Here is a 115,343-nt window from a genome sequence, read left to right as displayed (position 1 = left end):
CTGCGGCTCCGGTGGCGTAGGCCAACCAGATGGGAAAGTAAAGCGTTCCCCCCTTGGTGACGGCGGGGCTGCGGGACGCCCGGGAAAAACCCGGTAAAAATGGCGGATTCAAAAAAAGAATGTTCACCAATGAAACGGCTTTCCCGGGTCGCTCAAGGAGTGGGGAGGCTGGCGTGACGCTGAAACAGCAAAATGCGGAAAACATCACCAAAGACAGGTCTGTTTGCCACGACAGTAAAACCGTGGTGATGGAAAACATCGACAAAGTCGGCGATGCGATAGTTGTATTCCAGCATGTTCTCTTCCCCCTTGATGAGCTCCGCCAGACAGGGCAGAACCCTGCCCCAGAAGGAGCCATGGTTGGGCTGGATCAAAAGCACGAAACGACGGCTCAATGCCATCATTTGCGCGGCCATGGGTTCAAAGTGGAGAAAGTGTTCCAGCATGCCATCGCTCGTCACCAGGTCGTAGAGGTTGGACTCCTCCATGACGTTTTTTTCGATGGCGTTGAGTCCGCGTTCCTGGCAGATGGCCACTGCTGTAGGGGAGATGTCGATTCCCAGGCAGTTGAAGCCCATGCGTTGGTACATGGCCAGAATGTGTCCAGGCCCGCACCCGACTTCCAAAAGTTGCGTGGCTTTTGCGTCAAGATTTTTCAGGACATGACGCAACCCTGCCTCCTTGGCGCGAAACATGTGCTTGCCCAGACGGGAGATGCCGGGGTTGTGTCCTGTCGCCTGCCAGTGCTGCTCCCAGCGTTGGTCAAGTGCCTGTTGCCAAGATTTTGCCATTCCCGAAAGGCCTGTATCCCATTGCCATGACTCTTTATCCTGGGGCGACGGTAGCACAGGGGCATCGTCATTGTCACCCACGACGCAGCAAGCATCGCTATTCAGCACCCCTTCAAGAAGGGCTTTGACATGAAAAATTCTGTCAGGGCTTCGCCCCGAACCCCACCAGGAGGAAGGGCGCAGCCCTTCCTCCTGGACCTCCATCCCAGTTTTTCAATCGTTTTTCAGGAGCGTACCGGGCATGATCATTACCCGAACCCCGCTGCGGGTCAGCTTTGCCGGTGGCGGCAGCGACATGCGTGACTACTATGCCGCACGCCCTTACGGCGCCGTGGTCAGTGCCACCATCCAGAGTTACATGTATATCGTCGTTCACCCCTATTTTCATGACAAGATCCGCATCAAATATTCAAAGACCGAAGATGTCGATTGTATTGACGAAATTCGTCACCCTCTGGTGCGGGAGGCGCTGCGCAAGGTCAAGTTGGGAGCCGGTGTCGAAATTGCCTCGTTTTCGGATGTTCCGGCTGGCACCGGGCTTGGTTCTTCCAGCGCATTCACGGTGGGTTTGTTGCACGCACTCTACGCCTTTCAGGGAGAAGCGGTGACCCCTGACCGGTTGGCTGCGGAGGCCTGCCAGATTGAAATCGACAGACTCAAGGAACCCATCGGCAAACAGGACCAGTATGCATCCGCCTTTGGTGGGGTCAACTATATCCGTTTTGCCAGGGATGAGACCGTCCACGTGGCTCCGGTATCCCTTGATCAGGAGGGTCTGCGCAGCCTTGAAGAGAAACTGTGTCTCTACTACATCGGCAACGATCGTGCAGCCGGAACCATTCTGGCTGAGCAGCGCCAAAACTTGCACAAACCGGACAAGATGGCCTGCATGGACAAGATTACCGCCCTGGCTGACCAACTACGGGACCATTTTCATCTATGGCAAGTGGATCGATTGGGCCAAATATTGACTCAGGGTTGGCGATACAAGCAGGAGATGGCGGCTGGCATCAGCAATGCGCGGGTGGAGGCTTTCATGGCCGAGGCGCTACGGCTCGGTGCGACCGGCGGCAAGCTGTTGGGGGCAGGGGCTGGAGGGTTCGTGCTGCTCCAGGCGGACAACCACCCGGAGATTGCCGCACGTTTGTCCTGTCGCACCCTCCCTTTTCGCGTGGCGCAGGAGGGTTCCAGGGTGATTGCCCAAAATTTATGACCCCAGCTTCTCAACAGCCCCTCAACTCTTCGCTCCAAGAGTTTGTATCAACTCTGGTATGGCCTCATACAGATCGGCTGTCAATCCGTAGTCGGCGACGGAGAATATGGGGGCGTTGGGGTCGTTGTTGATGGCTACGATGGTTTTGGCGTCTTTGATGCCTGCCAAATGTTGGATGGCGCCGGAGATGCCCAAGGCGAGGTAGAGATCCGGGGCGATGATTTTGCCGGTCTGGCCCACCTGCCAGTCGTTGGGTGCCAATCCGGCGTCAACAGCGGCGCGGGTGGCGCCGATGGCAGCATCCAGATGGTGGGCCAACTCCTCAACGGGGGCAAAGCTGCCTCCGGCGGCCAGGCCATGCCCGCCAGCGACCACCACTCGGGCCGACAGCAGATCCCGCTGTGTGTGGGGTGAGGGTTCGAACGCCACATGGCGGGTGAGGCGGCGACCGGGAGAGACGGGAACGACTTGTTGCGGTGCTGACCCTTGTTGCATCGGGGCCGCCGGGAAGGCGCTTGTGCGGATGCTCAGGAGGATGGGTTGGCCATGCGGGCGCACGGTGGCGCGGATGTTTCCGGCATGGATGACATGTACGAAAACATCCTGGTCCAGAATTTCGACGACGTTGCTGACCATGGGAACCCCCAGCAGGGCAGCCACGCGGGGAAGCAAACTGTGCCCAAACGTGTTGGCGGCTATGAGCAGATGGGTATGATCCGCGACCAGGGCGAGGATCAGATCGGCAAGGTTTTCCGGCATCTGGAAGGCGAGTGTGGGGTGATCGGCGAGCAGGACTTTGTGGCTTCCTGCCAGGGAGGCTGCCTGCCGGGCGGCTGGGATACAATCCGCGCCAGCCACCAGGATGGTGGGTGTCCCCAGCGAAGTGGCTGCGGTGAGAACGTGGCGGGTTGCTCGGGTCAATGCCCCCTGCTGGTCGAGTTCTGCGATGACGAAAGGTTTTATCGCCACAATCCGGCCTCGCGCAAATGCTGGACCAACGCAACTGTGCTGGTGACGCGCCGACCCGGTGGACGTGGGGAGGGTTCGGCAAGCGCGAGCAACTCGATCCGCGGGGCCGGGACGATGCCCCATGCATCGATGGGCAGATGTAAAAGGGGCTTGTTGCGCGCCCGCATGATGGCGGGCAGGCTGGCGTAGCGGGGCTGGTTGAGGCGCAACTCGACGGTGATGACGGCAGGCAAGGGCAGGAGCAGCCGCTGCCGACCGCCATCCGCTTCTCGCACCACCTGAATCTCTTCGGTGGTCACCCGTTCCAGCGCGGCCACGCAGGTGGCCTGGTTCCATCCCAGCAGCCCAGCCAGCATGGGGCCAGTCTGGGCGTGGTCGCCATCCACGGATTGTTTGCCGGCCAGGACGATCCCGGGTTGTTCCTGTTCGACCACTTTTTGGAGGCAGCGGGCCACCTCCAGTGGTTGCAGGGTTTGTGGTGTTTCGACCAGAATGGCCCGATCTGCGCCCAGGGCCAGGGCTGTGCGCAGCCCCTCGCTCCAGGCGGCGGGACCGACGCTGACGGCCAGAACCTCACTGACCAGGTTGCGCTCCCGCCAACGAACGGACTCTTCCAGGGCTATCTCGTCAAACGGATTGAGACAGGTGCGAACGCCGACGAGATCCAGTGCGCCGGTTTCCGGATCCAGGCGAACCGGATGGACCGGGTCGGGAACGCTCCTGACCGGAACCAAAATTTTGCAACTATTCACTCAATGATCCAGTTTTTTGAGATTGACAGGGGAAGAATTTAGGGAAGAAGATGGAGAAGAAAATAAAAATCGTGGGTGATTTGCTGGTGGGCGGCAACGATCAAATCCCGGCTTGGTAAGGCGGCCAGGTAGCTGATGATGCTTGTCTCAAGGTGGATGCGCGGTCTCATGTCGTTGTTTGCAATCGAACCGGACACGAAAAGGAGCGGTTCCCGACGGACTTCGAATCCTCGCGGACCTGCCAGACGCCGGAAACCCCTTTTCCGAGAACTCAATGTTCAGACAATGTTTCCACGATGGCCAGCAGCCGGTTCCAGTCACCACCGGTGTGTGAGCCGTGGACCAGATAGCGTCCATTCACCACGACCGAGGGCGTTCCCGTGATGCCGAAAGCGTGGGCCTGGGCTTTGGCCTGGGACACTTTGGCCACGACGCCGAAACTGCTCATCTGCTCCTTGAAGGGGTCGACTTTCAAACCGATCTCTTCGGCCAGAAAGGCGATGACATCCTGGTTTTCAATGTCCAGGCTGTCAACGAAGTTGGCTTTGAACAGGAGATTTTTCATCTCTTTGCCCTTGCCCATGAAGAGGGCGGTAAAATAGGCTCGAACTGGCCGATCCGATTGAGGTTCGAAGGCCATGGGGAGGGAGTGGATGTCAAAACGCCCCCGATTTTTTTCCGCCCAAACCTCGAACACGGCATGCAGATGGAAACAATGCGGGCATTTAAAATTGAAGACCTCCGATATTTGGGGCTTGTTGCCCGGGATGGGGGAGGGATTCTGGATGCGGATATAGTGTTGCCCGGGCACCAGATCCGCAAAGCGTGGCAAGGATGAGGTGTTGGCTGCCGGGGGCGCGATCGGGACTGCCTTTTCGCCGGTCGCTCCCGTTTCAGCCTGCGCCGACGGGGGGATGGCCACGAGCCAGGCGATCAGAAGCGCCCAGAGGGACATGGAGCAAAATCGAAACATGGCTTGAACCTTGGAGCAAAAGGCCAGGAGGGGAAGGGGTGTCAGGATGTTGCCGCAGCGTGAGGGTCGATCACCTCGTAACTGGATTCGATGACGGCGGTTTTGCCGAGCATGATGGATGCCGAACAATATTTTTCTTCCGAGAGCCGAATAGCCCGTTCCAGGGCCTGGACAGGGATGTCGCGACCTGTGATCTTGTAGTGGACCTTGATTTTAAGGAAAACCTTGGGATCATCCTCGGCTCGTTCGCCTCGGATGGAGAGCTCCAGATCCTCGACCGTGTGGCGCCCCTTGCGCAAGATTTGCAGGACATCGATGGAGGTGCATCCGCCCATTCCGATCAGAAAGAGCTCCATGGGACGGACTCCCATATCGCGTCCACCGACGCTTTCGGCCCCATCCATGACCACCGTGTGGCCGGAACCGGACTCCCCCAACATTTGAATGCCTTCGATCAACTTGACGCGCGCAGTCAGTTCCGCCATGCCAGATCTCCCGATACATTGAACCTGCCGATTTTTCCACCGTTATGGGTCCGGCGGACCAGAAGATATTGTTGCCTGGTAACTATTCAGCACCCGACCACGAATCGGGGTCCAGGGGGCTGGCTCTCTGGCAGGTCCAGGACAGAGTCCTGGTGGGGTTCGGGGCGAAGCCCTGACAAAGGCTTTCATATCCAGGCTTTTTTTGAAAGGGTGCTGAATAGTTACGTTGCCTGATCCAAAACGACCCTGCCGCCTGCGCAGGATGCCGCAGATCCCGGGGCAATGGAAAGGGAAATCCGTGCGCATCCATTCACCACCCGGTCACGCACCGGGGTCCAGGGGGCTGGCACCCTGACAGGGCCTTGCACAGTGTCCAGGAGGGGGCCGGGGCAAAGCCCTGACAAAGGCTTTCATATCAAAAGTGGATCGTGGCCTTGGGTATGCCCATGTCAAATGCGATTGCCCTGCATGATCTCTGGACAAAGGTGGTGGTTTGCCGGGACAATCCACGGGCGTGTGCCCTCGGATACTGTGGGCCGTTTGTACCGGGTTCGTTGCATGGGATAAAACAAGCAGTCCAGGGTGCTGCACCCTGGCCAGGGGGTGGATATGACCCAGAAAAATGCCGGGGAGGAGTCTCCACCACCGTGTTCACCCGCCGGCGATGTCGGCGAGGAGAAAGCAGCCGAATTGCGGCGGTTGTTGCAGGGGCGCAATGGGGAGCGACATGCCGTGATATTGCAGGATTTTCCGGATCCTGATGCCATCTCCAGCGCTTTTGGGTACAAATTGTTGTCGGAAAATTTTGGCATCGAGGTGGAACTGCTTTATGCAGGCCGCATCAGTCATCAGGAAAATTTGGCTCTCATCAACTTGTTGGACATTTCCCTGACCCAGTGGAAGGAGGCGGAGATTCCTCGGGGCCGCTATCAAGGGGCCGTGTTTTTTGATAATCAGGGGACCACGTCCCACATGACGGAATTTTTGGAACGCGCCGGGGTGCCGGTGCTGATGGTGGTGGATCACCATGTGGATCAGGAGCGGTTGCACCCGCAATTTTTGGATCTGCGTATGGTGGGGGCAAGCGCGTCGATTTTCACCAGCTATCTTCAGTGTGGCCTGCTGGAGTTGAAAAACTCACGTTCGGATCATCGGCGTCTGGCTACGGCCTTGATGCATGGCATCATCTCCGACACGCATGCCCTGGTGTATGCCAAACCGTTGGATTTTCATGCGGCCATGTTTCTCCAACCCCTGGTGGACCAGTCTCTGTTGTTTGAAATCATGCACCAAAAGAGAAACCACAAGGTCATGGAGGTGATTCGCATCGCCTTGGCCCATCGCGTCATGCGGGAAAATTTTTGTATTTCCGGCATAGGTTACCTGCGTTCCGATGATCGGGATGCCATTCCCCAGGCCGCCGATTTTTTGATCACCGAAGAGACGGTCCATACGGCGATCGTCTACGGCGTCATCACCTACCCGGAGGGGCGGGAGGTGATCCAGGGTTCGTTGCGCACCAACAAGCAAACTCTTGCCCCGGATGCCTTTCTGAAAGAGGCTTTGGGACAGGACGAGGAAGGGCACTATTATGGTGGCGGCAAGAGCAATGCTGGAGGGTTTGAAATTCCCCTGGGGTTTCTTTCCGGTCATGATGACCCCGCCTTGGCCGATGTCAAATGGGAGGCTTTCAGCAACAAGATTCGCCACAAATTTTTTCAAAAAATGGGTGTGGAGTCCTGAGATATGGCTATCGGACAGCGCACCGGGCCTTCCCAGGGGGTTGGTTCTCTGGCCGGCAAACCCCACTGGCTCAAGGTTCGGGCGCCGACTTCGGAGGGATTTCGTTCGGTGCAGGAAGTGGTGCGCCGGCACCGGTTGCATACGGTCTGTGAATCGGCTTCCTGTCCGAACATGGGAGAGTGCTGGCATGCCGGAACGGCCACATTCATGATTTTGGGCAATCTCTGCACCCGTCGTTGCGCCTTTTGCGCCGTGACCACAGCCCGGCCTGGACCTCTGGATCCAGATGAGCCCGTGCGGCTGGCAACGGCTGTTCGGGAGATGCGGCTTGCCCATGTGGTGATCACATCGGTTGATCGGGATGATCTGCCGGATGGGGGAGCGGGCCAGTTTGCCGCCTGTATCGCGCAATTGCACACCCTGGATATCCAGCCGGTGGTGGAGGTGTTGACCCCGGATTTTCGTGACAAACCAGGCGCCCTGGAGCAGGTGGTGGCAGCCGGACCGACCATTTTCAACCACAATATCGAGACGGTGCCGAGGCTCTATGCCACGGTGCGGCCAGTCTCTGGCTACGACTATTCGCTGGGGGTTTTGCGGCGGGCGGGGGATCTCGCTCCCGGTTTGGCGATCAAATCCGGGTTCATGGTCGGGCTGGGTGAGCAGGATGACGAGGTGGAGGCGTTGCTGGTCGATTTACGTCAGGCCGGCGTGACCTTGTTGACCGTGGGTCAATACCTGCGCCCCTCCCTGGCGCACCATCCGGTGCTGTCCTACCGTCCCCCCGAGTGGTTCGCACAACTGCGGGAACGGGCCCTGGCTCTGGGTTTTACCGGGGTTGCGAGCCACCCTTTGGCGCGCTCGTCGCATCAGGCACGACAGCTTTATGGCGCCTCCTCCCAAGTGGCCGCAGCACAGCTTTATGGCGCCTCCTCCCAAGTGGCCGCAGCGCGGCAATCGGATCGATGAATGCGTTTCGCCTGATCCGGCATGAGCGGCAGGCCTATGCCGACTCCCTGGCCGAACAACGGCGGATTGTGGAGGCGATTCTTGCCGGACACTCCCCCCATGCGCTGATTTTGACCGAGCATATGCCAGTCTATACCATGGGACGTTCCGGTCGGCGGACGGAAGTGCTTGATGCATCGCCGGTGGGGGAGTCCATTCCGGTTGTGGAGACCGACCGGGGCGGTCGGGTCACCTATCATGGTCCGGGGCAGCTGGTGGCCTACGTATTGTTTGACCTTGGGGCGCAGGCCCGGGATGTGCGGCAACATGTGTGGCGTCTGGAGGAGTGTGTCATCCAGACCCTGGCCGTTTTGGGAGTGACGGCGGTCCGGGATTCGGCTGGCCCGGGGATCTGGGTGGGAACGGCCAAGATCGGCGCCCTTGGCGTGCGGATCCGGCGCCGGGTGACCTCGCATGGGCTCTCCCTCAATCGGGAACCGGATCTGCGCCACTTTGCCGGGATCATTCCTTGCGGGTTTACCGATCGACCGGTGACCTCTCTGGCGGCGTTGGGATACCGGGTGGATCGGGAAACGCTCGAAGAGATTTTCCTGCGGGTGTTTGCAGGGGTTTTTTCCGCATGCTGGGTGGAGTAGAGTTCTGTTCAGCACCCGGCCACGCATCGGGGTCCAGGGGGCTGGCTCCCTGGCAGGGCCTGAGACAGAGTCCTGGTGGGGTTCGGGGCGAAGCCCTGACAAAGGCTTTCATGTCCAGGCTTTTCTTGCAAGGGTGGCGAGGAGTCTCCATGTTCATGTGTCAACCGTCCATGCAGGAGAAAGATCGGTCCAGGCCGGCTCCGATCGGCCCGGATTGGCCGGCAAGTCGGTCGGCAAGCTTCCCGGCCTGGTGGAAGAGGTCGTGGAGATGGAGATAAGTGAAGGTGCCATTCCGGCCAAAGAGATGAAGGTTGGCAAAACCACCCAGATATTGCCGCAGGGTAGCCAGCGCCGGGATGCTTGCAAGGTCCAGGATCGGGTAGGCCTGGACCATACGGTGGCTGGCGGCGCCCATGATGGTGCTTGCCTTGATCAGCTGCAATTTTTCCAGATGAGTGGTCATCATTGCCGTCAACTCTTTGGTGGAGGTGGTCCACAAGGGATCACGTCGTTGGCAGGGGATCTCCAGGACCAGGGAACTCCTGCCGACCGGGGCCATGGCCACGGAGCGGTTTTTGGGTTCACAAGCGCGCGTAAAAGGGATCTGTTTATCGGGAAAATAAAGGGAGCCATGGTTCGAGACCTGGTCGACATCAAGAAATAGGGCCAGTAGCACCACATGGCGAAAACGCAGGGCGCCGGCAGCGGCGAGAGTGGCTGCTTCCGGTGCTGGATCAAGCATTTTGACCAAGTGGGTGATCGGAAGAGTCGAAATGACCTCTCGTACCGGCTGCCGCTGCCGGTTGCCGGCGATCTCAACTGCGGTGATCCGTCCTTCCCGATGGAACAGGCGGGTGATCGGTGCAGCTCGGCGCAGCCCCCAACCCGGCACGGGACCAGCGGCGGAAGCCTGTTCGACCTCCCGTACCAGGGCATGGACGAGATCACCGATGCCATCACGGGGATAGAGGAAAGCATCATCCAGGTGGGTCACATGGCGCCTTTTTCCCAGCAGGGCCTCCCTGACAAGGCCGCTGGCCGTCAAGCCCTTGATTCGAGAACCAGACACCGCCGACGACAAGAGATGGGCCGGGATCCCCCAAAGTTTTTCGGAATATCGACAAAGGAACCTCTCGGCGATGTAAGTGCCAAAAGCCGCCTCCGCCTCGCATCGGAAACTGGGGGTTGACCGGGAATCAGGCAGGGAAGGACGTTGCAGCCAGTCACGCAAGGCCCGCCACCCCTCCACTGCGCCGAGATTGCCAACAAGATTGAGGGAGGTCAGGGGAAAATCGAAACGTCGCCCCTGGTCGAGAATCTGGCTGGGCATATGAATCCGGCTCAGCTTTCCAGGCATCAGTGCCCGTAATGCTTTGGTCACCTCCGGGTTTTTGTCGTGGAAACGATGGGCGCCGGAATCATAGCGAAAGGGGCCGTGCTGAAAGGTCATGGCATTTCCGCCCAGGATGCGGTCTTTCTCCAGGAGCAGGTAATGCTCTCCCCGGCGAACAAGCGACCAGGCAATCATGAGACCGGCGGCGCCGCCACCCAGGATGGTAAAAGGGGGGGCAGATGATGCGGTCCATGGGGATATGGATCGAAAACTGTGATCAGCCATCATGGCCTCCTGCCATTGTCCATGGAGCTACAGCGTGAGAGATCATGGCAGATCTTTCCTGTTGCGCCGGAGGAGAACTCCGACCGTAACTGTTCAGTACCCCTTCAAGAAAAGCCAGGACAGGAAAGCCTTTGTCAGGGCTTCGCCCCGAACCCCACCAGGGCGCTGCCCTGGACTAAGCCAGGGAGCCAGTCCCCTGGATCCCGATTCGTTGCCGGGTGCTGAATGGTTACTGACATGGGGTGTCTGATCGATTACCTCCGCCCTTTCAGGGAACGGGCGGATCGGCGGAAAATCCTGCGCCGGAGGACCAGCGACCCAGTGTCAGATTGAGTTCCTGATGGGAGGGAACAAAGCAGGCTCGACAGGTGGTGGTCTGCCCGCGCAAAGCCGCATAAGCCGACGATTTCCAGATTTCGATCACGCCCTGGTCAAACACCGATCCGCTGGAGATGCCCTTCTCCATGAAAGGAAGGCAGGGATGAACCTGCCCCTCCGGTCCGATGACCAGGCTTGCATAGCCGGCAAAACAGGGACCGGGAAAGGGACGGTCAGCAAAAAAATCCGGCAAAGTGTCGATCAATCCGGCGGAAATGTCGGCCTGACCGGCTGCTTCCCGGGTTCGGAGTATTTTCATGGCAGTGCGTGCCTCTTCCTCCGTCCAACCCGTCCTCCCCTCCCTGGTGTCGTCCTTCTTCCCGGATGGGGTTGTGAAACCAAAGGTCGGGCGCACCGGCACCAGGGAAACGGTATCGGCGCCAAGTTTCCGTGCCAAGTCAAAAGTCTCCGAAAGTGTCGGCAGGGATGGGCGGCTGATGACAGAGGCCAGGGAGATACGACTTTCGGCACCGGTGCGGCGCCGGGCGGCCACCAGCCATTTCAGCGCCTGGCAAGCTCCTTGAAAAGCGCCTGGACCACGCAACCGGTCATTGATCTCCGGGTCGGAGCTGTCAAGGGATACGGCCACCGAGGTCGGACCGATGCGCAAAAGCGCATCCGCGATCTTTTCGGTCATCGGCAGACCATTGGTATTGAGGTGAAACGGCAACGACAAGTCGCGGGCCACGGAACAAAGATCAAGGATCCAGGGCAACAACAGAGGTTCACCACCGCTGAAGGCGATGCCGCTGACGCCAAGACGGTTGAGTTGGCGTAAAACATCGGTCCAGGCAGCCAGATCTCCGGTTCCCTTTTCCACCGCAGTTTCGGGGCGACGAATGCCACACATGAAGCAGCGCAGGTTGCAGCGAAAGGAAGGGGAAACAACAGCGACCACCGGTCCACACAGAGGTCGTCCAAGACGCCGCGACAGGGGGATCGCCAGCCCCTTCACGGCCTGACGAACCAACCAGCCGACATCGCCTCTCTTGAGATGGAGCCAGGCGGTATGACGGTAACGTTCGCGCATGTTCCTCGAAGCGAGGGCGATCCGAAACCAGCCACGTTGCCGGAGACGCCAAATCCCCCATCCAGACATGATGCGGGCGGACTCTCAGCAAGTCAAGTCTGTATAACTTCCGTTCAGGGCAGTCGCATTTGACATGGACACACCCGATGCCATGATCGCTTTCCAGAATGCGGACGCACTGCAGGTGTGAAAACAGGGATCGGCGGCACGTTCTTTACAATTGCGATTTCCCTGATAGTTTCTTTTTCCGGATGATCTTTGTGTTTTGTTTCTGATACTCTGCTCCTGAGGCAGGTGTGTCTCCATCGCCCGAATCCAATCGTCATTCACCGAAACATCCGTCCTTTTCGACATGGCGCGACCGGCGGGTTGCACAATGCGGGAGTGAGCCAGGCAGGGCTGACGATAAGACCCGGAAAAAATGTCCCCGAATGACGATCACATGACATGCGGTACACTGACGGGAATGTGTCCGCCGCATGTCGATGCAGGCGTGCCACGAAATGATGTCATCAAACTTTGAACCCCGATCAGGTTTTTTTCCGGGGAACCCGGCAGGGCATTTCGTGCATATCCTGGCTCCTGCCCTGATAGCCACGCTCTTTCTGGTCATGGCCTGGGACAGCTGGCTCATGTGGGTCAATCCCGTCATTGATTTCGGTCGCGAACTCTACCTTCCCTGGGCGGTATTGGACGGAAAGCGACCGCTGACGGATATCCATGTGGACCATGGTCCCTTCTCGACTTATTACAACGCCCTGATGTACCACCTGTTCGGCGCCTGTGTGCAGACCCTGCTGTGGTCCAACCTGGTCTGGGCGGCATGGGGCAGTATGGCCATCTACTGGTATTTCCTGCGCTGCCAGGGGGTATTGGCGGGATTGTTCGCCGCATTGTCGTTCATCCTGATTCCCGTGTTTTCCTTGTCGGACTCTTCCCTCTTCAATTTCGTGGCCCCCTATGCCAATGCGCTGACCCATGGATTCATCCTGGCCATCTCTTGTCTGTTGTCCCTCTCCCTCTTCACGACGACCCGAAAATCCCTTTTCTTTTATCTTGCGGCGCTGCTGGTCGGCATGGTTTTTCTCACCAAGCCAGAGCCTTTTCTTGCTGTGATGGTTGCTTTTTTGCTGGTGGTCACCCTTCTGATGGTCAGGCCGTCTCCGGGTTTTCCGCGCATCATTCCCCTTCTGCCCGGGGCGCTGGGGCTCGCCCTGGCGCCGGCGTTCTCGTTTTTGCTTCTGTTCAAGTTTCTCTACCCGGATCAATCCCTTGTCATCAACCTCAAGGTCATTTCGGGTTCCTGGAGCCATCTGTACGGCCACCACTACGTGGGCACCTACTTCCAGGAAAAATCGATGGGAACCGACGCCCCCTTGCGCCATATCGCTTTCATGGCGCTTTCGGCTGCGGTTCTTGGCCTGATCATGGCTGTGTCCCGGAAACTTCTCCACCCGCTCTACCCCCCAGGGAGCGGACTCAGCCGGACGCAACCCGTCATGGCGGTTTTTTTGGCCGTGCTGGCCGCGATCTGGACGGACCTGGATGCGTATCTCTTCGATGGGGGGTTCCGGGGGGGATCCTTGCTGGCGTTGGGGGTTCTCTTCTGGTACCTGGTCAGGGGGTTCCCGGTTTGCAAGGGGAGCCGGTTCGACATGCGGAGCCTGATGATGCTGGCATGGGGCGCCTTCGCCCTGACTTTGGAGGGGCGTGTCCTGCTCAATCCCGGGATCTACAGCTTTGGTATCATCCTGTCCACGCCCTGCGTTGTGTTCCTGGCCGCCTTCCTCGTTGGCGATTGGAGTCGCTTGAAACCAAAGTCAGGTCATGAACCGATTTGGCTCGGTCGTTTCGCCGTGATTTTTCTCTCCCTGGTCCTGTGCATGATGGCAGGGTTGAACCACCACAGAACCCGCGATATGACAAAAAGTATCGGTACGGGCTGCAATCAGTTTATGGCCCATGCAAAACAGCCCTACTGGTACCTTCACGGCGAGGTGGACAGGTGGGTCCGGGAGAGCTTGAAACCCTGGCAGACCTTCGTTGTCCTGCCCGAGGGCGTCATGTTCAATTTTCTTCACCAGGTAACGAATCCGTCCCGTTTGATCAAACTGCTGCCCCCGGATTTGACTGTGTATTCCCAGGATGAGGTTATTGGCATCCTGGAAAAGGCCCATCCCGACTTCATCCTCCTGCTTTTTCGGCCCATGCCGGAGTATGGATTTTCCTCTCTCCGCGACTATGCAGGCACGGTATGGACGTGGCTGTTTCGGCACTATCATCTCCAGGAGACGATCAAACTGCCGCTTTCGCGCCGTCCCGATATCCCTGGTCTGATGATCCTTGCTGCAAACCGCAGCCACTCCGTAGCCGTTTCCAACCCGGCTCCGGCAGGGGGCAATGGCGCCTTCAGCGAAACCAGGCCTTTGGGATCCGATTTCTCTTGGGCGTTGCCGTGATCGATGGGAGGCGCTATGTTGACAAGAGATGTCACTGCGCTTTTCTTGCAAGGGGGCTGAGTGGTCACATAAAATCTCTTCGCGCCGGAGCTTTTTTTGCGAGAGCGCCGATTTTTCTAACGATGCAAGGTGTTGGATCCAGGCTGTTTCATGCTGCGTTACGTGGGGCGGAAATTTTTTGCGGGTCTGGTCACTGTCTGGTTTATCGCGACAGCTACGTTTGTGGCCATGCATGCCGTGCCTGGGGATCCCCTGTTGCATGACAGGGCCATTTCCCCTGCCATACGTGCCAATCTGGAACGGCAGTATGGCCTCAATCAGCCGGTTTTTCGCCAATACCTCATCTATCTGGGCAACATGCTGCGTGGCGATTTTGGTATCTCCTACACCCAGAAGAATCGGCGTGTCAACGATATCATCCGGGAGCATTTTCCCATCTCCGCCACCCTGGGTGTGGTGGCCCTGTTGCTGGCTGTGGCTGGCGGTGTTCTTTGGGGGTCGCTGACGGCGCGTTTTCACAACCGACTGCCCGATTTGATCATCATGTTTTTGGTGATCCTGGGTATTTCGGTACCGAGCTTTGTCTTTGCGGCCCTGGGCCAGCTGGCGCTGATCCACATCAACCAGGCGTTCGGTGTGACCGTTTTTCCTGTGGCGGGTTGGGGAACGCCGCAACATGTCGTTGTTCCTGCCCTGGTCTTGGGGATGGGGACCATGGCCTATCTGACCCGTCTGTTGCGCGCTTCCATGCTGGAGATCCAGGGAGCCGATTATTTGCGCACGGCACGGGCCAAAGGTTTGAGCGAAAGACGGATTTTTGTGCGGCACCACCTGCGCAACGCCATCCTGCCTGTGATCACTGTTTTGGGGCCGGCTGTGGCGACCATCACCACGGGCGGTTTTGTTGTCGAACTGGTCTTTGCCATCCCTGGCCTGGGACGTTATTTTGTGCAGGCGGTGCAGCAGTTGGATTATACAGTCATCATGGGAACAACGGTTTTTTATGGGGCTTTTCTGGTGGCCATGGTCATGATGGTGGATGTTCTCTATGCCTGGGTCGATCCGCGCATGCGGTTGACGGGCTGACGCCATGCATCTCCGGCCATCGTTCATACCCCAGGCGGCTGATTTTCAACCGGAGCGTTTCCGGGGAGGGGTTGCCGGCCCGTTGCGTCCGTCCCGTTCTTTTTGGGAGGATGTCTGGTTCCATCTGCGGGGCAATCGTCAGGCGATCTTCTCCCTGTGGTTGATTCTTTTTCTTCTGCTGACAACCGTGGCGGGTCCATGGCTTTGGTCCATGGATGCGGACTTTCAGGATCTGGATCGTATCTCCCGTCCTCCGGGGTGGTCCGAACCGGCTCTGGTGGTGCCTCCTTTGCAACCTTGGTCCCCTCCGCTGTGGCCGGACCATCCGACCGGGTCAGCGAGTCGTGCCGAGGATCTGGCCGCAGCGCAACATTTTTCCCTGGCTGGCAAGGCCACCATTCAGGAGGTTCGCCTGACCTGGTTGCCTGTGCCGGGGAGTTCTGGCTATTTGATCTATCGCAATGACCATTTTCCCACCGGGAGTGCGGATCTTGGCATGCCGTTGGGGGAGATCCGTGCGGGCAACCGGACCGGCTTTGTGGACCGCCTGCGCCTGGAACCCACAACCTACTACTATTCGGTCGTGGCCACGGATGGGGTGGACGATGCGCCACGTTTTGCCACGTTGCTGGTGCAGCCGGTATCGGCCATCAGTCTGGCCGAGGCGCACCGCATCGATCCGGAGAGCCGGGTTGGTGAAACCATCATGCTTCCGTTTCACCCGCTGGGGACGGATTATCTGGGACGGGACATGTTGGCCCGGCTGCTGCGGGGCGCCCAGATTTCCCTGTTTATCGGTTTCGTGGCTCCCTTGTGCTCGATATTGTTGGGTACGTTCTATGGTGGCATGGCCGGTTATACCGGCGGGTGGCTCGATGAGTGGATGATGCGTTTTGCCGATTTTGTCGTGGCTTTGCCGTTTTTGCTTTTCATGATTTTGCTGCGCATTGCTTTTGGAGTCGAATCCGGGGAGAGCGGCCTGGCGCCTTTGCTGGTTGCCATGATTCTCCTGGGCTGGCCCGGACCGGCGCGTCTGGTGCGTGGCCAGGTCATGCAGATCCGCGAACAGGGTTACGTCCAGGCTGCCCGGTTGCTGGGGGGAGGGAGGGGATATATTCTCATGCATCACCTGCTTCCCAATGTGTTGGGGGTGATTCTGGTCTCCCTGACTTTTGCCGTGCCCTCGGCCATTTTCACCGAGGCCTTTCTCTCTTTCATCGGCATGGGAGTGGCGCCGCCCACACCCTCTTGGGGTTCGCTTTGTCAGCAGGGGGTGAAGAGCATGCTCAACCATCCCCACGAGCTGTTGTTTCCCGCCTTGTGCATCAGTGTGACGGTGTTGGCCTTCAACCTGTTGGGTGATGGCTTGCGGGATGCCTTGGACACGCGCAGTGACAGACGGTCATGATGCCCCTATTGTCGGTCGCCGGTCTGGAAGTGGGGTTTGACCTGCATGGCGGGGTGGTACAGGCGGTGCGCGGCGTTGATTTGCAGGTCGCAGCCGGGCAGACCCTGGCGATCGTCGGGGAGTCGGGTTGTGGCAAATCGGCCTCCATGCTGGCGGTGATGGGGTTGATCTCCTCGCCCCCGGGACGGGTCACGGCGCAGTCGCTGCACCTGGCGGGGCGCGACATTCTTCATCTTTCGCCTGCCATGGCCAGAGGTCTGCGGGGTGTCGAGATGGCTATGATTTTTCAGGATCCCATGAGCGCTTTGCACCCGACCATGCGGATTGGAGCGCAGATCGCCGAACCTTTACAGGTCCACCTGAAGATGGGTCGTGTGGCAGCCTGGCGGCGGGCGGAAGAGCTTCTCGACATGACCGGGATCACGGATGTTGCCCGGCGTTTGCGGCAATACCCGTTTGAATTTTCCGGTGGCATGTTGCAGCGGGTATTGATTGCCATGAGTTTGGCATGCCAGCCCCGGCTGTTGATCGCCGATGAACCGACCACGGCCCTGGATGTCACCATCCAGGCGCAGATTCTCGATCTGTTGGCCTCTTTGCAGCGCGACCGGGGCATGGCCCTGATTTTGATCACCCATGATCTGGGTGTGGTGGCGCGCATGGCCGATTTTGTGGCGGTCATGTATGCCGGTCAGGTGGTGGAGTCCGGCCCGGTGGCGGCCATTTTTGCCACGGCGGCGCACCCTTACACCCTGGGACTGCATCGGGCGATTCCCGATCTGGACCCGCTTCACAGGCATCCGCCACAACCCATCGACGGATCTCCACCGGATTTGTTCGCTCCCCCCGTGGGGTGTGGTTTTTACGCGCGTTGCCCCCAGGCGATGCGGGCGTGCCGGGAACATATGCCCGAACTGCTGCCTGTTGGCGACAATCATGTTGCCCGGTGCTGGCTGCACCACCCCTTGGCGCCACGGCTGGCGACATGCCAGCCGGCGGGTGTGGCTCCATGATTCTCACCGTCGACAAGGTGAGCAAACATTTCCGCCTGGGCCGGAAACGCATGTTGCATGCAGTTGACCGGGTCTCCCTGGAGGTCCAGGCGCACGAAGTGATGGGCCTTGTCGGCGAAAGTGGCTCGGGAAAGTCCACTCTGGCTCGTGTCATTGTCGGGCTCTTGCCGAAGACCTCCGGCGAGATCCATTTTGCGGGGGAAAAATGGCCCGATCGTCTGACCCCGAAGGATTTTCAACGCCTGGGTCGGCAGATGCAGATGATTTTTCAGGATCCTTTCTCCTCCCTGAATCCGCGCATGACTGTTGCGGAGTTGATCGGCGAGGGGTTGCGTTTGCAGGAGGTGGTGCGGGGGGATGCGGCGGTGCGGGAGCGCGTGGCCTACTGGCTGGAGCGGGTGGGGTTGCACCCGGATCACATCTCCCGCTATCCCCACGAATTTTCCGGCGGGCAACGGCAGCGCATCGGGATTGCCCGCGCTCTGGCCGTCGAACCCCGATTCTTGGTGTGTGATGAACCCGTTTCGGCCCTGGATGTCTCCGTGCAGGCGCAGATCATACGTCTATTGGATGAACTCAAAGCCACCCTGGGCTTGTCGATGTTGTTCATTGCCCATGATCTGGCCATGGTGCGTCACGTCTCCGACCGGATGACGGTGATGTATCTGGGGGGCATCGTCGAGAGCGGTCCTGCCGATTTGATCTATTTCCAGCCGTGTCACCCCTATACCCGCCTGCTTGTGGCGGCCAATCCGGTGCCGGATCCGGTGCGGGAGCGGCAGCGTCCACGTCCGCTGGCACGGGGAGAGATTCCCTCGCCGATCAACCTTGGATCTGGCTGCCGCTTCGCAACCCGTTGTCCCGAGGTGATGCCACATTGCCACCAGGTGCCTCCTCGACCGGTGACCTGGGCCGATGGCCGGATCGTGGTGTGTCACCTGGATCAGCAGACTCTTTTCCAACGGCCTTGGGGGGCAGCGGAATGATCGACTACTGGCTCAACCGTGTTGGTCTGATGTGCAGAAATGTACCAATGCTCCGGGAACAGCTCAACCATGAATCGGGGTCCAGGGGGCTGGCTCCCTGGCAGGTCCAGGACAGCGTCCTGGTGGGGTTCGGGGCGAAGCCCTGACAAAGGCTTTCATATCCAGGCTTTTCTTGAAAGAGTGCGGAATAGTCACGAAAAGTGAACACTTCAAATCATGTCGGTTGGTCCACTTCGACAAAGAGGGACAAAGCCCCATGATGAACCACGGTTCAAGGCAGAGGGGAGGAGGGGTCGCGCATCGCTTCATCCAATTGATGCGCCACCTGATCGATCACGGTATGCCAGTCGCCGGGTCGGGGTTGGCGAAACAGGTGCATGCCGGGGTACCAAGGTGAGCGGGTTGTCGTGCGCAACCAACGCCAATCGGCGGCAAAGGGGAGGAGCAACCAAACCGGTTTGCCCATGGCCCCGGCCAGATGAGCCATGGCCGTGTCCACGCTGATGATCAGATCCAGGTGGGTCACGAGGGCGGCTGTATCGGCGAAATCCTGGAGATCGGGACCGCAGTGGATGAAATTTTTCTTATGCAGGAGAGCATCCATTTCATTGGTGAGGGGCTCTTTGACCAACCCGTAGAAGGCCGCCTCCGCATGGCGCAAAAACCCGGAAAAAAGGTTGGCGGAGAGGGAACGGAACCGGTTGTGCCGATAGCTTTTCGAGCCGCGCCAGACCAGACCCACATGCAGACGTTTTTTGGGCTGTAAACGCTTTTTCCAGGTGGCGGCCAGCGCCGTCTCCGGGTGGATGTAGGGTATCTCCGCCGGAATGGTTGCCAGGGTGGTGCCGAACACACCAGGCAAAGAGAGCAGGGGAGTGTGCCAGGCAAAATCGGGCGGGGTGGATTCTGGAGGAAAGGTGGCGTCTATTCCGGCCATCGCACCCAGCAGCCGGGCCAAGGGAGGCTGGCAGGTGACGCTGACCCGACCACCTTGCTGACGAATCAGGCGGACATAGCGGATAAACTGAAGGGTGTCTCCCAAACCTTGTTCGGCTTGCAGCAGAATGTTTTGGTTGGCACAGGGCTCTCCCCGCCAGAGAGAGGAGGCTGGGGGGGGTGGGGGATGACGGGTGCCTTCCTGCCGCCAGCGCCACTCATATTCCTGCCATCCCTGGGCGAAATTTCCGCCGCCGAGCCAAATCATGGCCCGGTTGCAGTGGGCATCCGCATAGTCCGGCGCGAGGGCCAGGGCCTGTTGGAAACACGCCAGGGCGCCTTCTGCGTCACCCTTTTGGTGCAGCAGAATGCCCAGATTGTTGTGGGCCTCGGGGTGGTTCGGGGCGATGGCCAGGGCCCGGCGAAAACAGGCCATGGCGGCATCCGGTTCATCCAGATCTTGCAGTGCGCAGCCCAGGTTGTTGTGCGCCTTGAAATAATTTGAAGATTGGACGAGGGCCTGACGATAACAGTGGACCGCATCCTGTGGATTGCCCTGGTCACGCAGGACGTTGCCAAGATTGAACCAAGCCTCTGGATAATCCGAATTTTTGGCAAGAATGCGTTGATAACAGGCTGTTGCAGCAGCCCATTCCCCTTGTTGGCGCAGGGAAGATCCCAGGTTGAGCTGGGCCTCCGGCCACTCGGGACGCAGATGCAACGCCCGGCGGTAGGCAGAGATGGCGCCCGCAAGATCCCCCAACTGCTGAAGGACCAACCCCAAATGATTGTGCGCCTCCGGATAATCGGGTTGCAGCGTCACGGCCCGATGCAACAATACCCCGGCTTCGACCGGGTCTCCCTGTTCCAGAAGGGCCGTACCCAGATTGTTGCAGGCTTCGGCATAGTCCGGTTTGATGGACAATGCCTTGTGATAACACGCCACGGCCCCAGCCAGTTCTCCACTTTTCTGCAACACCAGCCCCAGGTTGGCGTAATAGACCGGGTGATCAGGCCAACCGGCAATCGCTTGGGAGATCAGTTGGATGGCCTGGGCCGGATCCCCTTGTTGATGGCAAACCAGGCCCAGCAGATGCAGCGCGTCGGGATGTCCGGGTTGTTGATCCAACACCCGGCGATAGAGACCTTTTGCCAAGTCCAAATGATCCGCCTGATGTAGCCGCACCCCTTCCTGTAGCATCAGTTCCGGGTCTGGCTGGGCGGGAGGCATATCACCTGCGAGGGGCGGAGGGGTGTGGGTCCATGGGGCAGAATGGAGTGCAGCTGTTGGCTATTTTCGTGAGGCGAAGGCCAGTTTGTCCACTTCCAGAATATGGTGCAACAGCCAATCCTTCAGGAAAAGCACGACCTCCTCACCATTCGTTGCCGTGCCCTGCCGGGCAATGTCCCCGAGTTGGCCAATAAAATAACGATGTTCGTGGATCTGTTTTTCAATATCCGGACAACCCAACTCCTGCAAAAGGGATTCCTCGCGGGAAAAATGGTATTGCGAATAATCGGTCAGGGCTTGCAGGGTTTCATGGACGACCTCGTTGCCGACACCGGCAAAACAGGCGGCGAACAGGTCATTGAGAAGGATAAACAACTTTTTGTGATCCGCATCGATGGTGGGAACGTTGACGCTCAACTCTTCCGACCATTTCGCATGTCCCATGAACACGGCTACGCTCCTTGTGACGACAGCTGGTGCGTTGTGCGTTCTCCCCGGAAGGGGATTTTCCGGAGAGAGGGGGAAACCCTATTCCGTGCCGACCGGCAGGAGAAACTCCTGGGGATCCACGGCATCCAACTGCTCCTGGTGGAGAAAGCGTTCGGCATAGGCACGGTAGATCCCGCTGGTCAGAAACAGATTGAACAGATCCGGGTCAACATGCCCCTCTTTGGCCATGGATGCCATGATGCGTAACGCCTCTCCCAGTTTCTTGGCCTTTTTATACGGTCGGTCCCAGGCAGTCAATGCCTCGAAGATGTCCGCGATGGCCAGGATGCGGGCAGGTATGGGCAGTTGTTCTTTGGTCAACTGGCGGGGATAACCAGTCCCGATCATGTTTTCGTGGTGGGATCCGGCATACTCCGGAACCCGGGAGAGTTCCTTGGGGAAGGGAAGGTGTTTCAGGATGATGTAGGTTTGGATGACATGCTCGTTGATTTTGAACCGTTCTTCCGTGTTCAAGGTGCCCCGGGTAATGGAGAGGTTGTACAATTCACCGAAGTTGGACACTGCGGGCGGCACGGGTGTCTTGAAGCCCCATGGATTCTTGCCATAGGGATGGGCGCCCTCGCGGAGAACGACGTGTTCAGGGCGGTCGACGAGCAGAGACTCTTCAACGGGTGGCGGGGTTCTGTCATGGGGGGGAGGGTGCAGGCGCAACTCTTCGTGGGAAAGTCCCAACGTATGATCGAAATGGCGTACCCAACGCCGGGAGGCAATCTCCCGCAGCCGTTTCTGGGCAGCGGAACCCATGAATTCACTGCCAACATTGCATTCGGCCACAAAGGCAAACTCTTCCTGCAAGGTTTGCCGGGTTGCCGCCAACTCCTGCTCCATGGTCACCAGTTGCTCTGGAGAGGGGGCTTCCAGGGCACGTCGACGCCAATAACTCACCTCGGCATCGCGCCACAACACTTCAAAGCGGGTACGAACTTCGTGTATGCGATTGTAGACGGCTTCCAGTTTGGTGGCTTTGTCCACGATAGTATCCGGGGTGATCACTTTGCCACAGTCATGCAGCAGCGAGGCGACCTTGAACTCGTGCCACTCTTCATCCGTGGTTAGGGCAAAATCGGCCAATGGTCCATCTTTCTGGGCACAGGTTGCCTCTGCGAGCATGCGCGCCAGTTCTGGTACCCGTGAACAATGCCCTCCGGTATAGGGGGATTTGGCGTCGATGGCTGCCACGAGCATCTCGATGAAGGCATCCATGAGCTGACCCTGAGAAACGACGAGGTTTTGCACCTCAATGGAAATGGCGGCCTGGGCTGCCACGGCTTCGATGAATTTCTGGATATCCATCGAAAAAGGGACGATCGCCCCGGATTGGGAATCGTGGGCGTTGAAGAGTTGCAGGATGCCCAAAATTTCGCCACGCCGTGATATCAGGGGTACGACCAACAGGGATCGGGTTTGATAACCAGTCAATTTGTCGAAACGGTGCATGGAGGAGTAGTCGAACTCCTGGGCCGCATACACATCCGCAACGTTGACGACCTGCCGCAAATGGGCCACATGCGTGGCGACATGGGCATGATTGGGCTGACCATGGGGCGTATCATACATGAGAAGACTGGGAAAAGGTGGCGGGTAGGTTCCCTTGCCACCCAGATGGATGCCCAGAGAGTTGGCGCGGACGATGCGGAACTCCAGTTTTTTTTCTTGTGTGCATACGTACAGGACGCCGCCGTCCGCTCCGGAGACCTCCATGGCGCCGTTCAGAAACAGTTCCAGCAGCGTTGCCTCGTCGCGCTCGCCGGAAAGGGAGATCCCCAGACGGACCATGTGTTCCAACTTGGCGTGCTCCCAGGCCAACTCCTGGGAACGTCTGATCAACCGGTTCTGACGTTCGAGCAGAAGATCGGAGCTTTCGCCCAGCCAGTCGGACAACATGCGTATGAGATTGAGGGCGACAAGAGGAAATCGTTCCAGCAGGGGCCAAAAAAGCGCCTCATCGATGACCAAAAGGCGGGAAGGCTCCACGGCCATGACATAGGCGCTGGGAGGCAGTCGGCGCATGAGCGACATCTCTCCCACGGAACCGCCCGTGGTGATGGTCTTGATTCGTTCCCCGATGGCCTCGTGGCCAAGATGGACGCCTAAAATACCGGATAAAACAACGTACATATTGCTGGATGGGTGGTTCGGATCCAGCAGCACATGCCCTGCCCCGGTATCGAGGAGCGGGCATTCGCCCAGGAATTGAGCCAGTTCCCGAGAGTCCACGCCACGGAAGACGAGAATTTGGCTCAACAGCTCGGGTTGGAGCGGCATGTTTTGCAATCTTTCTTGGCGGCTGAATACTCAATGTCCGGCGCAACAGTTTGACGCTGAACGATATCACTTCGGGAACGATCCGCGCAATGACAGACGATCCGGCGATTGTTGCAACGGGAGTGATCGACGACCGGACACCATGCGTGCGATACTGCCATGGTCCATATGCGCGGTTCGACGGGCCGTGATGTGTGCTGATGGATCCAGTTCCAGATGCTCCAGGCCACTTGATGCCAATACCGGAGATTTTCCATGAAAGCTGCTGAATTGTTTGTAAAGTGTCTTGAGAATGAGGGTGTTTCCACCATATTCGGCATACCGGGCGAGGAAAACCTGGATATCATGGATGCTCTTTTGGGGAGTCCGATCCAGTTCATCACGGTGCGTCATGAGCAGGGCGCCGCCTTCATGGCGGACGTATATGGTCGTCTGACCGGTCGGGCCGGTGTTTGCCTGGCAACCCTGGGGCCGGGAGCCACCAATCTGATCACCGGTGTTGCCGATGCCAACATGGATCGCGCCCCCGTGGTGGCCATCGCCGGACAGGCCGCCACCACCCGTCTGCACAAGGAGAGTCACCAGGTTTTGGATCTGGTCAATCTCTTTCGTCCCATTACCAAATACACCACGCAAATTTTGGACCCGGGTGTGATTCCCGAGGTGGTGCGCAAGGCCTTTAAGGTCTCCCAGACGGAAAAGCCCGGCTGCGCCTTCATCGATTTTCCGGAAAACATGGCTGAAATGGTCGTCGCCGACCAGTTTCCTCTCAAGGCTCAACAGGCCCGCCAACCCGTACCTCCCCAGGAAAAGATAAGCCAGGCTGCCCGGATCATTTCGGACGCACACTATCCCATCATCATGGCCGGCAATGGGGTCATTCGGGGCAAGGCCGGCGATCAACTGGTGGACTTTGCTGAAAAGTTGAACATTCCTGTCGCCACCACCTTCATGGCCAAGGGGGTGATTCCCTTCTCGCACGATTTGTGTCTCGGCGCCGTGGGCTTGCAGGCCCATGATTATGTCTCGTGCGGCTTCGACCGCGCCGATGTGATCATCTGTGTGGGCTACGATATCGTCGAATACCACCCCTATCTGTGGCACAGGGATCGGAATCGGAAAATCATCCACATCGACGCCAGTCCCGCTGAGGTGGACGCGCATTACGTTGTCGAGGTGGGGGTCGTGGGCGAGATTGCCGCCGCACTGAAAGGGATCGCTGCCGAGGCCAGAAGCCGTCGGCAGCGTCTGGCCGATACCCTGCGCCAATCCATCGTCGCAGAGATCGGACAGTATGCCGAGGATACCGGGTTTCCGATCAAACCCCAAAAAATCATCTGGGATTTGCGTCAGGCCCTGGATCCGGAAGATATCGTCGTTTCCGATGTGGGGGCGCATAAAATGTGGATGGCCCGCATGTTCAAGGCGGAGCGTCCCAATACCTGCATCATCTCCAATGGCTTTGCTGCCATGGGTATCGCCGTTCCAGGCGCCATGGCCGCAAAGCTCGTGCATCCCGAACGTGCAGCCGTGGCCGTCACCGGCGATGCGGGTTTCCTGATGAATTCGCAGGAGATCGAGACCGCCATGCGCATTGGCCTGCCCATTGTCATCCTGATCTGGAATGATGCCAAATATGGCTTGATCCAGTGGAAACAGATGAACCATTTCGGGCGCGAAAGCCACATAGGCTTCAACAATCCCGACTTCGTCAAGTATGCAGAAAGCTTCGGAGCCAAGGGTTGTCGAGTCGAGTCCGCACAGGATTTGCTGCCGATCCTGCGGCAGGCGCTTGCCGACAAAACGGTCACCATCATAGATTGCCCGGTGGATTATGCGGAAAATATCAAGCTGACAGAGAAGCTGGGCCATCTGGTGTGCCCGATCTGAGGGCAGAGCCACCTTGGAGCCATACCAACAATAACGAACCAATTGACAGATCGCGTGGCTTGTGATGTGCCTGGCCCGGGCAGGTTGAGGAGGTGCAAACATGATCCAGAAAAAACTCCTGGACAGGATTCCTTTTTTCAAGGACTTCCCGGAAGGGTACAAAGAGGAGATTGTCGAACACAGCAACGCGGAACTTTTGCGGGTTCCCCCCAATCAGCCCATCCTGAACGAGGGGGATTTGGGTGACACGTGTTATATTCTTTTGCGCGGGTCTGCCTGTGTCTTCAAAAAGCCCTTTATGAATCCTCTGGCGTTCCTCAAGCCTGGACAAGTCTTCGGTGAGGTTTCGTTCCTGACGCCCCGGGTCCGCGTCACCAGCGTGGTGGCCGAGGAGGAGTGCGTTCTTCTTCGTTTTACCAACAAGTTTCTCCTCGATCTCTCTCCGCACTGCCGTGATCGGTTCAAGGATCAGATGATCCTGGTTCTGGTGCAAAATCTGGAGTCTCTGCGTGAGACCATCGAAAAATACAAGGCCCCTGCTCTGACTCTGGATCATAAAAATCCGTTTGAAGAGGCGAAGAAGTTGGAGGAGAGTGATGTCAGAAGCGACGTGATCTTTGATGATGAGGAGGGTTATAAGATCACCTACCTGGGTCGCCGCATGGCGCGCATCGAAAAGGATGGCAGAACGACGGATGTGCCCCTGATCCCCCTGACGGACAATATTCCGGGAAAATATGTCAACATATTGAAAAAACAGGGGAAACTTCCGGAAGATTACCTGTTCGGCAAGGATTTTCTCATTCCCCGGGCGGCGTTGGGCGCATGGAAACGCACCCTGGTCGCCGAAGACAGCAAGGCTTTGCGCATGGAACGGGAGATTCAGGACTATCTGACCAAGGATGCTGTCTGAGCTGTCGTTAATCTTTTTTCCCGCGATCTGCATCCCAGGGATATTTTTTCAGCCAGTTGGCAAAGGTGGTTGCGTTGGGCAGGCCGACCAGACGGGTGGCCTGGGCCTTGTTGTTGTGACTCTCGGCCAGGGCGCGGTGCATGTAGTGGTCGGCCACCTCGGAAAGGAGGTCCGTCAGCCGGAATCCTGATCCCAGTGGGCGACTGAGGATCTGATCGTTGGCTCCTCCGCCGGAATATTCCGGCAGCAGGGCGTCGCGGATGTCCCGGCCCCGAATCATCTCCCCCGGCGTCCAGACGGCGGCCCGGTTGAGGGTGTTCTGCAATTCGCGGATATTGCCCGGCCAGCGGTGCTCCTGGAGAACCTTGCGGGCGTTCTCCGTCAGGGATTTGCGGCGAAATCCGGGTTGTTCCCGACACTCCTGGTTGATCTGCTCCAGGATGCGATCCGTCAAAAGTTCGATATCGCGGCCACGGGCCATCAGGGGTGGCAGCAGCAAAATCGCCACGGCGATACGGTGAAAAAGATCCTCGCGAAAACGACCCTCCACCATCTCTTCCAGGAGATTTTTGTTGGTGGCGGCGATCAGGCGAAAAGTGACGGGGTGCGCGTCGCACGAGCCGACAGGGGTGACCACCCGCTCCTGGAGCACCCGCAGCAGTTTGACCTGAATGGAGGGTGGCAGCTCGCCGATTTCGTCCAGAAAGACCGTCCCGCCGTCAGCCTGGGCAAAGTACCCCTTGCGGTTGGTCAAGGCTCCGGTAAAGGCGCCTTTTTCATGGCCAAACAATTCGGCTTCCACAAGATTGTCCGGAATGGCGCCACAATTGATGGCCACAAACGGGCCGCTTCGTTGCAGGCTGGTATTGTGAATCGCCCGTGCCAGCAACTCCTTGCCGGTTCCGGACTCACCCTGGATCAGGACAGGGATTTGCCGGCTGGCCACCAGGGTGGCCTTTTCCACCACCCGCCGCATGGCGTCGCACTGAAAGGCGATGGAGGCAAACTCAGGGTGTTCGACCCGGAAACCTTCGGAGGCCAGACGGACCAGTTGCTGATCCCGGGTGCGCAAAAGATCCGGCAGCATGTCGGTGTTGATGGAAAAGGGGATGGTGACATCCCGGACTTTCTGTTCCGGCGTGATCTCCAGCAAACGGGCGTTGGGAAACCCGGCCTTGGCCAGCAGAATCCAGATGGCTGCCATGCTCCCCGTGCCGGCTCCCAGGAAAAAACTGATCTGGTCCGAACTGCCCATGCGGGTGGCAACCGGTTCCACCACCCGCAGCGCAGCCCGGCAGATCTCTCCGTAATCGCTGGCGTCGGTCAGGGGCGCCATGTGCAGGGAGACCACGGTTGTCGTGCGGGCGCTCAGCCAGGAGGCAAAACCTTGCGCGGTCTTCTCGTCCTGGCTGGCCAGAAGATGGATCTCATGAAACTCCCGCATCCGTAAAACCTGGACCAGGTTGCCCTGATCCTTCTTCCTGTCGGCTCGGGCCGCCTCCAGATCCGCTTCGCTGATCCAGGCGAAGATGATGGATGTGGGGTTCATGTCCATGCGAGGATGATGGATGTAAGGTTCATGTTGCAGGCTCGCTGCACGAGGCGAGGATGATGGATGTGAGGTTCATGTTGCAGGCTCGCTGCACGAGGGCAAAGGTTCTTGGTCGGTCCAAAGAATCTTTGCGCATGATCGCAACGATTCTTGCAGAATGGCGTCGTGATGTGCGGGATGAACAGGCGTGCGACAAGGATGAAACATGGCTTGGAATGACCGGTCGTTTGTTGTGCAAACAGTTGTTATGTAAATGCATCATAAAAAAACGCACCGGTCGTGTCATCTCTCCTGGATTCGGGAAGAGATGGATTGATTTATTTTTGGCATTATAATTGCCTTTGTGACGACGTTGCACATTCAGAGCGCTCTGACATCTCGTGATTTGATTTCGCGCGGCCACGGCTGACCATCCCGGGTGAAGGAAGGGGGGGCAGGGGGCGGCGTTCGACAGAAACAGGCTATTGATTCTACTCAATTGCCGCAAAAGTTTCCAGGAGAACAACAGATGTTCGATGCGAAAAAATGGTTGACGGTATCGTTGGTTGCCGCTTCATCCGTGCTGATGGCGCAGAGTGCGGCGGCTGCGGAAGTGACCGGGGCCGGGGCCAGCTTTCCTGCCCCTCTCTATGCCAAGTGGGCGGATGCCTACCAGAAGGCGACAAGCCACAAGATCAACTATCAATCCATTGGTTCCGGTGGCGGCATCAAGCAGATCACGGCCAGGACCGTTGACTTTGGCGCTTCCGACATGCCGCTCAAATCCGAAGAGCTGGAGAAACAGGGGCTGGTGCAATTTCCGGCTGTTATCGGGGGTGAAGTATTGGTGGTCAACCTGCAAGGGATCAAACCCGGCGAGTTGCACCTGAGTCCCGAGGTGCTGGCCGACATTTACCTGGGCAAAATCACCCAGTGGGATGACAAGGCCATCGCCGCATTGAATCCGGGCCTCGAACTGCCGAAGCAGGTGATCGCGGTGGTGCGGCGTTCGGATGGTTCCGGTACCACCTTCATCTTCACCAATTACCTCTCCAAGGTCAGCTCCGAGTGGAAAACGAAGGTTGGTGAGGGTACTGCCGTGCAGTGGCCCGTGGGGTTGGGAGGCAAGGGCAACGAAGGGGTTTCCGCCTTCGTGCAACGTCTGCCGGGCGCCATCGGTTATGTGGAGTATGCCTATGCGCTGCAAAACAAGATGACCTATGCCCTGTTGAAAAATGCCGATGGGGTCTATCCCAAGCCGGATGAGGTGAGCTTCAAGGCTGCTGCCTCGCACGCCGATTGGACCAAGTCCGCTTTCCATGAAATCCTGACCAACAACCCCGGCAAGGAGTCCTGGCCGATCACCGGGGCCACCTTCATTCTGATGCAGAAGGAACAGGACAAGCCGGAACAAGGTGCTGCATCCCTGGCATTTTTTGACTGGTGCTTCAAGAACGGCGGCAAGATGGCGACTGAACTCAAATACGTTCCGCTGCCGGAAGACCTGATCGAGCTGGTGCGCACCTCCTGGGGACAGATCAAGGATGCGTCGGGGAAACCGGTTTATCCGGCTGGTCAATGAGCTTTGCCGGTCACCATTCATCGCCTGGTAACGCATCAAGGTCCAGGGTCCGGCCTTCCGGCAGGGCCTTGGACAGCGTCCTGGCGGGATCCGGAACGAAGCTCCGGTAAAGGCTTTCCTGTCCAGGCTTTTTTTGCAAGGTTGTTGAATGGTGAAGGGCGCCGAATCGTTGTGCCGCGTAAAGCCCGCGTCGTTTGGGTCGTTACGGCGCGGGCCGCTGCGGAACCCTCCGGGTTGTTGGTGTCGAGGCAAAGTCAACTTTGGAACATTCGCTTATTTATGAGCAAAAATCGTGTTGGTAACGAAGAGAGTCTGGGTGGGTCCGGTGCTTGGCACGCGACCGGGACACCAGCGGAGAGGGCACAGAAACTCTTGGACCATCCTTACCTTCTGAACGGTTCTGATGAAAGGTCGAGTGTGTTCGCAAAGGGGTCTGGCGGGGTGGATCCAGGCAGCTTTCGGTTGAAGGAAGCGGTGTTTTTCAACATGGCCCGTTTGGCTGCGTTGTTGACCCTTGTTTTGTTGTTGGCCATCATCATTTCGTTGATATACGGTAGCTGGCCATCCATTCAGCGCTTTGGCATCGCTTTTCTTTGGTCGGGTGAATGGAATCCGCCGGCGGATGATTTTGGCGCCCTGATTCCGATCTACGGCACTTTGGCGACTTCCATCGTCGCCCTGATCATAGCGGTCCCGGTCAGCTTTGGCATCGCCTTGTTTTTGACCGAACTCTCCCCCCCCTGGTTGCGCGTTCCGTTGGGCATGGCCATCGAGCTGCTGGCGGCCATTCCGTCCATTGTTTATGGCATGTGGGGCCTGCTTTACTATGCGCCCATCTTTGCCGAATATGTACAGCCGGTCTTGTCTGCGACGCTGGGCTCATTGCCCATCATCGGCGAACTGTTTACAGGCCCCATGATGGGTATCGGCATCCTGTCCGCCGGGGTCATCCTGGCAATCATGATCATTCCGTTCATCGCATCTGTCATGCGCGATGTCTTTGCCGTGACGCCGGCGATGCTCAAGGAATCGGCCTATGGCGTCGGCAGCACCACCTGGGAGGTGATGTGGCATGTGGTGTTGCCCTACACCAAAGTGGGTGTCATCGGTGGCATCATGCTGGGGTTGGGGCGGGCGCTCGGGGAGACGATGGCGGTGACCTTCCTGATCGGCAATACAAATTATTTCAACGGTTTTTCGCTTTTTCTGCCGGGCAACAGCATCGCCTCGGCGTTGGCCAACGAATTTGCGGAGGCCGAGTCCCCGCTCTATACCTCCTCTCTGTTGGAACTGGGTTTGATTCTGTTCGTGATAACCTTTATCGTGTTGAGTCTATCCAAACTGTTGCTCCTGCGCCTCTCAAGGCAGGAAGTTGCCAAGATTTGAAAGGTGCCTTGTGGATCTCAGAAAGAAACGCAAGCTGGTCAACAAAATAGCCCTGACCATGTCGCTGCTCGCCATGGCCTTTGGCCTGTTCTGGTTGACATGGGTGTTGTTCACCACCCTGAAGCTCGGCATGACGGGCCTCTCCTGGGAGTTGTTGACCCGGATGACCCCGCCTCCCGGGGCGAGTGAACCAGGCGGTCTGCTCAATGCCATCGTGGGCAGCCTGATCTTGATCACCATGGCGACGGCGTTGGGAACGCCCATCGGCATCCTGGCCGGCATCTATCTGGCCGAATATGGCAGACACTCCCTTCTCGGTCACGTCACCCATTTCATCAATGGCATTTTGCTGTCGGCTCCCTCCATCGTCATAGGTCTCTTCGTCTATGCCGTTTATGTTGCACCCATGGGAAATTTTTCCGCCATGGCAGGTGTTCTGGCCCTGGCCCTGATTGTCCTGCCGGTGGTGGTCTCGACCAGTGAGAACATGCTCGGGCTGGTTCCGGACAGTTTGCGCGAAGCGGCCTATGCCCTTGGTGCGCCCAAATATATCGCCATCACCAGGGTGACGTTGAGGGCCTCCATGGCTGGTGTGGTGACCGGCGTTCTCCTTGCGGTGGCGCGCATCGCCGGTGAGACGGCGCCTCTGCTTTTTACCGCCTTGTCAAACCAGTTTTGGAGCCTCGGTCTGGATAAACCGATGGCCAACCTGCCGGTGACCATCTTCAAATTCGCCATGAGCCCCTTCAAGGATTGGCAGGAGATTGCCTGGGCAGGCGTCCTCTTGATTACAATGGGAATTTTGGGGTTGAACATCCTGGCGCGGGTTCTCTTCCGCGCACAACACGAGCAGTAAGGGGTTGTCTGACCCAAACTTTGGATAGAACGAGTCGATCGATGCCAGCGAACGCAAAAAAACCTGCATTGGAAGCGCAGATGGTTTTCAAAAACCTCGACTTCTACTACGGCAAGCACCATGCCCTGAAAAATATCAATCTTGAAATATACAAGCGCCATGTCACCGCATTCATCGGGCCTTCCGGCTGCGGAAAATCGACGTTGCTGCGCACGATGAATCGCATGTACAATCTCTATCCAGAGCAACGGGCGACCGGAGAGCTGCTGCTCGATGGTAAAAATATTCTTGATCGGGGCGTGGACGTGAGCCTGTTGCGCGCCGAGGTCGGCATGGTGTTTCAAAAGCCGACCCCTTTTCCCATGTCGATCTATGAAAATATTGCCTTCGGTGTCCGTCTGCACGAAAGACTCTCCCGGGAGGCCATGAACGAACGTGTCGAGTGGGCCTTGAGGAAGGCTGCGTTGTGGGAAGAGACCAAGAATAATCTGAGCCAAAGCGGGATGAAGCTCTCGGGCGGGCAGCAGCAGCGCCTGTGCATCGCCCGCGGCATTGCCGTCAAGCCGAAGGTGTTGCTGCTGGATGAACCGACCTCGGCGCTGGATCCCATCTCGACCATGCACATCGAAGAGCTTATCGCCGAACTCAAGACCGAGTTTACCATCGCCATCGTCACCCATAACATGCAACAGGCGGCGCGCATCTCTGATTTTACTGCCTACATGTACCTGGGGGAGTTGGTTGAATTCAGTCCCACCGACCAGATTTTTGTTGAACCCAGGGAGAAGCAGACCAAGGACTACATTACGGGTCGATTCGGTTAAGGAAAGACATGAAAAATTTCACTGCGGAAAAACATATTCATCACGCCTTCGACCAGGATCTGGAGCAGTTGGATGCCATGGTGCTGGAGATGTGTGACCTGGTCGCATCTCTCCTCCAGGATGCCGTGACAGCCGTGACCACCATCGATCAAAGTCTGGCCCGGACCGTGGTCGAACGCGACCGCGCCATCGACGAGCTTGAGCTGAAGGTCGAAGAGCTGGCAGTGCGCATCCTGGCATTGCGTGAACCCAAAGGTGTTGACCTGCGCTGGGTTATCGCCGCGTTGGAGTCATCTTCCGATCTTGAACGCATGGGGGATATGGCCAAAAATATTGCCAAGCGCGTGGCCATCCTGACCCATTACACCCCGGTCGAGGGGATTGCCGACATCCTTCCCATGTCGCGGCTGATCCTTGATTTTCTGGCCAAGCTTCGTTTGGCCTGGGCTGAGAAAGACTCCGAACTTGCGTTGCAAACCTGGACTGGCGATGCCGAGATCGACTCCCTCTTCGACGGCATGTTCCATAACCTCATGATGGTGATGATTCAATCCCCCCAGCACATCACACCCGGAACCCATCTGCTGTTCGTGGCCAAAAATCTCGAACGGATCGGCGACCACATCACCAACGTCGCCGAAGCCATTCACTACGTGGAGACCGGGCACAAGCTGGATGGCGTCAGGCCCAGAACAGATGCCCATTATCGATATCACGTTCCCCCGGCAGCTCCATCCGACGCTGATGCCGAGGTCACAGAGGAGGATGTCGAAAAAACAGAGTCCTCTGGAGGTCGGTCCGGGAAAGAGGGGTGATCTCCGCCCCAGCTGGCGGGCCAGTTCCCTGGATCCCGTGCGTGGTTACGGAAAAAGTGTCTGAGTCGTTATGATCTTTTCGGGTAACTGTTCACCACCCGACCACGAGTTGAGGTCTCGGGGGGTGGCTCCCTGGCAGGGTCTTGGACAGAGTCCTGGTGGGGTTCGGGGCGAAGCCCCGACAAAGGTCTTCATGTCCACGCTTTTTTTGCAATGGTGGTGAAGAGTCACCTTTTTGGAATGGTGGCCTGATCCAGGGCGTTGATTTCTAGCCGGAGGGGCTTGGCGGGGGGCAGAGGGTCGCTGTTTCTGTAAATGATTATAATAATAATATAAAATCGGTTCTTTGCAAATTTATGTTGTCAAACAGGTCCGCAGGAGGAGAAGCATATGGAGACATATGTCACACCATCCGACAAACTGAAAAACATTTTCCAGAAGACCCTGGAAGAGGCCTTGCCCCATGACGTGGATCTGCCCATCGAGCAGAAAAAGGAGCTGCTCAATATTGTGCATCAACAGCATTTGACGCCCATCTATCAGCCGGTGGTGGATTTCTGTGATGGCCGCATATTCGGTTTTCAGGGCCGCATCCGGGGACCATCCCACAGCAGGCTGCACGCACCGGACAAACTGTTTCAGGTGGCGGAACGCTGTGGCATGGTGGAAATTTTGGATCACATCAGCCGGGTCATTCTGTTGCAGCGGTTTCATGCCATTCATCTGACAGGTTGGTTGTTTTTGAAACTGGCCCTCGGCAAGGCCGCCAGCGAATCACCTCGTGTCGACCTGAGTCCATTTTTGGATCATCTCCTGGATATTCCCGTGCCTTTGATCATGCAGGTTGCACAAGAAGCGGATCAGGAGGTGATTCAAAAGCGTTTTCCGGTGGCCGTGCATCATCTGGATGTGACGGGGATGGTCCCGGAGCAACTCTTGGAACAACAGATCCAGAATATCACTGTGGATCGTTATTTCATCCAGAACATTGATATCGACCTGGTCAAACAGCGGCATCTGGCAGCGTTGGGAACTCTGGCGCAACAAGCTGGTGCGCGGCTTATCGCCCAGGGTATCGAAACCCGTGAGGAGTTGCGTGTGGCGAAAAGTCTGGGTGTGACGCACGGCATGGGTTTTTTGCTTGGCCGGCCACGCCCCGATCCTCTGGCCCTGGTCCCTGTGGGGGTCAAAGACCTGCTCCTGGGGGAGTCAGGCTTCCAGGATCGTTCCGTGACGCAGCGCGACACCATCGGCAACAAGGATCTGGTCAGGTCGGCTCCGGTCGTTTCCCCGGAGACCCATAACATCGACGTGTTGGGTCTTTTCCAGGATTATCCCCATCTGGATCTGCTGCCGGTCATGCAAAATGGCGAGGTGGTGGGTTTGTTGAACCGGCATGCCTTCATGGAGCGCCTGGCCCGCCCCTTTCACCATGATTTATTCGGGCGCAAACCCTGTTCTCTCCTGATGGAAAAGGAGCCCCATGTGGTGGGGGTGGATATCTCCATCCAGGAGCTCAGCAAAAAAATGTTGAACGACACCCATCGCGCTTTGGCCAGTGGCTATATCGTCTACGACCAGGACAACTATGTGGGTGTTGGAACGGTCCATGAGTTGTTGCGGGTGTTGACCGAGATGCAGATCCAGGGGGCGCGGCATGCCAATCCGCTGACCCTGCTGCCGGGCAATGTTCCCATCAACGACACCGCCAACCTGTGGATCGAAGGTCAAATCCCATTCATCGCCTGTTATTGTGATCTGGATCATTTCAAACCCTACAACGATGTCTACGGGTTTAAAAAAGGAGACAGCATCATTCAGGCCACGGCATCGGTTCTTTCCGACTGCGTAGAGCATGATCTGGACTTTCTGGGGCATATCGGCGGCGATGATTTCATCATCCTCTTTCGCAGTACGGACTGGGAGGCGCGTTGCCAACGAATACTGGCGGAGTTTGCCAAGGTCGTGGTCGCCTTCTTCGACCTGGAACATGTAAAAAATTCTGGTTATGAATCGGAGGATCGCCAAGGCAAACGGGTGTTTCATCCCCTGACATCCCTCTCCCTGGGTGTGGTTGTCGTCGAACCGGGTCGCATCGCCAGCTTCATGGAAATTTCCCGTTTTGCGGCGGAGGCCAAAAAACAGGCCAAAAAAATTCCCGGCAACTCCTTGTTCGTCAATCGACGGCAGCCCGTTTCCCTGGTCAAACCCGTCACCAGTCAACCTGTGGAGGTGGCGCCAGAGGAGATGGAGACTGCGGGAGTGGAAGTGGAAAAAGATCAGCTGATGCAAAAACTCAGGGAGTGCCACTTCAAGGATCATTTAACCGGTCTGCCCAATCGGCGTCTTCTCAAGGATCGTCTGAAACAGGCCATGCGGCAGGTCCGTGGCACGCAGGAGATCATCGCCATGGTTCTGCTGGCTCCAGAAGATGGGGCCATGACCAGTTTTGACAACCTGGCAATGGACTCCGAAGAGCGGCTTCTGGGAAAGATGGCCCGGCGGTTGCGGCAGATCAAACGCAAGGTTGATACCCTGGCGCGCTGGAGCGATCGCGAATTTGCTTTTATATTCAATGGATTGACCAATAATGACCAGGTGGCCTTGATGGTGGAGCGCCTCCGGGAATCCCTGAATCAACCCTTTTTGATTTTCGGGAAGGAGTCGACGGTCCGGGTCAACATGGGCGTGGCCATCTTTCCGCAGGATGGCGAAAAACCCGACCTGCTGATCAAAAACGCCGTGACTGCTTTAAGAAAGGCCAGAGAGTTGGGATATGGCCATTGGGAGTTCTATGAGTCGGGGACGCGCCTGGAAATGGAGGCGCGCCTGCACAAAATCGAACAGTTGCGGCGAGCCATTCACAAAGGGGAGTTCACTCTTTGTTATCAGCCCAAATGGAATCCACAAGCGCACAGATTTACCGGATTCGAAGCCCTGGTGCGCATGCATCTGGATGGCAACGTGACCGTCTCTCCCATGGAGTTCATTCCTCTGGCCGAGGAGTCGGGCCTGATTCTGCCGCTGGGGGAGTGGATCATCCAGACGGCCTGCCATCAGGCTCGCGCCTGGCTGGATGCGGGCATGCAAGGGTTTACCATGGCCATCAACCTCTCGCCCCGCCAGTTGTTGGATCCGAATTTCCCCAAAATGATGCATGCCGCCTTGGATGCGTCGGGCATTCCTCCCCACATGTTGGAGTTTGAAATCACTGAAAGCGTGGTGATGCAGAGTTCCCACCAGGCCGTTGAACTGCTGGGAGCGTTTCAATCCCTGGGCATCACCGTGGCCCTGGATGATTTTGGCACCGGCTTCTCCTCCCTGAGTCGTCTGCACCGGTTGCCGATTCAGACATTGAAGATCGACCGCTCGTTCGTCCAGGATATCCATCTCAGCAGCAAGAGCGAGGGCATCGTTGCGGCCATCATCGCCCTGGGCCGCAACCATGGGCTCCAGATTGTCGCGGAAGGGGTTGAAAATCTGGAGCAGTTCAATATACTCTCACGCGCCGGTTGCGATGAGTTGCAGGGGTTTTATATCCACAGACCCCTGGATCCTGACCATGCGTGCCGGATTTTCAGGGATCCGGATCTCCACTTTTTGCTCCCGGATTCCAGGTGATTTCATCCTCGTTTTGTAACCGTTCAGCGCCCCTTCCAGAAAAGCCCTGACAAAGGCTTTCATGTCCAGATTTTTCTGGAAGGGGCGCTGAACGGTTACAGTCCGGGGGTCTCTGAACGATTACCTCCAGAGAGATTCGACAAGTATGGGTGCGGCACGGCAAATAACAATGACAGGTGTTTAATTGAAATGATTTGCATTGTGTCGATATGAATTATTTTGCAATAATAATATTCGTTATTCAAGATGACAGGTATGGGTAACATAGGACGTGCAAAAGGTGCGCGTGTTTGCACCTGAATAATGTGGAGAGAAAACCATTGCAGGAAAGAACCGACATTCTACATGCCCCCGACAACTCTTCTGTCTTGTGCCCTGGGCTGACTCTGGATCCGGCCTCCGGGTGTTATCACACCCCGGTCATGGCCGAGGAGGTGCTTGCCGCCCTGGCGCCGATGAGCGGGCAGATTTTGGTCGATGCCACCTTCGGCGGGGGGGGGCATAGTGCTCGTTTGCTGGAGGCCATGGCGCCGGACGGTCGCGTCATCGCCATGGACCGGGATCCCGAAGCGGTGGCCCATGGCGCCTTGGCCGTGCAAGCCTGGCAGGGACGCCTGACCTTGCTGCATGGCAGGTTTGGCCAATTGACGGAACATCTGCAACGTCTTGGCATGGGGTTGGTGGATGGAATCATTTTCGATCTGGGGGTCTCTTCGCACCAATTGGATGTTCCCAACCGGGGGTTTTCCTTCCAGGCGGATGGCCCTTTGGACATGCGCATGGATCCGGCAAGCGGTCCTTCCGCAGCCGATCTGGTCAACCGCCTGGGACAACAGGCGTTGGCCGACCTGATCTTTCATCACGGTGATGAGCGGTACGCCCGTCGGGTTGCCCGCGTCATTGTACAAGCGCGCCTTCAAGCGCCATTGACCACCACGCGCCAGTTAGCGAAACTCCTGGAACGGGCTCTCCCCTATAAACGCGGAGGGATTCATCCTGCAACACGGACCTTTCAAGCCTTGCGTATTGCGGTCAACGACGAATTGACGGAACTCCAGTCTGGTTTGGCTGCGGGCATATCCTGCCTCAAACCAGGCGGGCGCATCGTGGTCATCAGTTTTCACTCCCTGGAAGATCGTTTGGTCAAAGAGACTTTTCGTCAGGGCGCCCGACCGGATTTGGTCGGTCATCCCAGGTTGCCGCCCCCTCTCCTTTCAGCCGCCCCATCGCCGGTTTTGCGTCTGATCACCCGCAAACCCTGGACGCCCTCCCCCAGTGAGATACAAAAAAATCCTCGCGCCCGAAGCGCCCGGGTGCGTGTGGCGGAGCGTTTGCCGGAAAGGATGGACACTCCATGAGACCCTATTGGTTGCTATCCTTGGTTCTGATCGCTCTGCTCGTGGTCACTGCGGCGGCCACCGTCGCTTCGCGCAGCTGGATGTTGACGGCCCATCGCGCCCTGGAAGCCGCCCAAAAGGAGAGGCTGCAACTCCTGGATGAGGAACAGGCTCTGCAGGTAGAATGGGTGTATCGGACCGGCTTGAACACCATAGAGCGGCGGGCGCGCAAAGAGTTGGGCATGGAACCCCCACGCTCTGACCAATGGCGGGTCTGGCGCCAGGATGATCCATGAAATTCAGCAGACCCAAGGATAAATCGGCTGCACGACCTCCACCTGCGCCCGTGCGGCCCAAAAGGATCGTGCGTTCGCCATCGGTTGGCGGGCGGCAGGGTATCCTGGCGCGTCTTCCCAATCCCCTTGTGCCTCGTGACAGCGAAGCCCACTTTCAGAGCCGGCTCCGTTTTGTCGTGGGAATGTTTCTTCTGTGTTTTGCCCTGCTGGGCATCCGCGCCCTGGATCTCACCATCCTTCAGGGGGAGAGTCTACGCGAAAAGGCCGACAATCAGTACAAAAAGAAAGTGCCCATACCCGGCGTGCGTGGCCGTATCCTGGATCGCCATGGTCGAACCATGGCCACGAGCCTGCCGGTCAAAACCCTGTCGTTGGATCGTGACCGGATGGGTGATCCGGGTGAGATGGCCAGATGGCTCGCCCCTCTCCTGGATACGGATGTTGCCACTCTGGAAAAACGCCTGAGCAAGGCGCGTCCGGGGAGCTTTCCGGTTTTGAAACGTCGGCTTTCCCCAGACGTTGTCGACAAAATCCAGACCATGGAGGAGAAGCTGATCCGCGAAAAGGAGCAACGGACCGGGGAAGAAGCAGAAGGTCCGGCGCTGTTTTTTGCTCCGGAAGTGCAGCGCTTCTATCCCCTGGGGGAGTTGACCTCCCATATCATCGGTTTCGTCGATTTTGACGGGCGCGGTGTCGAGGGGCTGGAACGTTCCTTTGAAACAGTCCTGCGCGGCAAGGACGGAAGCCGTCTCGTCGTCCGGGATCGTCTGGGTCGCCCCATGCCGCAAGCCCAGGTTTTGCAACCCGCCCACCCGGGGACCGACCTGGTTTTGACCATCGACACAACAATCCAGTATGTAGCCTACCGCGCTTTGCTCAAGGCCATGACCCGCACCAAGGCGCAATCCGGCGTGGTTGTCGTCCTCGATCCTGACAATGGCGATATCCTGGCCATGGTGAACCAACCCAGTTTTAATCCCAACAACCTGGCCGAAAGCGAGCCCAAGGACCGGCGCAACCGGGTGGTCATGGATGCCTTTGAACCAGGGTCCACGTTCAAGATTTTTACCGTCTCCGCCGCCCTGGACCAGGGGGTGGTCAAGCCGGATACCCTTCTTGACATCGAGGGTGGCAGCATCGTCGTGGGTGGTCGCCGCATTCGGGACACCCACCGGAAACATCAGATGATGACTGTCAGTCAGGTTTTGCAGAAAAGCTCCAACGTCGGGGCCGCCAAGATTGGCCTGATGCTCGGGAACGAACGACAGGAGCCCTATCTCCATCGTTTCGGTTTTGCCCGACCTACCGGAATCGAACTCGATTATGAAGCCAGCGGACGTTTTCCGGATATCAAGCATTATGTGCGGGTCGGACTTGCCAACCGCTCCTTTGGACAAGGTATCAGCGTCACCCCCATACAGTTGGCCAGCGGGGCAGCGGCCATCGTCAATGGGGGGCAACTTTACCAACCCCATCTGGCGGCTGGCCGTGTCGTCAATGGCAGGCTGGTTCCGCAGAAGCGCAATCCGCCGACGCAAGTCATCTCTGAGGCGACATCCCAGATGATGCGCAAGATTCTCACGGACGTGGTGGGTCCGGAGGGAACCGCGCCCCAGGCTGCCGTGGAGGGGTATGTCTCTGCCGGGAAGACCGGCACGGCACAAAAGGCCTCCCCCATGGGTGGATACGCAGCCGGGTTGTATTTCTCCTCTTTCGTCGGGTTTATCCCGGCGGATCATCCGCGCCTGCTGATCTATGTGGGGTTGGACGAGCCTGTCGGGCAGTATTATGGCGGTGTCGTCGCTGCGCCTGTTTTCAAGGAGATCTCCCAGGAAGTCCTCCCCTTGTTGGCCGTGTTGCCGGAAATTCCCAAAAATGCCCCCATGCCACCCATTGCCGGACATGTGTTCAACCCGGAGCAGCCCAAGGATCAACCGGCAACGAACTCCCTGGTCGACATGAGCTTGTGGCAGTCTCTGGAGGTTTTGATCGAGAGGGGCGTCATTCCACAGGTTCAGGGTTCCGGTCGAGTCGTTCGGGAAATCGCCCTGCCCGATGGGGGCATGCGGTTGGAGCTGCAATGAACGAGGCTTGTGCCATACGCCAATCTGCCGGGAACGAGGCTTGTGCCATACACCAATCTGCCGGTTTGCACGGGTGTGGTTCTTATCTTCTGGCGCAAGATTGTGTCGATCTGGTCTGCACGGGGCCGAATGTTCCCTTGTCGGGATTGACAGCCGATTCCCGGCAGGTCGCGCCTGGTTTTCTCTTTGCTGCCCTCTCGGGTAGACATGCTGATGGGCATCTCTTCATCGACCAGGCCCTGGAACGGGGAGCCGCAGCCATTCTGGATGATGGGAGCTGGGCCCCTGATCCGGCTGTCGCCAATCGGGTCTGCCGGTTCATTCACCCCGAGCCGCGTCGGGGGTTGTCGTGGCTGGCCGCAGCCTTTTACGGTCACCCTGCCCGCACGATGCAAACCGTCGGGATCACGGGAACCAACGGCAAGACGACCGTGGCGGCCATGGTGGAATCCATTCTGTCCGTGAGCGGCAAGCGGGTTGGCGTCATGGGAACCACAGGAAATCGTTGGCCAGGAGTGCAACAGGCCACCTCCATGACCACACCCGATCCCATTACCCTGCAATCTTTGCTGGGAGAGATGCAGGGCTCCGGTTGCACGGCCATGGTCATGGAGGTCTCTTCGCATGCCTTGGATCAATCCCGCACGGCCAGTATCTTTTTTGATGTGGGGGCTTTTTTAAATCTCACCCGCGACCATCTGGACTACCATGGAACCGAGGAAGCCTATTTTACGGCCAAATCGCGCCTGTTCCAGGCTGGCCAGTGTGCGCGCAGCGTGATCAACATGCATGACCCACGCGCACCCGTCTTGTTGGAACAATGCCGGAGGGGTGACATACCGGTGGCCACATTTGCCGGGGAGATGGGTGAAACTGGAGATTTTCAGGCCCGTGACGTGGCCATGACCTGGCAAGGTTCCCGCTTCCGGATGGTCACGCCTGCGGGTGAAGTCACTGTCGATCTGCCCGTGCCGGGTGATTTCAATGTCACCAATGCCTTGGCTGCGGCTGCGATTGCCTGGCAACTATCCATCTCTCCCGCTCTGATCCAGACAGGTCTGGCCCGGTTTACCCCTCCCCCAGGTCGCATGCAAAGGATTGATGGTGGTCAACCTTTTGCTGTTGTGGTCGACTTTGCCCATACACCGGATGCCCTGGAACGCCTGTTGCGGACCGCCCGGCGCATCACCCCGGGGCGTTTGCTCCTCCTGTTTGGTTGCGGTGGCGATCGAGACAAGCTGAAACGCCCGATGATGGGCCGTGTCGCTGCCTGTCTGGCCGATATGACCATTGTAACCGATGACAACCCCCGCAACGAAGATCCTGCCGTCATTCGACAGGCTATTTTGACAGGCATCGCTGAAATCGGGGGAAAACACACCTGCCTGGAGATGGGTGATCGAGCCATGGCCATCGCACATGCCTTCACCCTGGCATCGGCGGGCGATACTGTTTTATTGGCAGGCAAGGGCCATGAAACCGGGCAAAGCGTGGCAGGACGGGTATTGCCTTTCAGCGATGTCGAAGTGTCCAAAAACCAACTGAATTTCTGGCGGAGAACATGACCGCAACCAAACCGGAAGAATTGTCGCTCCTCCTGATCGGCGATGTGGTGGGCAAGCCGGGTCGGCGTGTCCTGCAACAGCATTTGGGACATCTGCGTCTGGCCCTGGGGGTTGACCTTGTTGTCGCCAATGGGGAGAACGCCGCAGCGGGCATTGGCATCACTCCGGCTATTGCCGATGAGCTTTTCAAGGCGGGGGTGGATGTCATCACGTCGGGCAATCACATCTGGCGATACGCGGAGATACACGATTATCTGGGCACGCATCATCGGTTGCTGCGTCCTGTCAATTACCCTCCCGGCGTGCCTGGCCAGGGGTATGTGCAATTGGCCACGCCAGGCGGCGTGCGGGTCGGCGTCTTGAATCTTTTGGGGCGGGTATTCATGGATGCCGTGGATTGCCCGTTTCAAAGTGCCGACAAACTCCTCGCATCCGTCCGCCTGGGGCGTGATGTCGATGTCATCGTGGTCGATTTCCATGCCGAGGCGTCATCGGAAAAGGTTGCCATGGCCTGGCATCTCGATGGCCGCGTTTCAGCGGTGTTGGGAACCCACACCCATGTGCCGACAGCCGATCAACGCATTTTTCCGCGTGGGACCGGGTTTCAGTGTGACCTGGGCATGACGGGAAGCTACGATTCGGTCATCGGCATGCGTGTCGATAGCGTCATGCCCAAATTTACCACCCATTTGCCAGGCAAATTGCAGCCTGCCGACGGGGCAGGTACGTTGTGTGGCGCTTTGGTGCGGGTGCATGCCGCCACAGGCCGCTGCCGTGCCATCCAACCGGTGCGTCGAGGCCCCGGCCTCGCGGAAACCCAACCTGAATCCGGGCATTGACGGAGGAGAGAAAGCCATGGAAAAACGCGACAAGCTGTATGAAGGCAAGGCCAAGGTGTTGTTTGCCACGGACGATCCTGATCTGGTCATCCAATATTTCAAGGACGATGCCACGGCCTTCAATGGCGAAAAACGCGGGACCATCGTTGACAAGGGTGTGGTCAACAACATGGTCTCTTCCCGTCTGTTCACCATTCTTGGCGCTGTGGGCATTCCCACCCATCTCGTGCGGCAACTGACTCCCCGGGAGCAACTGGTACAACGGGTGGAGATCGTCCCCGTCGAGGTGGTGGTGCGCAACCGGGCCGCCGGTTCCATGGCCAAACGTTTGGGGCGGGAGGAGGGTGAACGACTTTCCAGGCCCGTTGTCGAGTTCTACCTGAAGTCCGATGCCCTGGGCGATCCATTGATCACTCTGGACCACATCGAGATTTTCGACTGGGCCACAGAGGAAGAGATGGAAGCCATCGTGGAGATGAGTCACCGCATCAATGACGCCTTGCTGGCCTATTTTGCTTCGATCAACATCACGCTTGTCGATTACAAGCTCGAATTTGGTCGCCCCACTTCGGGTCATCATCCTTTGATTCTGGCCGATGAAATCTCTCCGGACACCTGCCGCCTCTGGGACACAGCGACCGGCAAGAAGCTGGACAAGGATCGCTTTCGCCGGGATCTGGGTGGCGTGGAAGAGGCCTACCAGGAGATCGCCCGGCGCATGGGCCTGGGCTGAAAGAGGGCCGACCGGAAGATGCTGGAAGGAAACCGCCCCCGGATCCCGGTTCGCGTTGCAGGCGGATCAGCCGAAGGCTGCCTGATCTTTCGTGCGAGGGTGCTGAATCGTTGTGCGGATTTTACCAAACCAGGGGAGTGAAAGTGGCCGTGTTGGCCAACAGCATGGTGTCACCTGACTGGACGAGGACGAACAGTCCAGCGTTCATGGCGTAGCGGCTGACGTTTTCTTCGATCACGATGCCGGCAACGGCCCCCAGTACGCGCCGATGTGCATACTCGGGAAAAAATTCCTTGAATTCAGCCAAACGCGACAAATGCCCCTGTACGTCCTCGTGGGTCGGCTTGCTCTTGACCTCCACCAGGGCCACCATGTCTGTGTTCACGACCAACAGGTCGATCTCCATGTGGCGATTGTTGGGCAGTTTGGCCTTGATTCTGGGACTGACCCGGTGGATGGGAAAGCCCCTCTCGGCGAAGAGGGTTTCACAGGCTGGCGCCACCATACCTTCCACAAACTCTCCCCAGCGACCACCCAGTCTGCCGACCAGGGTTGAAACCTCCTTGATTTTTTGGTCTGTTTCCTTGAATTGTCGGTCCGTTTCCTGGAATTTCCGGTCTGTATCCCGGGATATCCGTTCTGTCTCGGCTCTGCTCTCCTGCATGACCCGCCTGGTTTCCTGAAGGTCACGTTCCAGCCTGGCTTCGGCTTCCTGTGCCCATCGGGCACTCTCCAGCCTGCTCTCCAGGAAGCGTTGATCCCATATCTCCTTGGATGCCTGGAATTGCCGATCCCATGCCTCTTTGGATGCCTGGAATTGCCGATCCCATGCCTCTTTGGATGCCTGAAGTGAGGAATTCGTCTCCTGAATGGAGATCCTTAACTCTCGGGACGAGGCCCGTGACTCCTGAATCGACTCCTGAAGCACATGATTGGTTTCCTGAAACAAATTCCAGATGTCGTCGATCGTCAAAGCCTGAGACATGTTGAGTCCTTTCGTCATCGGGCCCGATCGAAGGTGATGCGGGGATCCACGAGAACGTAGGTCAGATCGGTCACGAGCTTGGTCAGCAACCCGAGAATAGTATAGAAGTACAGGGTCGCCATGACAACGGGATAGTCCCGATTGATGACCGATTCATAACCCAGCAATCCCAGACCGTCCAGACTGAAGATGGTCTCGATGAGCAGACTGCCGCTGAAAAAGGCAGCTACGAAAGAGCTCGGGAAACCCGTCACCAGAGGAATCATGGCATTGCGAAAAACATGGCGATAGAGAACGCTTCGTTCCGATAACCCCTTGGCCCGTGCCGTCATCACGTATTGTTTGGAAATTTCCTCCAGAAAACTGTTTTTCGTCAGCATGGTCATGACAGCAAAGGAACCCACCGAGGCTGCCACGATGGGCAAAACCATGTGCCACAGATAATCCGTGATTCGCTCCGGCCAGGGGAGGGTGGCCCAGTTGTCCGAAACAAGGCCGCGCAGTGGGAAAACATCCCAAAAGCTTCCGCCACCGAACAAGACGATCAACAAAATGCCCAGCACAAAGCCTGGAATGGAGTAGCCCACCATGATCACCGTGGATGTTGCCACATCAAAGCGGCTGCCGTGGCGCACAGCCTTGCGGATGCCCAGGGGAATGCTGATCAGATAGGTCAGGAAAAAGGTCCACATGCCGAGAGAAATCGATACCGGCAACTTGTCGATCACCAGATCCACCACGCGGCGGTGGTGATAATAGGAGTCGCCAAACTCGAAGCGGAGATAGTTCCACATCATGTGGAGGAAGCGTTCCGGAGCGGGCCGGTCAAAGCCATAGAGTTTTTTCAGGGCACGAATCTGTTCCGGATCCAACCCCTCTCCGCCTCGGTATGTGCCCCGCTGCCCACTGCCGGACACCTCTCCCTGGGGGTGGTTTTGCAGCTGGGAGACCATTTTTTCCACGGGCCCGCCCGGTACAAACTGGATCACGGCAAAAGTCAGAACCATGATGCCCAACAGGGTTGGAAACATGAGCAACAACCGCCGCAAGATATAGGCGGTCACGGTTTGTTTCCCTCGGAGGCATCTTTTCTCCACCAGGTAAAAAGCCAGTCATGCGGCGTGTAATACAGCGGCAAGGTGGCGGGTTTGTCAAATTGGTTCCAGTAGCTGATGCGATGCAAAGGAATATGGAAGTGGGGCACGAGGTACCAACCGCTGCGCAACACCCGATCCAGGGCGCGGCAGGCTGTGATCAGGGCCGGACGATTCTTGACGTAGATGATATGATCGATCAGGGCATCCACGGCGGGGTCTTCGATGCCGATCAGGTTGCGGCTCCCCGGCACCTGGGCCTGGGAAGAGTGCCAATAGTCCCGTTGTTCATTCCCTGGCGAAAGGGACTGGCCGAAGGTACCGACAATCATGTCGAAGTCAAAACTTTCCAGGCGGTGTTGATACAAGGAGAGATCAACGGTGCGATAATTGATCCGTATGCCCAGCTTACGCAGATTTTCCGCATAAGGCGCCATCACCCGTTCAAAGGCCTGCATGCCGAGCAGGGCATCTACCACAAAGGGCTTGCCTTCAGCGTTGACCAGGGTGCCATCCGGTCCCATGCGCCAGCCCGCTTCGCGCAGCAGGGTGGCGGCTTGGCGCAGATTGTCGCGCAAGGAGTGGGGAGGGGTGGTGGACGGAGGTGACGGTGCGTCCTGAAAAACCGCCGGATCCAATTGTGCCCGGAGCGGTTCCAGCAGGACCAACTCTTCTGGCGACGGAGAGTCTTTGGCCGCCATGTCGGAGTTGGTGAAATAACTCTCCGACCGGGTATACTGTCCGTAGAACAGATTGAGGTTGGACCACTCGAAGTCAAAGGCCAAATTGAAGGCCTTGCGCACCCGGATATCTTTGAAAAAGGGGCGCCGCAGATTCATGACAAACCCTTGCATGCCGGCGCTGTTTTTGTGTGGCAGGGTCTCCTTGACGATGCGTCCCTGATCAAATTTCTCTCCCTGATGGTCGCGTGCCCACTGTTTGGAATTGTTCTCCGCCATAAAGTCGAACACGCCGGCCTTGAATCCCTCCAACGCCACCTGGGGATCCCGAAAATATTTGATCGCCACCAGTTGAAAATTGAACTGGCTGCGGCGGACGGGAAGATGCCATCCCCAATAGTCGGCACGCCGTTCGTAAGTGATGTTTTTGCCGGTCTCAAAGGATTTTACCCGATAAGGCCCGGATCCCAGGGGGGGTGTCAAATCGGCCTGGTCGAAATTGCGTCCGGCAAAAGCAGCTTGGCTTAAAACCGGTATTTCACCGGCAATCAGGGGCAGTTCCCGATTTTTGCGGCGAAAATGAAAACGGACCACCTGCTCGGAAGCGATCTCGACTCGTTCGATATCCTGCCAGTAACTCCGATAAAGGGGATGTGCCTTCTCCGACATGAGGGCATTAAAGGAGAAGAGCACGTCGTTGGCCGTGACTGGAGTGCCATTGGCAAAACGTGCCGCCGGATCCAGAGTGTACACGACAGACAGGCCATCTGGAGCCACTTCCATATCCTTGGCCAGCAGACCATATTGAGAGAAGGGTTCGTCCAGAGAGCGGATGGTCAGGGTTTCAAAAACCAACGTTCCCAACAGATCGGGGGCGTCGCCCTTCAGGGTATAAGGGTTCATCTTGTCAAACCCCCCGATCCCATGCAGAGCCAGTTCACCTCCGACTACGCCCTTCGGAGATGTGTACGCAAAGCGCTCGAAACCGGGAGGGTATTTCAACTGGCCATCCAGGCTGAGGCCATGGGCGGCGAAGAGGGGTGTCACCCATACAAGGTATACGGTCATGAACAAGAGTATGCGATTCGATATGGACACCTGCGCACCTCCCAGACAACAAGTGGAACCCTGAAAATGCATCACTATTCACCACCCCTTCAAGAAAAGCCTGGATATGAAAGACTTTGTCAGGGCTTCGCCCCGAACCCTGCCAGGACACCGTCCAAGGCCCTGCCAGGGAGCCAGCCCCCTGGACTCCAATGCGTTGTCGGGTGCTGAACAAATACCGGGAATAATACCAACTGCCGGGCAAACTCAGCGATGGTTGGCGTGGTCGGCACAGATGAAAAGGCATGACCATGCGTCGATATTTTTGCTAGAGTGCGGGCTTGGGCAGGATGCAATCCAAAAATCAGGGAGTGGAACCCATGCAAGGCCAATCTTTGACAACGTTGGTGCGGACCCATTTGCAGCAGGTTTTGGCCGGGAAACCGGGATTGATGCCGGCAGCCGTTGTCGCGGCGCAACCCGAATTGCAACAGCCCGGCGCTTGCTTCATCACCCTGACCCGTGCGGGCCAACTCCAGGGGTGTATCGGTTCTCTGGAGGCGCACCGCCCACTGGTGAACGATCTGCTGGAGAATGCCGTGGCTTCAGCCACCCGGGATCCCCGTTTTCCACCTCTGAAGGTCGAGGTTCTCCCGGAGATACGCATCGAAGTCTCTCTTCTGACTCCACCCCAGCCATTTCCCTATCGGGATGTTGCCGATCTGATGGTCCGGCTGCAACCCGGCATTCACGGCGTGACCCTATCCCTGCAAGGACGCCGCGCCACTTTCCTGCCTCAGGTGTGGGAGCAACTTCCCGATCCGGAACAATTCCTGCGCCACCTCTGCCAAAAGGCTGGCCTGCCGGGGAACTGCTGTCAACAACATCCGGAAATTTTTGTCTATATGGCTGAAAAGTTCAAGGAGTGAGCCGACTGTTCGGCGCCTGGTAACGCATTGGGGTCCAGGTGGCTGGCTCCCTGGCAGGGCCTAAGACGGTGTCCTGGTGGGGTTCGGGGTGAAGCTATGACAAAAGTTTTCATGTCAAGGCTTTCTTTGAGAGGGTGTTGAACAGTTACCTATGTCAAACCGGTCTTGCTCTGGCAACGCGCTCAACTCGTTTCCAGGTAGGTATAGTCATTCAGGGATGCCGCATAGGCGCGCACGAAGGCACGGGCCTGTTCCGGGTTCGCTTTTCTTTCGCTGACGGCCTTGCGGGTCAGATGTCCCACTCGGCGGACAAGCTCTTCCGGATCGTAGGAGACATGTTTCAGGACATCCCGCACCAGTTCGCCGGCCAGTACCTGACGGAACTCCCAACCCTGTTCGGTGGTTGCCACAGAGACGTGGACCACATCCGTATCGCCGAAGAGATTGTGCATGTCGCCCAGGATCTCCTGATAAGCCCCGGTCAAAAAGACCCCCAACAAATAGGGTTCCCCCTTTTTCAGGGGATGCAGTTCGAGAAACCGCTTGGCCCCACCCTCTCGATGGATAAAATGGTCCATGCTGCCGTCGGAGTCGCAAGTGATGTCCTGCAGGGTGCCCAGCCGGGAGGGTCGTTCATCGAGGCGCTGCAAGGGCACAACCGGAAAAAGCTGGTCGATGGCCCAATGGTCGGGGAGTGACTGAAAAAGCGAAAAGTTGCAATAGTATTTGTCGAGCAGATATTCCGTGGTGGTTGAGAGGTCGGAGGATGGCTTGGCCATCTTGCGGGCCAGTTCATCGATGCGGAAAGCGATCTGGCGCACCAATCGTTCCCCCTTGGAACGTTGCACGAGATCCAGGGCGCCCAGGGTAAACATTTTCTGAAAATCTTCCTTGAGTTGCAGGGTGTCGTGCCACACCTCAAGGGCATTTTTTTCGTTGAGATCTTCGAGCATCTTGGCCAGCTCAAGGATCTCCGGTGCGTCGTTCAGGGAGTGGGTGACGGGCCGATCGAATGGAACCGAACTGGCAACCTCCAGGACATTGAAAACGAGCATGGCATGGTGGGCCGTCAGGGCGCGGCCACTTTCCGAGATGATGTCCGGATGGGGCAGATTCTTGATTTCGCACACCTCTTGCAGATAGGCCACTACGTCGTTGGCATACTCCTGGATGGAGTAGTTGACCGACGAATCCTTGGTGGTTTGCGACCCGTCATAATCGACCCCAAGACCGCCACCGATATCCACATATTGGACCTGGCACCCGAGACGGCGCAGTTCGGCATAAAAATGGGTTGTCTCGCGCAGGGCGTTTTTGAATTTGCGAATATTTGAAATCTGGGTACCGATATGGAAATGGAGCAGGCGCACACAATCCAGCATGTCCTGGGCCTGGATGATTTCGACGGCATCCAGGATTTCCATGGCGGTCAAGCCAAATTTTGAGGAGAGTCCACCGGAAGTTTCCCACCACTTGCCGATGCTGCTGGCCTCCAGTTTGATGCGCAAACCAATGTTGGGGCGAATATTCAACTCTTTGGCAATAAGCAAAAGCTTGTTCAACTCCTGGGGCTTCTCGATCACCACATGGATGTTGCGCCCCATCTGTTGTCCCATCAGGGCCAGGTGGATGAACTCATCATCCTTGTACCCGTTGCAGATGATCGGGGCATCCGGGTTGTCGAGAAGGGCCAGGACGATCTGGAGTTCCGGTCGGGAGCCTGCCTCCAGTCCCATATCGATATCATGACCAAACGCAACAAGCTCTTCGACCACCTGCCGTTGCTGATTGACCTTGATCGGGTAGGCGCCGATATAGCGGCCTCGATAGGCGTACTCCTCCCTGGCTTTCTGGAAACAGGCTTGCAGGGTCTGGATGCGCACGCGCAGAATGTCCGAAAATCGGATCAAAACCGGCAGTGATGTGCCGCGATTTTGGATATTTTCTGTCAATTTAAGAAGATCAAGCGCAGGCCCCTGGTCCAGGAGAGGAGATACGGTCAGGTGCCCCTGCTCATTGGCGCCAAAAAAACCGATGCCCCAACCGGGTACGTTGTACAGCTCAAGGGAGTCCGCAATGGTCCACGCCCGGTTCAATTCGGGAGGTGAGAACAAACGGGCAGGTTGACCCTTTTTTTTCATCTCCTTGCTCTACTCCCTTGCCATGGCTCCGCACCCAACCCGATCAGAAGATAAAAGCGAAAGGGTATATTGAACCGCCCCAAATTTTCAACCTCTTCCGCAACGATTTCAGGGCAATCGGCAACTGCTCAAACTTTCCATGCCATGAGGGGAGTCGGAGCGGGTCTGTAAGCCGGGTTCTGTCTCCCGATCTCTCTCCCCGCAGAGATCGGTATGACCGCCATTCCTCTAGGATGATCGTTGCCGACCACCTCCAGCGACCGACCCGGGGAGTGAATGGGCCATTCATGGCCTCCCCCTATTTGGTCTTGCTCCAGGCGGGGTTTACCGTGCCGCCCCCGTTACCGGGAGGCGCGGTGCGCTCTTACCGCACCCTTTCACCCTTACCGGCGGGTTGTCCCTGGCCGGCGGTTTGCTTTCTGTGGCACTTTCCCTGGGGTCGCCCCCGCCGGGTGTTACCCGGCGCCCTGCCCTGCGGAGCCCGGACTTTCCTCCCGTGCCCGGTCTGACCAAACGGCCAAACCGGCCACCAGCGGCGGTCCAACCCGCTCCAACCGGGGTGGCTCATGCATGCCGAGCCACAAACGCTCGGACACGAACCTCCCCCTGCGTCGCAGTGTAGAGCGTTTCCCGATCTGGTTCAAGATGCGCCCCGCGTCAACGGGACATTGCATTGGCAATGGGTACACCCGATGCCGTGATCGCCTTTTGCATCGGGGTCCAGGAGGCTGGCTCCCTGGCAGGTCCAGGGCAACGCCCTGGTGGGGTTCGGGACGAAGCCCTGACAGAGGCCTTCATATCCAAGCCTTTCTTGCAGAGGGTGCCGAATGGTTACGCTTTTGCCGGCCAGTTCGGATTTGGCATATCCATGGACTGGAAAGGTGGCCGGCCTGCACGCCAGCGATGGCAGTAGGTCTTGCGATGATCATCGCCTTGATCAAGGCCGTGCTTTAAAATCGTGCGAGCAGGAGAGATAAATTGCCTAAGGAAAGGAGTGTGTTGTTCAGCAGCGGACCAAACATGGTTAAAAAACAAAGGAAGGCAAAAATTCTGTTTTTTGACGCATCTGTCAAGTGAGATAGATGCGCATCAACAGCTAAAATAAGAATAAGCATACCCATTGTGTTGCCAAGCATGGAAAAGCGGGACAGTTCCCATTTGTAGCCAAAGATCGCGACGCTGAACGAAACAAGAAATCCAAGACACAGAGAAATGGAGGCTATGCCAGCAAAAAATAGATGCAACAGGAACGTTCTGTCAGTGAAAGTTTCAGGGCTATTTAATTTTTTGGCAGATTGATCAAAGTATCTCCTTCTGAGATGCACCCAAAACAAAGTGATTCCCAGGAGAGGAAAAAACATGATGCGTGCTGCGGTCCAAATCTCCTCTTCAAGGCTCCATAGAATTACTTGTGCAGAACGAGGGTTTTTGGATGTTTTGATAAAATAATCTACATCAAACTTATTCAAGAGGTATTTTGCCTTGCCCGCCCTCCAGCCTGCGCCATCAAAAAATCGGTAAGGCATGACTGGATACAATAAGATCGAACTGCTGTGACTTTTCATGCTCATTAATTTTTGTGTTCCTTCGTTTTTATATTTCGACAGGTCGGTGTGAAATGTTCTTGGTGTTGTCATGCCTCCATGAAAAAATCCGATAGAGCTACCAACGATCAATGGGAGAACGACACGTCCCAAAGAGAGACGCAGAGGAAACCTCTTCCAGAACGACAAAATGAACCACAGGCCAAGAATAGGCAGTAGAATCAAGAGATTTTGCGGGCCAACCTGATGGGAGGAGATGCCAAAACAAAACGGCAGTAGAAGGGGCCATACGTCTGTATTCCATCGCAACGGCCGACCATTCAGAGCCGAACGAGGGTCTGATGCGGCGACAATGAAAATGAGGGCAGTCGCTATGGCTTCCAAGGAATCAAAATAACCGACAAAAAGCCAGGGACTTCCCGAATCAAGTATCAAAACATGGCTCAAAGAGAGAGTGCAATTGCCGAGCATGACAATCGATGAGCCCATGACGGCCAGTTTACGCGAGGCGCCATAAACCCTCAATAAACCGAAAAATAAAACAGCTATGGCAACCACGGAGACGAACAAGTACATGTTCAGGGAAAAATTGGGGAGTGCATATCCGAATACGGAGGGGATCGCAGAAAGAATGGCTTGTCCCGAGTTTTGGTTGATGACAGGGATGTCGTTGAGTAAAGCAAACAGATCGGATATGGCAGCATATCGGTCTGCATGCAGGGATCCGCTCCAGTGGAAGCCAGTCTGGTCGAACCAAAGACCTATCAAAAAAACATACAAGAAAATCAAGAAACATATGGTTGCAAGAATTGCACGGAGTTTAAAATCAACAGCACGCATGAACAGGTATTTTACATGTTTGAAGTTTGGTAGTGTTAATACAAACAGAAGGCAGAGTGAGAAAATTGCCCCTGATTTAAGATTGTGGGTGAAGGATGTTATGATGCGCAGCGCAGACATAAAAACACTCATGCCGACAAAATAACCGCCTCCCAACAAAAATGCTGAGTTGGATGAAATTTGAAATGTGCGCAATAGTATAAAGGCGCCAACAGCAACAGAAGTGAAACATATTGCAGCAATAAATACCAAATTAACAAGAATATTCATCGTCATTTTTTTAGCCGCCCGACTCTTGCGCAGAAGTTGATGATGGTGAACCCTTGCCAACGCATCTGGCGCATATCAACCAACAGGCCGAGTCTACGTAACCGTTCAGAGACCCCACCTTAAACCACCATCGGAACGGGCAAAGCTGGTGAGGGGTTGCCCTTTTTACGTTCTGCAATAACCGTCGCCAGATAGGTCCAAGGAGATACTTTCCGCCTCCGGCAGGTTTCGATCACACTGGCCAATACGGTAAAGACCCGACTCCCTTCAGCAGTGCGAGTCCCATGGCTGATCAAGCGGGCAATGACCCAGTGGCGCAGGGCGCGTTCCGCCTCGTTGTTGGTCAACGGCAAATCTGGATGTTCCAGAGTCATCCAAATCACATCCCAGTCGTTGAGAAACTCAACGGCAAGGCTGCGCAGCTTTCCCTCTGGCGTTTCCGCCCTATGCCATTCGCAGAGCCATTTGAAATCTGACAGTATCGGCTGAAAGATGGTCCGATCAGGTCCGTCTCGGACTTGACCAACGACGAACTCCAGGACTTCCAATGTCCTGTCGCCGAACAGCTTGGTCTCTGCATCAAGACTCTCAGCCAACCCTCGCGCCTTTCGGATCAAGTGGGCCAAGCAGCGGAGCCGTCTCGAAAAGATCCGATAGTTCATGAGTCCGTCACTCATCAGCCAGCCCGCATAGGCCTCGGTCAGAATGTCCAAGACAACCTGCTGGGTGCGACGACCCACAAAAAACAAGACCGTGTTGGCTGTCACGAATACCCACAACCATCGGGCAACCCCCTTTTCCTTCCATGGGGTCTCGTCCACGTTGATCAAGCCAGATTGGCGAGCCTCGTCAATCAGTTCATCTTGATAAATCGGATTCACCGCCAAACCGGCTTTGCGGATACACTTGTCGATGGTCCCGGCGCTCAGTTCCAGGCTGAACCAATCCATCAAAAATTCCCGGATCCGGGGCCGCGACAGTCTCATGCGCAGGTTAAGGGCCACGATGAATGCCGCCAGCATGGGGCCAATCAGTCGCCATTCACTCAGACAGGTGGCATCTTTTCGACCCTCCACTACGTGTCGCTCCCCAATTCCAGGACCAGTACGGGTGACATGTCCACATCCACAAATGGAATCACCAAAAAGGTGCTTGGTGCATTCCAGTCTCAAACCAGGATGCTCCAAAGTTCCACTGATCAACTCCAAAACAAAAAACCCGATCTGGGCCGCAAATGGAATATCCAGAGGAATGACGGCGTCACAGGCTACGCACTTGTCCGCTTTATGAATCTCCTCCCGCTGAGCCGGAATCTTCTGCTGCCGTCCATAGCCAGGAGCGCCGACCTGTTTTCCCGCTTTGCGCTTCTGCTTTTTAAAGCGTGATTTCCCTGTGCTGTCGGAACCACCAGAACCATTACCATCTCTGTGATCGTCGTCTTCTTTTTCCGATTTTCCCTTCTCAACCGAAGAGTTCGTGACATCTTCGTTATGCTCATTCGAAGAGTCTACCCCCCCTTCCTCTGGAATCCCAAGGTAAGGGGAACGGCTACTGGGGGGGCGGGAACTGTTGTCGGGCGTCTGGTTTAAACGCTCACGAGATTCCTTGAGATCGGACAAAAGCTTTTTGCTCACTGCCAACAGAGAACCCGGCTCAAGGGAAGCCAGATATCTCTCATCAAACTGGAGCAAATCGTGGTCAGTAAGCTTCATGGAGTGAACCTTGCAATCTGTTGCGACATCGCCCCCATCAAATCATCATTGGGCTTTCAGGTCCAGGGGTCTCTGAACGACTACGAATCTACAGCTTCAAGGGGCTGAGGGCAACGTTCTGGGCGCGTAACCGGCAGGGTATGGGGTGGCGCAGGAGCAACCGATTTGGCTCGACGATGGTCGAGTTGGGTGGCCATCCTCGATGATAGTAGGGGCCAGCAGGTTTGTTTCTGCTTTGACGGGAGGGTTGTTTGGTGCTTGAATGCCGCAGTGGACTGACCAATCCAGGATGGCACCGCCCATACTTGACAGGATCTCCTTGGCCATGTCGATCTCCTGCCCCCCAAAGACCTTCTATCACCTCTCCGGCAGGATAGGGCAGGACATCAACTTGATTCAGGGGGGAGGCGGAAACACCTCCTTCAAGCAGGAGGGGATCTTGTGGGTTAAAGGGTCCGGAACCTGGCTTTCTCGGGCTGAGGATGCACAGGTATTTGTTCCTCTTTTTTTGGATGAGGTGCGACAAGTTATCGCCGAGAACAGACTCGACACGTTTGGGGGCCAGATGGCAGAGTCCTCTTCCTTGCGACCTTCCATCGAAACCTCCATGCACGCACTGCTGCCGCACACGGTGGTGTTGCATGTCCACTCAGTCAATGCCATCGCCTGGGCCGTTTTGGCCGATGCTCCCCAACGATTGGCCCATCTTTTGGGGGGCATGGCATGGGCCTGGATTCCTTACCGTCGTCCAGGTTTGCCTCTGACCCGGGAAATTGTTGTACAGTTGGCGGGGCAAGAGCGGTTACCGGATGTGCTTTTCCTTGGCAACCACGGACTTGTGGTGGGAGGAGAAAATTGTGCAGCCGCCGAGTCCTTGCTTTGGGATGTGGAGCGGCGACTCGCCCTTCCCCTGCGTGCAACACCTGCTCCGGTGTGGGAGCGGCTCCATGCGAGGATATCCACCCTGCCCCTTTGGCGCGTACCCGATCACCTGGATCTTCATGCCATGGCCTTTGACCCCGTGGCCAGGGCACTGCTGTTGCGGCCAGCCTTGTATCCTGACCATGTGGTTTACCTGGGGCGGGACTCCTGTCTTTTGCCTGCCGACACGCCTCTGGATCAGGGAGTGGGGCGATGGGCGAATGCTGCTTTTTGCGTGGTGGAAAATGAGGGTGTTCTGTTCGGTCCTGCTCTTTCGCCGGGTGCCGAGGCCATGCTGCACTGCCACTCCTTGGTCACGCGCCGATTGGCCTCAACCCTCGGGGTCCGTTGTCTCACTCCCGAAGAGGAGGATGAATTGACCAACTGGGATGCGGAGAAATATCGTCAAGCCATGGATCATTCCGTCCCATCTGACCTTCCATAATCCTTCACGAGACGGATCGAGGGTGGTCATGCTGAGCTTGGCCATGTGTGGCTGTTCGCCACCCGGCAACGAGTTGGAGTCCAGGGAGTCGGCTTCCTGGCAGGTCCAGGACAGAGTTCTGGTGGGGGTTCGAGGCGAAGCCCTGATAAAGGCTTTCATGTCTCAGCTTTTCCAGCTTTTCTTGAAAGGGTGCTGAATGGTTGCGAACCAGAAGACAGGCGACCGAACGGATCCTGGAGTGAATCCCGGTCGGGTTTGGGGTGAAATCCAGACGAACCCTTCGTGCCGGGCCGTTTCTGGAGGGGTGCAGAGTTGTCATGATCGAGGGAGGTTAAGGTGCAGATCATCATTCCCATGTCCGGGTTCGGTGCCCGCTTTCAAAAAGCTGGTTATACCGTTCCCAAACCATTGATTCCAGTCGACGGGAAACCCATTATTGCCCACGTGTTGGATCTTTTTCCCGGAGAAGAGGATGTAACCTTTGTCTGCAACCGCCAACATTTGGAAGATCCGACATACCATATGGCAGAACTTCTCCGGGAGTTTTGTCCATCTGGGCGCATTCTGGCCATCGAGCCACACAAGTTGGGGCCGGTTTATGCCGTTGCCCAGGTGATGGACCAGGTTGACCTTCGTCGACCAACCATTGTCAACTATTGTGACTTTACATGCTATTGGGATTACAATCATTTTAAAGAATTTGTTGATGAATGTTCATGTGACGGTGCCATCCCCGCTTATCGGGGCTTCCATCCCCACTCTTTGGGGTCAACCTTCTATGCCTATTTGCGGGAGCAGGGGGGGTGGTTGCTTGATATTCAGGAGAAACAGCCGTTTACAAACAATCCTATGCAAGAGTATGCCTCCAGCGGCACCTACTATTTTGCCTCTGGAGAGATCATGCGGCACTGCTTTCAACGCGCTATGGATGAGGGGCAGACAGTTGGTGGTGAGTATTATGTCAGCTTGGCTTATAAACCGATGTTGGCCGAATGCCGGGCCGTGGCAGTCTACGAGTTGCAGCATTTTATGCAGTGGGGTACCCCGGAAATGCTGGAGGAGTACCAGCATTGGTCCTCTGTATTCAATCGGTTGGCCCAACCCTTACCCTCCCCAGCACCGCGCCACGAAGGGACCGTTCTGGTGCCAATGGCGGGACTGGGAAGCCGTTTTTCCCGGGAGGGCTTTACCGTATCGAAGCCGCTGATTCCGGTCTCGGGGCAACCGATGGTGGTACAGGCCACGCACGATCTGCCCAAGGCCGAACGCTACCGTTTTGTAGTGCGTCGGGATATGCTCATGGCCACCGAGACGCGCCAGGCTTTGGAGCAGGCTTTTCGTTCTGTGGAAGTGGTGTCCCTCGATGAGTTGACCGATGGCCAGGCGCGCACCTGTTTGCTGGGCATGGAAGGGGTGGCGTTGGACCAGCCCGTCACCATCGGAGCCAGTGACAATGGTGCCCTTTACGATCCTGCCGGGCTGGTGCGCCTCCTGGAAGATCCAGAAACCGATCTTATCGTGTGGGTGGTGCGAGGTCACGCTGGAGCTGCGCGACATCCCGAGATGTACGGTTGGGTCATGACCGAGGGGAGCTGGGTGACGGGGGTTTCGGTCAAAACTCCTCTGGGCGACCCTGCGCGGGATCCTGTTATCCTCGGGACGTTCACCTTCAAGCGGGCGGGGGATTTTGTGGCGGCAACACAACGCATGATCCATCGGGGTGCGCGGATCAACGGCGAATTCTACGTGGACACCTGCATCAACGATGCCTTGGCCCTGGGCCTCTCCTGCCAGATTTTTGCAGTGGATCACTATCTCTGTTGGGGTACTCCTGACGAGCTGCGCACCTTTGAATATTGGCAATCCTGTTTTCACAAGTGGAATGCGCACCCCTACCGCCTGGAAAAGGATCCACGGGTTCCTGCCGAGGCCGTATCCCTTCTGGCGGAACGTTATCGTCCAACTCTGCCTCGCTTGCTCGGTGTTCGCACATGAGGAAATTGTTTTCCCAGGAGTTATTGCGTTTTCTGGTGGTGGGATCGACCACAGTGTTGATCGATTTTCTCACCTACCGCTTGCTGATCTGGTTGAATGTGTCCCTCCCTGCGGCGAAGGCGGTCGGTTTTGTCGTTGGTTCAGTCTTTGCTTTTCTTGCCAACCGTGGCTGGACCTTTCAATCTCAGGCTACGGGGATGGGGCTTGTGGTCCGGTTTGGGATCGTCTATCTTGCGGGCCTGGGGGTGAACGTTGGGGCTAACTCTCTTCTCCTCTGGCAGTTTGGCGTTGGTGAATGGGGTCTGCGTTTTGCCTTTTTAGTCGCTACGGCACTCTCTGCCACGTTTAATTTCTTGGGAATGAAACATTTTGTCTTCAACCCCGGCGTTGCTTCCCCACGGGGGAGGGTGCCCTCCGTCTGATGAAAAATTTTCCTGACATGGTTGGGATCTCTCTCGTCATTCCCTGCTACAACGAAGGGGCCAATCTTTCCCTTCTGGTGGAGCGTTGTCGAAGGGTCGTGGCTCATGAAGGGGTGGAGGTGATCCTGGTGGATAACGGTTCCCGGGATGATACCCCGGCCATTTTGCAGCGCCTTCTGACTGGGGAGACGCGCATCCGCAGCGTGCGGGTTGAGCTCAATCAAGGCTATGGCTTCGGTATTCTCTCTGGTCTGCGGGTCGCAGAGCACCCCATTCTGGCCTGGACCCATGCCGACATGCAAACGGATCCCCTCGATCTTCTGAAAGGGTTGCGACTCTATCGCTCTCTCCCTGAACCGGAAAGGTTGTTTGTCAAAGGTAGACGCCATGGCCGTCCTCTGGCAGATCTTCTTTTCACCGTCGGCATGGGCGTCTTCGAGAGCATGCTTCTGCGGGTGCCCTTGTGGGATATCAACGCCCAACCAACCATGCTTCCAAAGTGTTTCTTTGAAAAGTGGCAGAATCCGCCCCACGATTTCTCCCTGGATCTGTATGCCTATTATCATGCCAAACATCAGGGTTTGCGGGTGGAACGTTTTCCGGTTTTGTTCGGCAAACGTGCGCATGGTGTTTCCCACTGGAACATCAACTGGCGGGCAAAATATAAATTTATCAAACGTACCGTGGATTTCAGTCTCTCCCTGCGACGTCGTCTGAAAGGATGACCGTGATCCTTGTCAGCCATCGCATCAATACCCGAAAGCAACTACTCGATGCGCCGCAGGAATTTGGCGTGGAGGTGGATCTTCGTTCCCGGGGTTCGGAACTGATTCTTCACCACGACCCTTTTGTCTCAGGGGAACGGTTCGAGACCTGGCTGGACGATTATAACCATCGGTTGCTCATTTTGAATGTCAAGGAAGAGGGGCTGGAGCAGGCTCTTCTGGAGATCATGGCGCAAAGGGGCATCCACGATTTTTTCTTTTTGGATCAATCTTTCCCGTTCTTGCTGAAGACCGCTAGAAGTGGCGAAACGAGATGTGCCGTCAGGGTCTCTGAGTTTGAAACCGTGGCGACGGCTCTTGCTTTGGGGGGAATGGTGGATTGGGTCTGGGTGGACTGTTTTACCCGATTTCCGTTGACCGAACACGATGTGCGGCAGTTGGGAGAGGCTCGGTTCAAACTGTGCCTGGTTTCGCCAGAGCTGCAAGGGCGTTTTGATCCGGAAGAGATTCGATCTTTGCGCGCAACTTTGCAATCCATGCATCTGAGTCCTGCTGCCGTTTGCACCAAGTTTCCCCAGCGATGGATATAACCTCCTTGGCAACTTTGTGGCGCTGCAAGTTTTTCCTGGCAGGTCTTTTGGCGCGGGGCGTACTTATCCTCGTGGCCACCTCGTGGGCGCAGGCGCATTGGTTCGTCCCCTTCATCCGTGACACGGTCCTGCATATTCCGCAGAACCCGTGGTCCACGTTTTTGTCCCAGCACGGCGACCTTTTGGCCTTCCCCTATGGTCCCGTCATGTATCTCTCTTATTTGCCCGGAGTTTTGATCGGCGCCTTATTCGACACCTTGTTGTCTTCACACGGCCTGGTCCTGATCGGCTTTGGCCTGACGACGCTCCTGTTTGACTTTTTCACCCTGATGCTGTTGCGGAGTCTTTTCCCCGCAGAGGAAAAACGGGTGTTACAGCTCTATTGGCTCTCTCCCATAGTTCTTTATGTGGGGTACTGGTACGGCCAGACCGATATCGTTCCTGTCTTCTTTCTCCTGTGTTCCTTGGCCACTCTGCGCCGCTTTCGTTTCAAACTCTCGGGAGCTTTTCTGGGCTTGGCCGTAGCGACCAAACTCAGCATGTTGATCGTTGCGCCCTTCTTTTTTCTTTATTTAAACCAAAACAAACGGTTGCATTGGGTGCGCTGGCGGCATTTTCTGGCTTTTCTGCTTCCCCTCGCGCTCCTGCAAATACCCCTCTTTTTAAGCGAAGCCGTGCAGGCTATGGTGTTGAACAATCGGGAGATGGATAAACTCTATTTTCTCAAGTTCAATATTTCAGGAGGGATCTCCATTTTTGTGGTGCCCATGGTTTACAGTCTATTGTTTTTTTTCATTTTTCAATTACGCCGAATGAATAACGAGATTTTGGTTTCTTGTATCTGTATTGGCTTTATGATTCTTCTGGTTCTGACTCCAGCTTCGGTCGGGTGGTATTACTGGTCTTTGCCATTTTTGGTCATCCATATTTTGCAGAGTGGATCTCCTTTGATGGCTTGGCTTTTGGCCCCTCTGACCATTTTTTTCCTGGGCGTCGCTCCCTTCAACAGCAGTGGGTCCGAAATAACTTGGCTGGCGTTGGACCTCACCCATCCCACCCCTGTCCATTTGCCAGAGCGGGTGTATATGTTATGGCAAACCGGGCTGGTTACGGTTTGCTTGTTTCTGCTTTGGATTCTTTTCAGGGATGGTGTCATAAAAAATGGCTATTTTCGAGTCTTTCGTCGCCCTCTGATGATCACTGTGGCGGGAGATTCCGGCAGTGGCAAGGATACCCTGGTTCTGCACCTGGCCGGTTTGTTTGGGGATGCTTCGGTGGTCAGTGTTTCGGGTGACGATTATCACCTCTGGGATCGGTTCTCGCCCATGTGGAAGGTGATCACCCATCTCAACCCCAGGGCCAACAACCTCCTTGCGTTCGTCAATGACATTCAGTCCATTTTTCGGGGGCGCCGCATCCACTGCCGCAAATATGACCACGATAGTGGACGCTTCATGCGGGGCGTGGTGGTGAATGACAACGATGTCATCCTGGTCAGTGGCTTGCACGCACTATACACACCGACGCTCAACGAAATGAGTGATGTCCGTGTTTTCTTGGATATGGACGATGATTTGCGGCGCTATTTCAAAATCAGGCGTGACGTTGCCAAACGAGGTCAATCCAGGGAGAAGGTACTGGAATTTCTCGCCAGGAGGGTTGCGGATGCGGAACGTTTCATCAAACCCCAGCGTGGTCATGCCGACATTGTGTTTTCACTTCGGCCTGTCAACTCGGAGGAGCTGGATCTTCTCGACGCGAAACACCAGAATGAATCCGCGATGAAACTCAAACTGGATGTGCAGGTGCGTAATGCAATCTATTGTGAGGAGCTTGTGCGCATCCTGATAGGCATCTGCGGTTTGCGGATTGATGTAAATCTCGATTTTGAACATGAGGTTGTTAAACTGTCCATTGAAGGGGAAGTGGGTGCCGAGGATATCTCCATGGCTTGTAAAATGCTGGTATCCCAGTCGGATGAAATGTTGGCCATTTATCCGAAATGGCAAGGTGGCATGCTGGGTGTTATGCAGTTGATCGTTATTATCCATCTGGTCAGTTCAATATACAGGAAGAAATGATGCCTGAGATCGAAATTGTCAGTCCGGATATCTTAAAACAAAAGCCGACCGCCGTGATCTTTGACACCGATAATACACTCTACGATTATGAGCCGGCCCACCGGCAGGCCCTGAAAGCCACATGTGACAAGGCCATTCAACTGTTGGGCATCAGTTCCGAGGAGTTTCTGCGCAGCTATGCCTTGGCCCGGGACAAAGTTAAGTTCCAACTCAGTGGAACCGCCAGTTCCCATAGTCGTCTGCTCTATTTTCAACGCCTGATCGAAATTTTGGGAGTCAGAACCCAAATACAAAGCACCCTGGACCTCTATCAAACCTATTGGCGTACTTTTCTTACCAACAGCAAACTCTTTTCCGAAGTCAGAGAGTTTATCTTTGACCTGCGCGACAGCGGGATTGCCACGGCGGTCGTGACGGACCTGACAGCGCAAATCCAGTTTCGCAAGTTGATTTATTTCAGATTGGATGATCAGTTCGATTTTGTGGTAACCTCCGAGGAGGCCGGTGCAGATAAACCCCATGAGCAACCATTCAGGTTGGCCATGGAAAAGCTGAATGTAGGGCCTGAGCTTGTTTGGATGATTGGCGACGATGCCGCCAAGGATATCGGTGGAGCCAGGAACATGGGTATGTTTGCCCTGCAAAAGAGGCACCACGGTGTCGTTGTCGATCAAAGAAAATTCCGTCCTGACATCATTTTCGATACCTTCGGCGCCCTGCGCAAAGCGTGTCGGCAAAGTGGTGTATTCGGAGTGGCCAAATCCTCTCATAATTTGACTTGATAATCTTTATTGGGAAGAGGTGTGATCCATGTTCAAGGTCAATGAGTATTTTTCCGGCAAAGTCAAATCCATTGCTTTCCAAACCAGCACCTTGCCGGCCACCGTAGGGGTCATGGCGCCGGGAGAGTACGAGTTCGGTACCAGCCAAAAGGAGACCATGACGGTGATCAGTGGCACTTTGGTGGTTAAACTTCCAGGGAGTACCACCTGGACACGTTTTGACCAGGGACAATCTTTCGTTGTTGACGCCCAACAAAAATTTCAACTTCAGGTCATGACGGATACTGCATATTTGTGTACTTATGAATAGGGCATATCTTTTGGGGCCAACTCTCCCAGGGGTGGATTTTGCCAGTTTGACAGGTTAACATCAGCGCCTCGCCGTTCCTGGCATGGGGTGTGTTTGTGGTCAGGGAGAATCTTGGGTGGGTGTCTGCGGCGGAGCGTATTGATTTGACAAGTATGTTCTTGGTTTTGCTTGCGTGGGGATCAATTCCATGATCGAACTTGTCCTGGGTGGATCGCGTTCCGGAAAGAGCCGCCATGCCGAAAGCTTGGCTATGGGGAGTGGCTTGGCCGTCACTTATGTGGCCACGGCGGTGGCCGGTGATGCCGAGATGGCTGATCGCATCGCCCAACACCAACTGCGGCGGCCAGTCGAGTGGGGTTTGGCCGAAGCGCCCCGCGATCTCGCTACCCACTTGGCCCGTCTTGCCGCACCAGATCGGTTTTTGTTGGTGGATTGTCTGACCTTGTGGTTGAGCCATGTTCTGGAGGACGACAATCCGCTTCCCTGGAATCGGGAGCGGGAGGCGTTGTTGACAATCGTGCCAAAACTTCCCGGCAGGATTGTCATGGTCAGTAACGAAACCGGCCTGGGTATCGTGCCCATGGGACGGTTGACGCGAAGGTTTGCCGATGAAGCGGGGTTGTTGCACCAGGAACTGGCACGTCTGTGTCACCGGGTCACCTTCCTCGTGGCGGGTCTTCCCATATTTTTGAAAGGTACCGAGCCGTGACCCAATCCTGGTGGCTGTCTCCTGCCCAACCCCTTGTGGAATCTGCGCGTCAGCAGGCCGTTCAGAGGCTGAATCAGCTTACCAAGCCCAAAGGCTCACTGGGAGTGATGGAGGAGTTGGTGGCTCACCTGGCTGCCATGCAGGGCACCCCCATTCCTGTGGTCGACCCGGGTTGGATCACGGTCTTTGCTGCGGATCACGGCGTGGCCAGGGCAGGGGTGTCAGCCTATCCGCAGGCTGTCACGGTGGAGATGATCCGCAACTTTTCCCGTGGGGGCGCGGCCATCACCGTACTTGCCCGGCAGCAGGGCATTCCTTTCGAAGTGGTGGATGTGGGGGCGGTTACGGATCCAGGGCCTCTTCCCTGGGTGATCAGCCATCGGGTCGGTGAGGGTACCGCCGACTTCCGTTATGAACCTGCCATGACTCCCAACCAATTGTACGGCGCCCTGGATGCGGGACGTGCTGCCGTCAAACGCGCCTTGGAAGCCGGGAGCCGACTGTTCATCGGCGGAGAGATGGGCATCGGCAACACGACAGCTTCCGCCGCCATCACGGTTGCCTTGTTGGGTATGCCTCCCGAGTCAGTCGCTGGCCCAGGAACGGGTGTTGACGAGGCTGGCATGGCTCGCAAGGCGGCCATCATCCAGGAGGCCTGGACACAAAATGAGATGTATTTGACCTCTCCTCTGGAAATTTTGCGCTGCCTGGGCGGTTTTGAAATCGCTGCCTTGTGTGGGGCCTACATTCATTGCGCCCAAAAGGGTCTGCCCATCCTTGTCGATGGCGTCATCTGTACGGCTGCCGCCTTGGTGGTCATTACACTGCACCCGGCCATGAAGGATTGGATGATCTTCACCCACCGCTCTTCCGAACCCGGACAACTTCCCATCCTGCGTGCCATTGCCAAACATCCTGTGCTTGATTTGCAGATGCGTCTCGGCGAGGGATCCGGGGCTGCCACGGCTTTTGCAATTCTCCGCTTGGCTTGCGCTCTGCAACAGGATATGGCCACCTTTGCAGAAGCCGCCGTCAGCCGGGAGTCGGCTTCGCATGAATAGTCCGGGGGATCCTGCGGCCACCCGCATCGATCTGTTGCGGCACGGTGAGCCGGCGGGGGGCGAACGTTATCGAGGCTCCCTGGATGACCCTTTGAGCGAGACCGGGTGGCAACAGATGCGGCAGGCCATCATCGGGCATCCACCCTGGACGCGCATCGTGACCTCACCGCTGCGCCGTTGCCGGGAGTTCGCTTACGAAATTGCCCTTGATTTGGGGATTGATGTCCAGGTTGAAGAGCGGTTTCGGGAGATGTCTTTTGGACTCTGGGAAGGACGGACTTCCGCGCAGATCATGGCCACAGAGGCCGAACACCTAGCCAACTTTTGGCGGGATCCCCTCAACTACCCGCCTCCGGAGGGAGAGCATCTCTCTCAGTTTCGTTTTCGGGTCGAAGATGCGTGGAATGACCTGGTCGGAGTGACTGGACACCGGCACGTCCTTGTTGTGGCACATGGCGGGGTGATCCGTGTCATACTGGGGGTGGTCCTGGTGATGCCCATGGAACATGTGTCCCGTTTGGTGGTGCCCTATGCTTGTATCACGCGCATCGTGGCTGACCGTGTGGCAGGGCAGCCTTTGCCACGACTTGTCTCTCACAGCGCCACGTTCTGAGCAAACGGTTGTGCTGTCGTGACACCTGTTGGACGTGCCTGGCGTTTGGCGTTGGGGCTGCTGACCCGTCTGCCGGTTCGTGCTGTGCCGCAGCCGGTGTCCGGTGTGGATTTTGGGCGTTCGGTTCTGTTCTATCCCTTGGTAGGGTTGCTGGTAGGGTTGGGGGTTGCTGGCGTGGCCTGGTTGACCCAATCAGCCGGCGATGCACTGCACGCCGCACTGGTACTCATGAGCTGGGTCGCATGGACCGGTGCCTTGCACCTGGATGGTCTTGCGGATTGGACCGATGCCGCCATCGGTGGTCTGGGTGACCGGCAACGCACTTTGGAAATCATGAAAGACCCCCGCAGTGGCCCAGCGGCTGTGACGGCTGTCGCGCTGCTTCTCCTTTTGAAGTTTGCCGCCTTGATGGATCTGCTGCCTCTCGGGCAGGCTTGGTGGAGTCTGGCAACCATTCCCGTTGTTGGGCGAGGTGTGCTCGTGGTTCTCTTTTTGACGACACCCTACGCCAACCCACAGGGCATGGCCGCAGAGGCGGTGCAAAATCTTCCACGCAAAGTGGCGATCCTGATTCTGGGCCTGATTGCGGTCTCCATCGGTTTGCTCCACCCTTTTCCCGTGGGGTGGCTGATCCTGGGGACAGCCGGTTTCATATTCCTGCTTCTTCGCGGGATCTATGTGCGGCGCGTCCAGGGGTTCACAGGCGACATGGCTGGGGCCATGTGTGAAATCACCGAGACCGCTTTGCTGGTGCTTCTGGCATGGCTGGGAAATGCCCCCGCCGGGTGATATCCAAGCGCAATGGCTGAAAAATGTCCCCGCCGGGTGATATCCAAGCGCAAAGGAGAGACAAAAAAAAGGCCAAACCAGATGGTTCGGCCTTTTGACTCTCAATTTGGTGCCCAGAAGAAGACTCGAACTTCCACGACCTTGCGATCACTAGACCCTGAATCTAGCGCGTCTACCAATTCCGCCATCTGGGCAGGCACACCGCGAAACCCCACACCGGGCATCGGCACACCAACTCCGGGAATGATAGTGTTTGGTTGGTCCTTTGTCCAGAAGGTACGTGAAAAAATTTTGCGGCCACTCGGTACCCGGCTCCGCTCTCACCAAACCCGGGGCACAAACGCTGTATCGTTGGCCAGACGTACCGTGTCACCGGCGTGGACGATAACGAACAGACCGGCGCTTATGGCATACCGGCATATATTCTCTTCGATGACGGTTCCGGCGACCGCCCCCAGCACACGTCGCTCGGGGTATTCAGGGAAAAATTCCTTGAATTCGGCCAGGCGGGAGAGGTGTTCCCGTACATCCTCCACCGACAGTTTGCTTTTGACTTCCACCACGGCCACCGTGTCGGTATTCACCACCAGGAGATCAATTTCCATTTGCCTGTTGGGGGGGAGTCGGGCCTTGATCCGGGGGCTGACCTTGTGGATGGGAATGCCCCGTTCCGCAAACAGGGTCTCGCAGGCAGGGGCAACCAAACTCTCGACAAACTCCCCCCAGCGACCACCCAACCTGCCGATCTGTGTGGAAACTTCTTTGATTTTCAGATTGGTTTCCTGGAATTTTCGTAACTATTCAGTACCCTTTCAAAAACAGCCTGGACATGAAAGCCTTTGTCAGGGCTTCGCCCCGAACCCCACCAGGACTCCGTCCTGGACCTGCCAGGGAGCCAGCCCCCTGGACCCCGATTCGTTGGCGGGTGATGAATAGTTACGAATTTTCTATCGGTTTCCTGAAATCTTCGGTCCGTTTCGGCACTGTTCTCGCGCAGGATTCGCCAGGTATCTTGGAGATCACGCTCCAGGCGGGCCTCCGCCTCCTGGGAGAGACGCCGGGCTTCCTGGGAGAGACGTTGGGACTCCTGGATCTCACGCTCCAATCTGGCCCGTGCACGTTCTTCGTCAGGCGCGGTTGCCGTCATTGTCGTGACCATTGCCGTATTCGCTGTATTTGCGGGCCTGGCCCCTGACTTTGGCGGCGGGATATTTGGCATGGTTTTTTTCGACTTTGGCCAGGGCCGCAGCCAGTGGATCCAAATGAAATTTATCGGCCAGCATGACCAGATAAATCAGGACATCACCGATTTCATCGGCCAAGGCGGCTTGTTTGACGGCAGAAAGGGATTGGCTCTCTTCGGGGGTCAGCCATTGAAACAACTCCATCACCTCTGCACTCTCAATGCCCAGAGACATGGCGAGATTTTTGGGCGTATGAAATGGATCCCACTCCCGCTCCCGGGCAAATTGACGCAGGAGCAGTCGGAGACGCTCCATGTCATTGTCAAGCAGATCATCGTGTTCACTGTCGAGAAGATCGTTGTTCTGCGTCATGGTGGCTTGGCTCCGCTGCGGACACCTCGCCGCCCCGGCAACCGGACCGGGCAGAGTGTCCTGGGTCAGTGACGATTGGCCTTGAGCAAAATCCGATCCAAAGTCTGGCGGGGGAGAATCCGGAGCAAAAAACCGAAGAGACGGGTGGGCAGGGTGACTGGGTAGCAGGCCTTGGGACGGGGACTCTCCAGGGCATGCGCCACATGTTTCAATACGGCTGCTGGAGATTGGGTAAAGAAGGAGACAGCCCCTTCAACACGCAGGCGTTCGGCGATGCCCTCGTAGACCTCGCGATGCGGCGAGGAAGCCACATCGATGTGGCGTGCAAAATGGGGCAACGAATTTTGCCGGATCCGGCTGAGGATGGGCCCGGGTTGGATCAGGGCGACGTGGATTCCCGTACCCTGCAACTCCAGGCGCAGAGTATGCGTCAACCCTTCCAGGGCAAATTTACTTGCCACGTAGGCGCCGCGATACGGCAAGGCCACCAGCCCCAATATCGAGCTGTTTTGGATGATGCGACCGAACCCCTGCCGACGCATGATGGGAATGACCCGCCGCGTCAATTCATGGGTGCCGAACAGGTTGGTCTCGAATTGTTCCCGCATCGCCTCCAGGGTCAGATCTTCTACGGCGCCGATTTGAGCATAAGCGCCATTGTTGAAGAGGGCGTCCAGGGTTCCCCCTGTGCGCGTCAAAAGCCACTCCAGGGTGGTCTGCATGGAGTCGGGATTGCGCAGATCAAGGGGGTGGGCCTCGATGTGTTCGGCTTCGAGTGCGTCCACATCCTGGGGATTGCGCACCGTGGCAAACACCCGGTGTCCCCGTTGTTTCAATCCAAGCGCGACGGCCCTGCCAATGCCCGAGGAACATCCCGTCGCCAACACTGTGCGCGGGAGGTCTTGATGGGAAGGCTGTTGCGTCAATGTGTCCATGGTCTATCCATTGGTTGTGTGAACCGTAAAATCCGATGTTTGCACGTCGTGGGCGGACTGCCCGTCCTGAAGGATTCTGGGCAAAGCAAAGGAGAGATTCTCCTTTTCGACAGAGATCACCTCCACACTCTCGATCCGCTTGTCCAGCGTGTTCAGCACTTCATCAACCAAAACCTCCGGGGCGGAGGCGCCTGCCGTAATGCCCAGAACTTTGACCCCATACAGCCATGCATCCTGGATATCCCGGGCCGATTCGATGAGATGGGCCTGTACACCAGCCCGTTCGGCCACCTCGCGCAGACGGTTGGAGTTGCTGCTGTTGGGGGCGCCCAGAACCAATATCCGATCACACTGCTCAGCCAGGGCCTTGACGGCATTCTGGCGATTCTGGGTGGCATAACAAATATCCTCCCGGGCCGGCTCGTGGATGTCCGGAAAGCGTTCCTTCAAACGGGCCACCATGTCCCGGGTTTCATCAACGGAAAGGGTTGTCTGGGTGATATATCCCACAGCCGATTCCTGGGCATCCGGCAGGTTGGCGACATCCACGGTGCGGGACACCAGATGCATTTTGCCCGGGGGCAACTGCCCCATGGTCCCTTCCACCTCCGGGTGTCCCGGATGGCCAATCAGGACCACCATGTGCCCATTCTGTTCCAACCGTTCCGCCTCCCGATGGACCTTGGCCACCAGCGGGCAGGTGGCGTCGAGCACCTGTAGACGGCGTCGCGCCCCTTCTTCCTGCACTTTTTTGGCGACTCCATGCGCCGAATAAATAACGGTGCTTCCATCGGGAATTTCATCCAACTCCTGGACAAAAATCGCACCTTTGCGGCGCAGGCTCTCGACCACCCAACGATTGTGGACGATTTCGTGGCGAACGTGGATGGGGGGACCAAATTTTTCCAACGCCCGTTGTACGATCGCAATGGCGCGATCAACGCCAGCGCAAAATCCACGTGGTTCTGCAAGCAGCACCCGCATTCACTTCTCCCTTGCATGGTTCGCACATGCCAAAGCTTTTCTCGAAAGGGTGTTGAATCGTTGCTTCATCGGAAAGGCGCCGAATGGCCATGTTTAAATCACGGTATCAGTCCAATGTGCCGGGCTGTCTGCCTCTCCACCGCAATAACACGATTGTCGCCCCGCCAACCAGGATAATAATCCCAGTTGACCTCGAAGAGTTGTGGCGAAACGATTGTGTAGGTGCCCGGTTTCTGGGCAATCCAGTTGCTGCCCAGGCTTTCAATCTCCTTCGATTGAAAAAGAACCTGATCGGCCTTGCCGCCGTCTTGAGTCACATGGGGGGGGAGAGAGTCGGCTGAGAGGTTCAGCAGTTTGATGACGGATGGGGTCAACAAAAATTTATTGTTGCCATGTTTCTCCATATACGTGCGCACCTCCTGAGGTTGGTTCGCGTCGTTCCGGACGGCTATGGCCCGAGCCGAGTCGTTCTGCCAAACCATGTTGAAACACAGGGATAAAATAACGGCTCCGATCACCATGTGGCGGAGGCGCCGAAAAGGTTGCAAGGCAGCAGCGGTCACCACCGCACCACGCGCTGTCAGGACGCACAAGTAGGGAAACAGAACAAGATGACGTTGGACAATCATGACATCTTGCTGGGACAGGTAAATCATATGAAAGACAGGCGCGAGGAAAAACCATATGGAAGTCGATATTTTTTCATCCACGACAAAATTGTAAAATCCAACGCAGAAAAATATAGAGAGCATGATAGAAATAATTGTATATTTTGAAAAAGACACAACAGATATATACTGAAATATCTTAAAAAAATGATACAACCCTGGTGTTGTCCGGTAAAACTCATGGCCTCCATGGTAATAGATTGATTCAGACAGAACGTCGCGAATGAATTGAGCCGGCTCAATGATCATCCCGGGTGTGGTCAGAATGAAGGTCAGGAAAAAAACGATACAGGCCATGCCGATCGTGCGCAGTGTAGCGAAAGGCCCTCCTGGTTGGCTCCCCCAGCTGTGCAGGCCTACAGCCGTCAGGAGAACCAGCAGCAAAAAGATGCCGGAGGGGTAGTAACTCCCCGTGGCCAGGCCAGCCGATAGCGCGGACAGTAAAATCAGGGGTCCGCCCAACCTGGATGATCGAATGGAGAGCAGCAAAAGATATTGCGTCATAAAGGAAAAGAGGGTCGTCAGGTTCTCCGTTGCCAGCCAGCGGGCCTGATAATTGACTTCCCATGCGGTCAGGAACAGAGCACTCCCCAGGAGCGCTTCCTGGGGAGAGTTCCTCATCTTCAGGATGAATAAAAAAATCCACAAACTTGTCAACAATGTCAGAAAAGAGACCCATGACCTGGCGCGGAGGAGATAGGACTTTTCGGCAATGGATCTCCGCATGCCACTGGCCATGGCGGCAAACGGGTCGTCAGGTGTGGCAGGAATTCCCTGGATGGCGTCCCTGATGGCTCGGGTGTCCGAGATGGCCGCCAACAAGGACATGTCAAACAATACCGATGGGTACCGGTACCAGTGCGGGAGAACGATGCCGTCCTTGAAAACACGATCAACGGATTTCAAGGTTTGCCACTCGTCCCAATTTTCACCAAAATCAATGCCCAGTCGTTCGTTGTGGAAGGAAAAGAGAAAAAGAACCAGCCAAAGAAGAACCGCAACCCACCTGGGTTGGATCATCGCATTAGGCAGAGCTTCGGAGTGTTTCTTCAACGACATTTTGTTGGCAGATACTTGTTGTCCACGCCGTCGAAGAGGCCGGCACCACAGCTCCAGGTAGCCCCTCCATCGTTGGTGGCTATTTGCACGCTCTTGCCCACGATCTCCTTGGCGACGGTGCTGGATCCCAACGTGGCAGTTACGATCAAAGCGGGGGTCGTTGCGCCTGGACCGGATTGGCTCAGGTCAACGCTCTCTACGTACTTTCCCGGCCCGATAAGGGGAACATTCCTGCCTGGTTCCGGCCAGTAGCCGTGTGTTGCATACCACTCCGTCAACGATTTTTCACCACTTTCGAGCAGCGACACCACTTCGGATACCTGGGCGTGTGCAGCCTGTTTCAGGTAAGAGGGCAGAACCAGGGAGGAGATGATTCCCGTGGGAAGCAAAAACATGATGGCCAGAGCGATGATCATCCAGACCTTGCGCCCCTTGGTCTCCTGGTTGTTGATGACCAGACATCCTGCCATCTTGTCGTGCAGGGCCTGTTTTTTACTGGTGAACCCGGCCATGAGGAAGCCGATGCACAGGATCATGAACGAGATGGTCTTGCCAAAGTATCGCCCGGAAGCCCTGCCAAACGACAAACGGTTGCCGGAGAGATCGGTCACCTTGATCCTGAGCAGCATTTTGCCCAGAGTGGCCTGCTTCGAGGAACTCTCCATGAGCGCCATGTAAATCCAGGCCACAAGAATACCGATGAGGTTGAAGAGAGAATCATTCTCTTTTGCTGCGGCGTTGGGGTTGTTGGAGTAGTAAATTAGCCCAAAAATAAAGCCAAAGATCATGGTGGGTATGTTCAATATCAGACTATCGTAAAAAACGGCTGCCAATCGAACCCAAAAACCGGCGTAGGTGATGGTTGCTGTCGTTGAGGGTTGAATGAATGTATCGGGAAGTGGTTTTTCCCGGGAAGAGGGATTCCCGCTTTGTTCACCGCATCGGGGACAATACGCGGCAGCCGCCGGCAACTCCGAACCGCATTTTGGACAAAACATGGTAACCTCCAAACCTGCGCCTTTAAGTCGGTTGGCCATTCACAACCCGGGGAGATTCCCCGAAAAAAAACACTTCGTCAATGGAGGAGGGGCGGATTGTGACCTCCTTCTCAAGTTTTCCCATCCTCGGGGTCGCTTGGCCCCCCCTCCATGATTTCAATCTTGCGATACAGGGTGCGCAGGCTGATACCCAACTCCTTGGCCAGTTGCGTCTTGTCATCACCGAATTGCCGCAATACCTCGTCCAGATAGAGTCTTTCGATGTGTTCCAAAGGCAGGACTTTTCGCAGGTGAAAGGTGACTGGCGCACCCTCCGTGGGCAGATGCGGACCGGGAGGAAAAAGGAGATCAAAAGCGGCTTGCGGACCGGGATGGCGCAGGGGAGGAGGGGTAGGTATGCCTTGCGCCTGGTGTGGCAAATGTTCGGGCAGCATGGTGCTGCCGTCCATCATCAGGATGGCCCGGTCCAGGATGTTCATCAACTCCCGTATGTTGCCAGGAAAGGGATAGGTCATGAGCCAGGCCATTGTCTCCGGTGCCAAATGGATCATCTGGCCGCCCTCCATGCGGTCCAGAAGCGATTGGACGAGCAGGGGGAGGTCTTCACGGCGTTCACGCAGGGGGGGCATGTGGATGGGGAATACCCCGATACGGTAGAAGAGATCCAGACGAAACTCGCCACGCGCCACCATGGCGGAGAGATCCCGGTTGGTCGCGCAGATCAACCGAAAGTTGGCATAGTGGGTGTTGACGCCACCGACCCGGCGAAAACTCTTGGTTTCCAACAGACGCAGCAACTTGACTTGCAGAGAGAGGGGGATGTCGCCAATCTCATCCAGAAAAAGCGTCCCCTGGTGTGCAACCTCAGCCAGGCCGGTTTTCCGCAAGTGAGCGCCGGTAAAGGCGCCGCGCTCATATCCAAACAGCTCACTCTCGAACAGACTCTCGGTCAAACCGGAGCATTCAACAGGGACAAAAGGCATGTTCGCCCGCGGACTGGCCTGATGAATGGCCCGGGCAACCACCTCCTTGCCGGTGCCCGACTCGCCCAGCAAGAGGACGGAAGCCTTGCTGTTGGCAACCCGCTGGATCATCCGCAGCATGTGCTGAAAAGCTGGCGAGGAACCGACCAACCCCACGGGGGCCGGGTCGGCAGAAGCGATGCGGACCGGGGTCAAAATCTCCAAATAATGGGTGATTCGGCCTGCCTGGTCATGAATGGGTCGGATCTCCACATCAACATACTCTTTCCCCTCGGAGGTCTGATGCACGTGGAGCAGACGTTGACTCAGTCCAGTCTCCAAACAAGCATGCAGAGGACAGGACTCCCCCTCCTGATCGCAGGGGCGCGCATAGGCGTGGGATATCTCATAGCACCGCACCTCCCCCAGAGCCACGATGGGACCATAAGTCTCCTCGTAAAGCTTGTTGCAGGCCAGAACACGATACTCCAGGTCGACCAGAATGGTCGGCACGGGATGAATGCTTAAAAATGCCGCAGCATCGATGGTCGGAATGGTGTGCGCCAGGGAGACCGTCATGCAGTGGAACCTTTCGGGCGGAGGATGTGTGCGAAACCCATGGGGTTGGCAAAATTGTCGAAGATATTCTGCCATCCATGACAAACCGAATTGTCAAGTTTGTCATGGATGGCAGGGAATTCACCCCGGTTGGCCGCAAATGTAACAGGAACGCTGCACGAATGTAAAATTTTTCATGAAAAATTACAATCTGTTGTAAATTTTTGGCAAAATTTCCCCTAGAGAGGCACGAATGTTGCCCTTATGACACGAGGGGCCGGCTCGCCGCGATGGGGGGTTTTCATCATGCAGAGAGCGGGCTTGCGCTACTGTTCGTCCTATTGTGCAACGGAGAGGAGTACACATGTCCTGGCGATTCCCAAGGTTGACCAGACGTAGATTTCTTCAATCCAGCGGAGGGGTCGCGGGGCTCTCTCTGTTGGCCCCGCAGCTTGTTGGTGGCGAGGTCGCACGCGGCGACGATGTCACCAGGGAGCAGGTCTACAGCATCTGCAATTTTTGTTCCTCGCTGTGTAATGTCCAGGTGACCACCGAGACGGAGAATGGGGTCAAGCGCATCGTCAAACTGGATGGCAACCCTCACTCCACCCTGAACCGGGGAAAAATGTGTGCCCGGGGCCAAGCCGGCATGCGCCAAGTCTACGATGTGGATCGCATCAAGGGGCCCATGATCCGGGTGGAAGGGAGCAAGCGGGGGGAGGCGGAGTTCCGCTCCGTCACCTGGGAAGAGGCTTGGGCCTACATCGAGGAGAAGACCAGGACCAAGAAGATCCAGCCCTGGGAGTGGACCATGGTAGGCGGTTGGACCTCGTGTGTTTTCTACATGTATTGGGCCGTCCCCTTCGCTTTGTCCAACGGGGTGCCCAACATTGTCGCTTCGCCCATGCAGCACTGCGTGGCCTCGGGACATCTCGGAACCGACTCGGTGACCGGCAACTTCAACATTCACGATGAAGTTCTTCCCGACTACGACAACGCAAACTATATTCTCTTCGTGGCCAACAATGCTTCCATCGGTGCCATCTCCACCTCCCGCATGGTGCGGTTCGCCGAGGCGCGCAAAAAGGGCGCCCGGGTTGTGGCGCTGGATACCCGGCTCTCGGAAACTGCCGCCAAGGCCGACGAGTGGATTCGGATCCGTCCGGGTACGGATCTCGATTTCATGGTGGCCATGATGCATGTGGTCCTGACCGAGAAACTCTATGATGGGGAGTTTTTGAAGAAGCACACCAACATGCCGTTCCTTCTGGCGCGGGATGCAAACGGCGCTTGGGCCATCGCCACGGATGCAGATGGCAACCCACGGGTTGTCCAGGAACGCACCGGAGAGGTGGTTTCCATACCCCCTTTCAGCCACCAGAACGTGGTGGATATCAAGGGAGGGCCAGTGTACCCGGCCCTGTATGCCCCGGATGGCCTGGTTTTGGAAGGCCGCCCCGTGATGACCGTCCTCCAGGCCCAGATTGCGGAAATCTCGGCCAATACGCCTTTGTGGGCAGCCAAAACGACAGGGGTTCCCGCCCAGGTCATCTTCAGGACAGCCCGAGACTTTGCTGCGGCTGGGCGGCCCATCGTGGATCCGGGTTGGCATGGCGCCCGGTATACCAATATCAACATGCTCCGGCGGGTGCAGGCCATGTTGCAGGCCCTGGTGGGGGGAATCGACCGCAAGGGTGGCTGGATCATGAGCGGCGAGTACCACCACAAGGTGGCCAATTGGCATGAAGCCAATCGGGAAAAGCGTTCCCCCGGTCCCCTCATGACCTCCGTGGCGGGCGTTCCTTTCGTGGGCGAGTTGATCAAGGCCATCTCCAACCCCAAGACCTTCCCGCATGGTCATCCGGCCTGGGCCTTCGCTTTTTCCGCGCAGGAACGGGCAGCCGGTCGCGAGGCGGTCGCCGTGCCGGCCCTGGCGGATACAGGCTTGATGGAGTCCGTGACCGGCAAACTGGTCTACAATGGCCAGCCTTACCTGACACGGGCCATCGTGATCAACGCTGCCAATCCGGTTCGGCATTACTATCCGGATACCCAATGGAAGACCATCCTGACCCATGCCAACATGGAGCTGGTTGTGGTTGTGGATGTGTTGCCGTCGGACACCGTTCCCTATGCCGATGTCATTCTGCCCAACCCGACCTACCTGGAACGGGACGAGCCGACCATCTATGGCAACGGGGTCAATCATGACCTGGCTCTGACGACCCGTTTTGGTGCGATCAAGCCCCTGTACGACACCCTGGAAACTCCAGATATCCTGTTGGGGCTCAGCCGGGTCATATCAGGAACCACGGAGCCGTTCGTCAAGATGTTGGAGGCCCTGAGCGGCATTCCGGGCAAGGCCACCATGGCTGCGTATGAAAGATACCTTGCGGCAGGGGAGAAAAGTCCCTACTCCAAGGCATGCCGTGACGTTGCCTTCGACATGACCGCTGCCCGGATTCATACCTCACCCAAAGAGTTGCGCGAAAGCCTCAAACGTCATGGCGTGCATCTTGAAATGCCGGCGGAAGAGATTTTGGCCCACCATGCCATGCCCCGGCAAATGGCCCTGCCGACCACGAGTGGACGTCTGGAGTTTTTTGGTTCCCTCTTCGTGTGGCTGCGCGATGGCATGGGGGGGAAAGGTCCATCCTTCAACGTTCTGGCTGCCGCCATTCCCGCCACCTGCCGTGATGGCAAGACCATGGATCAACCCCTGGAAAAGGATGAATTCTATTTTACCTACGGCAAGACCCCGACCATCTCCTATGGTTCCACCAACAGCAATAACCCGGTGCTGGCGGCCATCAACCGATTCAAGAAGGATATCTACACCGGTATCTGGATCCACCCTGACCGGGCTGCGACTTTGGAAATCGTCTCCGGCGATCGCATCATGGTGACCAACAAGCTCTCCGGCCAGCAGGCGGAGGGAACAGCCTATGTGACCAACCAACTGCATCCGGACTCCATTTTCCTGCACTCGTCGTTCGGCGTCGAGAACAAGGCGTTGCGTCTGAGTGTGGGAATTGGCACGGCCACCAACAAGCTGATCCCCTATATGGTTGAGCCCGTTGTCGCGGGATTCCGTTCTCAGGAATTTACCGTGCGGATCGAAAAAATCTGAAAAGGAGTGGCATCGTGACCCGTTACGTCATGGTTATTGATATGAACACCTGTGTGGGCTGCAATGCCTGCATGGCTGCCTGTTCGCTGGAAAATCAAACACCGGTCTGGTCCGATCATTGGCGGACCTACGTCCACGACCGGGAGAGTGGATCCGGCACCACGGTCCGGCGGCATTTCATCCCCCGCCTGTGTAACCACTGCACCAATCCCCCCTGCATGAGTGTCTGTCCGACCGGAGCGACCTATCGGACCTCCGATGGGGTGGTGATGGTGGACGAGACTTTGTGCATGGGGTGTCAAGCCTGTGCCCTGGCCTGTCCTTACAATGCCCGCTACCCCTTTACCCATGCGGATATCAAAACCGGGAAGGAGTATTACGGCGTACTGAAACGCAAGGCCCCCAGCATGGACAAATGTTCCTTCTGCCATCACCGGCTCAAGGTGGGTGAATTGCCGGCTTGCGTGCGAACCTGCCCGGGCGAGGCGAGAATGCTGGGCGATCTGGATAGTCCCGCCTACCCGGCCACGGAGTTGGTGCGCAATGGCACGGCCAAGCCGCTCCTGGCCCATCTGGGGACTCGTCCCAACGTTTACTACATTCCCCAACGGTAGGAGATCCGCATGGAAATCATGACCTACAGCACTCAGAATTTGTGGACGTGGTGGTTTGCGTTGTATCTCTTTCTTGGCGGCATGGGAGCCGCTGTGATCGTGGTCAGCTTTCTTACCCACATGTATCTGCGGGAGGAGAAAGAGTTGGTGATGTGGGGGGCTCTCTCCGGCACGGCCATGTTGACTCTGGGGTCCGGCATGCTCTTCCTCCACCTGTTGCACAAATGGGCGGCGGTGTACATCCTGACCCCATGGGGCATCTTTCATAAACCCGATTCCTGGATCGCCTGGGGTTCGCAGTTCATCCTCTGGCTCCAGATCGCGGCTGTCCTGTTTGCCCTGCCTTTCATGGTGGAAAAAAAGCGCCTCCTGGGCTGGCCTGTCATGGGTGATTTTCTGCGGATGAAAATCACCCGCGATGTGGCGGTGACCGCGCAAAAATACCAGACTGTTCTGGGATGGATTGCCGTCGTGACCGGCCTGGGGACTGCTGTCTATACCGGGTTGCTCTTGCAGAGTTTCCCGGCGGTGGCCCTGTGGCACAACCCGGGCGTGCCCATTCTCTTCACGGTTTCTGCCTTTTCCACCTCCATGGCCTGGCTTCTCATCGTCATGTACATGTTTATCTACCACCGGGTGGATCACACCATCCGGGCACTCTATGAACGGGTGGATATCGGGTTGATCACGGCGGAGTTGGTTGTCATCTACTCTTTCTTCAACTATACGCTCTCTGGATCGGAGGCTGGCTACCGGTCGGCTGAGCTGTTGTGGAACGATTCGGGTTGGGTGATGGGCTTCGTCGTGTGTGGGTTGATGATCCCCCTGGCCATGGAGCTGAAATGCGTTTTCGGTTCCTGGTCCGGCAAGGTTCCCATCGTGACGGCATCGGTTTTGGTGCTCACTGGAGGGTATCTCCTGCGGCACTATTTCATGTCGGCTGGTGTTTACGCCTATCCGTGGTAACCATGATCTCATGACCATCACCTTGGAACATGAGTTGACCCTGCTGGCCGGGCTGCTTGGGCAGCCCGAGCCAGGATCCCTGGCCGCCGTCGAGGAGATGGCCATTGAGCTTCCCGGGTTGCAGGCGGTCTGTCCCGAACTCCGGGGAATTTCCCTGGAGTCGTGGCAGGCTGAACATACCCGGCTCTTTGTCAACGGCTTTCCCACGACACCTTGTCCCCCCTTTGAGAGCTTCTGGCGGCATGGCGTTCTGGGGGGGGATTGTGTGCAGGCCATCGCCGGACTCTACCAGCGTGCGGGTGTTGCAGCGGACCCGGATATCTCTCCGGATTTTCTGGGCTCCATGCTGGATCTGGCCGCCCACCTTGCGGCGCAGCGCGTGGCCCAGGCCGACTTGCGGTGGGAGTTGTGGGAGGAACACTTGGCCATCTGGGTGCCGAGGTTTGCGACCAGGCTCAAGGAGTCGGCTGGTTTGGCGCTCTACGGCTTTCTTGGGTCGCGGCTTTTGGATCTGTTTGGAGGCGATCATGCACGACACCCAGCCAAGCCCTTGTGACCCGGAATGGGTGTTTTTTTTGCAGGCGTTTCAGGAACTCTTCGCGGCTGCCACCCGCCGCTTGGGTGCGGAGCAGAGTGTGCCTGGTCTGGAAATGGAGGTGATCAATCCTCTTTTGGGCCATGAAGTCAGGGCATGCCGCCATGTGGAGGGGTGGAGTGTCTTTCTACAGCTTACCCCCTGGATGCTTTGCCGGGTTCTGGTTCCCGGGAAACCGCCGCATGATACGGTCGCGCAGGCCTGGGAACAGGTCTCTCTGCCGACGTTGGGGCCCAGGGTCAGCCTGACCATGCTGGGACAGGATCAGGATGCCCATGTCCAGTATGACCCCCAGCTTGGCTCTTTTTACCTCCAGCCCCTGGTGGTCGGTTTGTCCCGGTACCAAACTGCCGATCAGGTATTTTCTGCCTGGACGGATGTTGTCCAGTTCCGCGAGAATGTTCGCAGGGAACGCTCCATGACCTGTCGATGGCAGCAGGATTTGACACGTCGGGAGATTTTTGGCAGTTTTCGCCTGACAAAGGGGTCACGAACCGAGGGTGGTCTATCATGAACAAGATCGCAGCCGTGCTTTGTATGCTGCTGTTGGCCGGTGGCATAGGGATTAACTCGGTGGCCTTGGCCCAGGGAGGGGCACACCAGGGAGCCGCAGCTCCAGAAGCCGGAATTTGGGATGATGCGAACAAAGGGAACTGGGTCGCTGTCCGGGACGCCCTGAATCGGGGAGCCAACCCTAATCAGTACAATCAGGTCGGTATGTCTCTGCTCATGCTGGCCTCGCAGGAGGGGAGCGCCGAGGTCGTCAAACTCCTTTTAAGCAAGGGCGCCGAGGTGAACGCCCCCCACCAGAGAGCTGGATGCACGGCCCTGTTTTTGGCTGCGGAGTGGCTGCATCCAGAGTTGGTCGAAGCCTTGATCCAGCATGGGGGGGATGTCAACTTTCAAACCAAAGGATCCTGGACGCCGCTCCTGAAATTGGTCGCCGTGCGGTTGAAGGAGCCTGCCGAGCAGGCAACACGGCAAAAAATTCTGGAAATGCTGCTCGCCAAGGGCGCTGACGTCAAGGCTGTCAACCAGAAAAAGCGTACAGCCTTGCATCTGGCCATCCAGTATGGCAACGCGCACCTGTTGCCGGCCCTGATCAAGGCCGGGGCCGACATCAATGCCCAGGACAAGGAGGGGAGTACGCCCCTCATGTTGGCTGCCCAGTATGGCGACGTTCAGGCCGCCCGCATGTTGATCGAGAAAAAGGCCAGCGCCGAGCGGAATCACCAGTGCGGCTGCACGGCCCTCCTCATTGCGGCGGACAAGGGCCATACCGAGATCGTTAAAATGTTGGTGGAATTTGGTTCCGATATTCATGTGAAGAACGAGGATGGCCTTAACGCGCTGATGTTCGCCTCGGCAAACGGCCATGCGGAGATTGTGAAATATCTTCTGGGCAAAGGGATACGCGTGAACGAGCGGGACAACAAAGGCGTCACCGCCCGTTTGATGGCTCTGGAAAAGCACCACGACGAAGTGGAAATGCTCCTTCAGGAGGCGGGCGGAACCTGTTACTGATAAGCAGGCGACGGACCGCACCCTGACAGGATCGAAGGCCACAGCTGGTGGCCAAGCTTGGGAATGACGCAGGAGACAGGGACAGCCAGGGGGGCTGGCCCTTCCTCTCCCTGCGGCCAAGCCCGACGATTGGCAACGCACGAACTCCACGGGGGGATCCACGATCGGAAGGTGGCGGGTGTGCGCCCATTACCGGGATCCCGCCGGGCATGGAGTCCGGGTGCGCCCGAAACGCGGAACCGGCTTAAAAGATCTGAATCAGCCCTTTGACGGACCACGCTGCCAGAAGCGGTGCAGCCGCGAAGACCAACCCCATGATGGTAATCAGTCCAACGTTCTCCACAACACGTTCGACGATGCTCGGTTTGTCATTGCTCAGTGTGCTCATGGTCTCGCTCCTGTCAAGAGTCCGGTTGACGATCAACCGCTACGGTTTGCAACGAAGGGCCTTCGCTGTCTGCCTCCTTGATTCCTGAAAAACTGGGGTAGCAGACGGCTCGGAAATTATATTTAGGAATATATCATGCAAACAACAGGCCATACTTGAGGTTTGGTCGTGCCGGGTGTTGGCGTACCGGGTGCCCGGATGTGGTGCTAATGACGTAAGCTAATGTTTTTAAAAACAATTTCTAGGACTTTTTGCCATGAAACGACAAAGCGTCACGGTTACGGATGAAAATTTCCCTGCCCTGTATGGCTTGGTTCGTGACCTGATCGAAACTTTTCGCCTGCATGCCGAGAACTGGGTGCTGGATCAGTTTCGGGAAATTCCTGAAATTCCATCGATAACTGCAGTGGCTGCCTTGCAATCCTGGGTGGATCATTGTGTGTCAACCGAGTTTATCCACAAGCTGGTCGCCCTCCTGGAGGAGCGTGAAAATGCTCCGGAACGCAGGCGTACCGACGTATCGGTCTCCTTGCGGCAGGATTGAAACCTGTTGCTTTCACATTGTTATTTTTTTAAATATACGTTTGGGCGCTGGGATATTGACGAAAAACCGTCAAACCACGGGCGATTTTGTCCCGTATGCCGTCGGACGCAGGACATTTTGTCCATAATGGGACAGATTTGTATCCCAATTGGGACAGATTGTCCTTTCAAGGTGTTTTGTGGATGGACCGGCCAGCAGTTTGCCACACCACCTCCGCCGCCACCGCAATCCCCAGTGGATTCCAGTGTGTGTCATCACGCCACCAAAGCGTCTGGCCTTGTTCCAGATGGTGGCGGGCCTGGATCTGCATTGGCGCGGTGAGGTTGATGCAGGGAGTCCCTGCCTCCTGGCAAACCTGGTTGAGTCGCTCCCAATAGGCCTGGGGTGGAAGGGTGCTCTCCGGTCCATACACCCGGTATTTGGTGGGAATAAAAAAAACCTTGTGACTCAGTTGCAGGAGCAGGCGCAAATCGGCGACATAACCGGGGGGGAACACATAATGGGTGCGTTCGGTGTTTTCCCGATAGAGCTTGTAATAGGCCATCTCCCGGTCACCAACCATGAACGACCCTGCCGGATCCTGACCAGGATCCTGGTTCTTGCGGCGAACCTTGATCTGGTTGCGCTTCATCGTGATGAAATTGGAAAATCTGTTTTTGGACAACAGGGCGTAGTTCTCCTTGAGGGTGCGCAACCAGCTTTGTGGAGCGATGGGACGATCCTTTGCGGGAAAATCGTTCCCCTCAAAAAGAAAAACCAAAAATTTGGGCCGCTCGCTGAAGTGGGCACGGAAATATTGTATCCGCTGCAAATAATCGGATGCATCACCGGGGTGGCCGAGATTATAGGCTTGCATGCCATAACGATCCGCCAATTGACGGTCGAGCGTCTGACTTTGCGTATTGCCGACACCCACCACAAACGAATCCCCCACCACAAGGAAGGGTTGGCCATGATAATCCTGGGTATTGCGAAATCCCAGGCTGTCGGTCTGGCAGGAGATGGTCCGTGGAGCCTCCAGAGGCGGCATGTGCGATGACATGGCACGCAGATCGCCAAAGGGCATCTCCATGCTGGCGGAAACATTTTTTTGATAGGTCGAAAAGCCCATCTCCCTGTCAAAATAGGCCAGCTTTTCATGCAAGCGGTAAAAAGGTTTGTTCAAACCAAGCAGCTCGATGCCGCCCCACAGGCATAAGGTCATCAAGGCCAGTACGACAGAAAAGGTGATCGCGTTGGCGGGACTGGCCAAACGAAACAGCAGCCAAAGGAGCCCAAGCAGGATGACAAAAGTGTCGAAGTGCAAGCCATAACAAAACACCACCAGGCTTGCACCCAGAAACACCAGCCACTTGCCGATCCACCATCCCGGGGGGAGATTTCGATCTGACCCACGCAAGAGTCCGCCCACCCCTAGTGGCTCAACCGTGCTGATTTGATGGCATGAATCGGAGTCCAGGGGGCTGGCTCCCTGGCAGGTCCAGGACAGCGTCCTGGTGGGGTTCGGGGCGAAGCCCTGACAAAGGCTTTTATACCCGGGCTTTTCTTGAAAGAGTGCGGCATAGTCAGGAAAAGTGAACGCTTCAAGTCATGTCGGTTGATCCATTAGCGACGCACCGGACTGATGCGTTCGGGATCGATCTCCAGTTCCTGGATGGCACGTTGCACCACGGTCACCGGCAACAACTCCATGTCATACAGTTGGCTCAGTGCGGCCAGAGTGACATGTCGCCGATCTACCTCGAAAAAGTCCCGCAACGCCGCACGGGTTTCGCTCCGGCCAAAGCCATCGGTCCCCAACGAAAGCAGGGGGCCAGGCAACCACTTGGCGATCAGATCCGGCAAGGCCTTGACATAGTCGGTGGCAGCGATGAAAGGTCCGGAACGATCCTTCAGACATTGGGCGAGATAAGATTGCACCGGCTCGTTGCCAGGATTGAACATGTTCCATCGTTCCGCCTCCTGGGCATCCCGGCGCAGCTCCTTGTAACTGGTCACGCTCCACACCTCGGCAGCCACCTCGTATCGGGCCAGCATCTCCCGCGCCTTGACCACCTCGTTGAGAATGGCGCCACTCCCCATGAGCTGCACGCGGGGCCAGTGGGCAGGAGCGGTCGTTCCCTCCAGAAGATACATCCCCTTCAAAATGCCGCTCTCCGCCCCTTTGGGCATGGGAGGATGCGTATAATTTTCGTTCATGATGGTGACGTAGTAGAACAAAGCCTCCTGGTCCACATACATGCGCCGCAACCCATCCTGAACGATGATGGTCACCTCATAGGCGTAGGCGGGATCGTAGGCCATCAGGGTTGGTATGGGCAAAGCGAGCAGATGGCTTTGCCCATCCTGGTGTTGGAGCCCTTCCCCGGCCAACGTGGTGCGACCAGCCGTGCCACCAAATAAAAATCCCCGCGTCCGCATGTCCGCCGCAGCCCAGATCAAATCTCCCACCCGTTGCAACCCAAACATGGAGTAGTAGACAAAAAAGGGAATCGTATTCACCCCGTGGTTGGCATAGGCGGTCCCGGCGGCGATAAAAGAGCTCAAACCACCCGCCTCGGTGATACCCTCCTCCAAAATCTGGCCATCCCGGGCCTCCTTGTAGTAGAGGAGGCTTTTGGAATCGACCGGCTCATAAAGCTGCCCCGGATGGGAGTAAATGCCACACTGCCGGAACAGCGCCTCCATGCCAAAAGTGCGCGCCTCATCCGGGACAATGGGGACAATCAACCGCCCAACCGCAGGATCCTTGAGAAGCCGGGTCAGCAGGCGCACAAAGACCATGGTGGTGGAGAGTTCCCGCTCGCCCGTCCCATCGGCAAACTCCTGGAAAATCTCCTCCGCCGGGGGTTGAATGGGCTCGGCCTTGGCCTTGCGGCTGGGGAGATACCCCCCCAACTTGCGCCGCTGCCCCTGTAGATACCGCATCTCCTCGCTCCCTTCGGCGGGGCGGAAGAAGGGCATATGGGAGACCTCCTCGTCCGACAACGGTATGCCAAAGCGCGACCGGAAGGCCCGCAACTCCTCGTCGGTCATCTTTTTCTGCTGGTGGGTGATGTTCAATCCCTCCCCCGCTGCGCCCAAACCATACCCCTTGATGGTCATGGCCAGGACAACCGAGGGGGCCCCCTTGTGGCGCGTGGCGGCGTGGAATGCGGCGTAGACCTTTGCCGGATCGTGCCCCCCTCGCCGCATGCGGTGCAACTGCTCGTCAGAGTGGTGGGAAACCAGCTCCAAAAGTTGCGGATATTTGCCGAACACCTGCTGGCGCACGTAGGCGCCCCCTTCGATCGAGAGTTTCTGGTACTCCCCATCCACAAGTTCCGCCAATCGCCGGCTCAACAGACCCTCGTGATCCTTTGCAAACAGGGGATCCCAATCCTCTCCCCAGATCACCTTGATCACATTCCAGCCGGCGCCCCGAAAATCTGCTTCCAGCTCCTGGATGATCTGCCCGTTGCCGCGCACCGGACCATCCAGTCGTTGCAGATTGCAATTGATGACAAAGATCAAATTATCCAGATGCTCCCGGGCGGCCAGGGAGATGGCCCCCAGGGACTCGGGCTCGTCAGTCTCGCCATCGCCGAGGAAGGCCCAGACCTTGGCATCGGTCGGGGGACGCAATCCCCGGTCTTCCAGGTAGCGCATGAATCGGGCCTGATAGATGGCCATGATCGGGCCAAGCCCCATCGAGACCGTGGGGACTTGCCAAAAATCGGGCATCAACCAGGGGTGCGGATAGGAAGAGAGCCCGCCTCCCTCTGCCAACTCCTTGCGGAAATGGGAGAGATCCCGTTCGCTCAATCGCCCTTCCAAAAAAGCGCGGGCATAGATGCCAGGCGAGGCATGTCCCTGGAAAAAGACCAGATCGCCCCCACACGGCGCCTCTGGACCCCGGAAAAAATGATTGAATCCCACCTCATACAAAGTGGCCGCCGAGGCGAAGGTGGAAATATGCCCCCCTATGCCCACATCCTGCTGATTGGCACGCACCACCATGGCCATGGCGTTCCAGCGAATCAGGCTTTTGATGCGGCGCTCCATCTCCCGACTCCCGGGGTAGGGCTGCTGTTCGGAGGGGGGAATGGTATTCATGTAGGGGGTGTTGGCAGAAAAGGGGATTTTGATGCCGAGCCGATGCGCATGGTGGTGAAGTTCTCGCAGCAGCTCGGTCACCCGATCCGAGCCGGCATGTTCCAGGACATACTCCAGGGCTTCCCGCCACTCCTGAATCTCCATCTCCTCTTCCCGCGTCTGCCCGCCACTCTCCTCGGTCATAGCTCTTCCCCACACACCTTCGTCAGTTTGCCGACACCATGGCCCATGCCACCCTCGCAGGGTGTGATCGTGCGGATTATTGCACCATGATGCAAGTAAAAAGGTCAGGGCAATCGCATTTAAATGCCGATACCCTTATAATGACAGTTTTTGTTTTTGGACCGATGGGCAACCTTCGGGTTTGTCTGGGAACGCGGGCGTCTCGCCCGCTCATGGCAGGCGAGACGCCTGCGCTCCCAGGGCATATCAAGTCTGCATGACATCCCACAGCGCAAAAAAAATCTGTCTGAATTGATGACCGGATTTCAAATGTGATTGCCCTGGTAAAAAGGTAGGATCATGGCATTTCTTATCATCAGGAACAGTTGGGTTTGTCACGAAGGTATGGGGCAGAGTGCCGCCCCAACCTCATGGGCGCTTATCCGGGTTTGCCGGAGAGCCACTCTCTTGGTTTATGATTCTATAGGTTTTATTTAAGGCGCGGAGGGGATGGCGCGAACCCGAACAGGTTGATAACCGAGGCGTCTGACTTTGACCGCAACAACCCCATTATCGGGACAATATAGAGAAGTTTTGCACCCCGGGCAGGCATAAATGGGCTGCCATCCAGGGTCACATCACCAGCGTATCAGGGCCGCTCCCCAGACATACCCGCCCCCGAAGCCATCCAGGAGCACCAAATCCCCCGGCTTGATGCGTCCGTCGCGGACGGCTTCATCCAGGGCCAGGGGAATACTGGCTGCCGAGGTGTTGCCATGTCGCTCCAAAGTCACCACAACCCGTTTCGGGTCGATGCCGACCCGTTTGGTGATGCTTTGTATGATGCGTATGTTGGCCTGGTGGGGAATCAGCCAGGTCAGATCATCAGCGGTCAGGCTATGGGCTTGCAGGGCATCTTCCGCCACCTGTCCCATGGCTTTGACGGCGTGTTTGAAAACTTCATTGCCACGCATCTCCATGAAGCCAATGTCACGTTGCACGGCTTCGGCTGGGGCGCAACCCCCTTGGTTCATGGGCAACTGGGCCATGCCGGGTGGGCCTTTGAGCATATCCAGGTAGGTTCCGTCGCCATGAATGTGGGTGGAGAGAAGGCCGCGTTCCCCTTCGTTGACGGCCTCCAACACCACAGCCCCGGCTCCGTCGCCGAAAAGGATGCAGGTGGAACGGTCACGCCAATCGACGAGACGGGAAAAGACCTCGGCACCAATCAGCAGGACGCGCTGACAGCTTCCGGAAAGAATATACTTTTCCGCAACAGAGAGTCCGTAGATAAATCCCGCGCACACGGCTTGCATGTCGAAAGCGGGAATATGCCGATTGGTGATACCAAGCTTGTGTTGCACCACGGTGGCTGTCGCCGGAAAGACATGATCTGCCGTGGTTGTCGCCACGATGATCAGGTCCAATTGTTCGGCTGCAAGACCGGAAGCGGCCAGGGCTTGCCGGGCTGCCTGGACAGCCAGATCAGAGGTCAACTCACCCGGTGCGGCGATACGTCGTTCCTTGATCCCGGTGCGGGAAAAGATCCACTCTTCGGTGGTATCCACCATGCGGGACAGTTCAGCATTGGTGAGACATCTTTCCGGCAGGCAGGAACCGGTTCCCGTGATGCGAGCCAAAGGATATTTCATCAAACGACCCTCGTCCCATACAATTTGGCAACCTCGGTACGAATTTTTTCATTCACCTTGCGTGTCGCCAACTCGATTGCGACTTGAATGGCGTGGGAAAAGGCAAAGGCATCCGCCGAGCCATGGCTTTTCACCACCACACCATTCAGCCCCAGCAGCATGGCGCCGTTGTATTTGCGATGATCCACACGGGTGCGAAAGCGCCGCAACGCCGGGCGCGCCGCCAGATACCCCAATTTGGTCAACCAGGAGTGTGCAAAGGCCTCTTTCAAAAAAAAAGTCAACATTTGCGCCACCCCCTCGATCGACTTGAGGCTGACGTTTCCCACGAAACCATCACAAACGATCACATCGACCTGACCGAAACAAATATCGGTCCCTTCCACATTGCCAACGTAGTTGGGAAGGAGTTGGCGCAGTCTCTCGCCAGCTTCTCGCACCACGCCATTCCCCTTCATCTCCTCCTGGCCAATATTGAGCAGGCCCACCTTGGGGGAGATGATACCCAAAACTTCCCGGGCATAGACGTTCCCCATCAGGGCGAATTGGCACAAATGATCAACCGTACAATCCACGTTGGCTCCCAGGTCAAGCATGAGAGTCTCTCCCCCGGCCCGGGGAAGCAACGAGGCGATGGCCGGGCGGTCGATACCAGGAAGGGTTTTGAGAACAAACTTGGCTGTCGCCATCAAGGCGCCTGTATTGCCAGCCGAAACGAAGGCATCCACCGCACCGGTCTTGACCAGGTTGGCCCCGACCCGCAGGGAGGAGTCCTTTTTGGTGCGTAGGGCAACAGAAGGCTTTTCCCCCATGCCCACGACTTCGGAGGCAGGATGGACCGCGATGCGATCCTCGGAGACCCGGTGGCGAGCCAATTCAGCCCGGATCGCCGCCTCTTGCCCCACCAGAACATACTCCGTGTCGCTGTTGTCGGATCGCGATCGGATGGCCCCGTCGATGGCCATGGCCGGGGCATGATCCCCACCCATGGCGTCCAGTGCAATCCTGACGGTCACGATGACATCACTTTTCCCGGATGTTCATCGCGGCGCAGAGCAGGTTTCCCCACGCCAAGCTACTCCTTCAACTCCAGGACATCACGCCCGTTGTACCAGCCGCACTTGCCACACACCCGGTGTGGCATGCGTGGTTCCTGGCAATTCGGGCAGGTGGAGAGGGATGGCGAGTGCAAGGCGTCATGTGACCGTCCCTGCCGACCGCGCGACTTCGACTTTCTCTTCTTGGGTACCGCCATGGCGGAAAACTCCTTTCAGTGGACCGGATTTTTGATCCGGAATTTCAGGGATTGAACGATCCCAGGTTTTTCAAAAAGGCGAAGGGGGTTTCGGCAACCTGGGGAAGACATCCACACGCCCCAAGGTTCAGGTCCGCTCCGCATTGGGCACAGAGCCCGGCACACGCATCCCGGCACACATGTGTCATAGGCAACGCCAGGATCAACTCCTCCTCGACCATACGGCGAAGCGAAAAAACGCCATCTTCAAGATTGACCACCTCATCCGAAATTTCGAGTTCGCCGCCTTTGGGCGGGAGCTCCTGACCTGCGACATACTCCCGGTCCAGGGTTGCGGACAGCTCCAACGAAAACGACTTGAGACACCGGCCACAATCCAAACCGACCCGACCCCCCGTGTGGCCGGTTACACGCAAACGATCCTGCTCACGCACGGCTTGCACATCCACCCAGGCCGGAGATTCGACCCGGGCCAACTCCGCCAGAGACGACAGACCATGCACCGGGATATGTCCTTGCAACCGGCGCGGTCTGCGGCCCATCTTTTCCAGGACAAGCACGATCTCCCCCAGGTCCATCCCGGGATGGCGCGTCGCCTGATCCTCTGCTTCCTGTGTCATTGCCGCACCCAGTAAACCAGAGACAGGCCGATCAGCATGAGTGCAAACCCTGTTCGGCGTAGCGCCATTTCCGGCAAAAGAGAGATCTGTTCGATCCAACGGCGCATGGTATGGGGCGAGATGAAATAGGGCATCCCCTCAAAAATCAGCATCAGGCCCACTGCGGTCAAAAAATCATCCACCGGTATCGCGTCCAGTATTACCTCGGGTTGAGCGAGGGCCCCTTAAAATACCGGAACAGCCCCTCAGGTTCCAGCACCAACGTCGTCCCCTGCACAAAAGCCTTGCGATAGGTCTCCAGGGAGCGGACAAACTCGTAAAAACGCGGATCCTGTTGGAAGGCCTCCCCGTAGATGGCCGCAGCCAGGGCGTCTCCCTCGCCACGCAATTTTTGGGCTGTTCCATAGGCTTCCGCAAGCATGACCTCTCGTTCCCGGTTGGCCTGGGAACGTATCTTGACAGCCTCCTCTTCTCCCTCGGCGCGATACTGCTTGGCCTGCCGTTCGCGTTCGGTCTGCATGCGGCGGTAAACGGCCTTGGAGTTTTCCGCAGGGAGATCCGTCCGTTTGATACGCACATCCACCAGACCGATACCATACTGTTTGGTCTGGATGTTGGCCTGTTCGCGAATCTGCTTCATCAGGTTGAGCCGTTCACCCGAAACGATCTCCATCATGGTAAACTGCCCCAGAACTTCACGCAGATTGGAATAGACGATGTCATTCAAGCGGGACTCCGCGCCAGCCTCGTTGCGCACCGTCTGGTAGAACTTCAGGGGATCTTCGATGCGCCACTGGGCGTAGTTGTCCACCTTGAGATTCTTCTTGTCCGAGGAGAGAACCTCCTGGGACTCCTGGTCCAGAACCAGCAAGCGCCTGTCAAAAGTGAAGGTTTCCTGGATGAAAGGAATTTTGAAATGGATGCCCGGCTCGATCACCGCACGGACCGGCTTACCCAACTGGACCACCAACACCTGTTCTACCTGGTGGACAGTGAATACAGCCTGGGAGATGAGAACCAGAATCGCGATCAGGATGATGGCAATCCCGACAGAGGCACGCCTGTTCATCCTTCACCTCCCTTCCGGGGCAACAGCGGGGGGATCCCCTCTTTTTGGCGGTCCAGGGGAAGATAAGGCAACACACCTTGCCCGGCCCGCGGGTCGACCACCACCTTGTCGGTCTTGGTCAATACCTCTTCCATGGTTTCCAGGTAAAGGCGGGAGGTCGTCACCTCCGGAGCGCGAGCATACTCCTTGAGCAGAGAGAGAAAACGCAATGCGTCACCCTTGGCTCGCGCCACCTTGGCGGTTTTATAGGCTTCCGCCTCCTGGATCTGTTTGGCGGCTTCGCCCTTCGCTTTGGGCAGGATATCGTTGGCGTACCCCTCGGCCTCATTGATGGCGCGCACCCGGTCTTCCCGGGCGCTGGCGACATCCTTGAAAGCGTGGATGACCTCTTCGGGCGGGGAGACCTGTTGCAACTGCACGGCCACGATCAGGATGCCGCTTTTATAGTCATCAAGGATTTTTTGCATGGTGGAGAGGGTGTTGGCCTGGATCCGTTCCTTGCCGATGGTCAAGGCCTCGTCGATGCTGTTGCGTCCGATCACTTGCCGAATGGCTGTCTCCGCCACATTGCGCACCACATTGCTGGGGTCACGCGGAGGGTTGCGTACATTGAAAAGCAGGTCAGCGGCATTGTGGATCCGGTACTGCACGCTCATGTCGATGTCGATGATGTTTTCATCGCCGGTCAACATCAGGGACTCCACGGCCACATCCACGGCGGAGCGTCCCCGGGTTCGGTAACCGACTTCGATCCGTCGCACCTGGGTGACTTTGGGTTTGTAGACATCTTCGATGGGATAGGGCAGATGGTAGTGCGGGCCCGGATTGGTGCTCTCGATGTAGCGTCCAAAACGTGTTACAACGCCCTCCTCATCAGGCCCCACCACATAGATTCCTGTTGCCAACCAAATGACCAGGATGATCCCAAAGGCCATCGGCCAGAGGCGCTTTCCGTCCATGCTGCCACCAAATTTCTCCCGGAACATTTGGTAGACTTTCTCCATATCAGGGGGCTGGGGTGGCCTGGGGCCCTGTCCCCACGGTCTCTGGGGGCCGCCGCCGCCATTGCTGCTCCAACTCATGACTCCCTCCTTCACCCTGCGCCGACACCTGGCTGAAAGCATTGTCTTGCAAAATCCCGCCATACTCTACAAATCTTCTCCCGGAGTAAAGGTTCCATCGGCAGCCGCCAACACGGCCAAGGCCGCCATGCCGGCAGTTTCGGTGCGCAACACTCTGCTCCCCACGCTGACAACGATGCCTCCAAACGACTGAATATATTTTCGTTCTTGATCGCTCCACCCCCCTTCCGGCCCTACAAGAAGGGTCAAGGGCCTGTTTACCAGAGCCGGCGCCAGGGCAAAAAGGGGTTGCCGCTTACCCACGACATCCATGCACAACAGAGCTTCGTTGGGCAGAAGGGTGTCGGCCATACCCGCCAGTGGAGTGGGGGGAAGCAGCTCGGGCAGAATCGCACGCCGGCATTGGATGGCAGCCTTTCGAACGACGCGCACCCAGGTGTTGGCTTTGTCCTGGTGATGCGACGGACCCCCCGAGGTTGCCGACGAACGCTCGGACACAACAGGCTGGATATCCGTGACCCCCAGTTCCACAGCCTTTTGCAACACCCAGAGCATGCGTTCACGATCCGGTATGGCCTGTGCCAGCCGCCGGCGTTGGCGGGGCTCCAGAGTGGTCGGCACGATGGTGAAAGGCCGCACACCCTGTCCCGGTCCCAGAAAACGCGCACGATACAGAGTGCCCTCGGGATCGACTACGGTCAGGATATCGCCCGGTCGCGGCGCCCAACGGGACAAGATCGCTTCCATGCCCGGCGCCAAGCTCACCCCTTCTTCCAGATGCCTGGGAACCTGGCCCATACGCAGCATTCTCGCCTGCATCAGGGATCCTGCCCCCTGGGGGGGCGTCCAATCTCGTTGATGATGCCCCGCATGATGGCCACTTCGCGACGATCCATGGCAGCGCGGTGAAAAATGGCTTTGATGCTGCCCATCAGATGGCCTTTTTGTTGGGGTTTGAGAAAATCCACAGCCCGCAACGCCTGCTCCAGGTGATGAAACATGTGTTCCATCTCCTCCGCTCCTGCGCGAGGAGTCTGGCTGGTCAGGTCAGCGGCGAAGGAGTGACCCCGGTCACGTCCCAACATGATCTCGTAACCCAGGATCAACACGGCCTGAGCCAGGTTCAGGGAACCATGCGTGCCGGAGGTCGGAATATTGCATATCCAGTCGGCCCGCTCCACGTCCCTGGTCTCCAGTCCGGTGCGCTCGGTCCCGAACAGCAGACCCACACGTGTCTCGGGCCTGGCCAGGATCTCAGGGAGGCGCACCCCCAACTCTCGGGGCGTCACCACCACCTGGCGCTGACCTCGGGTGCGGTTGGTGGTTGCCACCACAAAGTTGCGATCGGCCAGGGCCGCATCCAATGTGGAAAAAATCTGACTCTCTTCCAAAATCCAGGCCGCGCCCACGGCAAACTCCACGGCGTCAGGGTGGGGAAACTCGCGCGGGTTGACAAGACGCAACCGGTGCAAGCCCATGTTGGCCATGGCCCGGGCACAAGCGCCAATGTTGCCCGGATGGGCGGGGCGATCCAGGATGACAACGACCGTTTCTTCCATGTACGCATTCCGCGATCACAAAACTCAAAGTGACAGGCGAGGTAACCATGTGAGCAACTTACCAACATTGACACCGACGTACAACGTCGTCCCGCACCACCTCCCTTTCCCGGTAAGCCGTGGAAAACCGTGCGTCTCGCCAGGATGTACACGCATAAAATATTTATATATGAAAATATAATAAGATAATGATGGATTCTAAAATTCCAAAAATGATACAATGTCAATGTTGCGTCAAGAATCGTGACGCGGGGTCAAACAAGGTTGCCGTTTCTCTGCACAAACTTGGCAGCGAGGGGAGCGATATGGTGGGAGAGAGTCGGTTGGTGTCAAGGGAAAGGCACAGGATTTCCTTTTGGAGCGGCGTTGTCCTGTTTGTGGCAGCATTGTTGGTCGTTGTCTCCATCTCCGCCCAGTTCCATATCGACCCCTCCTCGGCGCATCTTCTCAGTATCTTGGGGGTGTTCGGCGGCGTAGTAGCCTTCTTGTCCGGGCTCCTTTTTTTGGAGAAAAGATCAGCAAAATTAAATGAAATCAATGAATTTTGTGATGATCTGACTGCGGCGTATGTCCGTCTGGACAGCCAGTTGAAGGCAAGCCGTTCGCTCCCGCTCTTTGTCCGGGACGCCATCGTTTCCTGCGACAACCAGGGGTTTGTCAACTTTTGGAACCAGAGCGCCGCCGATCTTTTTGGATATTCGGAGCAGGATGTTTTGCACAAGTCCATCGAGATGCTGATGCCGGAACGGTTTCGGGAGGCGTTCCACCAACGGTTCAACGAGATCCAATCAAGCCAAAATGCCTTGATCGGCGGCAAAATCCTGGAATTTTTGGCCCTGCATAAAGATGGTCACGAAATTCCTGTCGAGATGTCCCTTTCCGGTTGGCGCACCGAAGGGGAGCAATTTTTCGTTGCCGTCATTCGGGATATCACGCTGCGCAAACATCATGAAGCTTCCGCCGAGCGCGTCCAGCAGTCCCGTGTCGCCATCAGCGAACTCCTGCAAATCGCTCTGGAGCCCATCTCTCTCCACGAGCAGTTGGAACGGGCCTTGGATGTCATCCTCTCCGTCCCCTGGTTGACCATCGAAGCCAAGGGTTCCATATTCTTGTACGATGACAGCACCAAAACCTTGGAGATGACCGTCGAGCGCAATCTTTCCAAGCCTCTGTTGACCGCTTGCGCCCGCCTGCCCCTGGGATTTTGTCTTTGCGGTCGGGCGGCCCAGACGCAGGAGATCGTCTACTCAAGCGATCTGGATCACCGGCACGATGTTACCTTTGACGGGATCAAGCCGCACGGTCATTACTGTGTGCCCATTCTCTCCCAGGACAAGCTCTTGGGGGTGGTCAACATGTATCTGGCGCACAACCACATCCGGGATCCCGAAGAGACCGATTTTCTCTGGGCCATCGCCAACACCCTGGCCGGGGTCATCGAGCGCAAGACCGTCGAGGATCGTCTGGCCCACCTCGCCAACCACGACACCTTGACCGGTCTCCCCAATCGTAAACTCTTCATGGAGCGGCTTGGCCACGACCTGACCCGGGCCCGGCGCATGGGGTCGTACCTGGCCGTCATGTTTCTCGATTTGGACAGGTTCAAAGAGGTCAATGACTCGCTCGGTCATGAGGTTGGCGATGCCTTGTTGGTTGAAGTCACCGGGCGTTTGCAGGCCTGCCTGCGCGAATCCGACACCGTGGCACGGTTGGGCGGCGACGAATTCACCGTCATCCTGACCGTTCTTTCCAAGCCTGACGGCGCCGTCAGGGTGGCCAGAAAAATCATCAAGGCTTTGCATAAACCATTCTATCCGCTCGGTAAGGAGTGCCAAATCGGCGTCAGCATCGGCATCAGCTACAACGCCCTGCGCGAAGACAACCCGGAGACCTTGATTCGCAAGGCCGACACTGCCATGTACGCAGTCAAACGGGGGGGAAAAAATAATTTTAGAATATTTGACGACGCCATGGAGTTTGTGGACAAAAAGGATTAGGATCCACGAGAATCGCGGACGTACTCGACACGTTTTTAAACTCCCTGGGCACGAGGCATGATCCATACCCTGTTCCCTCTTGCCATCGTTGAGCAGCTTTTCGCACATACCGTGGAAGGGATACTGGTCATGGATCCCGGCGGGACGGTGTTGGCCGTCAATGAGGGGTATGCGAGCATGACCGGGGAGTCGCGTGACGCCATCCTCGGCCATCCGGCCCGTCTGTTTCGCAATCCTGACGAACTCGATTGCTCGCCTTTGGCCATCCTGGATGAGGTCAAAATGCGGGGTCAATGGCACGGGGTCATCTGGAACCGGCGCCGGAGTGGCGCTGCCTACCAGGAGTCCATGACGCTCGTCGCCCTGCGTGATGCCCGAAACGAAATAACGCACATCGTCGCCATTTGCCTGGATACCTCCCTGATGGGCGGGGAGAGATCGGAATCCCGGACCCGCGCCAACCATGACCACCTCACGGACCTCCCCAACCGCCTGCTGTTCACCGACCGTCTGGAGCAGGTGCTGAATCACGCCCAACGCTCCGGTGAGCAGGTCGTGCTGCTTTTTTTCTCCCTGGACTCCTTTAAAAAAGTCAACGAAAGCCTGGGACACGAGATCGGGGATCGGGTTTTGAAGCAGGTGGCCGAACGTATGCGCAGTGTCATCCGCAAGGATGATACTCTGGGTCGGTTGAGCGGCGACGAGTTCGCCATCATATTTCGCAACGCCCGACAATTGCAAAGCGCGATCACCATCGCCCAAAAAGTGCAGTCCGTGCTGCTTCCCCCCATCCTGGCAAAGGGCCATGAGCTGACTGTGACCGCCAGCGTCGGTCTGTCGGTTTTCCCCATGGATGGCTCGGATGCCACGACGTTGATTCGCAATGCCAATCTGGCCCTGACCCGAGCCAAGCAGGCCGGCAAGAACAACTTTATGTTTTTTACCTCATCCATGGCGACGCAAGCCACCAAAAGGTTGATTCTGGAAAACAGTTTACGAAAAGCGCTGGAAAACCAGGAGTTTGTTGTCCATTATCAACCCAAGGTCGATGTCGGAAGTGGCGTCGTGACAGGCATGGAGGCCCTGATCCGTTGGAATCAGCCCGGCATGGGCATGGTTCCTCCCGGTGATTTCATCGCCATTGCCGAGGAGAGTGGCCTGATCGTGCCCATGGGGCAGTGGGTTTTGGAGACAGCCTGCCGTCAGAACAAGGCCTGGATCGATGCCGGGTTGGGACCGCTCCGCGTGGCCATCAACCTCTCCGCCCGGCAGTTTCAGGTGGGGCAGTTGAACAACACCATCAGGAAAGTTCTTGAGACAACCGGGCTTGCACCCACTGACCTGGAGCTGGAGATCACCGAAAGCCTGATGATGGCCGACATCAAGGAGTCGATCATCACCTTGCGCGAGTTGAGCAACATGGGGTTGAGCATCGCCGTGGATGACTTCGGTACGGGGTACTCCTCTCTCTCCTATTTGCGCCAATTCCCTGTCAATACCATCAAGATTGACCGTTCGTTCGTATCGACCCTGACCGAGAGTTCAGGCGATACGCCCATTGTCCGCGCCATCCTTTCCATGGCCAGAAGCCTCAACCTCTATTCGGTTGCCGAAGGGGTGGAAACAGTCGAACAACTTCGGATCCTCGCCGATCTTGGCTGTGATGCCTACCAGGGTTACCATTTCAGTCGGCCTATCCCACCGGAGGAGTTTGCCGCCCTGGTGGCCCGTTCGCGGAAAAAACCAAAAGCTGAAGGGTGGTGAATTGCTACATTTCAGCCACATTTTGCACGGCATAACGAAACCGTTCCGGCTTGCCGGACCTGACGACGCAACGGGCTTTCAGGTCCATGGCCACAAACTGCACAGGTGTGCCAAAACGAAAATGGGGTGTTGGATCAACGCTCGGCACCCGGCGCAAATCCAAGGCAGGGGCCTGCGCACCGGAAAGCACAAGATGATCGTAACTGTTCAGAAGGACGCATAAGTCATTGGCATCCTGCTTGTCCCAGGCGAGAATATCCCGCAGAATGTCGTCGGTCGATCGGACTGCGGCTGGTGGGTTTTGTGAGGCATCGTCCCGTGGAAACATGACCGGACGCAATCTTGCGGGCAGCCGGATGCTTGCGGTTTTGGATAGACGCAACAGGGTTGAAAAAATATGGTTCGACATGCCATCACCTTTCAAGATTCGGGCTGGAAAAATATCTTTCGTTTGTACGACTCTGTTGGCTGCCGGGTTGCTGCTTACGGGGTGCGACATGGCTCACTACTATTTGCAGGCGGTTGGTGGCGAACTGGATCTCCTCTCCCGGCGGCGATCCATCTCTGACCTTCTGGCTGACCCGGTCACACCCAAGCCGCTACGTCAACGCCTCTCCCTGGCGGAAAAAGCAGTCAAGTTTGCGGTAACCGATCTCGCCCTTGCCCCCTCTGGATCTTTCCAAAGCTATGCCGATTTGTCACGGCCTTATGCCGTTTGGGCCGTTTATGCCACTCCGGCCTATGCGTTTGATCCAGTCACATGGTGTTTTCCCGTGGCTGGTTGCATGAGTTACCGGGGCTATTTTTCACCGGATGATGCCCATCGTTCTGCCGAGGTTTTGGCGCACGAGGGTATGGATACCTACGTCACGGGCGCTCCAGCCTTTTCCACCCTGGGTTGGTTTGACGACCCCCTGCTCAACACCTTCATCGATTGGCCCGAGCCTTGGCTGATTGGACTGATCTTTCATGAGTTGGCCCATGCCACTCTGTATGTTTCCGGCGACACGACGTTCAACGAATCCTATGCCGAAGCGGTCAGTCGGATCGGGGTCGAACTGTGGCTGCAACAGAGCGGTCAGACCAAACTTTTAGAAAAATACCGGCGTTATCATCAACAGCGCGATGCCTGTCTGAACTTGATTCAAAAGAGCCGTGCTTTGTTGGCCGTGGTTTATGCATCGCGGCGCACCCCTGCCGAGTTGTTGGCCGTCAAGACGCACATTCTCAAGGCCACCCGCCGTACCTACCATCGTATGGCAGCCAACTGGGGAGGAGGGGCTGCATGTGACTCCTGGTTCCCGCCCCATTTGAACAACGCCCATTTGGTCGCCTTGACCACCTACAGCCAATGGATCCCCTCTTTGCTTGCCCTCATGGCGCAGGAGGGTGGGGCCATAACCCAATTTCACCAATCCGCACGCTCCCTGGGAGAACTCCCCCCGCCCTTGCGCCAGGAACAGTTGCGTCAATGGCTTCATCCTGCATCCCCCCCTGCTGCTTTCTGAGGAGAGCACCCGTGCCGAAACGCCCCTGTGTCGTCCTGGTGCATGGCCTCTGGATGAGTGGCTGGGAGATGGGGTTGTTGCGCTATCGGCTGCACCGGGCTGGTTTTCGCACCCTGCGCTTCAGTTACCCGACCCGCAGCGCAACCGTTGCTGAAAATGCGGCGCTGCTGCATGGTTTTTTGCAACGTTATACCTGTACCGGAGGGCTCCATCTGGTCGGGCACAGCCTGGGAGGATTGGTCATTCTGCGCTTCCTGCATGATCACCCCGAGTGGCCCGTGGGCCGGAGCATCGCCTTGGGGTCACCTTTTCAGGGCAGCCGGGCAGCGGCGCAACTCTCCCGGCATACCCCGACCCGCTGGCTTTTGGGACGCAGCATGCCGGAAGGGCTGGATGGTCAAGGCATGCGCACCACGCCGCCACGGCGGGCCTTTGGTTGCGTCGCAGGGAATCGCGCCATCGGCCTGGGTCTGATCCTGGGTCTGATTCGACCCGAACCGGACAACGATGGCGTGGTGGAGGTGGCCGAAACCACTTTGGAGGGGCCACATTTTCGCACGTGCCACCCTTGCGGTCATCTGGGCCTGGTATTCTCCCGCAGGGTCGCCGAGGATGTGATCCGATTTCTCAAGGAAGGCGACTCATGAAATTTGTATCAGACCGACTCCATCACCAGCCGCACATCGTCCGGGGCGCTGGTAAAAAACGCCCGCAATTTTTTCATGGCCCGGCTTTCCAACTGGCGGACCCGTTCCCGGCTGATCGAGAGCCGGGCGCCGATCTCCTCCAGGGTGGCGGGACGCTCAGACATGATACGCTCCTCCACCACCTGCCGCTCCCGGGCATCCAACCGCTCCAGGCCTTGCTGAATCATGGCGGCCAGGAGGCGTTGTTTTTCCTTGGAAAGGGCCATGCTCTCCTGGTTGGGGCGTTGGTCGGGGATCAAATCCTGCACCTCTCCGCTGGCATCGTCCAGCAGAGGGCGATTCAATGATGCGTCGCCGCAGGCCAGACGGCTGTCCATCTCCAGGATGGTCGCGGCATCGGTCTGGAACCGGATGGCTAACTCTTCGGCCTCCTCCCTGGTCAGTGGAGCGGAACTCTCCTTGCTTTGGCGCAGTTTGAAAAAAAGGCGGCGCTTGACCTGGGTGGTGGCCACCTTGACCATGCTCCAGGCCCGGAGGATATATTCGTGGATGGCAGCGCGAATCCACCACAAGGCATAAGTGGCCAGACGCGCCCCACGATGCGGATCGAAACGTTTGACGGCATGCATCAAGCCCAGGGTTCCTTCCTGGACCAGTTCGGCCAACTGCACCCGATAACCGAGATACTCCCGGGCGGTGCTGACCACCAGACGCAGGTGTGACCACACAAGCTTATGAGCGGCATCCAGATCTCTCTCCTGCCGGTAACGGGATACCAGTTCGGTCTCCTCTTCAGGGGAGAGAATGGGGGCCAGATGCACACGACGCAGAAAACTCTGGAAACCCGCACCATGATCGATGACAGTCAACGCCTGGGCTGGATCATGCCGCTCGATGAGATACTGGTCGTCCATATCGTCTCCTCTTTCTCTTCTACTCTCCCGGAAAGGTTTCCATGCTGCTTCACTCAACTAATAAGATGGCAACGCGACGAAAAAGTGCAAGCCCCCGACGAAAAAAAAATTGTGACTGAGCCGGGTGTCATGGTAGCGCCAGGGGCAGAGATCCGGAAGAGAGGGTATAGGGGGAGTTCTGCGCCTGGTGCAGGGCCTCTTGCAGCAGATGTTTTCCTTGGGGGTTGGATGCCGTTTGCAGCACAGCTTCATAGAACAATTTGTAGAAATGGTCCGGTTCCACGCGGATTTGCCACGCCAGGGCGGTGGCTTGGGGGTGTCGCGGCTGGTGATACACAAACATTTTTTGGCCATCAGGTGGAATACGGGTATCGAATCGTTCCTCGGTCAGGTCCAGGGTTACATCGCGTCCGATGATCATCTCCTGCCGGGTTCCCGCCAGCGTGGTGTTGGCCAGGTCTTGTTGCCACGCCTCCACGACCACCCGGGGTGTGACGTAGGTGGGGAAGTAGTGTCCGACGCCTGTATTCCGGATCAGGATGTGGAGAGCCGTTTCACCGGGAGAGGCTGGCTGTGGGTCGGCATGGATGGCCAGACCGGAACGTACCATTTCCGGATCATGGATCCCGCGCCACAGGTGGCGGCGATCCGGCATGTGACAAGTTTGGCAGGGTTTCCCTTCCCGGGCGTGGCGGCTTTGTCGCCACTCCTGGAAGGTGTTTTCCAGCAGTTTGCCGTTGAGCGCAGGGTCATCGGCAGCGAACTGGTGGCAGGTGGCACAAAAACGGGCATCTTCGTAGGCTGGCTCAGCCGTCCAGCCGCCATGGGGTTGGAGTGTCGGTGGCGTGGTGGAGGGGGTGCGGGCCGGGGGGCCATAGTAGCGGTGTTGCCGGACATGACAGCCGGCACAGGTCAGGCCATCGTTCTCTCTGCCAAGTGTTTCATCTTTGTTGGCGATGGCGGTGGCCACGGTTTCCGCTTGTTCCGCCAGGGGGGCGTGACAACGCAGGCAGGCCTGGTGATCCTCCAGCGCCGTGGCAGACATATCCAGGAGTTGCCCGAGAAGGCCCGGGCTGATGGCGTGACGGTGGAGGCTTGCCTGCCAATCGGTGTGTTGAGATGCGTGGCAGAGGGCGCAGCCAACTGGATTCAGGTTGGTTTCGGCAGCAGCGTCGTGCGCGGGAGGAGAGCCCTGAGGCGGGACGGGGCGGCGCCAATGACGGGCGAGGAAAAGCTGGGTGGCCTCCGCGCCATCCGCAACGCAACCCTGATCCAGGACCGGGACGCAAAAAAACAACAACCAAGCCACGACAGAAAGGACGACACTCCGGTTGCTTGTTCCTGTGCGCATTTGACCATCTTGCCAGGAGAAATCCCTCCCCCGGTGAGGGGGGAAGGGAAAACGAAGATCTTGTGTGGAAGGAAGATCAGTGCGTGGCAGGGGCAGCAGGCGCTTTGGTATCTTCTTTCTCTTTTTTGGCCTTGGCGGCATCATGCGTTTTGGCAGTGTGGGCCTTGGCATCGTGCTTCTTGGCGTCTTTCTTGGCAGCGCAAGGATTCTTGGGGGCGCAAGGATTATGGGCGGATTCCCCGGCCTGGGCAGAGGCGGTGCCAAGGGTGAAAGCGACCGCACCAGCCAACAACGCCATTTTGACCATACCGTTCAGTTTCATGCATATCTCCCATCGAGTTGAGTTCAGTTCGAGGCGTTGACGCCTTGTCGGATCAAAAACCGGATTTGGTGCAGCCTGGGCACCCATGGTATGATCCCGCCCCCGGTCTGCCCATGAGACACCTGGAGCTCGGAATGGTTCACGCATGGAAAACAAATTCTCTGGTTGCGCAAATTTTTTCGACAGGGCGCCGGATGGTTACAAAATGGGAATGAAAGCAATGAAAGCAACGATTCATCCGTGGTATCCTGGGACAGGGGGGGAGTGTGGGTGCTGCACGCGATGAGTGCCAGTCGGGTCATTGGGTCAGATGAAGGAAACATGCATGGAGCGACAAGCAAGCCGGTCACCGTTCAAAAACCATGTCACGGCGGTAGGCAAGGGGTTCCCTTTGCTCTGTTTGCCCGGGTTTGGGAGCGCCAGTTGGGTTTTTGCCAAAATGGCGGAAAATCTCTCCGGGGCATTCGAGGTGATCATGCCGGATAATCGAGGGATGGGGCGTTCACCACCCAGCCCCGGACCTTATGCCATGGCCGACCTGGCGCAGGACGCATTGCAGGTCATGGATGATCTGGGCCACGAACGGTTCGGGGTGATCGGACTCAGCATGGGTGGCTTCATTGCCCAGATTCTGACCCTGGCTGCGCCAGAACGGGTTGCGGCGTTGGCCTTGTTGTGTACCACCTCCAGTGGGCCCGAGTTTGAGACGCACTTTCCCTTGATGCCGGAAGATCAATTGCGCGCCATCTACACCCTCGACCCTCTGGCCCGGGCCCGTTTGGCGCTGGATGCCTCCCTGGTGCCATTCCTGCATCAACGCTATCAGACCATCTATGACTACATGATTCAGATGCGCACCAGCCTGCCGGAAAATCCGGCGGAGGTATTTTTGCAATACAGTGCCGTGGCGAACTTCATGAAACATCCTCTCCCGTTGGAGGAGATCCGTTGTCCGGTGTTGGTGATGTCCGGCGACAAGGATATTTTGGTGCCACCGGAAAATGCGCACCTTCTGGTCAAAAAAATTTCCGGCGCCACATTGCACTTCATTCCGGAAACGGACCACCTCTTTTTTCTGGAAAAGGCTTCTGATGTAGCGCATTTGTTGGGGGAATTTTTTCAGGATGCCAGGCGTTCCTCTCCTGGCGGTCAAGCGCCTGCCTCGCCATGATGCCCCGGAGAGGGGATGGCCCAGGGGGCGGTTCGAGCAGCCGTGCGGCCAGGTTGACCCGCCGGGTATGGATGGCGGTGGCCGTGCTGATGGGCTGGGTGGGTTATCCCTCTCCGCTCCAGGCGGATAGCATGATTTTGGTTCACGGCTACTTCAGCGATGGCAATGCCTGGGAACAAAATGGGGTGACGGCGACTCTACAGCATGCAGGTTGGTGGAATGGGGGAGGGATTTCGACACGGGGAGGCGCGTTGCAGGAGCGGATCTTGCGCCCATCCCCGGGTCGTTCGGCCTTCTATCGGGCCGATCTTCCCTCCGAAGCCTCCATGGAGCTGCAAGCCAGGTTGCTGGAAAGCATCGTTCTGCGGGTTTTTGCCCTGCATCCAGGCGAAAAACGTATTCTGGTGGGGCATTCGGCTGGTGGGGTGGTGGCCCGTCTGCTCATGGTGACCCGTCCGAATCTGGGGATTCAGGTGCTCGTCACGATTGCTGCGCCACACCTGGGAAGCGACAAGGCGGAGGATGCCTTGCTGGTCGGCAGTACCCCTCTGGGGATGGTTGCCCCCCTGTTTGGCGCCGACACCCTGAACCGTTCCCGGCATCTCTATGCCGAATTGGTCAGGGAGCGGCCCGGCAATTTTTTGTTTCGTCTCAATCGTCAAAAACATCCACGCGCCAGGTATGTGTCCGTGGTCCGGAAGGGGGGGGGCGTCTTGTTCGGGGACATGACTGTTCCGGCCTGGAGCCAGGACATGCGCAACGTGGCTGCGTTGCAGGGGCAGGCAGAGACCATCGCCGTCGATGCGGGGGGACATGCGCTGGGGCCGATCGATGGCCGTACCCTGGTCCGTATTTTGCGCTGAGGGCTTTTGGCATGCTGACCTCATTTGTAACTGCCCAGGGAGTCTTTCCGTAACCCATTCAGCGCCCGGCTACGCATCGGGGTCAAGGAAAGCCTGATTTTTCTGCGAGGGGGGATACCATGGAGAAACGCAAACATACGCGCGTTCCTGTGCAGGTGACGGCTGAGTTGGAGTTGCCACAGGGTGTTGTCGTTCGGACGCAATCCGTCAATTTTTCCGTGGCCGGGGCTGGTCTGGAAAACGTACCCGTCGATGTGGCGTTCGTTGGTTGTCGCAGCCAGCTTCGACTGTTCCTGAGTATGGGGACAGAGGCGTTACAGGAGCATTCCCACATCATCCAGTTTCAGGCCCAGGTCGTTCGTCAGGATGGTCGCGGCATCGGGATTCGTCTGCTGGATGCGGATATCGAGCGGTTTACGGCATTTCGGGATCTGTTGCTGAAATATGCGACGCATCCCGAAAAAATTCTTGAAGAGATCAAAAAGAGCGCCCTTATTTCGGGCGATGTGGTGGAGGTCGTTATTTTGCGGGAGCAATTGTCCCAGTTTGTCAGGGATGGGGTTCACAACATTTTTGGCAGCATGATGCGTTTGCAACCGGTTTTGGAGCAAACCATTCTGCATCCTGTACTGGAGCCTGTCGTTGCCCCGCAACCGCAAGTGGCCGCTTTGATTGGATTCAATGGCGCCATCGATGGGGGTGTCATTCTGGCCACCTCTTTTTCCCTCTCCACCCGGTTGGCCATGGACCTGGCGGGCCGCCCTGTCGAAGAGTTCAATGTGGAGGCCATGGATGCCTTTGGCGAACTGGCCAACATGATGGCCGGCGAAGTTCAAACCGGCTTGTCCACATTTTATGAGCAGATCAACCTGACCCCTCCGACCATCATCTCCGGCAACAGTTTCAGGTTGGACCATAAGCGGGAACTGCACCGCGTCATGCAGGTTTTTCGGGTGGAAGAGGATTTTTTCACTGTGGAGTGCTTCTTTTCCTGATGCGGGGTGTCACTTTTTTTTGGGTGCGGATGTTGTCATTGGGGTGTCGCGCCCCGCTCCGGTCCTGATGCGGGGTGTCACTTTTTTTTGGGTGCGGATGTTGTCATTGGGGTGTCGCACCCCGCTCCGGCCAGAAGGGACAGGCCCAACACGGCGGCGTAGGGGTAGACCGGCTCAAGCTCTTCCAGAAGCGGTGTCTTGCCGCGCCAGAAAGGCAGGGAGCCCAGCCGTTTCAACAGGGCCGCATGAACCGGGGGCAGGGTAGCCTCGCCGAACAGGTCGCCTGGAACCGGTTTGCCGCGCCAGAAAGGCGCCATCTCCGAAGGGAGTGGGTTGGCAGGATGCGTCGGGTTTGGCGCCTGGGTTTGGCTGGACTCCCGCATGCCACCCAGTTGACGCAACAGGGTCTCCCGGTCCATGCCCCGAATGTGGAATATCAGGAAGGGGTCGGCGTCGAAGGCCTCGCCCAGCAGATAGAAGACAGCGGCGACGTGCTTGCAGGGGTTTGACCAATCCGGGCAGGAGCACTTGGTCATCAAATCGCGGGGATCGTCCGGGAACAGGGAGAGTCCGGCGGCAAGGAATACCTTCTCGATGTCCTCGGGCATGTCGCCGGCCAGCAGGCGGGCGGCATAGCGGGCCTGACCGGAGAGGGTCTTGGTCAGTCTTGCCCAATCCCCGGTGGAGAGCCGGCGCAGGCGAATCATGACATCGTAGGGTTGGTGGCGGGAACCCTGGACCGTGGAGAGAACTTCCCCCGGCGCAACGTCGATGGAGAGAACCTGCCCATTGCGGGCATAGTTTTGTCCTCGGACCAGCCGGGAGCCGAGGGAGAAACGTTCCAGGGTTTCGTTCCAGCGTTTGGCCCACCAGTTTTTGCCAAAGTCGTTCCCCTTGGACGCAGCCCTGATGCCACCTACGGCAGGGAGGGGGACCGATTTTCTGAACCATTCACGTTGCCAGCGGCGGGCCATTATGTCTCCTCCACTCCCAGGGCTTCCTGACGCAGGGCGAACAACTCCTGCAACTGATCCGTCGACATTTCGGTGATCCAATTCTCGCCGACGCCGAGGACATCCTCGGCGGTGCTTTTTTTACGCTCGATCATGTCGTCGATTTTTTCTTCCAGGGTGCCGGCGCAAAGAAACTTGTGGACCTGGACGCTGCGCACCTGACCGATGCGGAAGGCCCGGTCCGTGGCCTGGTTTTCCACCGCAGGGTTCCACCACCGGTCAAAGTGGAATACATGGTTGGCCTGAGTCAGGTTGAGGCCGGTTCCCCCGGCCTTGAGGGAGAGGATGAACAGGGAGGGGGATCCCGAGGCGGTCTGAAAACGCTCCACCATGGTATCCCGATCCCTTTTTTTGATGGCGCCGTGCAGAAAGAGCACCTCATGACCAAAGCGCTCCTCCAGGTGTGCCTTGAGCAGGGTGCCCATAGTGGCGAACTGGGTGAAGATCAGGGCTTTCTCCTGTACGCCCAACACCTCTTCCAGCATCTCTTCCAACCGGGCCACTTTGCCGGAACGTCCGGAGATGGTCGAGTGGTCCTTCATGAACTGTGCCGGGTGGTTGCACACCTGTTTCAATTTGGACAACGTCCCCAGGATCAGACCCTTGCGCTGAATGCCGGTGGCCTCTTTCAATTGGCGGGTCATGTCTTCAAGGACGGCGCTGTAGAGGGATGCCTGTTCCCGGGTCAGGTTGCAAAACACCTTCATTTCCATTTTTTCCGGCAGATCCGGCACAATCTCCCGGTCGGTTTTGAGCCGGCGCAGGATAAAGGGGCTGGTGATGCGTTTGAGCCGTTGCGTGGCCAGAGGGTCACGACCGGCCTGGATGGGCAACAGAAAGGCATCCCGGAAAGAGGCCTGGGTTCCCAGAAGGCCCGCATTTAAAAATTCCATGATGGCCCAAAGGTCGCCGACGTTGTTTTCCACAGGGGTACCGGTCATGGCAAGACGGAACCCGGCGGGGAGAGAGCGGGCAACCTGGGCCTGTTTGGTGTCGGGATTTTTGATGTTCTGCGCCTCATCCAGGATGATGCCATACCAGGATATCTCCCGGAGGGAGTCGATATCCCGGGGCAACAGGCTGTAGCTGGAGAGGACGATGGCGTGATTTTGCACCTCCTCGCGCAGGGCTTCTCCCCGTTTGCGTGAGGTGCCGTGGTGGACCATGACCGGCAGATCGGGTGTAAAACGTTTGGCCTCGCGCTGCCAGTTGCCGATCACGGAGGTGGGACAGACCAAAAGCACGGGTTTGCGGTTGCCGGCTTCCCATTGGCGGGCGATCAGAGCCAGGGCCTGAATGGTCTTGCCCAGGCCCATATCGTCGGCCAGGCAGGCGCCAAACCCGATGCCGACCAGAAAATCCAGCCAGGCGAACCCCCGTTGCTGGTAGGGACGCAACGCCCCGTGAAAGCCTTCGGGGGGCGGGGGAAGTTCCAGAGGACGACCACCGACCAGCTTCTCCAGCAAATCCCCGATCCAACCGGTGGCCGTGACCCCGGCCATGGGGATGGATGCCGAAATATCTTCGGCGCCGATGGCCAACCGGACGATATCCCGGATCTTGACCTCTCCCCCTTCGCGTTGCAGCAAAAATTGATGAGCCTGCTGAATATCACGGTTGTCGACCAAAACCCACTGCCCCCGCACCCGGACCAGATGGGATTTCATGCGGGCCAGATCGCGCAGCTCCTCGAAGGTGATCTCTTCCCCCCCCAGGGCCACATTCCACTGGAAATGGACCAGATCGTCCATGGAGATGCCGCTGGTTCCGGGCCAGGAAGGGCTGTCGACCTGAGCGCGGATCTCCAGGCGGGAGCTGGTGCCTGCCCGGGACCACCAGGCCGGCAGAAAAATGCCGAAGCCGTTCTCCTCCAGCAGGCAGGCCGTTTCCATGAGGAACTTGAGCGCCCCCTCGACATCAAGTTCGTAGCCGGTAGGGGCATCGTAGCGCAAACTCTCTTCGATCAGTGAGTCCAGACGCGCAGCATCTCCCAGGGCGGCCAGGAGGTAGGCCCGCACGTCAAAATCAGTGGTGCCGAACAGGGCTTTGGTTTGGCGTTTGCTCACATGCCAAGCCCGTTCGACAGGGATCAACAGGGAGGGATCGGAGACGGAGCGGAGCAGATAATTGACCCGCCACGGCGAGGCATCATCGCCCGGTTCGTCGAGGCGAAAACAGAGGCGGAAAGGGGCGTTGGTGGTGATGGTGACCGGCAACAGCCAGCGGCGCACCTGCTCGGCAAAGTTTTCCAGATCTGTTTTGGGGGCCTTCAAAAGAATGTTGGGGGTTCGCAAGGCATACAGCCACCGGTCGTGGGTGGTGGGGTGTTGGGGCAGCTTGCGCCGGACTCCACGCGACTCCCGAAGTGTGGCGATGCGCAACAGGTGATCCACCGACCAGCGGACAAAACCATCCAGGGTGTGGATGGGGGCCACGGCGGGTTGGTGTCCGCTATCGAAGGTGAAGGCCCGGGCGGATGCGGGCATGGCATCGGCCAGATCGCGCAGGCGGATGGCATCGATTTCGGTGAGGCAGGGGAGCCATCGTGCGGCTGACTCTTCGCCCTCTCTGACAAGTCCGGGGAGGAACCGCTCCCGTGCCACCAGGGAGTTGGCCAGCCGGAATGCGGTGACCCAGTACATCAGGTCATCGCCGATGACGATGCCGGGAGCCAGCATCTCTTTGTTCATGCACCGGCAGAGGAGTTGCAGGGTCTCCTCGGGGTTCATGGCAAAGGCGGTGACTGTCCAGGGGGCCAGAACCACGATCGCGTCGTCGGATGGGGATGCTGCAATCATGCCGCTGGAGGCCAGAGGCTTCTCATGACTGGTTGGCAGCCATATTTCGACCCATCCAGAGCGGTTTTTGTCGATGGGGATGGCCAGGCCAACCTTGTCAAAGCTTCGGCGCAACCCTTCACGGCCCCCATCGAAAGGAGAAGGGGGCGAAGCCGCTCCCTGGGTCGACCCTGGTGGACGTCTTTTTTTTCCGGAGGTGACGGGCGGTGGCGTCTCTCCCCAGAGGAGAAAATGCCCTTCAAGAAAGCCGGCATGCAGTATGATCATAGAGGCATACGATGGGTCATAGTGGAAAAATACGACAACATAACCAAGGTAGAACATTTCAAGTCGAAATTCACGATGACACGGTGATGTTTTGTCGCGGTTGTTGTCAATGTTCTGGTAAAATCATGGAAACATTTCATGGCTGCTTGATCTTTAGCGGGGATTGAACCCTGAAATCAGGATGTCCGGTCCAGGATTGTTGTGATTGCCTTTTTCAAGAAAAGCTTGAACATGGAAGCCTTTATCAGGGCTTCGCCCCGCACCCCATCAGGACGCTGCCTAAGGCCCTGCCAGGGAGCCGGCCCCCTGGACCCCGATGCGTGACCGGGTGCTGAATCGTTACGGTTACGAAACCATAACCAGTTTGAAACCATTTTCAACCAGAAAGCGAGTCCAAAAAGGCCCGCATATGAAACTGGATCTGTGCGGGCGGATAAACCGCATCCAGACCCACGGGGCAGGCATGGCGGGCGAGGCACCCCATGCTCAGACAAAAACGGCCTGTCTCTGTGGTCAAATGCTGCCGGCACGGCTCCACCTGATAGGCGGAACCAGTAAAGGCCTGCACGGGGCACGCCCGGAGGCAAGGTCGCCCATGACATCCAGGACATGGATGCGGGCGATCAAAGCTGCCCCGCAGGGGTTCCCAGGCTTCGGCAAAGAGGAGTGCCCCCCTGTAGGCATGCCACAGTCCAAAATGCGGATGCACGAGGATGCCCAGGGGCGAATCGTACACACTCTCTGCCCGGCGCGCCCAGGAAGGAAACGGCAAAAAGGGGGGGCCTGTAAAGGGAAAACAAACACCACATGCAAATTTTGTTGCGATCTGTTCCAGGACGCGACGTGTCCAGGTGTCGAATGGGTGTTGGGGACTCTTTGCCTCCGGGGATGCGCTGAATGGATTCCAGGCAGATCCGCCGGTGTTGCCCACGAGAACGACCGTTGCTGGTTGTCGTTCCTCCCCTGTCAGGAGGATTTCACCCGGATGGGGGGAAAACCAACCCCGCAGGCACAGGCCATGGGGGGTGAGGCTTTCCTGAAGTTGATGTGGATCCATGGTTTGGTACGACCCAGCCCTAGTGGCTCAACCGTGTTGATTTGATGTGCAGGCAAGCCATGAATCGGGGTCCAGGGGGCTGGCTCCCTGGCGGGTCCAGGGCAGCGCCCTGGTGGGGTTCGGGGCGAAGCCCTGACAAAGGCTTTCATTTCCAAGCTTTTCTTGAAAGAGTGCGGAATAGTCACGAAAAGTGAACACTTCAAATCATGTCGGTTGAGCCACTAGCTGTCCAGGGTCAAAGTTTCCACACCATCGGCGGTCACCAGGACGGTATGTTCAAACTGGGCCGACAGGGAGTGATCCTTGGTGACCACCGTCCATTTGTCCGGCAACAGTTTGATGGTGGAGCGGCCCAGGTTGATCATGGGTTCGATGGTAAAAATCATGCCTTCCCGCAGGATGGGGCCCTCGCCCAGCGTACCGTAATGGAGGACGGCGGGTTCTTCGTGGAAGGAACGACCGATGCCATGTCCGCAATATTCGCGGACGACAGAACACCGTTGCGATTTGGCGTATGCTTCGATGGCAGCGCCGATATCTCCCAGGTGCGCACCGGGCCGAACCGCCTTGATGCCCAGATCCAGGCACTCCCGTGCCACCTGAATGATCTTCGCCGCTTTGGCGCCGATGGCGCCGACTGGAAAAGTCCGGCTCGTGTCGCCATGAAATCCGTCCAGAAAGGTGGTGATATCGACATTGACGATATCACCCTCCCGCAAAACCCGCTCATTGGGAATGCCATGACACACCTGCTGATTGATCGAGGTGCAGATGGATTTTGGAAAGCCGCGATAGTTCAGCGGTGAAGGCGTTGCCCCGTGCCGAATGATGAATTCGTGGCACATATCGTTGAGTTCATTGGTGGTGATATCCGGGCGGACGTGCCTCTCGATCATGTTCAAGGTCTTGGCGGCCAAACGGCAGGTGGCTCGCATGGCGGCAATCTCTTCGGGGGTTTTGATTTTGATCATGAACAGGTTCTCTTTTTACACAAACCTGGCAGTCCGACCGGGGGTGTCCATAAGCACAAGGCAGGCAAAATCGTTTGGTTTGGGAGTTTCGCGTCACGCATCCGAACGGACGGTACCACACTCACCTGCACCTCAGCCATGGTGAACGAGAGGGCGTTCTTGATAGGGATTCGGAAGGAAGCGGGATGTTTCTTGATGGATGCGTCACCAAAAATAACCAAAGAGAAAAAAAGTATTGACATGCGTTGTGTCATCAGACAGACTGAGCGGTGTGCAGGGTGTGGTTGGGTCACGACTTGCGATGGTTTAGCTTGGCTGGAGGCTTTGTGTGAGAGAGATGCAAGCGTCATGGCGGGGCAACAAGAAGGATTTCCGGCCAAAAGTCGGCAAGGCCCTGGTCATTTTGTCCGGGGGCGAAAACAGCACGGTTGCCCTCTTCTGGGCGATGGAACGCTTCGCCGTGGTTTCGGCTATCACCTTCAATCATGACCAATACAACAGCATGCAGCTGAAAAGTGCCTGTAAAATTGCAGAGATGTTACAGATCAACCATGAGGTTGTCCCGCTGGGAGCCTTGCTGTCAGGATTTTCGCCCGCCACCATCCCGGGCAAAGAGAAGGGGGTACATGCGGGTCAGAGCAGCGAGATGGTGTGTCCGGGAAAAAAATTTATCCCAGGAAAACACCTTGCTTTTTTTTCCATTGCGGCCAACAGGGCAAGGGTTATGGGGTGTACGCATCTGGTCATGGGCGCCGGTCGGGAAAACTTTTTGGGGTATCCGGAGTTTCAGGCGGATTTCATGCAGAGCATGGCCAACACGCTTCATTCTTGTTTGGGACGTAAGATCAAGATCCATGCCCCGCTTTTGCATCTGGACAAGGCCGGCGCCTTGTTGTTTGGCAGTCGCTTCCGTGGTTGCATTGCGGCCATGGCCCACACGCATGCCTGCTGCAACAACTCATTTCCACCCTGCAACCGCTGCCCGGCGTGTCTGCTGCGCAGTCGGGGGTTTGTGATGGCTGGATTGGAAGATCCTTTGATGCGGGATAAGGGACGCCATGCGGCCCATTTTTACGGCGGGAAAACAAAATACGACAATATCTGAAAAAACCCTTGACAAGATTCCATTGGTTTATATAACTGGCCAAGTCCCGGTCGTGGCGCGGAAAACTTTGGAGTCGCCGCGCCATGACCAGGGTGAACCACCCGCACGCCAATGCGGATAGCCCAACACGAAACATGTTCGATCTGACAGGGTCGCCATCGTCATGGCAACTGGGTTTCTGGTTCACCCCCAAAACAGCAAAGACTCCGCACACGCAAGGGGTGTATCATGGCAAGCGACAGGAAAGATGGACCATGTTGGACCGGTCACCGCAAGGATGGCTCACCGTTATCCATCATCTCCCCCGCGTAACAACCCGGCATGGAAACCTTATGTTGGATTCTCAAGTGTTTTCCATTGCGGCTACGAAGGATACCTTGAATCGCATCATCCAACCCCAGAAAATCCCATAGCAGAATGTTTTTACGATGAGAAGGGCAAGCTGGTTGATGATCATCACCCGTATGCCGGATGTCGGGGGAGTGCCGATCAATATCCGGCATCGGATCTCAAGCACACCACTGAGGATCGGGGTGGCATAGCCGAAGTAGGTCTGCCAGCCTTCAAAGAACCAGTTAAACACTTTTTAGATGAGGTGGATGCTACCTTGAAACAGAATCAACGAAAAATAGAGTTAATAGAGCGATATAATAGAAAAAAATAAAATTCTGAAACTTGCGCGGAGACGGGGATGCTTCCCCATCTCCAACGAGCGGTTTATAAAAAAATGCACATCGCATTTTTGACAATAAGTTGAGATAAAATGTGAAAAATTCTATCGTAGTGGGCTTGTTGATGGCATTTATTTTTTTGTAATTTATTTTTTTCTCATATTTTTATTGTCAGATTTGTTTCATAATCACAATTCTGCTGATATTAATAATAAAATCCTTGCATTTCTTGGCTTTGTTTTCTGGGTTCCGCAACTGTTGTATTCCATTCCAATCATGAAGATGCTTTCAAAGAAACAGCTTGCGAGAACGCTTCTTGGTTTTAAAATATTTTTCATTCTTTCATTAATATTTAATATTTATATATGGATCTTTATTCTTCCGTATGCGTAGTGTTGCACGCAGTTCGGAAAGGGGGCTGCTTTCCAAATCGCACAGCCTCCAAACTCCCACATTGGGGACACCGCACGTCCACTGTGGCCATATGACCCTCCTTGGTGACATGAAAATCCTGCGCGGATCTTACCGGATAAACCAAGATGGGACACTGCCACCCAAACTGTAGTCGTTATGTTGCGACGCTGCCCATGGACAACTCTTCCAGCCTGATTCTGCCTCGCGTGGCGGCGTTCTGCCACGGCTCATCCGGGTGCAAAACCTCGACCAGTTCGAGATTGTCGGCTAGGCCGAAGGTATCTTCGGTCACGCACAGCAGGTTGATTTCAGGTCGATCCACCCGTTCAAAAATGTTGGTGGCGTTGCCGTAATAGTTGTGGGGGTTGTAATAGGGCACCAGATGCCAGAAACAGCGGTAACCGAACAGCTGGAGCGTGCGGATCAACGAGGCTGAGTTTTCTGGTACGTTGTTTTCGACGAAGAGAACCGGGTGGTCGCGTTGGATCAGACGTTCCCCGCCCCGCAACACGCGCTCCTCCATGCCTTCGACATCCATTTTGATCAAACGGATCCGGGGCAGGTTGCAACCATCCAGAGTCTGGACCGGCACGGGTTCGCCTGTGGCGTTGTTCTCCAGGTAAAAATTGGCAAAATTTCCGCCCTGGATGAAGTCGGGAAGCGGCACCAGGGCCTCACCGCTCTTGTCGGAGAGACCGGCCTGGTGGGCGTGAATGTTGATCAGGCCGTTCAGCACGGCATTGGCACACAGCATCTGGAAGGCGCTGCGTTGCGGCTCGAAAGCGTGGACCGAACCGGAACTCCCAACGGCCTTGGCGAAGGGGATGGTGTGGGTGCCGATATTGGCTCCGGCGTCAATGGCGTGGTCCCCGGGCTTGAGGAAGGGGAGAAGAAGAATCAACTCCTCGTCGGCCCACTCCCCATAGGCGGCCAGGGATTGACCAACCACCAGATCCGCCTTGTGGTAGGCCATGCTGCCCCGTTCGGTGCGGGCGATGGCCATGAAATCGTTTTGATGAATGGTGCGAATCTGTTTTTCAAACGTGGGGTTGGCAAAGGCAATGACCCTTTGCAGAAGGTTGACCTGAACCATCTCCGGCCACCGCATCCGGGAGCCCTCGGGGATGACAAGCGGATCCTGCACGAGGCGTTTGGTGGGATCTTCAGCAAACTTTTCGCCGATGTAGGCGGCCATGAAGCGCGCCTTTTCGGTGCTGGAGATGGTAAAGTTGTGGCCAAAATAGCGGGCAAAGTTGCGCCAATGGTGACACTCGGTCCGGTTAAGCTCGGATTTTTGGGAAAGCGCCCAGGAACCGATCAGGGCTTTTGCGACCAACTGCTCGTCGGAGCGGACGGGAAAATGGGCCAGTTTGACGCCAACGAGCGGGTGATAAATGCACTCTTGATGATCGATCATGGCGCTATGGTTGCCGATGCCCATGGCAAAGCCATCTTTCAGGATGATCGCCGGGGGCAGGACAGCCTTGTAGGTGTCATGCTCCACGGCGTAGTGGTTGCGGATGCGCAGGCGGGGATCGGGCTCGGCATGGGGATCCTCCGCAGTCGGAATGTAGTTAAGCCAGCCGATGTAGCCAACCTGGCCGGGGGGCACCGCTTGCAGCGCGTGTTCCAGGGTGGCCCGGTCAGGGGTCAAAAATTCATCCGCATCAAGGAGTAGGATGAAGTCCGCCGTGTCCATGTTGCAGATTTTGCGCGCCAGGTAGGTGACGAAGGTCTCTTGCCGGTGGTCGTTGTAGTCAAAGCTGCTGACGACAATGTTGTCGATCTCTTGCTGCACGCGGTTGATGATGGTCATCGTGGTGTCGCAACTATCGTTGTCAATGAGGTAGAGCCGGTCCAGAAACGTCATGTTGTGTCGTAGAAAAACCTCAATGATGTCCGACTCGTTCTTGACGATGGCGATGCCGATCAGTCGCATGGCTCTTACCCTCCCTGGCAGGTTTTCCCACAATTCCCGCGCAGGGTACCCCTCCGGCTGGTGGAAGGCAATGGCCTCGAACGGGACATGTTTTTCTTCCGGCAACTATTCGCCACCCGGCAACGAATCGGGGTCCAGAGGGTTGGCTCCCTGGCAGGTCCAGGACAGAGTCCTGGTGGGGTTCGGGGCGAAGC

At 57.1% G+C, this 115,343-nt stretch carries 100 protein-coding genes, 1 tRNA gene and 1 other RNA gene (1 of these 102 running past the window's edge); 53 read left to right on the top strand and 49 right to left on the bottom strand.

The genetic code is table 11. The features are described from left to right. On the bottom strand, positions 1–127 hold the 5' end (the start) of the coding sequence (locus HQL63_00510) for a radical SAM protein (GenBank protein MBF0175319.1). 1,340 nt of this gene lie to the left of the window's left edge; the window shows 127 of its 1,467 coding nt (coding positions 1–127); the start codon lies at positions 125–127; the stop codon falls past the left edge of the window. 25 nt (positions 128–152) lie between these two features. Next, positions 153–791: a methyltransferase domain-containing protein gene (locus HQL63_00505; protein ID MBF0175318.1), complete on the bottom strand. Its 639-nt coding sequence runs from the start codon at positions 789–791 to the stop codon at positions 153–155. Positions 792–1,032: 241 nt separating this feature from the next. Between HQL63_00505 and HQL63_00500 the strand changes: the two genes are divergently transcribed. Beyond that, on the top strand, positions 1,033–2,004 hold the full coding sequence (locus HQL63_00500) for a GHMP kinase (protein ID MBF0175317.1): 972 nt from the start codon (positions 1,033–1,035) through the stop codon (positions 2,002–2,004). A 21-nt stretch (positions 2,005–2,025) separates the two neighbouring features. Here the strand turns inward: HQL63_00500 and HQL63_00495 are convergent, their stop codons facing one another. The 4 genes from HQL63_00495 to HQL63_00480 all read right to left on the bottom strand — a co-directional run bounded on the left by HQL63_00495 (position 2,026) and on the right by HQL63_00480 (position 5,174). Continuing rightward, on the bottom strand, positions 2,026–2,967 hold the full coding sequence (locus HQL63_00495) for an electron transfer flavoprotein subunit alpha/FixB family protein (GenBank protein MBF0175316.1): 942 nt from the start codon (positions 2,965–2,967) through the stop codon (positions 2,026–2,028). Further along, positions 2,964–3,725 carry an electron transfer flavoprotein subunit beta/FixA family protein gene (locus HQL63_00490; protein ID MBF0175315.1) on the bottom strand — a complete coding sequence of 254 codons (762 nt, stop codon included), beginning with the start codon at positions 3,723–3,725 and terminating at the stop codon, positions 2,964–2,966. The genes HQL63_00495 and HQL63_00490 overlap by 4 nt, the downstream gene beginning before the upstream one ends. Before the next feature lie 271 nt (positions 3,726–3,996). Continuing rightward, positions 3,997–4,680, bottom strand: coding sequence for a thiol:disulfide interchange protein DsbA/DsbL (locus tag HQL63_00485; GenBank protein MBF0175314.1), 684 nt, complete (start codon positions 4,678–4,680; stop codon positions 3,997–3,999). Positions 4,681–4,739: 59 nt separating this feature from the next. Then, positions 4,740–5,174 carry an OsmC family protein gene (locus HQL63_00480; protein ID MBF0175313.1) on the bottom strand — a complete coding sequence of 145 codons (435 nt, stop codon included), beginning with the start codon at positions 5,172–5,174 and terminating at the stop codon, positions 4,740–4,742. A 618-nt stretch (positions 5,175–5,792) separates the two neighbouring features. Here HQL63_00480 and HQL63_00475 point away from each other — a divergent pair. The 3 genes from HQL63_00475 to lipB are packed head-to-tail and all read left to right on the top strand — an operon-like array spanning position 5,793 to position 8,530. Next, a complete protein-coding gene (locus HQL63_00475; GenBank protein ID MBF0175312.1) occupies positions 5,793–6,926 on the top strand; it encodes a bifunctional oligoribonuclease/PAP phosphatase NrnA in 1,134 nt (377 codons plus the stop codon). Between the two features lie 3 nt (positions 6,927–6,929). Beyond that, positions 6,930–7,895, top strand: a complete 966-nt coding sequence (gene lipA / locus HQL63_00470) for a lipoyl synthase (protein MBF0175311.1) — start codon at positions 6,930–6,932, stop codon at positions 7,893–7,895. Continuing rightward, a complete protein-coding gene (gene lipB, locus HQL63_00465) occupies positions 7,892–8,530 on the top strand; it encodes a lipoyl(octanoyl) transferase LipB (GenBank protein ID MBF0175310.1) in 639 nt (212 codons plus the stop codon). The genes lipA and lipB overlap by 4 nt, the downstream gene beginning before the upstream one ends. Before the next feature lie 160 nt (positions 8,531–8,690). On the opposite strand, the gene HQL63_00460 is transcribed toward lipB, so the two are convergent. After that, positions 8,691–10,148, bottom strand: coding sequence for an NAD(P)-binding protein (locus HQL63_00460; GenBank protein MBF0175309.1), 1,458 nt, complete (start codon positions 10,146–10,148; stop codon positions 8,691–8,693). 268 nt (positions 10,149–10,416) lie between these two features. After that, positions 10,417–11,556: a radical SAM protein gene (locus HQL63_00455; GenBank protein MBF0175308.1), complete on the bottom strand. Its 1,140-nt coding sequence runs from the start codon at positions 11,554–11,556 to the stop codon at positions 10,417–10,419. 566 nt (positions 11,557–12,122) lie between these two features. Here HQL63_00455 and HQL63_00450 point away from each other — a divergent pair. From HQL63_00450 to HQL63_00430, 5 genes are all read left to right on the top strand, one after another. Then, positions 12,123–14,015 (top strand): hypothetical protein, encoded by a 1,893-nt coding sequence (locus tag HQL63_00450; GenBank protein MBF0175307.1) that lies wholly within the window; start codon positions 12,123–12,125, stop codon positions 14,013–14,015. 150 nt (positions 14,016–14,165) lie between these two features. Continuing rightward, positions 14,166–15,101 (top strand): ABC transporter permease, encoded by a 936-nt coding sequence (locus tag HQL63_00445; protein ID MBF0175306.1) that lies wholly within the window; start codon positions 14,166–14,168, stop codon positions 15,099–15,101. Between the two features lie 4 nt (positions 15,102–15,105). After that, a complete protein-coding gene (locus HQL63_00440; protein MBF0175305.1) occupies positions 15,106–16,509 on the top strand; it encodes an ABC transporter permease in 1,404 nt (467 codons plus the stop codon). After that, complete coding sequence (locus tag HQL63_00435; GenBank protein MBF0175304.1) at positions 16,506–17,522, top strand: ABC transporter ATP-binding protein; 1,017 nt, start codon at positions 16,506–16,508, stop codon at positions 17,520–17,522. The genes HQL63_00440 and HQL63_00435 overlap by 4 nt, the downstream gene beginning before the upstream one ends. Further along, positions 17,522–18,508, top strand: a complete 987-nt coding sequence (locus HQL63_00430; protein ID MBF0175303.1) for an ABC transporter ATP-binding protein — start codon at positions 17,522–17,524, stop codon at positions 18,506–18,508. The genes HQL63_00435 and HQL63_00430 overlap by 1 nt, the downstream gene beginning before the upstream one ends. 271 nt (positions 18,509–18,779) lie before the next feature. Here the strand turns inward: HQL63_00430 and HQL63_00425 are convergent, their stop codons facing one another. The 3 genes from HQL63_00425 to HQL63_00415 form a co-directional block, all read right to left on the bottom strand. Then, positions 18,780–20,675, bottom strand: coding sequence for a tetratricopeptide repeat protein (locus HQL63_00425; protein ID MBF0175302.1), 1,896 nt, complete (start codon positions 20,673–20,675; stop codon positions 18,780–18,782). A 60-nt stretch (positions 20,676–20,735) separates the two neighbouring features. Continuing rightward, the gene (locus HQL63_00420; GenBank protein ID MBF0175301.1) at positions 20,736–21,119 is read right to left on the bottom strand and encodes a hemerythrin family protein; all 384 of its coding nucleotides are present in this window, start codon (positions 21,117–21,119) and stop codon (positions 20,736–20,738) included. Positions 21,120–21,203: 84 nt separating this feature from the next. Continuing rightward, complete coding sequence (locus HQL63_00415; GenBank protein ID MBF0175300.1) at positions 21,204–23,450, bottom strand: GAF domain-containing protein; 2,247 nt, start codon at positions 23,448–23,450, stop codon at positions 21,204–21,206. Between the two features lie 255 nt (positions 23,451–23,705). Here HQL63_00415 and HQL63_00410 point away from each other — a divergent pair, with 255 nt between their 5' ends. Together HQL63_00410 and HQL63_00405 are read left to right on the top strand one after the other, a co-directional pair. Next, entirely contained in the window at positions 23,706–25,340 is a 1,635-nt protein-coding gene (locus tag HQL63_00410; protein ID MBF0175299.1) for an acetolactate synthase large subunit, read from the top strand. A gap of 100 nt (positions 25,341–25,440) precedes the next feature. Further along, positions 25,441–26,253, top strand: coding sequence for a cyclic nucleotide-binding domain-containing protein (locus tag HQL63_00405; protein MBF0175298.1), 813 nt, complete (start codon positions 25,441–25,443; stop codon positions 26,251–26,253). A gap of 7 nt (positions 26,254–26,260) precedes the next feature. On the opposite strand, the gene HQL63_00400 is transcribed toward HQL63_00405, so the two are convergent. Continuing rightward, entirely contained in the window at positions 26,261–27,808 is a 1,548-nt protein-coding gene (locus HQL63_00400; GenBank protein MBF0175297.1) for a sigma 54-interacting transcriptional regulator, read from the bottom strand. A 131-nt stretch (positions 27,809–27,939) separates the two neighbouring features. Here HQL63_00400 and HQL63_00395 point away from each other — a divergent pair, with 131 nt between their 5' ends. From HQL63_00395 to HQL63_00335, 13 genes are all read left to right on the top strand, one after another. Next, positions 27,940–28,140 (top strand): hypothetical protein, encoded by a 201-nt coding sequence (locus HQL63_00395; protein MBF0175296.1) that lies wholly within the window; start codon positions 27,940–27,942, stop codon positions 28,138–28,140. 173 nt (positions 28,141–28,313) lie between these two features. Continuing rightward, entirely contained in the window at positions 28,314–29,366 is a 1,053-nt protein-coding gene (pstS, locus tag HQL63_00390) for a phosphate ABC transporter substrate-binding protein PstS (protein ID MBF0175295.1), read from the top strand. 279 nt (positions 29,367–29,645) lie between these two features. Further along, positions 29,646–30,752, top strand: coding sequence for a phosphate ABC transporter permease PstC (gene pstC, locus HQL63_00385; GenBank protein MBF0175294.1), 1,107 nt, complete (start codon positions 29,646–29,648; stop codon positions 30,750–30,752). A gap of 10 nt (positions 30,753–30,762) precedes the next feature. After that, a complete protein-coding gene (pstA, locus tag HQL63_00380; GenBank protein ID MBF0175293.1) occupies positions 30,763–31,608 on the top strand; it encodes a phosphate ABC transporter permease PstA in 846 nt (281 codons plus the stop codon). Between the two features lie 41 nt (positions 31,609–31,649). Then, on the top strand, positions 31,650–32,432 hold the full coding sequence (gene pstB / locus HQL63_00375) for a phosphate ABC transporter ATP-binding protein PstB (protein MBF0175292.1): 783 nt from the start codon (positions 31,650–31,652) through the stop codon (positions 32,430–32,432). Between the two features lie 8 nt (positions 32,433–32,440). Continuing rightward, positions 32,441–33,247, top strand: a complete 807-nt coding sequence (gene phoU, locus HQL63_00370; protein MBF0175291.1) for a phosphate signaling complex protein PhoU — start codon at positions 32,441–32,443, stop codon at positions 33,245–33,247. 390 nt (positions 33,248–33,637) lie between these two features. After that, on the top strand, positions 33,638–36,868 hold the full coding sequence (locus HQL63_00365; protein ID MBF0175290.1) for an EAL domain-containing protein: 3,231 nt from the start codon (positions 33,638–33,640) through the stop codon (positions 36,866–36,868). Between the two features lie 422 nt (positions 36,869–37,290). After that, positions 37,291–38,226 (top strand): 16S rRNA (cytosine(1402)-N(4))-methyltransferase RsmH, encoded by a 936-nt coding sequence (rsmH, locus tag HQL63_00360; GenBank protein ID MBF0175289.1) that lies wholly within the window; start codon positions 37,291–37,293, stop codon positions 38,224–38,226. After that, the gene (locus HQL63_00355; GenBank protein MBF0175288.1) at positions 38,223–38,501 is read left to right on the top strand and encodes a cell division protein FtsL; all 279 of its coding nucleotides are present in this window, start codon (positions 38,223–38,225) and stop codon (positions 38,499–38,501) included. Before rsmH ends, HQL63_00355 begins: the two co-directional genes overlap by 4 nt. After that, a complete protein-coding gene (locus HQL63_00350; GenBank protein ID MBF0175287.1) occupies positions 38,498–40,585 on the top strand; it encodes a penicillin-binding protein 2 in 2,088 nt (695 codons plus the stop codon). The genes HQL63_00355 and HQL63_00350 overlap by 4 nt, the downstream gene beginning before the upstream one ends. Beyond that, complete coding sequence (locus HQL63_00345; protein ID MBF0175286.1) at positions 40,582–42,150, top strand: UDP-N-acetylmuramoyl-L-alanyl-D-glutamate--2,6-diaminopimelate ligase; 1,569 nt, start codon at positions 40,582–40,584, stop codon at positions 42,148–42,150. Before HQL63_00350 ends, HQL63_00345 begins: the two co-directional genes overlap by 4 nt. After that, entirely contained in the window at positions 42,147–42,989 is an 843-nt protein-coding gene (locus tag HQL63_00340; GenBank protein MBF0175285.1) for a YmdB family metallophosphoesterase, read from the top strand. The genes HQL63_00345 and HQL63_00340 overlap by 4 nt, the downstream gene beginning before the upstream one ends. Positions 42,990–43,005: 16 nt before the next feature. Beyond that, positions 43,006–43,722 carry a phosphoribosylaminoimidazolesuccinocarboxamide synthase gene (locus HQL63_00335; GenBank protein ID MBF0175284.1) on the top strand — a complete coding sequence of 239 codons (717 nt, stop codon included), beginning with the start codon at positions 43,006–43,008 and terminating at the stop codon, positions 43,720–43,722. A gap of 121 nt (positions 43,723–43,843) precedes the next feature. Here HQL63_00335 and HQL63_00330 read toward each other — a convergent pair whose 3' ends face one another. The 3 genes from HQL63_00330 to HQL63_00320 are packed head-to-tail and all read right to left on the bottom strand — an operon-like array spanning position 43,844 to position 47,549. Further along, on the bottom strand, positions 43,844–44,707 hold the full coding sequence (locus tag HQL63_00330) for a hypothetical protein (GenBank protein MBF0175283.1): 864 nt from the start codon (positions 44,705–44,707) through the stop codon (positions 43,844–43,846). Between the two features lie 14 nt (positions 44,708–44,721). Further along, positions 44,722–45,771, bottom strand: a complete 1,050-nt coding sequence (yejB, locus tag HQL63_00325; GenBank protein MBF0175282.1) for a microcin C ABC transporter permease YejB — start codon at positions 45,769–45,771, stop codon at positions 44,722–44,724. Beyond that, entirely contained in the window at positions 45,768–47,549 is a 1,782-nt protein-coding gene (locus HQL63_00320) for an ABC transporter substrate-binding protein (protein ID MBF0175281.1), read from the bottom strand. Before HQL63_00320 ends, yejB begins: the two co-directional genes overlap by 4 nt. A 359-nt stretch (positions 47,550–47,908) precedes the next feature. Here HQL63_00320 and amrA point away from each other — a divergent pair, with 359 nt between their 5' ends. Next, positions 47,909–48,457, top strand: coding sequence for an AmmeMemoRadiSam system protein A (gene amrA / locus HQL63_00315; GenBank protein MBF0175280.1), 549 nt, complete (start codon positions 47,909–47,911; stop codon positions 48,455–48,457). 182 nt (positions 48,458–48,639) lie between these two features. Here the strand turns inward: amrA and speA are convergent, their stop codons facing one another. From speA to HQL63_00295, 4 genes are all read right to left on the bottom strand, one after another. Then, positions 48,640–50,598 (bottom strand): biosynthetic arginine decarboxylase, encoded by a 1,959-nt coding sequence (gene speA, locus HQL63_00310; GenBank protein ID MBF0175279.1) that lies wholly within the window; start codon positions 50,596–50,598, stop codon positions 48,640–48,642. A gap of 152 nt (positions 50,599–50,750) precedes the next feature. Then, positions 50,751–51,150, bottom strand: an RNA gene (gene rnpB / locus HQL63_00305) — RNase P RNA component class A. A gap of 398 nt (positions 51,151–51,548) precedes the next feature. Beyond that, complete coding sequence (locus tag HQL63_00300; protein MBF0175278.1) at positions 51,549–53,258, bottom strand: hypothetical protein; 1,710 nt, start codon at positions 53,256–53,258, stop codon at positions 51,549–51,551. Positions 53,259–53,371: 113 nt separating this feature from the next. After that, positions 53,372–54,964: an IS66 family transposase gene (locus HQL63_00295; GenBank protein ID MBF0175277.1), complete on the bottom strand. Its 1,593-nt coding sequence runs from the start codon at positions 54,962–54,964 to the stop codon at positions 53,372–53,374. 325 nt (positions 54,965–55,289) lie between these two features. Here HQL63_00295 and HQL63_00290 point away from each other — a divergent pair, with 325 nt between their 5' ends. From HQL63_00290 to HQL63_00235, 12 genes are all read left to right on the top strand, one after another. Beyond that, entirely contained in the window at positions 55,290–56,330 is a 1,041-nt protein-coding gene (locus tag HQL63_00290) for a class II aldolase (protein MBF0175276.1), read from the top strand. Positions 56,331–56,666: 336 nt separating this feature from the next. Beyond that, the gene (locus HQL63_00285; GenBank protein MBF0175275.1) at positions 56,667–58,325 is read left to right on the top strand and encodes an NTP transferase domain-containing protein; all 1,659 of its coding nucleotides are present in this window, start codon (positions 56,667–56,669) and stop codon (positions 58,323–58,325) included. Continuing rightward, on the top strand, positions 58,322–58,747 hold the full coding sequence (locus HQL63_00280; GenBank protein MBF0175274.1) for a GtrA family protein: 426 nt from the start codon (positions 58,322–58,324) through the stop codon (positions 58,745–58,747). The genes HQL63_00285 and HQL63_00280 overlap by 4 nt, the downstream gene beginning before the upstream one ends. Before the next feature lie 17 nt (positions 58,748–58,764). After that, complete coding sequence (locus HQL63_00275; GenBank protein ID MBF0175273.1) at positions 58,765–59,472, top strand: glycosyltransferase family 2 protein; 708 nt, start codon at positions 58,765–58,767, stop codon at positions 59,470–59,472. 2 nt (positions 59,473–59,474) lie between these two features. Next, positions 59,475–60,062 (top strand): hypothetical protein, encoded by a 588-nt coding sequence (locus HQL63_00270; GenBank protein MBF0175272.1) that lies wholly within the window; start codon positions 59,475–59,477, stop codon positions 60,060–60,062. A 5-nt stretch (positions 60,063–60,067) separates the two neighbouring features. Beyond that, a complete protein-coding gene (locus tag HQL63_00265; GenBank protein ID MBF0175271.1) occupies positions 60,068–62,143 on the top strand; it encodes a phosphoribulokinase/uridine kinase in 2,076 nt (691 codons plus the stop codon). Next, positions 62,143–62,925 (top strand): HAD family hydrolase, encoded by a 783-nt coding sequence (locus HQL63_00260; GenBank protein MBF0175270.1) that lies wholly within the window; start codon positions 62,143–62,145, stop codon positions 62,923–62,925. The genes HQL63_00265 and HQL63_00260 overlap by 1 nt, the downstream gene beginning before the upstream one ends. Positions 62,926–62,953: 28 nt before the next feature. Then, the gene (locus tag HQL63_00255; GenBank protein MBF0175269.1) at positions 62,954–63,235 is read left to right on the top strand and encodes a pyrimidine/purine nucleoside phosphorylase; all 282 of its coding nucleotides are present in this window, start codon (positions 62,954–62,956) and stop codon (positions 63,233–63,235) included. Between the two features lie 187 nt (positions 63,236–63,422). Further along, positions 63,423–63,944 carry a bifunctional adenosylcobinamide kinase/adenosylcobinamide-phosphate guanylyltransferase gene (gene cobU, locus HQL63_00250; GenBank protein MBF0175268.1) on the top strand — a complete coding sequence of 174 codons (522 nt, stop codon included), beginning with the start codon at positions 63,423–63,425 and terminating at the stop codon, positions 63,942–63,944. Further along, positions 63,941–65,005: a nicotinate-nucleotide--dimethylbenzimidazole phosphoribosyltransferase gene (cobT, locus tag HQL63_00245; GenBank protein MBF0175267.1), complete on the top strand. Its 1,065-nt coding sequence runs from the start codon at positions 63,941–63,943 to the stop codon at positions 65,003–65,005. The genes cobU and cobT overlap by 4 nt, the downstream gene beginning before the upstream one ends. Next, positions 64,998–65,618 (top strand): alpha-ribazole phosphatase family protein, encoded by a 621-nt coding sequence (locus tag HQL63_00240; GenBank protein MBF0175266.1) that lies wholly within the window; start codon positions 64,998–65,000, stop codon positions 65,616–65,618. Before cobT ends, HQL63_00240 begins: the two co-directional genes overlap by 8 nt. A gap of 18 nt (positions 65,619–65,636) precedes the next feature. Beyond that, positions 65,637–66,407, top strand: coding sequence for an adenosylcobinamide-GDP ribazoletransferase (locus HQL63_00235; protein MBF0175265.1), 771 nt, complete (start codon positions 65,637–65,639; stop codon positions 66,405–66,407). A gap of 107 nt (positions 66,408–66,514) precedes the next feature. Here the strand turns inward: HQL63_00235 and HQL63_00230 are convergent. The 8 genes from HQL63_00230 to HQL63_00195 all read right to left on the bottom strand — a co-directional run bounded on the left by HQL63_00230 (position 66,515) and on the right by HQL63_00195 (position 74,148). Further along, positions 66,515–66,601, bottom strand: a tRNA-Leu gene (locus tag HQL63_00230). 126 nt (positions 66,602–66,727) lie between these two features. Continuing rightward, positions 66,728–67,144 (bottom strand): DUF3782 domain-containing protein, encoded by a 417-nt coding sequence (locus HQL63_00225; protein MBF0175264.1) that lies wholly within the window; start codon positions 67,142–67,144, stop codon positions 66,728–66,730. Positions 67,145–67,534: 390 nt separating this feature from the next. Continuing rightward, the gene (locus tag HQL63_00220; protein ID MBF0175263.1) at positions 67,535–67,906 is read right to left on the bottom strand and encodes a nucleotide pyrophosphohydrolase; all 372 of its coding nucleotides are present in this window, start codon (positions 67,904–67,906) and stop codon (positions 67,535–67,537) included. 122 nt (positions 67,907–68,028) lie between these two features. After that, entirely contained in the window at positions 68,029–68,898 is an 870-nt protein-coding gene (locus tag HQL63_00215; protein MBF0175262.1) for an SDR family NAD(P)-dependent oxidoreductase, read from the bottom strand. Positions 68,899–68,901: 3 nt separating this feature from the next. Beyond that, entirely contained in the window at positions 68,902–69,882 is a 981-nt protein-coding gene (ispH, locus tag HQL63_00210) for a 4-hydroxy-3-methylbut-2-enyl diphosphate reductase (GenBank protein MBF0175261.1), read from the bottom strand. 98 nt (positions 69,883–69,980) lie between these two features. Continuing rightward, a complete protein-coding gene (locus HQL63_00205) occupies positions 69,981–71,570 on the bottom strand; it encodes a hypothetical protein (GenBank protein MBF0175260.1) in 1,590 nt (529 codons plus the stop codon). Between the two features lie 29 nt (positions 71,571–71,599). Then, complete coding sequence (locus HQL63_00200) at positions 71,600–72,607, bottom strand: RDD family protein (GenBank protein ID MBF0175259.1); 1,008 nt, start codon at positions 72,605–72,607, stop codon at positions 71,600–71,602. A gap of 110 nt (positions 72,608–72,717) precedes the next feature. Then, complete coding sequence (locus HQL63_00195) at positions 72,718–74,148, bottom strand: sigma 54-interacting transcriptional regulator (protein ID MBF0175258.1); 1,431 nt, start codon at positions 74,146–74,148, stop codon at positions 72,718–72,720. 343 nt (positions 74,149–74,491) lie between these two features. Here HQL63_00195 and HQL63_00190 point away from each other — a divergent pair, with 343 nt between their 5' ends. The 6 genes from HQL63_00190 to HQL63_00165 are packed head-to-tail and all read left to right on the top strand — an operon-like array spanning position 74,492 to position 80,956. After that, positions 74,492–77,257 (top strand): molybdopterin-dependent oxidoreductase, encoded by a 2,766-nt coding sequence (locus HQL63_00190; protein ID MBF0175257.1) that lies wholly within the window; start codon positions 74,492–74,494, stop codon positions 77,255–77,257. Positions 77,258–77,271: 14 nt separating this feature from the next. Then, entirely contained in the window at positions 77,272–77,871 is a 600-nt protein-coding gene (locus tag HQL63_00185) for a 4Fe-4S dicluster domain-containing protein (protein ID MBF0175256.1), read from the top strand. A 9-nt stretch (positions 77,872–77,880) separates the two neighbouring features. Next, positions 77,881–78,837, top strand: coding sequence for a polysulfide reductase NrfD (nrfD, locus tag HQL63_00180; protein MBF0175255.1), 957 nt, complete (start codon positions 77,881–77,883; stop codon positions 78,835–78,837). A 10-nt stretch (positions 78,838–78,847) separates the two neighbouring features. Further along, positions 78,848–79,393 carry a molecular chaperone TorD family protein gene (locus tag HQL63_00175; GenBank protein MBF0175254.1) on the top strand — a complete coding sequence of 182 codons (546 nt, stop codon included), beginning with the start codon at positions 78,848–78,850 and terminating at the stop codon, positions 79,391–79,393. Further along, the gene (gene hybE, locus HQL63_00170) at positions 79,365–79,946 is read left to right on the top strand and encodes a [NiFe]-hydrogenase assembly chaperone HybE (GenBank protein ID MBF0175253.1); all 582 of its coding nucleotides are present in this window, start codon (positions 79,365–79,367) and stop codon (positions 79,944–79,946) included. The genes HQL63_00175 and hybE overlap by 29 nt, the downstream gene beginning before the upstream one ends. Beyond that, complete coding sequence (locus tag HQL63_00165; GenBank protein MBF0175252.1) at positions 79,943–80,956, top strand: ankyrin repeat domain-containing protein; 1,014 nt, start codon at positions 79,943–79,945, stop codon at positions 80,954–80,956. Before hybE ends, HQL63_00165 begins: the two co-directional genes overlap by 4 nt. Before the next feature lie 244 nt (positions 80,957–81,200). Here HQL63_00165 and HQL63_00160 read toward each other — a convergent pair whose 3' ends face one another. Further along, positions 81,201–81,344, bottom strand: a complete 144-nt coding sequence (locus tag HQL63_00160) for a hypothetical protein (GenBank protein MBF0175251.1) — start codon at positions 81,342–81,344, stop codon at positions 81,201–81,203. A 256-nt stretch (positions 81,345–81,600) separates the two neighbouring features. On the opposite strand from HQL63_00160, the gene HQL63_00155 reads away from it, so the two are divergent. Beyond that, positions 81,601–81,888, top strand: a complete 288-nt coding sequence (locus HQL63_00155) for a hypothetical protein (GenBank protein MBF0175250.1) — start codon at positions 81,601–81,603, stop codon at positions 81,886–81,888. A 166-nt stretch (positions 81,889–82,054) separates the two neighbouring features. Here HQL63_00155 and HQL63_00150 read toward each other — a convergent pair whose 3' ends face one another. From HQL63_00150 to HQL63_00100, 11 genes are all read right to left on the bottom strand, one after another. Beyond that, positions 82,055–83,287: an SGNH/GDSL hydrolase family protein gene (locus HQL63_00150; protein MBF0175249.1), complete on the bottom strand. Its 1,233-nt coding sequence runs from the start codon at positions 83,285–83,287 to the stop codon at positions 82,055–82,057. A gap of 206 nt (positions 83,288–83,493) precedes the next feature. Continuing rightward, on the bottom strand, positions 83,494–86,166 hold the full coding sequence (aceE, locus tag HQL63_00145) for a pyruvate dehydrogenase (acetyl-transferring), homodimeric type (protein MBF0175248.1): 2,673 nt from the start codon (positions 86,164–86,166) through the stop codon (positions 83,494–83,496). Positions 86,167–86,783: 617 nt separating this feature from the next. After that, positions 86,784–87,797, bottom strand: a complete 1,014-nt coding sequence (locus HQL63_00140; GenBank protein MBF0175247.1) for a ketoacyl-ACP synthase III — start codon at positions 87,795–87,797, stop codon at positions 86,784–86,786. Continuing rightward, positions 87,797–88,813, bottom strand: coding sequence for a phosphate acyltransferase PlsX (plsX, locus tag HQL63_00135; protein ID MBF0175246.1), 1,017 nt, complete (start codon positions 88,811–88,813; stop codon positions 87,797–87,799). Before plsX ends, HQL63_00140 begins: the two co-directional genes overlap by 1 nt. Positions 88,814–88,872: 59 nt before the next feature. Continuing rightward, positions 88,873–89,052 carry a 50S ribosomal protein L32 gene (gene rpmF, locus HQL63_00130; GenBank protein MBF0175245.1) on the bottom strand — a complete coding sequence of 60 codons (180 nt, stop codon included), beginning with the start codon at positions 89,050–89,052 and terminating at the stop codon, positions 88,873–88,875. Positions 89,053–89,096: 44 nt separating this feature from the next. Further along, positions 89,097–89,672 (bottom strand): DUF177 domain-containing protein, encoded by a 576-nt coding sequence (locus HQL63_00125; protein ID MBF0175244.1) that lies wholly within the window; start codon positions 89,670–89,672, stop codon positions 89,097–89,099. Then, positions 89,669–89,854 carry a DUF2065 domain-containing protein gene (locus HQL63_00120; GenBank protein MBF0175243.1) on the bottom strand — a complete coding sequence of 62 codons (186 nt, stop codon included), beginning with the start codon at positions 89,852–89,854 and terminating at the stop codon, positions 89,669–89,671. The genes HQL63_00125 and HQL63_00120 overlap by 4 nt, the downstream gene beginning before the upstream one ends. A 17-nt stretch (positions 89,855–89,871) precedes the next feature. Then, a complete protein-coding gene (locus HQL63_00115; protein MBF0175242.1) occupies positions 89,872–90,741 on the bottom strand; it encodes a protease modulator HflC in 870 nt (289 codons plus the stop codon). Beyond that, positions 90,738–91,823: an FtsH protease activity modulator HflK gene (gene hflK / locus HQL63_00110; protein MBF0175241.1), complete on the bottom strand. Its 1,086-nt coding sequence runs from the start codon at positions 91,821–91,823 to the stop codon at positions 90,738–90,740. The genes HQL63_00115 and hflK overlap by 4 nt, the downstream gene beginning before the upstream one ends. Positions 91,824–91,889: 66 nt before the next feature. Then, positions 91,890–92,642 carry an RsmE family RNA methyltransferase gene (locus tag HQL63_00105; protein MBF0175240.1) on the bottom strand — a complete coding sequence of 251 codons (753 nt, stop codon included), beginning with the start codon at positions 92,640–92,642 and terminating at the stop codon, positions 91,890–91,892. After that, positions 92,642–93,382 (bottom strand): RNA methyltransferase, encoded by a 741-nt coding sequence (locus HQL63_00100; protein MBF0175239.1) that lies wholly within the window; start codon positions 93,380–93,382, stop codon positions 92,642–92,644. Before HQL63_00100 ends, HQL63_00105 begins: the two co-directional genes overlap by 1 nt. Positions 93,383–93,594: 212 nt before the next feature. Between HQL63_00100 and HQL63_00095 the strand changes: the two genes are divergently transcribed. Together HQL63_00095 and HQL63_00090 are read left to right on the top strand one after the other, a co-directional pair. After that, positions 93,595–95,379, top strand: coding sequence for a diguanylate cyclase (locus tag HQL63_00095; GenBank protein MBF0175238.1), 1,785 nt, complete (start codon positions 93,595–93,597; stop codon positions 95,377–95,379). A gap of 57 nt (positions 95,380–95,436) precedes the next feature. Beyond that, positions 95,437–97,143, top strand: a complete 1,707-nt coding sequence (locus tag HQL63_00090) for an EAL domain-containing protein (protein ID MBF0175237.1) — start codon at positions 95,437–95,439, stop codon at positions 97,141–97,143. A gap of 4 nt (positions 97,144–97,147) precedes the next feature. Here the strand turns inward: HQL63_00090 and HQL63_00085 are convergent, their stop codons facing one another. Beyond that, positions 97,148–97,552, bottom strand: a complete 405-nt coding sequence (locus HQL63_00085) for a hypothetical protein (GenBank protein ID MBF0175236.1) — start codon at positions 97,550–97,552, stop codon at positions 97,148–97,150. Here HQL63_00085 and HQL63_00080 point away from each other — a divergent pair. Next, on the top strand, positions 97,551–98,651 hold the full coding sequence (locus HQL63_00080) for an aminopeptidase (GenBank protein MBF0175235.1): 1,101 nt from the start codon (positions 97,551–97,553) through the stop codon (positions 98,649–98,651). The genes HQL63_00085 and HQL63_00080 overlap by 2 nt on opposite strands. An 11-nt stretch (positions 98,652–98,662) precedes the next feature. Continuing rightward, positions 98,663–99,298 carry an alpha/beta hydrolase gene (locus HQL63_00075; GenBank protein ID MBF0175234.1) on the top strand — a complete coding sequence of 212 codons (636 nt, stop codon included), beginning with the start codon at positions 98,663–98,665 and terminating at the stop codon, positions 99,296–99,298. Between the two features lie 8 nt (positions 99,299–99,306). Here the strand turns inward: HQL63_00075 and HQL63_00070 are convergent, their stop codons facing one another. The 3 genes from HQL63_00070 to HQL63_00060 form a co-directional block, all read right to left on the bottom strand. After that, positions 99,307–100,212 (bottom strand): RNA polymerase factor sigma-32, encoded by a 906-nt coding sequence (locus HQL63_00070; GenBank protein MBF0175233.1) that lies wholly within the window; start codon positions 100,210–100,212, stop codon positions 99,307–99,309. A gap of 127 nt (positions 100,213–100,339) precedes the next feature. After that, on the bottom strand, positions 100,340–101,563 hold the full coding sequence (locus HQL63_00065) for a hypothetical protein (GenBank protein ID MBF0175232.1): 1,224 nt from the start codon (positions 101,561–101,563) through the stop codon (positions 100,340–100,342). 76 nt (positions 101,564–101,639) lie between these two features. Next, a complete protein-coding gene (locus tag HQL63_00060; GenBank protein MBF0175231.1) occupies positions 101,640–101,885 on the bottom strand; it encodes a hypothetical protein in 246 nt (81 codons plus the stop codon). Positions 101,886–102,210: 325 nt separating this feature from the next. On the opposite strand from HQL63_00060, the gene HQL63_00055 reads away from it, so the two are divergent. The 3 genes from HQL63_00055 to HQL63_00045 all read left to right on the top strand — a co-directional run bounded on the left by HQL63_00055 (position 102,211) and on the right by HQL63_00045 (position 104,914). Next, positions 102,211–103,056, top strand: a complete 846-nt coding sequence (locus tag HQL63_00055) for an alpha/beta fold hydrolase (GenBank protein ID MBF0175230.1) — start codon at positions 102,211–102,213, stop codon at positions 103,054–103,056. Positions 103,057–103,187: 131 nt separating this feature from the next. Then, the gene (locus HQL63_00050; protein ID MBF0175229.1) at positions 103,188–103,919 is read left to right on the top strand and encodes a hypothetical protein; all 732 of its coding nucleotides are present in this window, start codon (positions 103,188–103,190) and stop codon (positions 103,917–103,919) included. 119 nt (positions 103,920–104,038) lie between these two features. After that, the gene (locus HQL63_00045; GenBank protein MBF0175228.1) at positions 104,039–104,914 is read left to right on the top strand and encodes a chemotaxis protein CheX; all 876 of its coding nucleotides are present in this window, start codon (positions 104,039–104,041) and stop codon (positions 104,912–104,914) included. A 77-nt stretch (positions 104,915–104,991) separates the two neighbouring features. Here HQL63_00045 and HQL63_00040 read toward each other — a convergent pair whose 3' ends face one another. The 4 genes from HQL63_00040 to map form a co-directional block, all read right to left on the bottom strand. Then, a complete protein-coding gene (locus HQL63_00040) occupies positions 104,992–105,888 on the bottom strand; it encodes an SWIM zinc finger family protein (protein ID MBF0175227.1) in 897 nt (298 codons plus the stop codon). Then, positions 105,888–108,992, bottom strand: coding sequence for a DEAD/DEAH box helicase (locus tag HQL63_00035; protein MBF0175226.1), 3,105 nt, complete (start codon positions 108,990–108,992; stop codon positions 105,888–105,890). Before HQL63_00035 ends, HQL63_00040 begins: the two co-directional genes overlap by 1 nt. A gap of 376 nt (positions 108,993–109,368) precedes the next feature. Further along, complete coding sequence (locus HQL63_00030) at positions 109,369–110,049, bottom strand: ferredoxin (GenBank protein ID MBF0175225.1); 681 nt, start codon at positions 110,047–110,049, stop codon at positions 109,369–109,371. Positions 110,050–110,270: 221 nt separating this feature from the next. Next, positions 110,271–111,020, bottom strand: coding sequence for a type I methionyl aminopeptidase (gene map, locus HQL63_00025; protein MBF0175224.1), 750 nt, complete (start codon positions 111,018–111,020; stop codon positions 110,271–110,273). A gap of 328 nt (positions 111,021–111,348) precedes the next feature. Here map and HQL63_00020 point away from each other — a divergent pair, with 328 nt between their 5' ends. Both HQL63_00020 and HQL63_00015 read left to right on the top strand, forming a co-directional pair. Next, a complete protein-coding gene (locus HQL63_00020) occupies positions 111,349–112,125 on the top strand; it encodes a 7-cyano-7-deazaguanine synthase (GenBank protein MBF0175223.1) in 777 nt (258 codons plus the stop codon). Between the two features lie 277 nt (positions 112,126–112,402). Then, the gene (locus HQL63_00015; protein ID MBF0175222.1) at positions 112,403–112,789 is read left to right on the top strand and encodes a hypothetical protein; all 387 of its coding nucleotides are present in this window, start codon (positions 112,403–112,405) and stop codon (positions 112,787–112,789) included. A 380-nt stretch (positions 112,790–113,169) separates the two neighbouring features. Here HQL63_00015 and HQL63_00010 read toward each other — a convergent pair whose 3' ends face one another. Together HQL63_00010 and HQL63_00005 are read right to left on the bottom strand one after the other, a co-directional pair. Further along, positions 113,170–113,280: a hypothetical protein gene (locus HQL63_00010; GenBank protein ID MBF0175221.1), complete on the bottom strand. Its 111-nt coding sequence runs from the start codon at positions 113,278–113,280 to the stop codon at positions 113,170–113,172. Positions 113,281–113,364: 84 nt separating this feature from the next. Next, a complete protein-coding gene (locus HQL63_00005) occupies positions 113,365–115,149 on the bottom strand; it encodes an FkbM family methyltransferase (GenBank protein MBF0175220.1) in 1,785 nt (594 codons plus the stop codon). Positions 115,150–115,343: the final 194 nt, after the last annotated feature.

The sequence above is a fragment of the Magnetococcales bacterium genome (genome assembly GCA_015231175.1).
Taxonomy (GTDB): Bacteria; Pseudomonadota; Magnetococcia; order Magnetococcales; family DC0425bin3; genus HA3dbin3.
This window is presented reverse-complemented; position numbering and strand designations above follow the sequence as displayed.

Excerpts from the sequence above, each read along its gene's own strand:
- HQL63_00505 (MBF0175318.1), bottom strand. The coding sequence starts at position 791 with ATGGCAAAATCTTGGCAACAGGCACTTGACCAACGCTGGGAGCAGCAC.
- HQL63_00500 (MBF0175317.1), top strand. The coding sequence starts at position 1,033 with ATGATCATTACCCGAACCCCGCTGCGGGTCAGCTTTGCCGGTGGCGGC.
- HQL63_00485 (MBF0175314.1), bottom strand. The coding sequence starts at position 4,680 with ATGTCCCTCTGGGCGCTTCTGATCGCCTGGCTCGTGGCCATCCCCCCG.
- HQL63_00475 (MBF0175312.1), top strand. The coding sequence starts at position 5,793 with ATGACCCAGAAAAATGCCGGGGAGGAGTCTCCACCACCGTGTTCACCC.
- lipA (MBF0175311.1), top strand. The coding sequence starts at position 6,930 with ATGGCTATCGGACAGCGCACCGGGCCTTCCCAGGGGGTTGGTTCTCTG.
- lipB (MBF0175310.1), top strand. The coding sequence starts at position 7,892 with ATGAATGCGTTTCGCCTGATCCGGCATGAGCGGCAGGCCTATGCCGAC.
- HQL63_00460 (MBF0175309.1), bottom strand. The coding sequence starts at position 10,148 with ATGGCTGATCACAGTTTTCGATCCATATCCCCATGGACCGCATCATCT.
- HQL63_00455 (MBF0175308.1), bottom strand. The coding sequence starts at position 11,556 with ATGCGCGAACGTTACCGTCATACCGCCTGGCTCCATCTCAAGAGAGGC.
- HQL63_00445 (MBF0175306.1), top strand. The coding sequence starts at position 14,166 with ATGCTGCGTTACGTGGGGCGGAAATTTTTTGCGGGTCTGGTCACTGTC.
- HQL63_00440 (MBF0175305.1), top strand. The coding sequence starts at position 15,106 with ATGCATCTCCGGCCATCGTTCATACCCCAGGCGGCTGATTTTCAACCG.
- HQL63_00435 (MBF0175304.1), top strand. The coding sequence starts at position 16,506 with ATGATGCCCCTATTGTCGGTCGCCGGTCTGGAAGTGGGGTTTGACCTG.
- HQL63_00425 (MBF0175302.1), bottom strand. The coding sequence starts at position 20,675 with ATGCCTCCCGCCCAGCCAGACCCGGAACTGATGCTACAGGAAGGGGTG.
- HQL63_00420 (MBF0175301.1), bottom strand. The coding sequence starts at position 21,119 with ATGGGACATGCGAAATGGTCGGAAGAGTTGAGCGTCAACGTTCCCACC.
- HQL63_00415 (MBF0175300.1), bottom strand. The coding sequence starts at position 23,450 with ATGCCGCTCCAACCCGAGCTGTTGAGCCAAATTCTCGTCTTCCGTGGC.
- HQL63_00410 (MBF0175299.1), top strand. The coding sequence starts at position 23,706 with ATGAAAGCTGCTGAATTGTTTGTAAAGTGTCTTGAGAATGAGGGTGTT.
- HQL63_00405 (MBF0175298.1), top strand. The coding sequence starts at position 25,441 with ATGATCCAGAAAAAACTCCTGGACAGGATTCCTTTTTTCAAGGACTTC.
- HQL63_00400 (MBF0175297.1), bottom strand. The coding sequence starts at position 27,808 with ATGGACATGAACCCCACATCCATCATCTTCGCCTGGATCAGCGAAGCG.
- HQL63_00395 (MBF0175296.1), top strand. The coding sequence starts at position 27,940 with ATGATCGCAACGATTCTTGCAGAATGGCGTCGTGATGTGCGGGATGAA.
- pstS (MBF0175295.1), top strand. The coding sequence starts at position 28,314 with ATGTTCGATGCGAAAAAATGGTTGACGGTATCGTTGGTTGCCGCTTCA.
- pstC (MBF0175294.1), top strand. The coding sequence starts at position 29,646 with ATGAGCAAAAATCGTGTTGGTAACGAAGAGAGTCTGGGTGGGTCCGGT.
- pstB (MBF0175292.1), top strand. The coding sequence starts at position 31,650 with ATGCCAGCGAACGCAAAAAAACCTGCATTGGAAGCGCAGATGGTTTTC.
- phoU (MBF0175291.1), top strand. The coding sequence starts at position 32,441 with ATGAAAAATTTCACTGCGGAAAAACATATTCATCACGCCTTCGACCAG.
- HQL63_00365 (MBF0175290.1), top strand. The coding sequence starts at position 33,638 with ATGGAGACATATGTCACACCATCCGACAAACTGAAAAACATTTTCCAG.
- rsmH (MBF0175289.1), top strand. The coding sequence starts at position 37,291 with ATGGCCGAGGAGGTGCTTGCCGCCCTGGCGCCGATGAGCGGGCAGATT.
- HQL63_00355 (MBF0175288.1), top strand. The coding sequence starts at position 38,223 with ATGAGACCCTATTGGTTGCTATCCTTGGTTCTGATCGCTCTGCTCGTG.
- HQL63_00350 (MBF0175287.1), top strand. The coding sequence starts at position 38,498 with ATGAAATTCAGCAGACCCAAGGATAAATCGGCTGCACGACCTCCACCT.
- HQL63_00345 (MBF0175286.1), top strand. The coding sequence starts at position 40,582 with ATGAACGAGGCTTGTGCCATACGCCAATCTGCCGGGAACGAGGCTTGT.
- HQL63_00340 (MBF0175285.1), top strand. The coding sequence starts at position 42,147 with ATGACCGCAACCAAACCGGAAGAATTGTCGCTCCTCCTGATCGGCGAT.
- HQL63_00335 (MBF0175284.1), top strand. The coding sequence starts at position 43,006 with ATGGAAAAACGCGACAAGCTGTATGAAGGCAAGGCCAAGGTGTTGTTT.
- HQL63_00330 (MBF0175283.1), bottom strand. The coding sequence starts at position 44,707 with ATGTCTCAGGCTTTGACGATCGACGACATCTGGAATTTGTTTCAGGAA.
- HQL63_00320 (MBF0175281.1), bottom strand. The coding sequence starts at position 47,549 with ATGACCGTATACCTTGTATGGGTGACACCCCTCTTCGCCGCCCATGGC.
- amrA (MBF0175280.1), top strand. The coding sequence starts at position 47,909 with ATGCAAGGCCAATCTTTGACAACGTTGGTGCGGACCCATTTGCAGCAG.
- speA (MBF0175279.1), bottom strand. The coding sequence starts at position 50,598 with ATGAAAAAAAAGGGTCAACCTGCCCGTTTGTTCTCACCTCCCGAATTG.
- HQL63_00300 (MBF0175278.1), bottom strand. The coding sequence starts at position 53,258 with ATGACGATGAATATTCTTGTTAATTTGGTATTTATTGCTGCAATATGT.
- HQL63_00295 (MBF0175277.1), bottom strand. The coding sequence starts at position 54,964 with ATGAAGCTTACTGACCACGATTTGCTCCAGTTTGATGAGAGATATCTG.
- HQL63_00290 (MBF0175276.1), top strand. The coding sequence starts at position 55,290 with ATGTCGATCTCCTGCCCCCCAAAGACCTTCTATCACCTCTCCGGCAGG.
- HQL63_00280 (MBF0175274.1), top strand. The coding sequence starts at position 58,322 with ATGAGGAAATTGTTTTCCCAGGAGTTATTGCGTTTTCTGGTGGTGGGA.
- HQL63_00275 (MBF0175273.1), top strand. The coding sequence starts at position 58,765 with ATGGTTGGGATCTCTCTCGTCATTCCCTGCTACAACGAAGGGGCCAAT.
- HQL63_00260 (MBF0175270.1), top strand. The coding sequence starts at position 62,143 with ATGCCTGAGATCGAAATTGTCAGTCCGGATATCTTAAAACAAAAGCCG.
- HQL63_00255 (MBF0175269.1), top strand. The coding sequence starts at position 62,954 with ATGTTCAAGGTCAATGAGTATTTTTCCGGCAAAGTCAAATCCATTGCT.
- cobU (MBF0175268.1), top strand. The coding sequence starts at position 63,423 with ATGATCGAACTTGTCCTGGGTGGATCGCGTTCCGGAAAGAGCCGCCAT.
- HQL63_00240 (MBF0175266.1), top strand. The coding sequence starts at position 64,998 with ATGAATAGTCCGGGGGATCCTGCGGCCACCCGCATCGATCTGTTGCGG.
- HQL63_00220 (MBF0175263.1), bottom strand. The coding sequence starts at position 67,906 with ATGGAGCGTCTCCGACTGCTCCTGCGTCAATTTGCCCGGGAGCGGGAG.
- HQL63_00215 (MBF0175262.1), bottom strand. The coding sequence starts at position 68,898 with ATGGACACATTGACGCAACAGCCTTCCCATCAAGACCTCCCGCGCACA.
- ispH (MBF0175261.1), bottom strand. The coding sequence starts at position 69,882 with ATGCGGGTGCTGCTTGCAGAACCACGTGGATTTTGCGCTGGCGTTGAT.
- HQL63_00205 (MBF0175260.1), bottom strand. The coding sequence starts at position 71,570 with ATGATCCAACCCAGGTGGGTTGCGGTTCTTCTTTGGCTGGTTCTTTTT.
- HQL63_00200 (MBF0175259.1), bottom strand. The coding sequence starts at position 72,607 with ATGTTTTGTCCAAAATGCGGTTCGGAGTTGCCGGCGGCTGCCGCGTAT.
- HQL63_00195 (MBF0175258.1), bottom strand. The coding sequence starts at position 74,148 with ATGACGGTCTCCCTGGCGCACACCATTCCGACCATCGATGCTGCGGCA.
- HQL63_00190 (MBF0175257.1), top strand. The coding sequence starts at position 74,492 with ATGTCCTGGCGATTCCCAAGGTTGACCAGACGTAGATTTCTTCAATCC.
- nrfD (MBF0175255.1), top strand. The coding sequence starts at position 77,881 with ATGGAAATCATGACCTACAGCACTCAGAATTTGTGGACGTGGTGGTTT.
- HQL63_00175 (MBF0175254.1), top strand. The coding sequence starts at position 78,848 with ATGACCATCACCTTGGAACATGAGTTGACCCTGCTGGCCGGGCTGCTT.
- hybE (MBF0175253.1), top strand. The coding sequence starts at position 79,365 with ATGCACGACACCCAGCCAAGCCCTTGTGACCCGGAATGGGTGTTTTTT.
- HQL63_00165 (MBF0175252.1), top strand. The coding sequence starts at position 79,943 with ATGAACAAGATCGCAGCCGTGCTTTGTATGCTGCTGTTGGCCGGTGGC.
- HQL63_00160 (MBF0175251.1), bottom strand. The coding sequence starts at position 81,344 with ATGAGCACACTGAGCAATGACAAACCGAGCATCGTCGAACGTGTTGTG.
- HQL63_00155 (MBF0175250.1), top strand. The coding sequence starts at position 81,601 with ATGAAACGACAAAGCGTCACGGTTACGGATGAAAATTTCCCTGCCCTG.
- aceE (MBF0175248.1), bottom strand. The coding sequence starts at position 86,166 with ATGACCGAGGAGAGTGGCGGGCAGACGCGGGAAGAGGAGATGGAGATT.
- HQL63_00140 (MBF0175247.1), bottom strand. The coding sequence starts at position 87,797 with ATGAAATATCCTTTGGCTCGCATCACGGGAACCGGTTCCTGCCTGCCG.
- rpmF (MBF0175245.1), bottom strand. The coding sequence starts at position 89,052 with ATGGCGGTACCCAAGAAGAGAAAGTCGAAGTCGCGCGGTCGGCAGGGA.
- HQL63_00125 (MBF0175244.1), bottom strand. The coding sequence starts at position 89,672 with ATGACACAGGAAGCAGAGGATCAGGCGACGCGCCATCCCGGGATGGAC.
- HQL63_00115 (MBF0175242.1), bottom strand. The coding sequence starts at position 90,741 with ATGAACAGGCGTGCCTCTGTCGGGATTGCCATCATCCTGATCGCGATT.
- hflK (MBF0175241.1), bottom strand. The coding sequence starts at position 91,823 with ATGAGTTGGAGCAGCAATGGCGGCGGCGGCCCCCAGAGACCGTGGGGA.
- HQL63_00105 (MBF0175240.1), bottom strand. The coding sequence starts at position 92,642 with ATGCAGGCGAGAATGCTGCGTATGGGCCAGGTTCCCAGGCATCTGGAA.
- HQL63_00100 (MBF0175239.1), bottom strand. The coding sequence starts at position 93,382 with ATGGAAGAAACGGTCGTTGTCATCCTGGATCGCCCCGCCCATCCGGGC.
- HQL63_00095 (MBF0175238.1), top strand. The coding sequence starts at position 93,595 with ATGATACAATGTCAATGTTGCGTCAAGAATCGTGACGCGGGGTCAAAC.
- HQL63_00090 (MBF0175237.1), top strand. The coding sequence starts at position 95,437 with ATGATCCATACCCTGTTCCCTCTTGCCATCGTTGAGCAGCTTTTCGCA.
- HQL63_00080 (MBF0175235.1), top strand. The coding sequence starts at position 97,551 with ATGCCATCACCTTTCAAGATTCGGGCTGGAAAAATATCTTTCGTTTGT.
- HQL63_00085 (MBF0175236.1), bottom strand. The coding sequence starts at position 97,552 with ATGTCGAACCATATTTTTTCAACCCTGTTGCGTCTATCCAAAACCGCA.
- HQL63_00070 (MBF0175233.1), bottom strand. The coding sequence starts at position 100,212 with ATGGACGACCAGTATCTCATCGAGCGGCATGATCCAGCCCAGGCGTTG.
- HQL63_00065 (MBF0175232.1), bottom strand. The coding sequence starts at position 101,563 with ATGCGCACAGGAACAAGCAACCGGAGTGTCGTCCTTTCTGTCGTGGCT.
- HQL63_00060 (MBF0175231.1), bottom strand. The coding sequence starts at position 101,885 with ATGAAACTGAACGGTATGGTCAAAATGGCGTTGTTGGCTGGTGCGGTC.
- HQL63_00055 (MBF0175230.1), top strand. The coding sequence starts at position 102,211 with ATGGAGCGACAAGCAAGCCGGTCACCGTTCAAAAACCATGTCACGGCG.
- HQL63_00050 (MBF0175229.1), top strand. The coding sequence starts at position 103,188 with ATGATTTTGGTTCACGGCTACTTCAGCGATGGCAATGCCTGGGAACAA.
- HQL63_00045 (MBF0175228.1), top strand. The coding sequence starts at position 104,039 with ATGGAGAAACGCAAACATACGCGCGTTCCTGTGCAGGTGACGGCTGAG.
- HQL63_00040 (MBF0175227.1), bottom strand. The coding sequence starts at position 105,888 with ATGGCCCGCCGCTGGCAACGTGAATGGTTCAGAAAATCGGTCCCCCTC.
- HQL63_00035 (MBF0175226.1), bottom strand. The coding sequence starts at position 108,992 with ATGATCATACTGCATGCCGGCTTTCTTGAAGGGCATTTTCTCCTCTGG.
- HQL63_00030 (MBF0175225.1), bottom strand. The coding sequence starts at position 110,049 with ATGGATCCACATCAACTTCAGGAAAGCCTCACCCCCCATGGCCTGTGC.
- map (MBF0175224.1), bottom strand. The coding sequence starts at position 111,020 with ATGATCAAAATCAAAACCCCCGAAGAGATTGCCGCCATGCGAGCCACC.
- HQL63_00015 (MBF0175222.1), top strand. The coding sequence starts at position 112,403 with ATGGCTCACCGTTATCCATCATCTCCCCCGCGTAACAACCCGGCATGG.
- HQL63_00010 (MBF0175221.1), bottom strand. The coding sequence starts at position 113,280 with ATGGCCACAGTGGACGTGCGGTGTCCCCAATGTGGGAGTTTGGAGGCT.
- HQL63_00005 (MBF0175220.1), bottom strand. The coding sequence starts at position 115,149 with ATGCGACTGATCGGCATCGCCATCGTCAAGAACGAGTCGGACATCATT.